The organism is Mesorhizobium sp. M0615, from assembly GCF_040320805.1.
GTDB lineage: Bacteria > Pseudomonadota > Alphaproteobacteria > Rhizobiales > Rhizobiaceae > Mesorhizobium.
Genome location: NZ_JAMYQI010000018.1, coordinates 1 through 102,588 on the forward strand (window position 1 = coordinate 1; position 102,588 = coordinate 102,588).

Consider the following 102,588-nt stretch of genomic DNA (forward strand, 5'->3'; position numbering starts at 1 on the left):
GGCCATAGATCGGACCTCGAAGTTCGCTTTCGTCGAGCTGCACGAGAAGGCAACGACAGCGGTCTCCGCCGATTTCCTGCGCCATTTTCTTGATGCTGTCCCTTACAAGATCCACACAGTGCTTACCGACAACGGCATTCAGTTCACGACCCCAGGTGCCGGCGGCTCGGCCGTTCCGCTGATCAAGGAAGCCATGGCGGCGGGAGAAATCATATGGGCGCACGCCTTCGAACATACTTGCGCCAAGGCCGATATCGACCACCGAACGACAAAGCCAAGGCACCCATGGACCAACGGCCAGGTCGAACGCATGAACCGCACGATCAAGGATGCGACCGTCAAACCTTCTACTACGAGAGCCATGACCAACTGCGCCAGCATCCCGCCGATTTCGTCTTAGCCTATAATTTCGGCCGTCGACTGAAGACCCTCAAGGGCCTCACGCCCTTTGAATACATCTGCAAAATCTGGACAAAAGAGCCCGAACGATTCAGGCTCGATCCAACCCATCAAACCTTGGGACTAAACATTTAAGGCACTGAAGCGCAAAAATCGCGATCGTGGTTACCCGGTGGGCAGGCCATTGGAACCAGCTCGCGAATTCAGCGTTTCGAGCGGATGATCAGAAGTTTCGCTTACGCCCTTATCCTCGTCCAGGTATCCATGGCGACCGCGCTGGCCACACAGGTCTTCCTTACGACCGCCGAGGAAGCCCGTAGCTCAGAACTCTCGCTGGCGCCGGCGCCAGGCGAAGAGGGATGCGCCAAGGCGATGTGGCCCAATATTCCGGAACGATGTCTGCAACGAGTCGAGCCGAAGGTGGTGACGCTCGTGCTCACCCAAAACAACTAATGGCGCATGGCGCTTTCTGATATGCAGCTGGCTTGCGCCGCTGGCTGCGCTGCCGCAGCACCAGCAACGGTCCGTTAAGCCTCGCTCAATCTCTGCAAGCTATCTTGTTGCCAGTTTGTCGAGGGTGACATGAAGCGCAAGTCGATAATGCTCTTTGCCTTCCCAGCTCTGATCCTGCTGATCTTGGCAGGGGAGCGCATGGCGACTTTCTTGCTGGGAGCACATCCGGCCAGTCCCGCAATGTGGCGGATCTGGCTTGAACTAAGGCCGCTGTCGACGATGTTCTGGCAACAGGTCGATCTTTATCTCGGGTCGTCGATGGTCCTTGATGCCTTGATGCTGGCCGCCGCGTCGATGGTTTGCTGGATGGCGTGCCGCACAAGAAGGTCGGCCGCGTTCTTCTTCCTTGCCAACCACGTCGCCCTGCTTTTCGCCGGGTTGATGATCGCTGTCACCAGCCATTCCGAAACAGCCAGCACGATCGCCTCTTTCACGGTACCCGGCGGCCTTCCGTTCCAACTAACGGTCGATTTCACCTTGAAGAACAGCCTTGTGCTGTTTCTGGGCGTGACGGCATGCGCCTACTGCCATGTCATCTTCCTCAGCGAAACCCGACAGCGGGCCGAAGCGCTGGCCGCTAGGCTCGTTGCTCTGCAGCGAGATCTCTAGGATAGCCCACCTTTTTCCAGCGCTAGTTGATCTTTCGGTAGTAAACCTTGCCGTCGGCCTGCTCTATGCGCTGGTAGTTGGAGCTTGGGGCGGGGGCTGCAGCTGCAATCCTCCTTTTGGGCGGACGCGGTGTATCGACGACGCTGGGCTCGGTCGCGTCTTCACCATCGAGAACAGCAGGCGCCTCCGCCATGCTGCTGGTCGTGTCGACGGAAGGTTCCGCTGCGCTCGACGTGATTTCGTCATGGACAATAGGCTGGTTCTGTTCCAGCCGGGCTATGCTCCGGTTGATTTCGCCAAAGCTGCTCTGCAGTTGAGTGTCCAGTTTTTCAAATCGGCTCTGAAAACCGTTGTTGACCGTATCCAACCGGCTGCCGATTCGTTGTTCGAACGTCCCGAGTTGTTCCAGGCGCCCTTCCAGAAAGCGCACATCGCTGATGCCGCGGTAGAGATAGACTGCGGCTATTATGTTCACGAAGGTGAGCAGGGACGTGCCGATGATGACCGCGCCGATAATGCTTTTGTCGCTCGGTTTCCCAACGACAGCCTGCTCTCCGGTGCGGGTTGCTGTCCCAATCTCGATTGCCGGCATGTCCGGTTCGCTGATCATCGTCATTGAACCACCACCTTTGCGCCGATCGCGACGCGCCTGAAGAGATCGATCACATCGGTGTTGGTAAGGCGAAAACACCCCGATGTTCCATCGAAGCCAACACCCTTGGGATCGTTGGTTCCGTGTATCCGATAGAGCGTGTCACGCCCGTTCCGAAGCAGATAAAGCGCCCTGGCGCCAAGTGGATTGTAAGGACCGGCAGGCACCATTTGCGGCAGGTCCGGCTGGCGGGCGCGCATTTCGCGGGGTGGGCGCCATTCCGGCCATTCGGTCTTCGCCCCCACCTCGACCACTCCGGTCCAGCCAAAGCCGTCGCGTCCGACGCTGATCTGATAGCGAAGCGCCTGGCCCTGTCGGGTCACCAGATAAAGCGCTTTCTCGCCCTTTCGGATAACGATCGTTCCGGGCTGTTCTGTCGTCTCGAAGGCAACAGTCTTGCGCAGGCTGGGTCCCATTGCCGGCAGCGGCGGCCGATCCGAAAGTGCCGATCGTGCGCTGGCGAAATCCTGGACCAGCATCATCAGCGCAATGCTCATGACATAGGCCAATCCCGGGCCAATCCGATACCTACTTGGCCGCCCCCTATTTGGCAGCGTCATCGAGCCGCTCTTTGAACATCCGCTTGAGGTCCTTGTTGAAGCGCGCACGCCCATCCACCTCGGCAGGCAGGATAGCACGGTTCAACGCATCGGTCAGAAGCGCATTGTCCAGCGCGACCGACTTGATGTGCGGCGCCTTGAAGATCTTTTCCAGCTCGCTGCGCGAAAAGTGGTTGCCGAACCATTTGCGCTTGTGCTTGTTGGCCACCAGCGTGATGCTGACAGCATTGCCACGCAACTCACGGATCTTCTTGTAGAGCCGTTTGCCTTGCCGCAGCGAGGCGACGTTGAGTTCGAAGACGATGAATATCTCATCGCTCGTCGACAGCACGGAATTGTGCCAAGGCGTCTCGATGTTCGGCAGGTCGATGACGATGTCGTCGAACCGGTAGGCGACGAGGTCCAGCAGCCGGAAGACAAAATCACTGCCCTGCGGTTCAAAAGGCAATTGCGGCCTCTCGAAGGAATAGAGCGTCAGCCCGGACGGGCGCGAGAGCTTGATGACGTCCATCAGTTCGACATCGAGCCTCTCCGGCTGGCCGATAATGCCGCCAAGGTCGAACTGGTTGAACTGGTTGAGATAGGCGCCGCAATTGGCGCTCTGGAAATCGAGGTCGACCAGGCAGGTGGAAGCCCCGCGTTCCTTCGATTTCGACGCCAGGAATTCGGCCGCCGACAAAGCGAGCGTCGTCGCGCCGGCGCCGCCGCTGGCGCTGATGAAGGTGATGATGCGGCTTTTGGTTCCCTGGTTGCCGGTGTCGTGGAAGGTCACCGCGTTGAGCAGTTCCTTGCCGTCGAGCGGCTTGTGCAGCCAGTCCGAAGCGTTCATGCGCACCAGCACACGCGTCTGCTCCGACGACAGCTCGTCTGAGACCGCGATCAGCGGCACGGTTGCCCAAAGGGCGCGCGCCTCGACGATGCCCGGCCTTCCGAGCAACTCGCCATTGCCGAGGTCGAGGATGACGATGCCGGGGCGCGTATCCGCGGGCGGCCCCCTAAGGAAGTCGCTCGTCTCGGAAACCCTGACGTCGTAGATCGCCAGCGCATCGAGCCGCGTCGCCACATCGCGCTTGAAATTCGGATCCGACGAGAACAGCGCCACCTGCTTTCGCTTGGTCGGTGTAACCTTGGTGTTGATGGCGTTCATGGATACGAGACCTTCATGTCTTCGCCCGTGACCGTGCTCAGCATGGAGGGCATGGTGAGGGAGGTGAACCGTGTCATCAGCCCGCCCAGGAAGAAGAACTGGTAGGTCATGTTCTGCAGGCTGACGGTGATCGTCGGGACCGGGCCGCCCAGCCGTGTCTGGTAGCCGAGGCCAGTGGCGGCATATGTGATGACGACATTGCTGCGCAGCAGGCCGGGGAAGAAATGGCACATGCCTAGCCGCATGGTGGCCCGCTGGGCTGCCGTGATGTCCGGACAGTCGTCGTTGTTGGTGACAGCCGTGTCGCCCCGGAATATGCGGCTGAAATCGGTGGCGTTGAACGTGCCGCCGTTGCTGCAAGCGCCCGTGGTTCCGGTGTATTTGCAGACGAAGGGGCCATACGCGCCGGCGATAACCGGCGCGCCTGGCGTCGTGGTGGGTGCGGCAGCGGTCAGATTGGTTACGACGGGATCGGAGATCGATGCCAGTCGTGCACCAATTTGGACCGCTTTGGTTGCAGCATTCCATTGGTAGAGCGCATAGCCGAAATCGACGAAGCCCAGCGTCAGCGTAAACAACAGCGTCGAAACGATGGCCATTTCCACCGCCGCCGCGCCGTCCTCCGATTTTGCAAAACGCCTGATCATCTTCAGAACCGGATCAACCGCTCCTCGTGAAATCCTCCCAAAGTGATCGGGCCGAGGCCAAACAGCGACAGCATACCGATGTCGCTATAGGGATAGGATGCTGTAGCCCTGACGATGCAGACCTGCGCAACAGTGGAGCGGTATTCGGTGACGCCGGCAACGACGGCGTCATGACAGTCAGCGATAGCAGCAATTGTCACCGTCGCGTTGTTGGATGCGCCCCCAGATTTCTGCCAGCCACTGATGCGCGGGTTGCCTGTGCCTCCCGCATTGCCGAAGACCGCTATGTTGGCAGCGATGTCGGCGCAGTTGATCGCCGCAAGCCCAGCATCGGTGTACATCTTGCTGTTGCAGCGCGCGCCGAAGCGGGCTGCGTCCGAAAGTCCTGCCTCCATCAGCAGTTTGTCATGGATCAGGTTGCCGAATTCGAACACGCCCGCCGACAGAAGCAGCAGCACCGGCGCGATCAATGCCATTTCGACAAGTGCGGTACCACGCCGGTCGCGTCGAAATCTGTCGAGGTGACGGAACAGGAGGCTGATCATCGCCATCACCGGTAAAGCTGGGCTTCGTCGCGCAGGTAGTTGTCGAGCGTACCGCTACCGCCCCTGCCTGTGATGTCGACGAGTTCCACCATGATATCCTTACCGTCGATGATCGGCTCTGTAATAAAGAAGCTGGCAAATCTCCTGGCCGGAATGCCCGTCTGGCGGCCGCTGAAATTCATGCCCGACGCCTTGAGCGCATTGCAGTCCAGGATTGCGCCATAAAGCAACCGGCGGTCGGGGATTGAGATCGGGGTGCCGGCCCCGGCAGGAGGCGTGCCTTTTTCGCCGCCAACGGACGCGTCCGAAACGACGTTGTTGTCGATCTCGTAGCGATACACTTCATACCGCGTCGGGAGATCGGCGCCAGTGCCGGACAAAGCCGCCGGCACGGTGCGTGTCGGATGATTGGCGGCCCAGTAGCGCGCGAAGTTCCAGTCGCCGGCGCCCATGCGGCCACCCATCAAGGTGCAGTTGCCGGCGATCTGACACGAGTCGCGCTCCAGCCCGATGCCTTTGGTCGGGTCTGTTTGGTAGTCGACCTTGTTGTCCTTGACAAATTGATCCCAGTTTATGGCACCCTTGCGCACATTGACCCCAGGCCCGTCCGAGAACGATGACGCGTCGATGCCGAAGCGCGAGTTGATGCCATCTTTCACCGGACCGGAATTCTGTCCCGGTTCCGTGTCGACGCCATCGCGCGAATAACAATTCTGTGGCTTGGAGTCGGCTAGCATCCTTTCGAGCTGACTGGCGCCGTTGCCGAAAGGCGAAGCCAGGAAAGCGAAATTGCCTGGAAAGTAAGACCCGTCTCCGCGCAGCTTGATCTGGCGACGACGGTATTGCCTGGTTTGCGCTGCCTGCTCCAGCGTGACGCCGCCGGTGATGCTTGTATCCTCATACGGATTGCACATGAAAACGGGCGTGTACTCGCAAACACCCGACGTGAAGCCCGCGACGGAAACTGCACCGACACTGAATGAACCGCTCGCCGAACTCGACAGGAACGAGACCGGGAAAAAGGCGCTGAAGCCGGTCGGTGCGACCGTGACTTGAATGAATTTGGTCTCATCTTCGCCAATGGCAGGATCGGAATTGGCAAGATAAGTTGCCTGGTTGGCCGTCGTTATCTTCGTACCGTCGGCGGCGGGGATTGCCTTCAGGAAACACCAGGAGATGTTCCCTGAATTGTTGCATCTGAGCGCTCCTCCCGGTTGCCCGGAGGTCAGGGTGAACCGGCCCGAATTCGAGAAATTGCTTTCATTGTCGACCAGCGTCGCCATGGCGCGCTCGGCTCTTGCCCAGGAACCAGGCAGGCCATCGAGCTCTGCGGCCCCAGCCAACGAAAAGGCGTCAGCCGCCTTCTGCAGATCATTGTGGAGATTGTTGACCCGGCTCGCGTCGATCACCAACAGCGAGAAGCCGACGATCGCCGGCAACATGATGCTGACCAGGATGAGTGCTATACCCCTCTGATCGTGCCAGAACGCGCGAACAATTCGCAACATGGCGTTACTCTTAGCTCCCCTGGCCCCAGAACCCCTCGTTCGTCTGGCGCGTATAAAACCGCATCCTTCTGTTTAGTTCGTGGTCGGCGTGCCGACATTCACCGTAATCGCTGGCGGTGGCGGCGGTGGCGGCGGAAATTTGTAGTTGCGCGCAACAAGCGCACCCCGCGTGCCGTCACCTTCGATATGTGTGTTCTTCGCGTTCGGATTGAACGGATCGACCGTCTGCAGCAGCGAATTGTATTTCTGCGTATCGCCGGCGGCCAGGGTCACCGTGTCGTAGTGGTTCAGATAGTCGGCGGCGCAGCCCGATAGTGGTCCGGCGCACAGAATGAGGATCACGACGCTATTTCTTGACATAGAGCATCTTGTCCTTCGATTTGAAGTCCAGCATGTGGCCATAGGGGCCGGTCACTCCGTCGCCCGTTTCGTATTTTCGGATCATATCCTTGTTCACCTCAAGCTGGCCGAGCACGAAGAATTCCGGATCGTTGGCCGGCCGTGTCTTGTCGAACGGCGTCGCCAGCTGTTCGCCGGGCTTCACCGGCCGCACGACATGCGGCGTGACGATGACGACCAGTTCGGTCTCTTCCTTCTGGTTGCTCGAATTGCGGAACAGCGTCCCGATGACCGGAACCTGGCCGAGCCACGGCACCTGGTTTTGCAGCTTGATGGTCTTGCTCGACAGCAGCCCGCCGACCGCGAAGCTCTGGCCATCGCGCAGTTCGACGACGGTATCGAGCTTGCGGTTGGTGAAGATCGGGTCGCCGGCGGTGGTGAAACCCGTGAGGTCACTCACTTCCGGCGCCAGCTTCATATGGATCTTGCCGTCGTCGAGTACGACCGGCGTGAACAGTAAATTAACGCCGAATTGCTTGTACGTGATGGTTATCTGGCCATCATTCCCGACGACACGGATAGGCACTTCGCCGCCGGCGTTGAAGCTGGCTGGCTCACCGGACAAGGTGGTGAGATTGGGTTCAGCCAGCGTGCGCACAACCCCCTTGGCCTCAAGCGCTTCAATGATCAGGTCGACCTTGATGTTGCTGTCAATGACGCGGGTGATCAACGCTGCGAAGGGATTGCTGGTCGACAGTAGACCGCTGAGCAGACCGCCCGGGCCAAGCACTACGTTATCTTTGTCGGCGGCGGCGATGCCCGTTCCTGTACGGGTTGTGCCGCTGCCATTCGTGCTTTTGATCGACACGCCAAGATCCCTTCCGGCATTGCGCTTGGCTTCCAGCACGCGGACCTCGAGATTGACCTGCTGGCTATCATCCACAATGACGGAATTGATGATGGCGTCGGGACCATATTGCTGCGCCACTTCCATGATGGATGCCAGCGTGGCGCCGTCCTTGACATGGCCGCCGAGCCTGACCTTGCCGTTGATCGAACCGATCTCGATGCGCGCCCGAGGCGCCACCTGCCGGATCGCTTGCGCCATGTCGCTGACGTCAACGCCGACTTCGATCTGGATGACGCCGAGTGAGCGCTTCTCAGGGGAGAAGAGATTGACCGTGGTGGTGCCGGCGCCCTTGCCGATGACATAGAGCGTGCGATCGGTCATCGGCTGAGCATCGGCGATCTTCTCGTCGCCGACGACGATATCGCCCAGATTGGCGCTCACCTGGAGCGTCACCGACTGTGACATCGGCAGGAAGATGCGATGGACGCTGGGGTTCGATACGTCGATGTAACGGTCGGCTGCTTCAGCCCCAAGGCTGGAGGTCAGCAGCGCAGCCAAACAGGACAGCGCGGCCGCCACTATCCTTACCCGAAACCCTTGCATCCGTATCTCCCCACTGCTGCCGATAGCAGCTCCAATGCGCCGCGCATTGTTATCTCTGTCGCGGCACTTCATAGGATTCGAGCTTCACACCCCGAAAGACCCCGACCGTCGCCAGCTTTGGCGGCTCCGGCTGAACATACTTGACCACTTCCTTGGCGACCTCCTGCGGGGCCGCCGCGACGACCGGCTTGACCTTGCTCAACTGGTCGAGCTGGCTTCCGACTCTCTCCACGGCCTGTGCCAACCCGGCAATCTTGTCGTCCGCGCGCTTACGGTCCGCGGCGGCCGCGGCATCGGCTGCGGCCTTCCTGTCGAGTTCGGCCTGCCTGGCTGCGACGTCTGCCGGCGTTTCGGCAGTCAGGTCCGATACCGTGACGCGTTCGGTCGTCTCGCCCTTGCTCGCGGCTGCTTGGCGCAACGCCAGTGACAATTGCCCGGCGCCGGCGGCCAAGGTAAGCTTCTGTGCATCCTTGGTGCTGACTTCAAGCGTTACGGCTTTGACGACCGTGGGGCTGTCCTTGCTCTCATCGGCGACCTGGTCGACGGCGAGCACCTTCATGCTCTGCAACAATACGTCGACAAAACTCTGGTCCACACCGTCGGCATTGCGCACCGTGCGTGTCAGCAAGACATCGACACGGTCGCCGGGGAAGACGAATCCGGCAACGCCAAGCACGTCGTTGACCCTGATGGAAACGGCTTTCATGCCTTCGCCGAGCACTGCCGAAAGCGTGGCGCGCTGGCCGGGGCCGGTGATCTTGGTGGCGAGAATTGGTTCGTTGACGCCGATCGCCTGCAGCGCCTGCTTCGAACCTTCTCCGGCCAGCAGGTCCTTTGTTGTCTTGAAGGCGCCAGTCGGAACCGCGCCCGTCGGCCACGCGACCTCGCGCAATTTGTCGGCGGACAGTGTGTCACCAAACTTCAGCGCCACTGACGCCACGACGACCGTATCGCGAGGGACATCGCCTGTCTTTGCAATGGCACTGCGCTGGTTGGCCAGCCAGATGTTGGCGAGCACAACCGCCAGCACGCCGAACACGCCGGCGAGAATGATCATTATGATTGTATTTGCGCGCATGACCCCAACCCCAGGAAGGCTTGTTGCTCAGCCGCCTTGTCCGGCGGCTAAATCTCAGGCCCGGACCCCCTGTCCGGGCCTGAGGAGAGCGCGAGTGATCAGCTACCCGAGCCACCCACGGCGCAACTGCCAGGTCCAGCATTCAGACCAACGCAGAGAGCGGTGAAACGTCCGGTCACCCACAAACCGATGCCGACGATGATCAGAATAGACGCGGTGGCGATAATGCCGACCAGGATGGAATATTCGACCATAGCAGCGCCGTTGTCGTCGTCGCGGAACTGCCGGGCCATCGTCATGAGCTTCTTCATGTCAATTTCTCCCCTTTGGAGTTGAACCCGACGAGACAGAGCCAAGGATGAACCCCATACCCAAGCATCCCCCGTCACCTCAATCGTAGGTCCCGCGAAAAAGCAGAGTCAAACAGATTAACAATTCGTTTACCTTCCAATGCCTGAATCTGAGCGGCTTCAATTCGGACAAGAGCTTGATTCGATTAATTTTTCAAGCCGCTTTAACCATTCGTTCACAATTATGCCACACCCCGGGTAAACGGGCCCTTATATTAGCTAAGATGCATAATCCTTTATATCTAAGGGCTTATGGCACTCATTCGGCGCCACAGCGCTTGTCACGATGGGAAATGTTTCGTGAGTTGAGGCCGGCGTCTGCTTGCACATGCAGAGTTTCAAAATAAAACGATTTTTTTTGGTCTGGCTCTTTAATTTCGGCAAAGTAACGGGATGCGCCATTGTGTCCTGCGGCCTACCCCCTTAGTTCTATCGATATGGGCTTGCTGGCTCGGCTTTGAGACGTCGCGCGTCGGGATCAGCTGAACGAACATGGCCTGCCAGGCGCCATATCAGCAAGGTGGCCAAAATCGAGACATAGCCGTCGACGGCGTAGTGCCAGCCGAAATAGACGGACCCGAACATGATCACGGCGGCGTATGCCCACGCCGCGGCGCCAACCCAACGGTTGAGGCTCCAAAGGAACAGGGCATTCAAGGTGACGATTGCCACATGAAAGCTCGGCATTGCCGATATGCCGCTGCCGACCACGGCTCGATTGGTCGTGTAGGAAGCGTAGAGATAGTCGCTGATTTTCAGGGTATCTGGGCCGGCGTTGCTGTCTTTCAACGCTGACATCAGATCGACGAAGCGCGATCCAGCAAAAATCCGGTCATAGAAGATAGGCCCAGCCGACGAACCTAAAACTCGGAGGCAGAGACCCAGCACGATGGCCATGGTCATCAACGCGACGAAATATCTTTGACGTGCGTCGGGCCGCTCCAGCCAGGCCGCAAGCAGGACAACCATTGCAACCTGTATGATCCAGAACTGGGAATAGAGTATGTAGAGCACCCTATCGATCGGAGCGGGGACCGGCACCGATCGAGTCCATCGCCAGGGATCGCCAAAATGAATGGCCGCGTCGACCCCGGCAAGCCATGGATCGGCAAAGAAAGTGACCATGCCGGACAGGTCGTGCTTGTAGGCCGTGAAAGCCGCGACGCATACCATGAAGATAGCGATGGTCGAGATGGCCCCGATGCCGCGCGAAACCAGCTTCTCGCGTACGAAGCTGAGAGGAGATTTGGGCCTGTTGATCATTCCGGCGACGGCTAGCCCAACAAGCATCATCGGCGGCAGAAGCAAGTAGTAGAGTACCAGGCGAGTGTCGCCGAAAGCCGAAAGGTACGATCGCGGGAAGAGGCATGCCGCGACTGCGGCATACAGCAGGGCAATGCATGCCAGTTTGGCAGATGGGGCGAGGCGGGGACGGATTGCGGAGTGTCCGCTAAGTCAGGCGCCATTTCCATTTTCGGACTGGCTTCTTCTTGATCATTGGAAGCGGTGGTGGGTCATAGGTGACAGCCTGCGACTTGGCCGGTGTTGTCACATAGCGTTCAATGCCGACCGCCGACGATCCGATAATCGCGCCTGCAAGGACTATCAGGACTATCTGCCTATCGAACATTGGACGCCCCCGTTCGCGGATACATTAGCGGTCCCCGGTTAATGATATGTGGCGTCGATCTCCGAGGCGGCGGCGTACAATCACATCTGCGCCGGCTGTTTTCCCGCGGACTGATGGCGGTTTCGGCGTCCGCTACATTGTTGCCAAGAGACGGGCCAAGGATGAAATCCATACTCATGCATCCCGGCATCACCCGGAGCCTAGGTCGTACGAAAAAGCAAAGTCAAACCGATTAACTGTTTGTTGGCCTTCAAATACCTGAATATTGAGTTCCGGGGCCAATTCAACTCTAGCGAGAGCTTGATTTGGCTTTTTTTTCAAGCACCGTGAACCTTTCATTCACCATGTGACCGCATCTACGGCGAAAAGCGAGTCAATTTAGCGAATCAGCATATTCATTTATATCTAGTGGCTTACGACCATCTCCCGCTTGTATGCCGTTCGTTGCGATGTGAAATATTCCGTGATGTCGAATAGTCGGGGGTGGTTCGTGATGGCGGCCGAGCGCAGCGTTGCAACAAAATCGATTTTTTTGCGCACCGGCTTTAACTATGTTGTAAGTAATAAGCGTCCACCGCCTCGCTCGGCGCTTGTGCCTCTCTTGGTTAACGCTTAGTTTCTGATCCTGGGGAATTTCAGGGGGGCTTGAGCGATGTTGGGCCGCTTTATCAAAGGACCAAATGAGCCGCGGGCAGAAGCGCCGCCACTGATCGCTGTGACGGTGTCAAATGCGACACCGATCCCGGCGCCAGACTTTGAACAACATGGCGACGATTTCCTGACGCTCAAGGTCGAGATCCACCGCCATCTGATCGACCGCTTCAATCTGGCCGCGCTCGAAACGGCAACCAAGGACGAGATCCTCAACGAAATCAGGCCGATCGTGCGGGAATTTGTCCGCATTCGAAACGTGCCGCTGAATGCACGTGAACTTGATCAATTGACCAGCGACACCGCCGACGAGATGCTTGGCCTGGGGCCAATCGAACCGCTGCTCAAGGACGACTCCATCGCTGATATCCTGATCAACACGCACAACCGAGTCTTCATTGAGCGGCGCGGCGTGATCGAGGAAACTCCGATTCGTTTTCGTGACGAGGCGCATCTGCTGCGCATCATCAACAAGATCGTTTCGGCGATCGGCCGCCGTGTCGATGAATCCGCGCCGATGGTCGACGCCCGCCTGGCAGACGGGTCGCGCGTCAACATCGCGGTGCGGCCGATCTCGGTGGATGGCCCGCTGGTCTCGATTCGAAAGTTCTCAAAAAATCCCTACTCGCTCGAACGCCTGATGGCATTCAACTCGATCCGTCCCCCCATGATCGACTTGCTCCGGATCGCCGTGCAGTCGCGCAAATCCATCCTGGTTTCGGGCGGCACCGGCAGCGGCAAGACGACCTTGCTCAACGCGTTGTCCAGCTACATCCCTTCGAAGGAGCGCTTGATCACCATTGAGGATGCAGCTGAACTGCAATTGCAGCAGCCGCATGTCGGCCGGCTGGAGACGCGCCCACCCAATACCGAGGGCAAGGGTGAGGTTCGCCAGCGCGAGCTGCTCAAGAATGCACTGCGCATGCGACCCGACCGCATCATCGTCGGCGAGGTGCGTGGCGAAGAAGCCTTTGACATGCTGCAGGCCATGAACACCGGCCATGAGGGGTCGATGACCACCATCCATGCAAACACGCCGCGAGATGCGATATCGCGCCTGGAACAGATGGTCGGCATGGCCGGAATGCCGATGACCCATGATGCCATCCGGGCACAGATCGCATCCGCCATCGACATCATCGTGCAGACGCAGCGTCTTTCCGATGGCGGCAGGCGGGTTGTCTCCGTATCCGAACTGACCGGCATGGAAGGCAATGTCGTCCAGCTCCAGGAAATCTATCATTTTGTCCGGCGTGACGTCGCAGCCGACGGCACCATCATCGGAGATTTTCGGGCAACGGGTGTCCGACCGCGCTTTGCCACGGAAGCGGCTACGCTGGGACATCATTTCGCTAAGGATGCATTCAATCCGCAGGTTGCGCTGTGATGCTGACCGGACAGACCCTGCTTTATTTCGTCTACGTATTGGCAGCCGCCTCGGTGATCCTAGCGGTCGAGTCTCTCTACGTGTCGTATTCCGCGCGGTATGCAAGGGTCGGAGTTATCAATCGCCGACTAAAGCGGCTCGAAGAGGAGGGGCCGGCAGAACAGACACTGCAAGGTCTTTTGCTCGAGCGAGGCCTGACCAACACCGGCGACTACCTTTTCGGAGCAGTAGGCTTAAACAGGCTTTATACGCAGTCGGGTACCACGGGGAATCCAATCCTCTTCGCAACAATCTTTCTGTTAGCGGGAGCGGTTGCAGGGCTTCTCCTCTGGTTACTGACCGCCCTGCCGGTGGTTCTGGGGATTGTGGCCTTTTTCGTCATCGGCTTCGTGCTGCCCTTGCTGGTTCTACGGCGAGCGCGCAACAGGCGAATCCGCAAATTCGCCCAGCAACTTCCTGACGCTCTTGACATGATCGTACGGTCGCTGAGGGCCGGTCATCCGGCATCGGTGGCAATCAGCTTGGTCGCACGTGAGATGCCCGACCCGCTCGGAACCGAATTCGGCATCGTGTCCGACGAGATCACTTTCGGTCTCAGCCTTGAGCAGGCGGTACGGAAGTTGTCGGAGCGGGTCGGCTTCGAGGGTTTGCATTTGCTGTCGGTCTCACTCTCTATCCAATCCAAGACCGGCGGCAATCTCACCGAAATTCTGGGAAATCTTGCGTCGGTCCTGCGTGAACGGCAAAAACTGCGCTTGAAGATCAAAGCGCTTACGGCGGAAGGCCGAATGTCGGCCTGGATCATATCCTTGTTTCCCGTGGTGATGTTCCTGGCGCTTCAGGTCACCGCGCCCTCCTACTATGGCACCGTCTGGAACAATCCGCTTATGTTGCCGGCGATGACAATTTCAGCGGGCTGGGCGCTGTTGGGCGACTACATGATGTATCGAATGGTCAACTTCGATATCTAACGGGGCGAAGCACAGATTTGTTCGCGAACATGCAGGACCTGAGTTTTTTGATCTCCATTGCGGTGTTTTTGACCGCGGTGGCCCTGTTCCTTTTTGGAGCGCTCATCTTTCTTCCGGCGCTGCAGACGCGAAAGCTGGTGGCGCAGAGCCTTATTGCCGAAGGCATTGCTGACCGCCGGTCTTTGCTGGGACAGGAGAAGCTCGCGAGGATCGCTGCCCAGCGTCCGATCGAAGCCTATTTCCGCTCTGTCGAGAAAGCGCGCGGAGAGCCGAATGCATTGGAAGCCAAGCTTTTCCGTGCTGGTTTCTATAAAGCCAGTTCGCCGCTGCTCTATACGTTGTCGCGACTTGGCGTGGTGTGTTTTGGCTTCCTGGCTTGCTACGCGATTTTGTCTCGGGTCCTGCCGCCCACCGTGCCGAGTTTCCTAGCTTTCATCGGATCCGCTCTGTTCGGTCTCGCCTGCCTGGTGATTCCAAGCGTTATGCTGGATCGCTTCGAGAGGGGGCAAAAGCAGGTTTACCAACGCGGCTTTCCCGACTTCATGGACATGATGATCACCTGCGCCGACGCCGGCATGAGTTTGGAGGCGGCTGTCGAGCGCGTCAGCCAAGAACTGGCCGGCACCCATAAATGGCTGGGTATTCAGCTTTCGATCATGAATTTGCAAATGCGCGCCGGCAAGCCGATGCGGGATGCGCTGCGTGAACTCGCCGACCGCCTGGGACTTGATGAGGCGCGGACTTTGGCTGTGCTTTTCAGGCAGTCAGAGGAACTTGGCACCAGCCTGACCGAAGCTTTGCGAGTTTATAGCGACGAGATGCGAAGCGCGCGGATCTTTCGCGCCGAGGAACGCGCCAATTCCTTGCCGGTCAAAATGATGATCCCGTTGGGACTCTGTGTCTTTCCCGTTGTGCTCATGGTCATCCTATTGCCTGTGATCATTCGCATGAGGGGCGTTTTCTTCTAAAGTCGTATATGCTTTGGTTCTAAATAGAGTCTGAGACTCTCGGGAGAGAAGATGAGAAGGCCAATGCGCCTTGCAACGGCCGCCAGTTTGCTGGCCGTCATGCTTGCTGGCTGCCAGACGAACGGGGCTGACGGCACCGATGGTGTCGTTCGCACCAACGAACCATCGAAAGGTGATGTCACGTCCTTCGGCGATGCGTTCGACGGACTGAAGACGGTCGGTGATGTCGAATATTACGCTTCGGACCAGGCCGTCGCCGAGGCCAAGAACCAGTTCCGCGCGGAAAATTACGGCAATGCCGGTGCCTTGTTCTTCAAGGCGACGCAACTGGCCCCCAATGATGGTGGCGCCTGGATGGGACTGGCCGCCTCCTGCGACCGAATTCATCGTTTCGACCTCGCCGACCGGGCCTATGGCCGCGCCTTCAGGCTGGTTGGGGCGACGCCTGAATATTACAACAATGTCGGCTATTCCTATTTGCTGCGCGGCAAGCTGCAGGACGCACGCGCGAATTTCCTCAAGGCCTACGAACTGGCGCCCAACGACCCGACCGTGGTCAACAATCTGAAGCTCCTGTCGTCCAGCGTGCAGAACATCGAGCGGTAGAGCCCCAACATGCTGCTTGCCGCGTCGCTGCTGCTAAAGGCGCTCGCCCTCCCGCTTCTCGCGAGGATTGCATGGCTGGACTTCACGACCCAGAAAATTTCCAATCGTGATGTGGTGCTGCTTTTGTGCATCGGGCTGGGATCGCTGCAGTTCCTGTCGATTCTCTTGGGATCGTGGTGGGACATGGGCCTGAGCGCGCTAGCCGGCCTCGTGCTATTTCTTGCGCTCTTCCCGTTCTGGGCCTTGCGCAAGGTCGGCGCCGGCGATGTCAAGCTGATGGCAGTCATTCCGTTCGTTATCGGCGGAACCGATCTCGTCGTGTTTTCCCTGCTGCTGCTGGTTTTCGCCCTGGGCACGGCCTTGATCGTGAAGAATCCCTTCATGCTGCCTGCCGGTGCCTTTCGCCTTTACGCCGAGCATCTCGATCGCAAGGGTGTTGTGCCGTTCGGCGTGCCGATCTCAATCGCGGCGATCTGCTCGATCGTATTCCACATCGTCAGCCGAGTAACGGGCTATGGCGGTATTGAGAATTTCCTCTGATGCGCAACGGGCTAGCTATTCCACGCCGGCAAGGGGCTGAGCAATAAAAAGCCCGCCACCGTGAGGCAGCGGGTTCTCTTTCGGAAATGATGAGCTGCCGTTTACGGCCGGCCTTCATGGGGCGGGGTTGCGGATGCCTCTGGCCGGACATTCGACGTCATTGAAGCGAGGCACTCCTCCAGACGTTCCAGCCGCGCCTTCTGGCATCGCAGTGTGTGCGCGACGTCATGCAGCCTGGATTTGCCCTGAGAGTTGGCGGCAGCGATCAAGTCTATTTGGAGCCGACTGATCTCGCTCCGCAGATCGCGAGCGTCAGCTTCCATCAGACCCCTGATCCATCCAGCCCCGCGCATTCCAGCACACCATCCACCGAGACCTGCGTCGCACGATAGCAGCGAGTTTGCTAACAACCATGCCATGAACCTTCTCGAATTTTATGCATTGCTAATATATAAAAAGCCCGCCACCGTCAGGCATCCGGGCAGTTTTTGCCCGTTCGGATCGATCTGTGAGGTTTGTCACAGACGCACCGACGTATCGGCGTAGGCTACGTGCAGTTTCCTGCAGGGGTAAAGGGAGTGGTCCGATGCTTGTGAACCTTCCTATGCTTGTGAATCTTCCTCTTGTCGCAGTTGGTCCCCTTGCCGATTGGGTCCGTCATCGAGCCGAGCAGAACGCGCTGTTGAAGGCAACGGACGAGTTGAGCGCGTCACCAGACGACATGCTCAGTGACATCGGGATTTCCCGTGACGAGATCACGACGTTTGCGTTCCGCAGCCCGGCGTCGAGACGTTGGAGCTGAGCAACAAAAAAGCCCGCCACCGTGAGGCAGCGAGCCACATTAATCGAGAATTAAACTTGGATCGTTCCAGGTTCTGTATCGCGGGAAGCGCCGCCGGTCGCCGAACACCCGGCCGAGGATGCGAATGCAAGAAGATGGCCCTCGTCCGCACACCAGGCAATCGAGAAGGAACGTCTCGTGCAGACTTCCCTTGGCGGCAAAGCGGCCCCCATAGCCTCGCCCGTGATTGTTGCGCCAGGTCATGGTTTGCGGATGACCGCCTCCAAACATGGCGACCACAACGCACCCGTCCTCCAGTTCCGCGTCTGGATCAATGATAAGGCTTTCAGCCCTAAGCTCGGGGTAGGTGTCTGTCACCGCAAACACGTTGTAGGCCCACTTGCTGGCGGCACTGCGAGGCAAAACTGCTGCCCCAGGGCCACGTGACCGTGCCGAGACGGTCGCGGGCTATGAGATGCCGTCGACGTTCTCTTGAGCCGCGACCGAAATTCGACTAGTCGAGTCAGCCGCTTCCGATGAGCGCCAGTATATCAAGCAAACGACCAGCCCGGCGTACCCGACTTGCAGAACGATCAGCGCAAGGACCGCACAGCCGAGCGCGGTCCAAATTGAACCGGCTTCGATGTAGGTCCAGATCGCCACAATGATCGCAGTGGCAGACATGCCGACCAGAAACTGTGGAAAATACATTCCTAACGCATTTCATTAATTTAGCGATTGCGCAATTAGCTGATTCTAAAATATCGCTGCAGCATGATGTCGCATCGGTTAGCGCTACCCATCCATAGAAATGGCCGCTCCAGTCTTTGGTGTGGGGGCCGCACCGGCCACCGCGCGGGAAGATACAGCCCCCGCGCTGCCTAAGATATAATCATATTAGCGATCACGCAATTAACCATGTAGGCGCTCCCAAGCCGAAACTCAGGGAATCCCTCTTGAAGGCTCAAACGAGAGGACAAGCTAATACCTTTGAGAGGCGCGGGCATGGACGACGGTATGGGCGAGCATCTTGGGGTTTTCGACCTTGACGCTTTGCGCAAGGCTTTCCTCGAGTTCGTAGAAGAGCATAAAACCACGGATCATCCTGAGTGGGGCGAACTCGCCAAGCTGTTCCTCGAAAAACAACGAGAGCGGGACCAAGAACCGGACCCTACCCAGCCGGAGGGGTGAACGCACCAGCGCTGTGTGACCGGACCGGCGCAGAAGCCATGACCAGAACAAACCGGGGATTCACGGATTCGCGGTTTCGATCTACGTTTGCTCTGAGATGGCATTGGCGTGGCGCTGGCCGGTTAGGTAAGCGAGCCCCTTGTCAGGCAGTCCGGCATGTAGGACATGACCGGCACGTCGGGGAAGCCTCAGGCTAAGTCCACCCTTTCGGCGACACGACGATTCACTTCGATAATCAATTCGAAGACGCTTTCAAGCTCGCCGTTGATCTCGTCGGCAGGAATGCCGGCCTTCTCGGCAGCTGTCATCAACTGGTCTTTCAAGTCGCCAACCGAGATGGGGTCTCCACAATGGGCAGTTGTTCGGCTACCCACTTATCGAGAAACTTCAGGCCACGGACGCTCATTTGTTAGCAACTCTCCGCACCCGCCCGCGGCCGAGTGACACCCGATCGCGCGTGACGATTCCCTCCTATGACTTCCGCATTCGGTTGTCGATTCGACTTCGAAGGCCGTGATCGGCCAGCATATGGAATCAGTCGGCCCGGTCACGCGCATCGACGGCGACAAGGTAACCGTCAGCCTCCGGCAACTGGTGACTGTCGACGCCGAGCACGTGCGCGTTGTTGAGAGCCATGTGGAGGTCGCCACTGCGAAAAAAGCCGATTGTTGACAAAGCCTAACGGCGACTGCTTCAGGAGATCAAAGGCCTCGTCGCAGGGGCAGCCGCCGGAAAGAATGGGATTCGGGCCGCTCTGGATAATTATGCGGTTCCCGAGCCAGCACGGCGACAAGCACCGAGCAGTCGAGTTCCTCGTTGAATGAAAAGTGCGGGTCGGCCTGTGGCAAGATCTGAGCCAAGCGGAGCGATTTCAACCTGGCTGTCTTGGCGGCACGTTCTGTGCATTCAACCTCATTGATCCCTTTCGCGGACCGCACTGCACCTCGACGTTCTCCCAGCCAACACATTTCCTGGTAGCCTCATTCTCACCTCCCCCAACACAAATTTCCACATTCGGATGAACCATGTCGCCCTTCATTCTGATGAAGCCCAAGCTCAAGCAGCGGACCAGATGGCCGCGATTGTGGGCTCGCACCGACCGGCGAGGTGATGCGAGCCCGGCCGAGTCTCGCGGGACCCTGGACAGGGCAGCGCCGAGTGGCTGGTGTCGGCGCTCCTCGAGTTCTTCATGGAAGGCAAACACCCAGAAACACCAAAGATGACTGTTGAACCGGCCGCTGACGCCGCCAGAGGCCGCGACCAAGTTCTAACCGCTATTTTTGAAGCATAGCAGCAGCCTATCAAGCCACGCTCTATGAAAACAATGATCCTTTGGACAATTGCGCGACATTTGCAGAGACGGCACTAGCGTCGCTGGAGTCGAGTGGCTTCAGAGTGGTGCGTTAGGCCACCTTTGCTGCCTGCACGGTTTCGGGCGAACCGTGCAGGTTGCCCAATGGGGCGACAGCGGAACAAACAGAGGATGTTCGATCATATCGCCAACGCCCTCAGAGAGCCCCGCTCAGACGTGTGGCGCCCAGTCGTTCGCCCTCGATCCTGCCGCCAAGCTGTTCCTTGGCCTCGCTGTCGGCCTAGGCGTTTGCTTTGGAATGGCGCTGGCTGGTTAGCTATCTCGCTGCGGCCGGCTGAAGTGCGACAGCAGCAAAATCTGCCGTTGAGTTTCCCCGAAAACGTAGCAGTCTCCGATTCAGCGGAGGTCGAACTTGTTGATGCATGGATGCCAAGGAAATCCTTTTCACAAAGGGCACTAAAATCTTCGGTGACATTGCTCATGGAGCCGGAGGTGGTGCCGAAGCGATGAGCAAGATAAAAGCGATGCCATCGGCTGGAATGGTGATGGTAATCCTGTCGCCGCTTTCTGCAGCTGTCGCGGCAGGTATCTCGGAAGCTCCAACCACTCTGTAAATCTGCGCCGTGACAGACGGGTTGCCGCCATCAAAAGTGAACCCGATGTCGGTCGACGTTGTGTTTTCCAATATGTCGCCGCTGCCGGCTGATATGAACCAGATCTCGGAATTGGCGCTTGAGGGCACATCATGACTGCGCACCAGGCGCCTTGCCCGAAGGTCGCCCACAGTTACGGTATCCAGCGTCCGCAACTCCCCGAAAAACTTCCATGAGACTTCGAGCCAGATATCCCGACCGGTAGCAACAGCACCAAGGTTTTTCGAGGGCGCCTTAACCGTGGGGCCAGGGACGAGCCCCCCACTATTAAGGCCGAGACAGCCGAGACCATGATCGGTGACGCGCGCCGTACATTCTGAAAGCCAATGATCGCCGCCGTGATCGCCAACGCCGCCAGGACAAGGGCAATCGCTATCCAAACAACTGACCGGCGTCGATTTCGCATCGTTGCCCCAACCCTAGGGGAAATATCAACGTATTAGCAACTGCTGTATTTCTCGTGAACCAGGATCATTCTTGCCGCACGGAGGCCACCAGTAACGATGGAAAAGGGGAACGTCATGGAATCCGTTTGCTACGCCCAAAGCTCGATCTGTTTGCTGTCGTTCTTAGTCAACACCACGATGGCGCTTATTGTTTTGACGCCATTCGCAGCGACGCGCCTGCTGGTGTTGAGGATGCGCGCGGGCTCGGGCCGAAACCTTCAACTCGCCTAAGGCGCCGTGGGCAAACCACGTTACCGAGGCGCAGATCATGCGAATATTTCTGTTGATCCTCGCCGCTGTCGCCGTGTTCTACATCTGGGACAACGTGGCGAACAAAGGGCTGTACACTGCCCAGATTGAACGCAGCGTGGGTCTAGTCGCAGGCTTCAAACTCATAAACTAGCGCATCGCGATTGGTTGCACATCATGGCCAGAAGGTTGCCGCAACCATCAGACTGCACCGATGTGGGCCATGAAATCGGCATGACGGTGTCCCTCTCGGGTGCGCTCGGTACCGTCGAGAACGTTGCAACTCAAAAATCTTGCGGTCGAGATAGCCGCCAACCGATTTGCCGAGGCACATCTTGCGCGTCGTCAAATCGTTGATGGTATTACCCGACGCCACGGACGCCTCGATGCCGCCATTGACGGAGAATAGAGGCTCCCGCCTTCGTGGCGCCATGTCGTCACCACAGGCACGCCGGTCGAAATGGCAGTACTGGGAACCTGCCAAGGGTACGACACGAAATTCGATCCTTGGCCAATGGGCCCCCGGATAGAAGTGCCATTTGTAACCAGCGTCGTCACCCACAGGATGTCATTGTTAGCGGCGTTGCCTGCGCCAGTGTTGTTAATGTTGATGGCATCGATGTAGCCCGAACAGATCACAAAGCCGGACGACAGCCCCACGAAATTGGAGATGCTCGCGCCTATCAGTTGGCTGGTGATGCCTTTGAAATCGGCGCATGTCCGGCTGATTGGACCTGCAGTTGTAAAGGCCGGCTGCGCACTGGTGACCCCAATCTTCTCGAAGTGCCGGCCGCCGCCGGTCTGGTCCTTGAAGGAATCGGTGCCGGGCGTCGGAATCTTCGCCGTGGAAGGGTTGTCGATGTTGGCTTCGATCTTCAGTGCTTCGAGCCTGCCGCTCAGACCCCGCCGAGCGCCGGACTCTTTGCGGTAGGCATTTTCCGCCGCGACGAATTCCGAGGTCGGTCTCGGGAGCTTCAGTGCTGATCTGAAGTAAGCCGCGCTGGCCATTTTCGAAGGGCGAGATGTCTTGGCAGCGATGTTCATTGCCATTATGTCCATCGCAAGCGCGATGCGTCCCGTCGCGTATGTCACGTTTGCCGAAAATATTCCCGCATAGCCGCCACCTCGGCTTTCCATCTGCCGCCGACGCGCCGGCCGAAACCTTTCCGATCTTCTGGCCGAGAGCCTCGGCGGCAACCGCCGTCTCGACCCAATCTCCAGAACTCCGATCCTCGAACTCCGTTTCGATCTCAGCGACAAGCGCCGCTATTTGCGCGAGTTGGCGTCTGATCGCTGCGAGTTTGCGCACGGTGCTCATGGGCACGTCTCGATCGATGCCGGAACCAAAGCCGTTGAGCAAAGTTTCCTTACCGAAGGGCGTTTTAGGTTTTGGAGAACTCGAAATGAAGACCATCATCCTTGGCGCATTGGCGCTTTGCTTGGCTGCGCCTGCGGTCGGGTCCGCAGAAGAAGGCATCGTCGTCCAGACCCAGCGACACCACCACCGCCATTATTGGGACGACAACAATAACGACCGTGTGGTCATCTATCGGAACGGACACCGTCTCCATCGCCGCCATCATGGCGAGCAGGCGCTTTACGACAATGGCGAGCGCGCCTGGCGCCGGCATCATCACCGGTCCAGCGACTTTGTGGTCACCGGATCGATCAACCGTCCGATGCATCACCGCCGTCACGTCGTCATTCAGCAGGACGACAACAGCGATTATGACACCGACTATTGATCGCAGTCTAACGGCCCGGCCTTCGACGAGAGCCGGGCACCGGAGGGAGGGGTTTCGCCATGACGATGCTGTTTCAACCCTTGGACTTGGACGGTCACAAGCGCAGCGAGCTTTACCATGCGGCGCGGTTGTCGATGCTCCAATGTCGTGTGTTGACGCGCTTCGATCGGGTCGAAGAGGCTGCCGATAAGGTGCAAGCAGCGGCTGAGTTGTTCGCTGAGGCGGCTCGACCTGTCGGAAGCACTCAAACGCTCGGTATGTGAGCGCCAAGTCGGCGGCGGAACCGGCAGGCGGCAACGCGCGTTGCCTTTGCATGGTCGACTATCTCAAATCGGTACTGAAGGAACTGTGTCCTGCCTGGCTCATGCGGAAGGCGGGCGTCGTAGACGTTCGCCCTGTTGAGCAGCAGCCAGCCATAAGCGATCTAATAGGTGCGGCGCCGCCGGCGCGATATCGTGGGCCGGTGCGGTCCGAGCCTCCCGACCACAGGCTTAACGAGTCCATAAGCAAGCCCAATTCGGGCTGACCCGCGACGCAGAAAGTTCGAAAAGCTTCCAGGAACCCCAGGCAAACTGGACGACGCAAACTGGACGCCGCAGACAACAATCCGGTTCACGGACATCCTGGTGAGCATTCGCATTGGAGCGGATAGTATCGTCGGCAAAAGAGGGTCCGAAAACGCCTTTCGGCAGCTCCCTCGTAGGAACGAAAAAAGAAGAGAAGCGGAACTTGCGTGTGCAGTATTTGCACACGAACCCTCATAAATATCTCATTTTATTAATCTATCTTCCCCATCATCATAGGGGCCACGGCCAGTCTATGCTCTTGATATTTCAGCATCTGTTTAACATCAGAACCTTAGAACCTACCGCACACGCTGCGTCAGCGAGACCTTCCTGCAACGCGACGTTGCGCGGCGCCAGGGCACCGACACCAAGTCGATCGCAGTGAGACGCCGAAGCCCTGTTAGCGCGCCTGAAGCCTTCGGCGAACTCATCGACCTTCATATCGACGACATGTGCGATGTAGGCAAGTCCCCTCGCCGCTCCAAGGCCGCAGCCCTCGCTATGCTCCGCCACCCTCGATCGCGAACGGCTCGTTCGCTTCGGTCGTGGTCGAGCCGCCCAGGGTGCCGGACGATGACTCTCGGTATCAACATCACCTGGGGAAGTCGTTGAGCGTCGTTTGATCCTGGATGATCTGCCTGGTCGTGATCGCGACAGCCGCTGGCAGTCTCTGACACACGATTGCGCTGAAGTCGTTCGGAATTTCCTGTGCGATGGCCGGAACAAGGCGGCCGGTCGAGAGCATCAGGGCTCAGTGATCAAGCCAATGCACAAGGTCCTGGAGAGGGTAAGACATGACTGTTTCTCCTGCCGGATTCGGCCTTCGAGTTCGCCCGACGTCAGAATTGAGATTCTCGCCGATTGTTTGACCGGCCCGATAAAATGGTTCCAAGGCGTTGACGACGGCAATGTGACCCGTGCCGAGCCATTGAAACTTGCTTGAGACGTTCCAAAATTTCGCCGGCGGGAATGGCGAGAGCCGCCAGACTCAAACACGCATGAGATTGTCTGAAGCCGAGGACCATCCATGGAAGGACCCATTTCGACCTATTTTGCATCGATTGAACCCGTGGCCCCCGACGTTTTTCTGGACCGCTTGCTGCATCCGGCGCGGCATTTCAAACAGCCCCACGACGTTTTGGCCGACGTTGCCCTGGACGCTCAGGAGAAGCGCGCCATTCTTTCGTCATGGGCATCGGATGCCTGCGCCGTAGAATCCGTGCCAGCGCTTCGCATGCTGCCGCGAGCGGGTGAACCGGTCAGCTTCGACACGATCATGGATGCGTTGCAACAGTTGGATCAATCCGATGAGCGTGCCGGTCCTGACTGCAGTGACAGCGCGGCAGTGGCCGCGTTCGTACCATTCGTCGATCGGATTTAAGGGCGACGTAGTTGTTCTTGCACCATGGACCCGTCGGCGAGTGACCCCGCCGGCGGAAGGGGTGGCATTGGTGCGTTCGCCCAGATTGCCGATGAAAATTTTCCTATTCTTGCTCTTGAAAGTGTAAGTCGCGATTCTAAATTGATGGTCGCCGGCAGCCTAATGGGGCCGGCAACACCAGGAGGCGGCAAGGCTCTTGGCGCCTTCTGTTGTCCATGTTGCTCAAAGGAGGATGTGGCTATGAAGACAAACCTCGATTTTACCCCTCTATACCGGTCCAGCATCGGCTTCGACCGCATGGTCGACATGCTTGAAAGTGCGAGTCGTGTGGCCTCGTTCGACAACTGGCCGCCCTACGATATCGCCAAGGTTGATGATGATCAGTATCGCATCACGATGGCGGTCGCCGGTTTCCCGCAGGACCAGCTGACCGTCACCTACCAGCCCAACATGCTGGTTGTGAGCGGGTCGCAATCCGGCGATGAGAACGGCCCGTATCTCTACCGCGGCATCAACGGGCGCGCTTTCGAGCGTCGGTTCGAACTGGCCGATCATGTCAAAGTCGAGGGCGCCAGCCTTGAGAACGGGCTGCTGAGCATCGATCTCAAGCGCGAGGTTCCCGAGGAGATGAAACCGCGCAAGATCGAAATCTCCAGCGGGGCTCCCATGCCGAAGATCGAGGCTCCCAAGGTCGAGACCGACAAGCTGGCCGCCTGAGCAATCCACCATGAAGGCTTTCGCTTGAGCCGGGCGTCCCGCCCGGCTCAGAGACCTACGAAAGGAGAAAGACAATGAGCGTACGTGACTTGATCCCATGGGGCCGGGGCAACGGAAACTCGGCGCCCAGTCTCTTCCCTGATGGAGATCGAGACCCCTTCGTCTCCCTCCACCGGGAGGTAAACCGGCTGTTCGATGACGCCTTCCGCAGCTTTGGCGCCAGACTGCCGGCCTTCGGTCCCTCTTTCGCCGCCAGTTGGCCGAGTGTCGAAATCTCCGACACGGACAAGGAAGTCCGCGTCACGGCGGAAATACCTGGCCTGGACGAGAGCGACATAGAAGTCCTGCTGGAAAATGGGGCGCTCAAGCTTAAAGGCGAGAAGCGTTCCGAGACCGAGGACAAGGACCGGCAGTTCTCCGAGCGCTTCTACGGTCGCTTCGAGCGCCTCATTCCGCTCGGCTACGAGGTTGAAGAAGACAAGGTCAACGCCGCCTTCAACAACGGGGTGCTGACCGTGACGTTGCCCAAGACCGAGCGGGCGCAGGCGAAGGCCAAGCGGATCGCAATCAACGGGAAGAACTGACGGATGCAGTATGGGTGGCGGCCCTTACGGCCGCTGCCCGTGCGACCCTTCATAACGGGAGGGACAGGCAATGGAGACAGTTCAAAGCAGCGACAACAGAAACCTAACCAAGACGTCCGTCTGGCCGGACAATGACAATCGGCCTCGTCTAGACGGGCCGGCTTTGTCAATGGGACGGTCAGTGTTTCCGGACGGCGCAACGGCGCGGATCTACCAGCCCTGCCGCTCGGCCATGACCTCGGCAAAGCCCCGCAAGGACTGGCGATTGGTCTTCGAACGCCGCACAGCCCCGTTCATCGAGCCGCTGATGGGCTATACCGGTGGCCGGGACACCCTGACCCAGGTTGAACTGAACTTTCCGACGCTGGAAGCGGCGATCCGTTATGCCGAGCGTCAAAGCCTCAATTACGTGGTGCAGGCGGCACCTCCTGCTTCCCCGGCCAAGATCAGGAGACAACATGTATCGGAGGAGGAACAGGCCTTTTCCGACCTGGTTTGGCAGCGGCTGCAGTTGGCTTGGCTCCAGGCAAGTCACGGCTATGGCGCCGGTGCACAGGCAGCGAACATACAGACGGCGCTTTCGGAGCCCGAGACACTCTACGCCTCTCCGATGGAGGTCGTGGACGACCCGGTGCTCGCACCCGACGAGAAACGCGCCGTGCTCAAGAACTGGGCCTGGAACGAGTATCTGATCGACCTGGCCACCGCCGAAGGCATGCCGGAAAATGCACGCCCGTCGCGATTGGACGAGGTCGAACTCGCCTTGCTGGCCTTGGAAGTCCGAAACCGGGGCTTCCAGACCAGGACCAGCCCGGTGCACTCCCGGATAGCCGCATGATAAGGCAAGAAGGAACCCACTGATCGTCTTCGACGCCCAACGGACCATCCCGAAACCCTTCCCGCTTGCGGTCGCGGCAGCGGGCGGGCGCGCGCCGACAACTTTCCCAATGCGTGGGCGCCCGATTGCGCCTCGGCAGAACGCGGCCCAGTTGTTAGGATCGCGCTGATATGGACTCCAATGAATTGGCGACAGAGGTTCCTATGTATCAATCCTTCAACGGCTCCGCCCATCCCCTGGCACCGAAAGAGATCGCGATCGCTGCCGTCCCCGAAGACGAGCGTGTCTGGGTCCCACAGGCTAAGGGCGTGTGGTTCCGACCACTTATGCTCAACACAATGCAAGGCCAGTGGTGCAATCTGCTCCGCGTACGCCGGGCCGGGATATTAAGCCGTCATCTGCATCCGGCCCCCGTGCATGGCTATGTGATCAAGGGGCGTTGGCACTATCTTGAACACGACTGGGTGGCAGAGACGGGATCTTACGTTTTCGAGCCGCCCGGTGAAATCCACACGCTCACGGTTCCAAGCGACGTGCCCGAGATGATCACCTTCTTCAACATCTCCGGCTGCATGGTTTACCTGGACAAGGACAACAAGCAGATTGGTTTCGAGGACGTTTTCACCAAGATCGACATGTGCAGAAACCACTATGCGAGCGTGGGTCTCGGTGAGGATTTCGTCGATCAATTCGTGCGGTAGGCATCCGCCCGTTTGTCTTCCGCTGCGATGAGTTCGCGCTCCGCCACAGAGGCGAAACGAGGAGATTTTGGTGACCGATTCCATATGGGCCATGCCCTTCTTCGCGGGCAAGATCGTCGTCATTACCGGAGGCACGACAGGCATCGGAAAGGGCATCGCCATGGCGTTCGCCGGGGCCGGGGCAATCGTCCACGCGACGGGGGCCACGGCCGCCGAGGTGGCGGCCGCTCGTGCATACGGCACCGCCGTCTCGTATTCAGTACTCGACGTCCGGGACATGACTGCGGTCGAAGGATATTCCAGTCAGTTCACATCCGTTGCAGCGCTCGTAAATTGCGCAGGGGTAAACCTGCGCGCCGCCGAATTCACTGTCCAGGGTTTCGAAACGGTGGTCGATATCAATCTCACCGGCTCCATGCGGAGTGCGAGCGCGTTCCGAGGGGCACTCTCGAACGGGGGCGCCATCGTCAACATCGCCTCGATGTTCGCGTTTTTCGGCGCGGCTCATGCGCCGGCTTACGCCGCATCCAAGGGCGCCATCGTGCAACTTACCAAGTCGCTCGCCATCGCCTATGCCGGGGATGCCATCCGCGTAAACGCATTGGCGCCTGGCTGGATCGAGACCGCCATGACCGCCGCGCCACGGGCCGATCCAGCTCGCAACGCGGAATTGATGAAACGCACTCCGATGGGTCGCTGGGGTACGCCGGGCGACCTGACTGGCCCCGCCTTGTTCCTGTGTTCTCCGCTCGCGGGGTTCATCACTGGGGCAATTCTGCCGGTTGACGGTGGCTATCTCATTGCGTGAGGCGTTGGCTATGCTGCGCGACCGATCTCCAAGCCTGTGTCGTCGAGATCAAGATCGAACGCGACCAGTCGACCATGCCTGACCGCAATTGCCGCCACCAACTCCGCAAGCTCGCCATCCGTATGCTCGCAAAAAGCTGCCTGTTTCCTGACAATCGTGACCGCATCCCGGGTCGATACGACAGAGAACGGCCTCCGGGATCTCACGAAGGATTCCGCAACCTCCGCGACGGATGAAGCTCGGTCAAAATTATCTTGCATACTTGCACCTCTGTACGACGCTAGCCCAAGCTCGGCCCGCGCAATTTGTTCCCACTGGCCTAATGCAGCCTGGTTGGCATCCGGCCTGGGCTCCTTGTGTGCGAAGGCCGGGAGCAACGCGACATGGCCGTCGCCGTGCCTTGGACAGTAGGCTGGACGCATTCGTCTCCACTCAACCAAAGGTCACGCCATCGGCCAGTCCTCGCTACATGCTTCAAATGCGAACACGAGCGCGACGCTACAGACGAGGAGGATCAGATGTGTCCAAGCCGCTCGCCAAAATTTCCGATCCTCGGATCACCGCAGTTCCCGCGCAACAAGTCGCCGGGAGACCTGTTTGCTCGCGTTAATTGCGGTCGACTGACTCCTGGCTCATTCGCCGCCCCGCCAGTTGGCTCCGGTCAGCCGGCCTCGTCCGTCTCCGTCATCGCTGGCCGGCGGACGATCCAATCCACCAAACCGGCTTCGGTCTGCTCGCAGGCCACGAATTCGCGCACCAGACTTCGCGCCAGCTCGCGCCATTGACACTCGGGCACGTTCATCTCCGCGATCAGATCTCGGCATGCAGCGCGTATGATGTCGGCATCGAAGGCTGACACGGCGACAGGACCACGGTCTGTATTCTTTGCTCGAGGAGTGTCGTCGCCCTGACGTTCGCGAAAGCGCCTCAGCACCTCGCGCGATGTGGCGATCGCTTGTCGGGTTTGACTCATAGCCTCGTAAAATCCAACTTCGCGGACCGGTGAGCGGTGCCGTGATAGAATGAAGTCCTCCATAACCGGATGTGCAGTGTCCGTACGCGTTGCAACCATCGCCGCCTCCCTGCAGGCGCACCCAATGCTTGCAGCTTCTGCCCGTTTTCGGGTGGCCGCCTGCATTTGTCGTGTCGCTGCTATGATCGCGTGAGTTAAAGCCGGTCAAGCGTCGCTGCAATTACAAATGTAAGTGGGGCATCCGATAAGTGGTATGCCCGCTGGCTGCGGCGGCGGCGAGTTCGTTCTTCAGACGGTCGAAGTCTTCCTCGGCGAAGCGCTCTCCGCGTTGCCGGAACGAGGAAGCAGGATCTGGACAAAATGCATGCGGCCGTGCCGCCGTTCAGGGGGCGCTATTGGCGAAAATCCGCCAATTTCCGCCAGTCGAAGACAACGCCCACTCCAGGCTCGTCGGGTGCTATCGCCAAACCACCCTGAAGCCTCAGCGGCTCAGTGGTATAATGGTCAATATCAAAACTATGCGCCTCCACCCAGCCGGCATTTGTCTGACCTGCAACGAGGCTGACATGAAGTTCCTGCATCCCGTGACTGCAGACCGGAATGCCAGCCTTGTGTGAGAGCGCTGCCACGCGCAGCCAGCCGGTGACCCCGCCGCAGTTGGAGGCGTCGGGTTGGATGTAGGCGAGATTCGACCAAGCGAAGGCATGCTCGAACTCCTCGATGACATGCAGGTTTTCTCCCATTGCCAGGGGCATTCCGGTCGCCTTGGCAATGCTGGCGTAGCCCTCATAGTCGTCGGGTATGATGGGCTCCTCGAACCACAGCAGATCGTAGGCGGCGAATGCTCTCGCTGCCTCGATCGCTCGCGGGACGTCGAGCGCGTAGTTGGCGTCAACCATAAAGGTGACATGAGGGCCGATGCGCTCGCGAACTGCCTTCACCCGGGCCACATCCTCGGCAAGGTCGTCCTTGCCGACCTTGATCTTCACCCCGGTAAAGCCGGCATTGAGATAGGAATCGATGCTGGCCAAAAGCTGATCGAGGGTGAAGTTTAGGTCGATGCCGCCGCGATAGGCCTTGGCGCTCTTCCCGGCCCCGCCCGCCATCTGCCAAAGCGGCAGGCCGCTACGCCGGCCCTTGAGGTCCCATAATGCGATGTCGATCGCCGAGATCGCGAAAGAAGCGATGCCGCCGCGCCCGACATAGTGGATGTGCCAGAGCATGCCGTCGTAGATCGTGTCGATCTGTATTGCGTCGCGAGCCTTGAGGAACGGCGCGAGGTCGTGATCGATCATTGCCTTGATCGCATAGCCGCCCCTGCCGCCGGTGTAGGTGTAGCCTGTGCCCTCGGTGCCGTCGGCAAGCCTCAGCGTGACGGTGACCAGCTCGAAATGCGTGTGCGCGCCGTGCTTGGCATCGGTCATCACCTCACGCAGTGGGACCCGAAACAGCCGGGTCTCGACTTCCTTGATTTCGGTGCGGCTCATGCTGCGCTCCATTCACGTTTTTTCATCGGACCATAATTGCACCGGCAGCGCTGACTGGCAACAATGTGGCTGATCTTTCAGCGGTAATGTGGCTGGTCTTTCAGCGGTTCTGAAGCCAATCCGTCATTTTTGGTCCTACAAAAGCATCAATCCGCTTGTGCTTTGGTCCGATTTACCTTCTAATAACAGGACCATCTGGGAGGAAAAGGCTTGCTGGATACGGAAGAGCGTCCTGAGATGCCCGCGGCTATTCTCGCCGCCCGCGCGGCCGACGCGATGGTGGCCGGCATAGAGGCCGACATCACGTCCGGAAGGCTTGGCGACGGCAGCTACCTGCCGGCCGAGCGCGAACTGATGATCGAGTATGGTGTGGGCCGGGGCGTTGTGCGTGAGGCGATTGCGCGCCTGGCCAGCCGCGGCCTGGTGGAAGCGCGTCCGCGGTTCCGACCCGTGGCGCGCCGGCCCGGCCTGGATGCCGCGCTCGGCGCCCTCGACGGCATTGTAGGACATCTGCTGAGCGACCAGGCGGGCGTGAAGAACCTCTACGACATGCGCGTCTTCCTCGAGGCGTCGCTGGCGCGCAACGCCGCCATCCATGCCCGCAAGGATGACGTCACAGCCCTGAGGGCGGCGCTGGCGATGAATGAGGCGGCCATCCCGGATTCCGAGAAATTCTATGCGACGGACGTGGCGTTCCACGCAGCGCTCTATGACATCGCGCGCAACCCGGTGCTGCCTGTCGTGCACAAGGCATTTACCGCCTGGCTGTCGCCGCATTGGATGCGCATGCCACGGTCGCCCGAGCGCAACCGCGTGAATTTCCTCAGCCATCGTGAAATCTGCACGGCCATCATTGAGCGAGATCCTGACGGCGCCGAGCGGGCGCTGCTCAACCACCTCTCGGCGGCCTGGGAGTATGTCCGCGGAACATTCGAAAGCCGTGAGGCGCCGGAAGCATGACGCAGTCCTACGACCATATCGTGGTGGGCGGCGGAGCAGCCGGCTGCGTCGCGGCGGCAAGGCTTGTCAAAGCGGGACGGCGAACCCTGCTGCTGGAGGCCGGCCATTCCCATCATCACCCCTTGCTCGACATGCCGCCCGGCATCTTCAAGATGATCAACGGCTCGAAATTCATGCGCTATCACCGCACCGAGCCGCAGGCCCATCTCGACGGGCGCGTCCATGAAATCTCGCAAGGCAACGTGCTGGGCGGCGGCACCTCGGTCAACGCCCAGGTCTACATGCGAGGCCGCTCGGCCGATTATGAGGAGTGGGACGAGCTGCTGCGCGGCAACAATGCCGGCGTACGCTGGAACTGGCAGGCGGTGCTGCCGCATTTCACCGGCATGGAGGGAAACAACCGCCTCGGCGGCGAACTGCATGGCAGCGAAGGTCCGCTGCTGGTCTCGGATCCAGGCCACATCGATGATGTTTCCCGTTGGTTCGTCCAGGCCGTCCAAGGCCTTGGATTGCCGTACAACCATGACTTCAACGGACCGTCGCAGCGCGGGGTCGGCTTCTACCAGTTCATGAACCGGCGGGGAAAGCGAAGCAGCGCCGCCTATGCCTTCATCGAGCCGCTGACGAATGATCCCAAGCTGACGCTGAAACTCAATTGCACAGTCAGCCGGCTGCTGATCGAAAAAGGTCGGGTCACCGGCGTCGTCTATTCGGATGCGTCGGGCGCCGAGCATACCGTCCATGCGGATGCCGACGTGATCGTCTCGTCCGGTGCCCTCGTCTCGCCAAAATTGCTCATGCTGTCCGGCATCGGCCCCGCCGAGGCGCTTGCCGGGCACGGCATTTCCTGCGTCGCCGACCTGCCTGGGGTCGGCGAAAACCTGATCGACCATCCGGAGGTGCCGATCATCGCCATCGCAAACGGCCCATACGGCTATTTCAGGCAGGGCCAAGGCTGGCGGATGATCAGGAACGGCCTGCATTTCAAGCTCTTCGGCACCGGCACGATCCTGTCAGCGGGGGTGGAGGCCGGAGCCTTCGTCAATCCGGCCGATCCCGAGGGCGAACCGACGATCCAGGCCTTCTGCGTACCGCACGTCTATCTGGACCGCGATATCCTGACCTTGGTCGAGAACACCTATGGGCTTACCGTGACGACAGTGGTGGTGAAGCCAAAGTCGCGCGGTTTCGTGAGGCTGCGTTCGGCGGATCCGAAGGACATGCCGATCGTTTCGCCGAACCTCCTTAAACATCCCGACGACATGCGGGAAATGATCTCCGGCCAGCGTTATTTCCTGCAGGCTTTTCAGACCAAGCCGCTCGCCGATCGGGTCAAGGCCATTGCCGTGCCAGGCCAGGATGATCTCAGCGACGAAGCCATGACAAAGCATTGCAAGCGCTTTGTGAAGACCAACTACCACCCGGCCGGGACATGCCGGATGGGCTCGGACAGCGACCGGATGGCGGTGCTGGACGCGGCGCTGCGCGTGCGCGGAATAGACAATCTGCGGGTTGCCGACATGTCGGCCTGCCCCAACATCAATGCCGGCAATACGGCGGCGCCCGCCATGATGCTGGGCGACCGCTGCGCCGACTTCATTTTGGAGGCGGCATAGCGCCTGATCCAGCTTCCCGACGGCGTCATCGCCGAAGCCGTCTGGGCCGATATCGTGAGGAAATTACACAGTCGCTGAAAGCGACGATAAAGGAGGAAAGAGCATGATCATTACCCGTCGAAAACTACTGGTTGGCTCCGCCGCCGGCGCGGTCGCGCTGACACTCGGCTCACGCGCCTTCGCGGCGCTCCCGCCGCTCGCCAAGAAGGACAAGTACAAGGTCGGTTTCGCCCAGACGGAAAGCAACAATCCGTGGCGTCTTGCCGAGACCAAGAGCATGCAGGACGAAGCCGCCAAGCTTGGCCATCAGCTGGTCTACACGGATGCCGCCGGTTCGTCGGCCAAGCAGGCCTCCGACGTGAACTCGATGATCGCGCAGGGCGTCGACGCAATCTTCCTGCCGCCCCGCGAAGACAAGCCGCTGGTGCCGGTCATTCTTGCCGCGCGCGATGCCGGTATACCGGTGTTTCTGGTCGACCGCGACGTTGATCACACCATGGCCAAGCCGGGCGAGGATTATGTCTGCTTCATCGGTTCGGATTTCATCGAGGAGGCGACCCGCGTCGGCGAATGGCTGGTCAAGAACGCCAATGGCAAGTCGAAGATCATCGAGCTGGAAGGCACGACCGGAGCCTCGGCCGCTACCGACCGCAAGAAAGGCTTCGACGATTTCATCGCCAAGCACTCGCAGTTCACCATCCTGGCGTCGCAGTCCGGCGACTTCGCCCGTGACAAGGGCCGGCAGGTCGCCGAGACGCTGCTTCAGGCGCACCCTGATGCGGATATCATCTACGCGCATAATGATGAGATGGCGCTGGGCGCCATCGCCGCTTTGGAAGCAGCCGGCAAGACCCCGGGCAAGGATGTGCTGATCTTGTCGATCGACGGCGAGAAGGAAGGCGTCCAGGCGATCATTGACGGCAAGATCGGCGCTATCTGCGCTTGCAGCCCGCTGTTCGGGCCGAAGGCCTTCGCTACGATGGCCGACTATGCGGCCGGCAAGAAGATCCCGCCGTTCATCAAGAACGAGGATGCCTTCTTCGACGCCACGAACGCGAAGAAAGACTTCGATATTGCGTTCTGATATCCACTTTCTTTCCAGTTGCCCTACCCGCTTCGGCGGGTAGGGTTTGGGAGTTTGACGATGACCGCTCAGCCGGACCAAGCCGCGCTGCTCCTGGACATGCGTAACATCCAGAAGCGTTTTGCCGGCATCCCTGCCCTGGCCGATGCCTCGCTCCAGGTTCTTCCGGGCGAGATCCACGCACTCATCGGCCAGAACGGTGCGGGCAAATCGACACTTATCAAGGTGCTCACCGGCTATTACCGCCGGGATGCGGGGCAGGTGCTGTTCGAACGGAAGCCGTTCGAAGTTGGGTCTCCGCATCAGGCGCAGGTCAGCGGCATCAGCACCATCTACCAGGAGATCAATCTCGTACCGCTGCGCTCGGTGACCGAGAACATCTGCCTTGGACGCGAGAAGCGCCGCCGCGGCCTGCTCGACTGGAGCGCGATGCATGCGGAAGCCGAGCGCCTGCTCAGCCGCTTCTCGATCGGCATCGACGTGCGCCGCCCGCTCAGCGATTTCAACACCGCCACGCAGCAGATGGTGGCGATCGCCCGCGCCATCGGCTTTTCCGCCCGCCTCGTGATCATGGATGAGCCGACCTCCTCGCTAGACGAGCGTGAAGTCTCGGTCTTGTTCAGCGTTATCCGTCAGCTCAAGGCCGACGGCGTCTCCGTTCTGTTCGTCAGCCACAAGCTCGACGAGTTGTACGAGGTCTGCGACCGGGTCACGATCATGCGTGACGGCCGCACGGTGCGAAGCGCGGCGATGAGCGACATCGGCAAGCTGGAGCTGGTCGCGGCCATGCTCGGCCGCGACGTCGCAGCCGTCGAAGGCCATGCGACCGCGTTCGGCGAACGCGATCGGTCGAGGATCGGTGATGTGCTGTTTACCGCGCAAGGGCTGGCGGCCGGCCAGTTGGTGCGTGACGTGAGCTTCGACCTGCGCCGCGGCGAGATCGCCGGCTTTGCCGGCTTGCTCGGCGCCGGCCGCACCGAAACAGCCCGCCTCGTATTCGGCGCCGACCGCCGGAGCGCAGGCGAGATGACGATGGAGGGCGCGTCCTACCACCCCGCACGTGCCGCTGATGCCATCGCCGCAGGGATGGGCTTCTGCACTGAGGACCGCAAGGCCGAGGGCATCGTGCCGGAAATGACCGTCGCGGAGAACATAACACTGGCACTGCTGCCGAAAATCAGCCGCAATGGCATCCTGAACGAGGCCCGGCAGAAGGAGATCGTCGAGCGCTTCATTCGTGAACTCGACATCAAATGCTCGGGGCCTAACCAGAAGGTCCGCGAGTTGTCGGGCGGCAACCAGCAAAAGGTGCTGCTTGCCCGCTGGCTGGCAATGAACCCGAAGCTGCTCATTCTCGATGAGCCGACGCGCGGCATCGATGTCGGGGCCAAGGCCGAGATCCAGCGCCTCATCCGCAAGCTTGCCGATGACGGGCTCGGCGTGCTGATGATCTCCTCGGAACTCGAGGAAGTGATGGAAGGAGCCGACCGCATATTCGTGCTGCGCGAAGGAGTGAGGGTGGCCGAACTGGAAGGCCAGGCAGCCGACGAGGAGGACGTGCTCGCGGCGATGGCGCATGGCGGCGCGGCGAAGGAGGCAGCGTGAGCGATCTGGCCACACCATCCGCAGCCAACGACGCTGGAAACCGCCGCTTTGATGTGTTCGGTTTCCTGGCGCGCTACGGCACGGTGATCGCGCTTGTGCTGCTGGTGGTCTTCAACCTTGCCTATACGCGCAATTTCGCGACGCTGCAGACACTCAACGTCAACCTAACCCAGGTCTGCACGATTGTGATCGTCGCGGTGGGGATGACCCTGGTGATCGCCACCGGCGGCATCGACCTGTCGGTTGGTTCGCTGATGGCGATCTCCGGCGCATTGGCGCCGATGATCTTCATGGGCACGATCTTCCCGGTCGGAAACATCTATCTGGCGGTAGCCGTCGCGATGATTGCCTCGATCCTCGTCGCCGGCCTGTTCGGGCTGTTCAATGGCTGGTTGGTCTCGCGTTTCCGCATCCAACCTATTGTTGCAACGCTCGTGCTGTTCATCGCCGGGCGCGGGATCGCGCAGGTCATGACCAACGGCAATCTGCAGACCTTCCGCGTGCCGCAATTCCAGTGGATCGGACTTGCCCGCCCGCTCGGCATTCCCGCGCAGGTCATCATCATGGCCGTGCTGGTTGCGGCGGCCGCTTGGGCCCTTCACCGCACAGTGTTCGGGCGAAGCATCCTGGCGGTCGGCGGCAATGAAAAGGCCTCTGAACTCGCCGGCATCGCCGTATCGAGGATCAAGCTCGCCGTCTATGCGATCAGCGGCCTGTGCGCGGGGCTAGCCGGTCTCGTCGTCATTGCGATCAACTCCTCCAGCGACGCCAATCTCGTCGGGCTGGGCATGGAACTCGACGCCATCGCGGCGGTCGCGGTGGGCGGCACGCTGTTGAGTGGTGGAAAGGCCACAATCATCGGCACCCTGCTGGGCGCTCTGACCATCCAGTTGGTGCGCTACACGCTGCTTGCAAATGGCGTGCCCGACGCCGCTGCGCTCGTCGTCAAGGCCGGCATCATCGCATTCGCCGTCTGGCTGCAGCAGCAACACCGGGGGTAATTCATGAACAGCGCCAGACTGGTTCGCATCATCGGCACCTATGGTGTCGTCATCGCGCTTGCAGCCCTCGTCCTGTTCGGATTCCTGCGTTACGACCGCTTCCTCGGCCTCTTCAACGTGATGAGTGTTCTGCGCTACAACTCGATGTTCGCGCTCGTCGCGCTCGGCATGTGCTTCGTGATCATGACCGGCGGCATAGACCTGTCCGTCGGCTCCGTCGCCGCCTTGGGCAGCGTCGCGTCGGCCCTGGCGAGCCCGCACGGCATCGTGGCAGGCCTTGCAGCGGGCGTTGGCGCCGGCCTAGCAGCCGGGCTGATCAACGCGCTCCTGGTTACGCGCGGCAACCTGATGCCTTTCATCGCCACGCTTGCCACCATGCTGGCCGCAAGCGGCTCGGCGCTGCTTCTGGCCGGCAACCAGACCGTTTCGGTGTCTTACGATTCGGGTTTCACCGCCATCGGCCAAGGGAATTTCTGGATTTTCCCGATTCCGGCAGTCATCGCCCTGGTTGCCTATGCCGTCGGCTCAGTGGTCCTGAACTACACCAGCACGGGACGGACGGTGCTGGCCATCGGCGGCGGCGAGGATGCCTCGCGGCTGATGGGGCTGCGCACGGACCGCGTCAAATTTCTCGTCTATGTCGCAAGCGGGTGCCTGGCCGGGCTCGCCGGCGTCGTCCTCGCTTCTCAGTTCGGCGCAGGCCAGCCGATCGAGGGCGTCGGCTGGGAACTGTTTGCCATCGCAGCGGTCGTCGTGGGCGGGACGCTGCTGACCGGCGGCTCTGGCTCGGTGTTGACCACGCTGGCCGGCGTGCTGTTGCTCGGGATCCTTTTCAACGTCCTGAACTTCGAAAACGGCATGGGCTGGATTTCGCTGTCAGCCTACTGGCAGTCGGTGATCCGCGGGCTGTTTTTGCTCGTCGTCGTCCTTCTCCAGGCACGGCTTACGGCAAGGCGCGAAACTGCCTGAGGATGGCGAGCGCCTTCGAGCACGATGGCGCTGCAGAATCAGTGCGCGTGCGCACCCGGCCGATGAGCGCATCCCGCAGACTTTCTGCGGCGATGCTTCCCCGGTGCACCTGGGGTCCGACACCCTTGGAGCGGGATCCGCAAGCGGATCCTGGTGCAGTCACATGGCCGTCCTGGAGACGGTCATTTCCCGGCGACCGCCACGAACACGGACTGCCCCTGCCTTTCCAGCCGAAACAGGATGGGCTTGCTCTGCCGGCGAGAGTTCGCCCACTCCTCGACGATATCCGAAGGCTCCGTCACGCGGCGATTGTTGGCCGATATGATGACATCGCCGGGCTGCAATCCGCTCCGGGCGGCAAGGCCATCGGGAACCACTTCCACGACGAAGACGCCGGTTGTTCCTGATTTGATGCCTAGCTGCTGACGCGCCTGATCCGGAATCGGGCTGAGGGATAGGCCGAGGCCTTCGGCCGCCGACTTCTTGTCGGGAACAGCGCCGGTCTTCACCTCCGCATCCTTGCGCTCACCGATGACAAGCGCGATCTCCTGGTCCTTGCCGCCGTTACTCCGTGTCAGAGTGGCCTTGCTGCCAGGCTTCTGGCTAGCCGTCGCAAGCGTGAGGTCATGGACACCCTCAATGCCCTTGCCGTTGAACCGGGTGATCACGTCACCCGGCTTCAAGCCGGCTTTCTCCGCCGGGCTGCCGGGCTCGACCGAAGCAACCAGCGCGCCCTTGTCATCCTTCATCCCGAGGGCCTCAGCCAGCGACGGCGTGATGTCCTGCAGGCGGACCCCGATGAAGCCACGCTCGATCCGGCCGGTTCTGATCAACTGGTCGGCGATGCTTTGGGCGGTGCGCGATGGCACCGCAAACCCGATCCCGATGCTGCCGCCGGACGGCGAGACGATGGCGGTGTTGACGCCGATCACCTCGCCACGTGCGTTGAACAGCGGACCGCCCGAGTTGCCTCGGTTGATCGACGCGTCCGTCTGGAGAAAATCGTCGTACGGCCCGGCTTGAATGTCTCGCGAGCGGGCCGAAAGAACGCCGACAGTGACAGTCCCTCCGAGCCCGAAGGGACTGCCGATCGCGATTGTCCATGCGCCCGGCTGCATTGCATCCGAGTCACCCCATTTGGTCGTGGTCATGTTGGGCCGCGGGTCGACCTTCAGCACCGCTATATCGGTGGCGGGGTCACGGCCGACCAATTGCGCCGGCGCCGTTTCCTTGTCGGAAAATACGACATGGATCTCTGTCGCATCGGCAACGACATGGTTGTTGGTGACGATGTAGCCGTCGGCACTGATCACAAATCCGGAGCCAAGCGCCTCCCTCACCTGCGGCTGAACGGGTCCGAGGCCCTGGCCGTCGAACGGACTTGTAAAGTCGCCCGCCGTCGTCTGGTCCTGGACAACCTCCCGGGTCGTGATCGCGACCACGGCCGGCAATTTCTGCTGGATGATCGCTGTGAAGTCGGTCGGGGTATCCTGGGCCAGGACAGGCGCCACGCCACTGGCCGAGAGCATCAGCGCAACCGCGATCAAGCGCGTTGCAAATCGTCTTTGCATATCGTGAGACATTGCTGGACCTCCTGCCGGACAGCCCCGGCCGCTCGGCCGCGCCGCGCGGAGCCGGTGCTCCGGACGCTAGAACTGCCAACAAAGCTGTTTGTTTCAGCCCCCCGGAAAAATGGCACGGCCAGGAAAAATAGCCCGACCGCGGGGGTCCGGAAGGCAGCAGCCGGGAACCATTGAGGCCGTCGAGTTCAACCGTCCACAGGACTGGTCCCGGACGTAGCAGAAATCAGCAAAGCGACTGCGTCAGCTCCGGCAAATGCCCGATATGCCCATGGAGCCAACCTAGCGGCTGAGGTGCCTCTACCGGCCCTGGTGCGAAAAGGATCTGCAATGAAAGAGGGAGCTCCACAGCCGCTGAGAGACGCGGCTGTGATCACCACCGCTCGAACTCCCTCAAGGGAACAAAAGGGTACCAACTAAGTTCGGCCCCATAATGAGGATGCCTATATGGACCTGTTGCCCCAGTCAGCCGAACACACCGTCTCCCCGCCGCCCGCTCCAGACCTTCACCGGCTTTTGTTCGATCCAAACTTGCGTATACACGGCTTGATTGATGACACTGTCGTCACCAAAGCCTTGGACGATTTGAAAGCCGTGCGTTCCGGGGAAGACGATCTCTACGTTGAAATCGACACGCCCGGAGGCGACGCCGACGGCGCGCGACGTCTAGCTCTAGAGTTCAAACTTTTTCTGAAACACTCGGGCCGCAACGGCTACATCATTGGCAAGAATACGGTTTACTCTGCCGGGGTAACGGTCCTTGCCGCTTTCCCGAAAGCCTGCAGGTTCCTTTGCCCGCAAGCAGTCCTGCTGATTCATGAAAGAAGGCTTGAGAAAGACTTGGTTCTGAATGGACCAATTCGAAGCTGTCTTCAGATCGTTCGCGAACAACTTGCGCTGTTGGAAACGGCAGAGCGACTCGAGAATGAAGGGTTCGCCGATCTCGTCCAAGGTTCTCGAACATCGCTGGAAGAGCTGCGCGACCATGCCCTGAACAGCTGCTACCTGATGGCAGCAAGAGCTTTGGAGCTAGGCCTTGTTGAAGACATTGCCCATTAACTTGATGCCTCGATGGAAACGGCAGAGCGGAGTCCAACACGTTTCCCCTCACTCATGTCGGCGGCGACCATGAACGACGAGGTTGACAAGATAGAGCGGACCGGCGGCTGTCTTTGCGGGTCTGTGAGGTATGTTGTTGCCGGCGCGCCGTTGCGCGTTGGCTTGTGTCATTGCCAGGATTGCAAGCGAACCAGCGGCAGCACCTACAGTGCCTTTGCCGTGTGGCCACGGTCGGCTTACCAGTGCAAGGGCGAGCTTGCGGCGTTCAACGGCAGAGGTTTTTGTCCGGCATGCGGGTCGCGCGTGGTGAATCTCCGCGACGACGAAGCCGAGATCATGATCGGCACTCTCGACGATGCGCCAAACGACCTTCTCCCGACATACGAGCTTTGGACCCCCCGGCGCGAAGCCTGGCTCCACAACCTGCCTTGGGCTGACCAATTCGCGGGCGATCGCACCGAAGAAGGCCAAAATTGGCGCGAAGCCCGACGAGTATGACCATGCTCGAATGGCCCTCCACCCCTTGAACCGTGAAAGTCAGCTTGATGCGCGATGAATCACTCAAGTTCTTGAAGGAAATTGTGGCGACCCCGTCGCCGAGCGGCTTTGAGCAACCCGTAGCGGAGCTTTTCCGCGAGTATGTTCGTCCGTATGCCCACAGGTTGACGACGGACGTCATGGGCAATGTCACGGCGATCATCAATCCTGAGGCGTCTATGCGCTTCATGTATGCCGGGCACATGGATGAGGTCGGCTTCATCGTCCATTACATCGACGATGACGGCTTTCTTTTCTTCAGCACCATAGGTGGAACGGACGTTGCCACTGAAATCGGCCAGCGTGTCTGGGTGCACGGCAAGGAGCCGATCCTGGGCGTCGTAGGTCGCAAAGCAATCCAGACCTTCAAAGCCTCTGACACGTCTCAAACTCCCTCGCTGATGGAACTATGGATCGATATCGGCGCGAGTTCGCGAGAGGAAGCGTTGAAGGTCGTAGAGGTCGGCAGCGCGGTCACTATCCACGGCGAGTTTGCGGCGCTACAGGGCAACCTTGCTGTCGGACGAGCGTTCGACAACAAGGTTGGCCTCCTCATCGGCGCCGAGGTCCTGCGCTGCCTCTCCGAGGAGGGAGGCGTTCACCCCGGCGTGGGCCTCTATATCCTGGGTACGGTTCAAGAGGAAATTGGGTCCCGAGGCGCGATGACCTCAGCGTTCAACATCGCACCTCGAACCGGCCTCGCAATCGATATGGGCGTGGCGATGGACTATCCGCGCGCTCGCGCCGAGGATCAGGGCAAACTGGACCTTGGGAAAGGGCCGGCAATCACTCAAGGCGCGAACACCAACCCGGTGGTGTTCAATCTGCTGAAGTCGGTGGCCGAGAAAGAGGGCCTACCTTATCAGCTTCAGGCGGTGGGCAGCTCAAGCCCTACCGACGCGCGTGTCATGCAGCAGAACCGAGGCGGCGTCGCAAGTGGAGTGCTCTCCGTGCCTTTGCGTTACATGCATACCCCGTCCGAAGTTGTTTGCCTGGATGATGTGCAAACGACGATTGACCTTGTTTGTGCATATTGCCGGCAATTGACGCCGGAGATCGACTTCACGCCAAGATGATCGCGGCGGGATTGATTGTGGAAGTCCTAGCTCCAACAGTCGCTGATCTGGTGCCTGTCGGCCACCGCCTGGTGCGTCGGTCACCGCGCACCTGAGAAAACCCAACTGCAGTCCACTGGGGAGCGCGCCTCAGGTCACCCCCACCGCTTCCACCAAACGCCTGAGGAAGTCCGTCAGACCGGCTTCAGGATCATCACCTGCGCCAACGAGCACCGAAATACCCCAGCGCCCAAGCACGGCCTCCTCCACAGGGTTGCGGCTGGGCATGAAGATGAACGAAGGGGGACGATCTTTCTCATATCCAGACCGGTGCCAGGTCTGCCAAAGCCGGTGCAACAGCAGCCGGATGTTTGGATCGGAGAGGCTATAGCCAATGAACAGGATCGTGCTGCCGAGAGCATCGGAGCGAAAGCGGACATCAAGGGGAGAATTGAAGGACAGGCGGTCAAGATAGTCGGTTTCGGTGAGGACAAGGGAAGAGTCCTCGTCAAAGTCGCCGTGAAATTTCACGATGTGCGTTACGCCTCGACGGGCCTGCGCAACGTGCCGTGCGTTGGCCACTTTCACGTACTCTAGACCGTGGATTTCAAAAGCGAGTTCCAGGTTCCGGTCATAGTTCGTCGTATAGATGACGGGAAAATCGAGCGTCACGATGAGTCGGTGCAATTCCGATTTCTCAATCCGTTCCTTGGCGACAGACCAGTTTCTGTCCATCCAACTGCGAAGTGGTCCGATACTGCCATGCTTGATCCGATAGTATTCGGCCAAGGTCTGAAAACGATCGCGTCGCGTGGAAAATTCATCGTCGACGCCGAGCTCCTTTGCCATTCGCTCGATGAGTTTCTCCCAAGACGGAAGTCCGACGCTGATCGATACCCCCGCCCCCACAAACAAAATTGCGCTGCGATGACGAATTGCATTGGCGAGCGAATCTATAGGATCATCATCGTTCATGGATAGGTCCTCCGAAGCCACTCGCGTGGGCCGGACCTAAGGTGCGTGCCCCGGTGCGGGGATCGTGGACGCGGCTCCCCAATTCGAGCCAGCGTGCTCCGCCCTCATCGACGAAATCGGGTCGACCACGCACCAGCCAGCCCAGAGGGGGCGGCCCTTGCAGTCCTGCCGAGCCGCTTGCCACCCGAACCGAGGTAGCGGCCGCGAGGACACTGGCTGTGAACTGGAACCGGCGGTGTTGCGGTTTACTGGCCACGTTGATTCAGTTCTGCGCCAGCCATATTGCGCAAAACTCTGTCGAGTTTCGCATTCACCAAGAGGTTGCGCCGCTTCGCGCCGATAAAGATGGCGAGAGAGTAAATCATTGTAAGAACAGAGATCATCGTCATTCCGGCCTAAACATCAGCGGCCGGAGATGTTCCATGCGCCCGGAAATATTCCAGTGCAGGTGTTTTTAAATCGCCGAAGCTACGCGCTCAATGCGCGGTTGGTTTCGTGTCCAGGGCGGACGAATTAGCGCAAGGCGGTATTCATCCTCCCACATCGGCGGCGGACTGAAGCGAAATGCTGGTTGTGTCCCCCAGAATTGCAATGAAACGCCGATGCTTTGCATGCGGCCCGGAACAAATGCTCGCTTGCACAGTTCGAGCCATGCAGCGGTCGACCCCCGCGCTGCAAGATCGGTAGCCCGATCGCCCGCGCCGGCCCCTCCCACGGCGCGGGCTTTCGTTTGAATTCACGCTGTCGGGGTTGGAGTCGCTCCGCCGTTGTCGCGAGCCGGCTGATATACGCGCTGTCCGGGGCTCGCGGGATGCCGGCGACATCGGCATTCGCGCAGTCCGGCAGGTCAGCCGATGCACGGGAACAACGCGGCACTGTGATGGTTTGGTGGCCTCGGAAGGTGGCAGAGAACGATGGGCAAAAAGCCCAAACAGCACGCAAAATCCACGGCGGATCGCGAAAAGGCGATCGAGGCGCTCTACTTCGCGCGCAAGTGCGGCCTTACGAAGGAAGAGGCACTCAAGATGCTCAGGGAAGCCCCGATTGGGATCGATGATGAAGCCGAAGAGCGCTCCGGCATTTAGACGCGATCGCCGGTCGCGCGTCGCAGCCGGCCGCGGCGCATGATCTTCTTCACTTCCGATACGCATTTCAACGATCCGCGCATTCTGCGCCTCGACCGGCGTCCCTTCGCCTCGTTGGTCGAGCATGACCAGGCGCTGGTTGCGTTTTGGAACGAAACGGTTGGCCCGAACGACGAGGTCTGGCACCTCGGCGATTTCGCCAAGGGTCCAGCCGAGACCGTGTCTTCACTGCTGTCGTCTCTTAACGGGTCCAAGCACCTGATAATTGGCAACAATGATGGCGCTGCCACCATTGGCGACCCGGCCTGGGCGAGCGTGCACCACTATATGGAGCTTCTTGTCGAGGGCAGCTTGCTGGTTCTGTGTCACTATCCTTTTCGCACCTGGAACCAGATCGGCAAGAGATCGGTAAACCTGCACGGTCATTCGCACGGTCGTCTGAAGCCGATGACGCGCCAGCATGATGTCGGCGTCGACGCATGGGGGTATCGTCCGGTAACCTTTGCTGCCATTCAGGCCAGTCGCCGGCGGGGTTAGCCCGGCAGAACGCCGGGCGAGCGAAGGTCTCAGCTTTGCGGGATTCGAGCCGACGAGAGGCCGTCTGTAATCCTGCCGGGCCTGCAACAACGCGACAATCCTGGTTGGGCGACTTCAAATAGGAGAACTGCTTCATATATGCGGTTTTCGCGGTACGCGGACCGCGCCACACCATCAGCTTGAGTGCGGCGAAGTCTTACGGAAGCCCCACCGGCCGTCGCAGCGCGAGATCGAACGCATCGCCTGAGCTCAGCACGTGAACCCTCAGATCATGAATCGAAAGGGCGGCATCAGGCTCACCTTCCGCGATGTTGGAATGGGTCACGCCGGCTGCGTCGACCAGATAGACAGCGCCGCTGCCAATGACCTTGAACATCTCGCCCTTCACCACGATCGCGGTGTCTTCATCAATGCCGATGCCGAGGACGCGCGGGTTCTGCGACACCGCCCCGATGAGCCGCCCAATGCGGCCACGTTCCGCAAAGTGCTGGTCGATAATGACGTTCGGCAGCAGGCCCAGTCCCGGCGCCATGCGAATGTGGCCGATCCGAAAGGACGCTGCGTTCGGCCCCTTCACCATCATTGTGTCGCTCATGACCGACGCGCCCGCGGAGGTGCCGGCAATGACGCCTCCGGCTTCATAGATTTCGTGCACCCGCTCGTCGATGGGCGTGTCGCCGATCTGGCTGGTGATCCGGAGCTGGTCGCCCCCGGAGAAGAACACCGCACTCACGTCTGCGAGCGCACTTATTTTCTTTTCATGAGCTGCCTCGAGGCGGTCGTTGACGTAGAGCTCGATGACATCCTTGATGCCCAGCTCACCGAAGGACCTCTGATACTTCTCGAGATAGCCATCCGGCTCATGAGACGCGATGGTGGCAAGCACCAGGCGGCCGTTCGGAACCAGGCTCGCCACCTCCTTCAAGATGACACGATCGCCATCATGGTCCTCGTGGCCGCCGATGATGACGAGCGTTCCGGCTTTACCGTTCGAGGATCGTTTTTTCTTCTTGTCGGTCATTTGTCCACGTCTTTCTTGCGCAGGAAAACGTGTGGGTGGTTGTCCTCGCTGGTCATGAATGCGACTGCGAACTCCCTGCTGTTATGCGCCCATCCAGACACGCCGGTCGCGGTAAGCACGATGGCTCCGGCTTCGCCGCCGATCGCCTCGACTTCCTTGAGCGCGGGATACAGCACCTGCTCCAGGCCGCCTTCAGCCTGCCCCGAGGACAATGCCTGCCGCGCCGAGAGTGCCTGCATGACACGGGCCGCGAGAGCCTTTCGCGCAATATGCTCACCGTCTCCCGAGAAGGCGACGGCTCCCAATTGGTTGTCGGCATAGTAGCCGCAACCGGGTTGCGGAGAATCCCCCACACGACCCGGAGCACTGCCGTCCAGTCCGCCGGTCGAAGTGCCGACGGCGATGTCCCCGTACTGATCCAGGGCAACCACACCGATCGTATCCTTCGCCTCCGACTTGCTGGAGGCGTCGCGCTGCTGCGGCGTGATCAAATCCGCCGGATCGCAAAGCTCCAGCTGCTTGTCGGCGGCGAAACGCCGGGCCCCCTCCGACGCCAGCAGGATCGGCTCCTCATGCAGCATGGCCTTCGCGACACTGATTGGATGGCGCACGCCCTTGATCACTGCGACGGCACCTACATTGAAGTCCCTGCCCTCCATCAGGCCAGCGCACATCTCGACCTCGCCGTCCGAATTGAGGGCACTTCCATATCCCGCATTGAACGTCGGGTCCGCCTCGAGGATGCGACCGGCCGCTTCCACGGCATCGACCGCCGTTCCGCCGCCGGCCAGGACGGCCCGACCTGCCTCGAGTGCCTCGATGCATCCGTTGCGATGCGCCTCCTCCTCTTGCGGATCGATCTCCTTGGCGCCGCCGTGCAGGATCAGCGACCACATCAGCCAGCCCTCAGATGGCGAATATGGGTCTGATCGGGCCCTCCCCTCGAAGGCGTCGCGCCTCCGAAGCCGGTTACCTGCCGCCACACGGCTTCAACGTCGTCGACGGTGAGCACGACAAGGTCGTTCTCCCGAGCAAGCCGGAGACACACGTCGACGGCCTCCTTCTCGGGACAGACGGCGTGTATGCGGCCTGGGGCGCAGCCGGCGTTCAAGGCACCTTCCCGCAGCAAGCCGGCGATCGCTCCGGGGGCTCGGCCGCGCATCTCCTGCTCATCCTCCTTGAAGACGATGACGTCGAATATCCGCGAAGCGATCGCGCCCATCTCGCGTATGTCACAATCGCGGCGGTCGCCCGGTATGGCGACCAGGCCGATCGTGCGCTGATAGCCGCGCCTCATGTGGGAAACCAGCTTTCCGAGCGCCTTCAGCCCCTCCGGATTGTGCGCATAGTCGACGATGGTGCGGAAACCATGCCCGTCGAAGACGTTGAGGCGACCGGGAGATTGCTCGAACGAGGTGCCAAACTCGGCCAGCGCCGCCCGGATCGTTGCCGCCGGAACGTCGTGGCAATGCGCCATGGCGACGGCTGCCAGGCTGTTGGCAACGTTGAATTCGGCAGAACCCTCGAAGGTCGCGGGAATTTCGTCGACGCTCATCAGGAACATCGATTCCCCATCCTCGTGGATGAAAATGTCCCAGCCGTCGCTGCTGGGCTCCCGCGTCACGGCGCGGCCGCCTTCCGCCAGGTGGCTGCGCAAGAAATCGGGCCACTCGCTCCTGCTCGCCAGCGAGAAGTAGCAGATCCTGCCGCCGGCATCGCGCGACATTGCGGACGTATGGACGTCGTCGGCATTGAGAATGCTCCATCCCCCGCGGCGGACGGACTCGACCACGACCGATTTCACCTCCGCCAGGTCCTCGATCGTGTCGATGCCCCTCAGCCCGAGATGATCGCCGTGGACGTTCAGCACCGCGCCAACGTCGCATGCATCGAAGGCAAGCCCTTCGCGCAGGATCCCGCCGCGCGCACATTCCAGCACCGCGACATCGACGCCCGGCTCGCGCAGCACGATCCTGGCGCTTTGCGGACCCGAGCAGTCCCCTGTCATGATCCGCTCGCCGTTCAGGTAGACGCCGGTGGTGGAGGTGAGCCCGACGGTTGCGCCATTCGCCTGCAGTATGTGCGCCAGCATCCGGGCAGTGGTCGACTTGCCGTTGGTCCCGGTGATCGCGAAGATCGGAATCCGGCCGTCCTTGCCGCCTTTGAAGAGAAGATCGAGCACGGGCCGTGCGACGTTGCGGGCGCGCCCCGACGAGGGTTCGAGATGCATGCGAAAGCCAGGACCGGCATTCACCTCTATGATGCCGCCGCCGGTTTCGCTCACCGGCCGTGAGATGTCGGGACAGACGAAGTCGATCCCGGCAATGTCGAGGCCGACGATCTGTGCCGCCCGCCTGGCGATCAGCGCGTTTTCGGGATGGATTTCTTCCGTTCGGTCGATCGCGGTCCCACCGGTGGAGAGATTGGCGGTGGGCCGCAAGAGCACCATTTGACCCGGCGCTGGAACGCTCGCCAGGGTGAGCTGCGATTTTGACAGGAAATGCTCGACACATTCGTCGATCTCGATGCGGGTCAATACCGAGGAATGGCCCTCTCCCCTTCGTGGGTCGCGGTTCGTCTCCTCGACGAGCTCGGCGACAGAACTCCGGCCATCGCCGACCACATGGGCCGGAACCCTCTCGGCGAGCGCCACCACCTTTCCGCCGATCACCAGGATCCTGTGGTCCGAGCCGACGAAATGCTGCTCGACTATAACGCTACGGCTGTGTTCTCGCGCCTGTTCGAAGCCCCAGCGGACCTCGTCTTCTGTTGCCAGACCGATGTTGACGCCGCTTCCATGATTGCCATCGAGTGGTTTGGTGACCACGGGGTAGCCCAGCCGTGCTGCCGCCGCGACTGCGTCCTGCGCCGATCGCACCAGCTCCCCGCGTGGCACCGGCAGGCCGGCCTGTTGCAGCAGGAATTTGGTCAGGTCCTTGTCCGAGGCGATCTCGGTCGCAATCTCGGAAGTGAGGTCGCTGCAACTGGCGCGGATCCGCTTCTGATGCTTTCCGTGACCAAACAGCACGAGGCTGCTGTCGTCGATCCGCGCGGCGGGTATGCCCCGCCTCTCGGCCTCGCGCACCAAGGAAGCAGTCGTAGGCCCCAAGGCACGCTCGGCGGCCAGACGCTTGAGCTGCTGCAGCCTGGCTGCGAACTCGAATGGCCCCTGCGTTTCCGCAATGTCGCCGAGCCCCTCGACACCATGCAGATTGGCCGGCAGCAGGCTGTCCACCAGTTCGAGCGCGACGCGTCCGGCGAGCAGCCCGACAAGCTCATCCTTGTAGGCGAACATGACGTTATAAGTGCCGGGACTGCCTTTGACCGACCGTGTCTTTCCTCGTGTCACCCGGTGACCGAGCATGCTCTGCAGTTCCAGGGCGACATGCTCGACGACGTGGCCGAGCCAGGTTCCTTCCTGCATGCGGCGGACGAAGCCGCCGGCGGCGCCATAGCTGCAGCCATGGCCCGCAAGGCCGGGCAACAGTCGGACGATTTGTTCGGAAAACCCGGGCAGTTTGTCTGTCGGGAACGCCTCAAGGGCTCCGAGGTCGATCCGAATCTGGACCATTGGCGTCATACTATAGAGGTGCGGCCCGCGAAACACGCGGGCGTCCACGACGCGGATAGGGCGAAAACGCGAGGCGCCCCGATGAATTTCTTTGTCCGACATAGTCCGTTTCTCCTGACTAACTCCGCAACATCCGGAGGATCGGTTAGTTCCCGGCCTTTAAGCCCAAATATTTTTGCAGGAGAGAGAAACAAAAGTGGCCGTTAACATATGTTGTCCCAAGCACACCCTATGGTTATCTCGGCCACGTGCGGTCACTGGTCTAAGGGCTACTTATCTCCTCGGGACGAGGCGGGCCAGGCATTCGCTCCTCTTCACATGCATTTGCCGGGCACGCCGCGGCCGTCCAGCTAGTGCGCTTTATCTCATGGCGACCCATTGTGCGGGTCCAGCACTGAGGCATTAATCTTCAGCACGCCTTCGGCACCCGGGAACATTTCCAGACGCGTCAGGTTTGGAACCATCCTTGCACCGGAACTACAGCCATGCAGAGTCGAAAATCGGTGAAGGCCGCGCTTGTCAAGGAGATCGACGCGGTCCGCCTTCGTATCTCGGCGCTTGAAAGCGAGTTATGCAGAGATGGCAGACCCAGGCAAATTGGATGGCGTTCAGGATACGAACTGAACGCCCACAAAGCCCGCCTTGCTCGACTGGAGACCGTGCTTGCCCACTATCCGTCGGCACCGGCGGCCCGGGCATCGAAACAGCAACAGCTTGAGTTGCGCGCAAGGCAACCAAGTAATTTTGGGGAAACGCCATGGCTGACAGACCCTCAATCAGAACTCCGCTAGCTCGAGTGCGGGGCCTTGGATCGGCGAAACACGGAACCGAAACGTTCATGCTGGAGCGGCTGACATCTGCTGCCCTGTTGATCCTTGTCATTTACATCGTCGCGGTCGTTATAATGCTGGTCGGTGAGCCTCGAGACGCCGTCCTCAGCGTCGTAGGATCGATCTATGTCGCGCCAGCCCTTATTGGCTTCATTCTCGTAAGCTGCGTTCACATGCGGCTTGGAATGCAATCGATCATCGAAGATTACTGCCATGCCACCGTGCTCAAATCGCTTCTTCTGATCGCCAATTGGTTATTCTGCTGGGCAGTCGCGCTCGCAAGCTTGTTCGCTGTGCTGTTAATCAGCTTCAGATAGCGATCCGGTTCTCAGCTGCAGCCAACGTCTGCCACCGGCAGGCTGAAGTTCGCCTCAGCGGCGAACCGGGCTGGCTTGCGCAAAGGAGTTCGACAACCCGGCCTCATCTGATTTGCGGCAGCCTGTCCCATTGATGGAAAGGGGGTGGAGAGGTCAACTCCCACTCCAATGTGGTAGCTCCTGGCCCCCATGGGTTCATGCCGGCGGCTCTTTGCCGGTAGAAAGCTTCCAAGATGCCGAAGAGGAAAATCACGACACTCGCGGCCGACAGGTACGATCCATACGAGGACACCATGTTCCAGCCGGCGAATGCGTCGGGATAGTCGACATAGCGACGCGGCATGCCCGCCAATCCAAGGAAGTGATGGGGGAAGAAGACGAGGTTCACGCCGACGAAGGTCGTCCAGAAATGGACCCCAGCCAGAAGCGGATTGTAGAGATATCCCGTCATTTTCGGAAACCAGTAATACCAGCCCGCGAAGATGCCGAAGATCGCTCCCAGTGAAAGTATGTAGTGGAAATGCGCGACGACGAAGTATGTGTCGTGCAGTTCACGGTCGAGGCCGGCATTTGCGAGTTGAACGCCCGTCACCCCGCCTACGGTGAACAGGAATATGAAGCCGAGGGCCCAGAGCATCGGCGTCCGCAGGCTGACCGAACCGCCCCACATGGTTGCAATCCAGGAGAACACTTTTATCCCGGTCGGCACTGCGATCACCATCGTGGCGAAGGTGAAGTAGCGCTGCGTGTCGAGGCCTATCCCGCTGGTGTACATATGGTGGGCCCAGACGACGAAGCCGATCACCCCGATCGCCACGATTGCGTAGACCATCCCGAGATACCCGAAGATCGGCTTTCGCGAGAAGGTCGAGATCACCTGGCTGACGATGCCGAACGCCGGCAGGATCATGATGTAGACTTCCGGGTGGCCGAAGAACCAGAAGAGATGCTGGTACAGCAGCGGGTCGCCTCCGCCGTCCGGCGCGAAGAACGTGGTTCCGAAATTGCGATCGGTCAGGAGCATGGTGATGGCGCCGGCCAGCACCGGCAGAGCCAGCAGCAGCAGGAAGGCGGTGATGAGGATCGACCACACAAACAGGGGCATCTTGTGCAGGGTCATCCCCGGCGCGCGCATGTTGAAGATGGTGGTAATGAAATTGATGGCACCCAGGATCGAGGAGGCGCCCGCGATGTGCAGAGACAGGATGACCAGATCCACGGCGGGACCGGGGTGGCCGGAGGTCGACAGGGGCGGGTACAGGAACCAGCCGGTCCCAGGGCCATAGCCGCCGGGGACGCTGGGCATGAAGATCGACAACAAAAGCAACATCAATGCCGGCGGCAGCAGCCAGAACGAGATGTTGTTCATGCGCGGGAAGGCCATGTCGGGGGCGCCGATCATGATCGGAACCATCCAGTTGGCGAAGCCGCCGATCAGGGCGGGCATCACAGTGTAGAAGATCATGATCAGCGCGTGGGCCGTGGTGAAGACGTTGTAAAGCTGCTTGCCGGCGTCGATCGCCGCGTCGCCCTGGTAACCGTAGATCATCGACGCCAGTCCGGGGAAAAACTGGATCCCGGGTTGCTGCAGCTCGATTCGCATGCTCACCGACAAGAGCATGCCGATCACCCCCGCGATGAAAGCGAAGACCAGATAGAGTGTGCCGATGTCCTTGTGGTTGGTCGAAAACAGCCATCGGGTGATGCCGGTCGGCTGGTGGCTGTCGAGACCGTCCGGATCTGCCGCCGTATATTCGTTCATGACCTTCTCCGCTTGAGCCGTCCGTCGCCAGCATCGAACCGTGCTGGAACTTGATTGTTCCCTCCACCGAACCGACAGCCAGGAACATTCCACGGAAGCCGCTGTTAGGTTCCGCGCGGCCGACCCTGCGCGGCTGAGGATCGACGTCCATGCTGGCGATAATTGCTGCGACCCTGGTTCTGACGACGGTGGTTGGTGGGCTGATATCCGCCTTCTGGCTCGAGGCGCGTCATGGTCTCCATGACCCCACGCCGCCGGACATGTCGGTGCCCAGGCAACTGAACGCCCCGGCCTGGAGCCGGTGGTCCTGACATGGACGCGATCACCGCAACACTCGACCCGAGGACGCGAGCCGGCTGGCTGCTGCTCGGCTTCGCGCTCGGCGGTTTCTTCGACGGCATCGTCCTGCATCAGATCCTGCAATGGCATCATCTTCTCTCGGGCGTCGCCGATCCGGCGGGTTCCGACCTGCGCTTCCAGATCATGGCCGACGGCCTCTTCCATCTTTTCATGTATGTGCTCGCCGTCGCCGGCACGGTGCTGCTGGTGGCCGCGAGGGCGGCCGGCGCGCGGCCCGGGACCACCACGGAGATCCTGCGGCTCGCCTTCGCAGGGTTCGGCGTCTGGCATGTCGTCGATGCTGTCGTGTTTCACTGGCTGCTGGGTCTGCACCGGATCAAGATGAATAGCGACTTGCCGCTCGCCTGGGATATCGCGTGGCTGGTCATCTTCGGCATCGTGCCGCTTGTGTTGGTGCTGGTGCTGCCCAACCGCGGCGGACCGGCACGCGGTGCTTCGGCAGCGCTGACCAGCATCGTCCTGCTCGCGGGATTGGCAGCCGGCGCCGGCCCGTTCTTCAACGGTGCCGCCAATTCCATCATCGTCTTTCGGGCCGGGATGGAACCGGCGGCGATGATGCGGGCCGTTGAAGTCGCCGACGCCCATCTCAAATGGGTCGACGCCAGCGGCACCATCTGGGCGGTCGACCGCGTCTCATGGCGCGGGTTGGTATCCCTTCACGCGCGCGGCGCCCTTGTGGTCAGCACGACGCCTGTCATTGCCGGATGCCTCGCCTGGACCGATGCCGCCGGAATGAGCAGTAGCTCCAGCCAGCAGCGAGGCACTCCTGCCAGGCTATGACTTCCGGACAGAGGGGAGTATCAAGCATGCAGTTCGCCACCGAGAGCAGCCACGGCCGGAGCCTGACACCGCGCATCGTCGTGGTCGGCGGAGGCTTTGCCGGTCTGGAGGTTGCCAAGGCGCTTGGCAAGGCGGAAATCGGGGTGACGATCATCGACCGCCACAATCACCACCTGTTCCAGCCCTTGCTCTATCAGGTTGCAACCGCCGCCTTGTCGGCGCCTGATATCGCCGAGCCCATCCGCAAGATCCTGGGCCGCTATCCCTCGGTTCAGGTCCTCTTCGGCGATGTCACCGAGATCGGCACCGAGGCCAGGATACTGGTGCTGGCCGATGGGACCACGGTCCCCTACGACATCCTGGTCTTGGCCACTGGTTCGCAGCCATTCTATTTCGGCCAGGAGAGCTGGGCTCGGGTTTGTCCCGGTTTGAAGACCATCGAGGACGCGCGCACGATCCGGTCACGGCTGCTGCTATCGTTCGAGCACGCGGAACGGACCACCGATCCAGTCGAGCAATCCCGGCTGATGACGATCGCCATTATCGGCGGCGGCCCGACCGGTGTCGAACTGGCGGGCTCGATCGCCGAACTCAGCCGGCACACACTGGCGCGCGACTTCCGCAACATCCGGCCCGAGAAGACAAGGATCATACTGGTAGAAGCCGGCGAGCGTCTGCTCGCCGGATTCGCCCCGGAGCTTTCCAGATATGCACGTCTGCGCCTTGAAAGCCTGGGCGTCGAGGTCGCGCTCGGCAACCGGGTCGAGGCGATCGAAGCGCATCAGATCACCGTCGGCGGCCAGGTGATCCCGGTGGCCTTGACGCTCTGGGCCGCCGGGGTGGCGGCTTCTCCGCTGGTCGCCCAGCTTGGTGTCGGGCTCGACCGCGGCGGTCGGGTGAAGGTCGAATCCGACCTGCAGGTCGTCGGCCATCCCGATGTATTCGCGCTTGGCGACGTCGCACTGGTCCTCGATGGGAACGGCCAGCCATTGCCAGGTCTTGCCCAGGTCGCCAAGCAGCAGGGCGAGCACCTCGGCATGGCACTGGCACGCCGGATAGATACTGGCGACACGCTGCCGGCTTTTGCCTTCAGCAATCGAGGCAACACGGCCATTGTCGGCCGCCACGCTGCCGTGTTCGAATCGGGCAGGCTGAAACTGAAAGGCTGGATCGCCTGGTCTGCCTGGGCGCTCATCCATGTTTATCTGCTCGTCGGTTTTCAGCACCGCGTCCAGGTCTCGATCCAGTGGCTCTGGCGCTACCTGACCTATGAGCGTGGCGCCCGGCTTATCGCCGAGGAACGAGTCGAACCGGGTTCAACATCGTCGCCGGGAGCGGCCCCGAGAGAGCCGCTGCCACCCAAGGCAGACCCTGCCCCGGCATTGCCCGCCCGCACTGACTAGATTGCCGGGTGCTCAGTTCGGAGACAGTGGCGATGCGGGGGTCAGCTCTGGATTCCGCCACGGCCCGTCGTCCCACGGCAGCCCGAACCTCGATAGTTGAGGCGGGTGGTTCCCAGCTTGTATCCGGTGCCGGCCTGATGGATCCGGATGGCACCAACGACGTTGCGTCCCTATATGAACAAATGAACACAGGCTCCTCGAAACGGGATCTGTTGAACCCCTCCTCTTCAGAGACAGCTCGTCATGACGTCACCTGCTACTGCTGAACAAACCCCGGTCATTCAGATGGGGCTTCCTGCCCTGAGCAACAGCTATGCGCAACTGCCGGAGCGCTTCTTCGCGCAAACACATCCGAAGCCGGTATCCGAACCGCGGCTGATCCGGTTCAACCGGCCCCTCGCCGAGGAACTCGGGCTCGATGCCGACCTGCTTACCAGCCCGGATGGAGTGGCGATGCTGGCCGGCAACAAATTTCCGGAAGGCTTGCAGGCAATCGCCCTGGCCTATGCGGGCCACCAGTTCGGAAGCTTCGTGCCTCAGCTCGGCGACGGGCGCGCCCTGCTGCTTGGCGAAGTGCTGGACGTCAACGGCATTCGCCGTGACATCCAGCTGAAGGGATCGGGACCCACGCGGTTCTCGCGCAACGGCGACGGCCGCGCCGCCCTCGGCCCTGTCCTGCGCGAATATGTCGTCAGCGAAGCGATGGCGGCGCTCGGCATTCCGACGACGCGAAGCCTTGCGGCGGTGCTCACCGGCGACCCGGTCTATCGCGAGGTCCGGCTGCCCGGCGCCGTCCTGACACGGGTGGCGGCAAGCCATATCAGGATCGGCACGTTCCAATATTTCGCCGCGCGCCACGACACCGAGGCGCTCAAGATACTGGCCGACTATGCCATTCAGCGTCACTTCCCACAGCTGGCGGGGGAAGCACGGCCGTACCGGGCTTTGCTGGAGGCCGTTGTCGCCGCACAGGCGGACCTGGTGGCGCGCTGGATGCTGGTCGGCTTCATCCATGGCGTCATGAACACCGACAATATGTCGATCTCGGGCGAGACGATCGACTATGGCCCATGCGCCTTTATGGACGCCTATGACCCCAGCGCGGTGTTCAGTTCGATAGACCGCGCCGGCCGCTATGCCTATGCCAACCAGCCTCGTGTCGCCACGTGGAACCTTGCGCGCTTTGCAGAGACCCTGCTGCCGCTCATGAGCACGGACGAGAATGAAGCAGTGTCTGAAGCGGAAGAGGTGCTGAGGTCGTTCCAGGCCTCCTATGAGGCTGTGTTGCAGCGCGGCTTCCGCACAAAACTCGGACTGCTGACCGAAGCGGAAGGCGACTTGCAGCTCGCTGCCGACTTTCTGGACGTGCTGGCTCACGGCGAAGCGGACTTTACGCTCGGCTTTCGGCGCCTGGGCGATGACCTCGACGCTGCGGACGGCCAAGGCACGGCGCGGCAGTTGTTTAAGGATCCAGGCTCATTCGATGCCTGGTCGGCGCGGTGGCGCCAGCGCATTGCAAGCGAAGCAGCCGACACGGCCACGCGCCGTTCTGCCATGCAATCGGTCAATCCCAAATTCATCCCCCGCAATCATCGCATCGAGGCGATGATCCAGGCGGCGTTGGGCGGCGACTTCAGACCGTTCGAGGAGATCCTGGCGGTCGTCAGCCGTCCCTTCGATGAGCAGCCGGGAATGGAACGCTTTGCTGAGCCGCCACGCCCGGATGAGCGCGTCCTGCAGACATTCTGCGGTACATGAGACATTCGTGATGGTCGCTTAACATGTGCAAATGCGGAAGACCCATTTGCAAGCTATCATCACGGGCACTCTCGTAAGGGCTGAGCTATGACGATCATAGAATTGGCATTCGAATTGCTGGCACGGAAGCTCGTAGACCGTACCGGAATATCAGACGAAGATGCTCGAGACCTTGTCGCAGCCATGGGAGCTGACTGGTCATCGCTCGTGCGAGCAGCGAGGGCGATCAAAGAGACTTAGGTCTTTTGACGTCGTTTTAGCTGCCACCAGCTGCGGGCAGATCGGACCAGAGGCTGCTGCCGCGATCCAGGCGCGACACCGCGCTCGTCACCGATCATGTCAGCAACGTGGTCAAGCACTGTATTTCGGTCGCTCCAAATCGACCGGATACAACACGCTGCTCTCCTGAAAGCCACTGTGGCCCGCTACGCAAGTCGCCGGAAGCTCGCAATAAACTAGCTTAGGATTTATATTGCAGGCCCGCACCACTGGCGGGCGACGCGGCCCGCCGAGAGATTGCCTGTCCTCGACCAGCAACGCGGGCCGCTGTTGGGAGTCACCGTCGGCACCGAAAAGCACAGGTGCTGATGAAGCAGACGGAACTTCCCCCCACGATCACGGTTTGGAGTCACGAGACCAACCCAAGGAGATGCAGATGTCGAGCAAAATGCCGCCCGTGCCGCCTGAGAACCAGAGCCAGAAGGGTCGAGGAGAAGGGCGACAGATTAGCCACGATGATGCCCAGCACGGCACTCACGGAGCGCCGGATCCGGAGCGCCAAGGGCAGCAAGCCAACACCAAGGTCAACACCACTCATCAGGGCCGTCAGCAGGATCGGTGATCATGTCCACATCGAAGAAACACCCGAACACGATCCGGCAGGGCGGGCCAGGCGCATCGCACGAGAACGCCAGAAAACCCCTGCAGGTCAACAAACCCCCGGCGGATGAAGACCGTCGATCCAAAAGCCGAGTTTCAGGGGGTGGTGGTGAAAAGGACAGTCATCATTCGCACAATCCAGCCAAGAAGGGTAGCAACAGTTGAACCCACGGCTTTGTGAATGATTGTGCTAAAGCGCGCCGCGTGTGCATGTCGTTGTCTCACAACCGAGCCATTTTTTGAGTGACATGCATTAGCCGGACCAGGGTAAGGATCGGCGAGTCCAGACGCCCGGAAAAACCGGAGGCCGTGGGCCCGCACCACTGGCGGAGCGATGCGGGCCCGGCCAAGGGTTACGGCCCTCGACCAGCAGCGAGGGGCTCGCTGCCGCATCCAGAACAAGCCCCGTAATTTCAGGTTCCGCTAATATACAAAAAAGCCGGCCACCTTTCGGCAGCCGGCCAGTTCCAACAGAACAAGGGAACGTGCACTGATGGGGCAGTGCAACGCCCGAAGTGTTTCAAGGCGACGATGTTCCACCGGAAATCCACAGATTCGCCGTTTCGATCTACATTGGCCGGATTGAAAGATCTTTGACGATCTCTCCCAAGTTCTCGCGGAGCCCCGTCCGACGTGTGGCGCCCTGTCTGCGCCTTGGCTCTCTATGCGGCCAGCAAGCTCATCTTTGAAGAATGCCCGCCGCGGCTGCCGCGCGCGTCAAACACCGGCGTGCAATTGGTCGAGCGCGCGGCAGGCCGGGGACGCGTCAAATCGAGCGTCGGTCGACGTAGGTGTAGACGCCGGCCCCAATGGCGACCGCGCCGACCGTGATCACGATCGATGGCGCGCCCATCAAACTGGCAAAGACCGCCCAGATGAGGGCGATGACGATAGCGCCGAGTGTTCCCAGGATCAGTTTCGGCATTGTCTACCCCTCCACGTTCGGACCGCCAGTCAATGGTCGTCACCCACCGGTCATGCGAAACGCCGCATGAAAGCACAGTGTAGCCCATGAGGTGAAGGGCCGCGCCGGAATACTCCGGTGCGAAAAAGATGATGCCCGCGCCGCCAAAGCCCGGGTGTTCAATAGCCAAATGGCTGGACCCGCGCCTAGCGCCTCAGCGCGTGGACTTCCGCCATGCTTTCGCCGCCCATCGGCAGGGCCATGTCATCATCGAGCAGCCGGGTGATGCGGGCAAAGCCCGTAAACGCCTTCCTGGCTGCTTCGGCCGACATTCTGCCCGACAGGGCCGCGGAGCAGCAATTCACGGCGCACTGATACACAGGCCCACGCCGTCCCAATGGCCATTTCTGCAAAAAGACCATCGCTTCGGCAACGCTATCGACTTCCTCGACGGGGTGTCCCTGCCCGCGCGCAATGCGCACGGGCGTAAAGAAATGCAAGCGGTCCATTTTGTTCTCTCCCTGGTCGGCCGCAGCGCGAACCAACCCTACTAAATTCGCGGATGGCGCGTTTGTTCCGCTTATTGCAAAAAAATCTGCGCTGGTGGGCTTGGGTTGCCGACGCCCGCTTTTGTCCGGAACGTTAGGCCGGCTGATGCATTTCGCTCTCGTGATTGCCTTGAGGGACACGTTCAAACCATGCGCATAGCCCATGTCGCCCCTTTGCACGAATCGGTGCCACCCCTTCTCTATGGCGGCACCGAGCGCATCGTTTCCTATCTGACCGAAGGGCTGGTCGAACTCGGCCATGAGGTGACGCTGTTCGCCAGCGGCGACAGCCGGACGTCGGCCAGACTGATACCAAGTCGCGAACGCGCGCTACGCCTCGATCCGCGCCCGCTGAAATCGGACACGGCGGCGCATCTTGCGATGCTTGCCGATGTGAGGAACCGAGCCCACGACTTTGATATCATTCATTTTCATCTCAGCCATTTCCTCCATTTCTCGTTCTTCGAGACCATGCCGGACAAGACGGTGACGACGCCTCATGGCCGGCTCGATTATGTCGATCTGGCGCCAGCCTATGAGCGTTTTCCGCGCTTTCCGCTGATCTCGATCTCGCATAGCCAGAAGACCGGGCTTGCGAATGCCAATTGGCTGGCCACCATCCATCACGGGCTGCCGACGGGTCTCTATCAGCCGACCTTCGAGACGGCGGCGGGCGAACCATACCTTGCCTTTCTCGGCCGGCTTTCGCGCGACAAGCGGCCGGACCGGGCCATCGACATCGCCTTGCGCTCGGGCATGAAGCTCAAGCTGGCGGCCAAGATCGGCGACGATGATCGCGCCTATTTCCATGAGACGATCGAGCCGTTGATCGATGGCGACCGCATCGACTATGTCGGCGAGATCGCCGAGAGTGAGAAGACTGAATTCCTCGGCAATGCCGCTGGTCTGCTGTTTCCGATAGACTGGCCCGAGCCGTTCGGCCTTGCCGCGATCGAGGCGATGGCGTGCGGTACGCCAACCATCGGCTGGAACTGCGGTGCGTTGCCGGAAGTCATCGACCATGGCGTTACCGGATTTGTCGTCGATTCTCTCGACGCCGCGGTCGCCGCGGTGCCGGCCTTGCTGCAACTCGACCGGCGAAAGGTGCGCGCCGTCTTCGAAAGTCGGTTCTCCGCCAACAGGATGGCGCGCGACTATCTCACTGCCTATGCGCGTCTCATCGGCGCCCCGGCTGAATCGAAAGCGTCGTGAACGACGGCGGACGTTCCGAGCCCGAAACAGAGATTTGTGACTGATGACCGAACTTGACGAGCGCAAGCTCGACCCTGCCGTGGCCCTTGCCTCCCTGGACGAAACCGCGCCGCGCGAGCCGCACCGGCTGTTTGCCCTGAAGCAAGGCGACTGTTTTGCCGTGGCCGATGCCTACGGCGATATCAGGGGTGCGGGCGACGGTTTCTTCCGTGACGACACCCGGGTGCTGTCGGAGTTCAGGCTCACCGTCGGCGGCCGGCAGACATCGCTGCTCGGCGCCTCGCTCAGCCAGGACAATGTGCTGTTCACCAGCAATATGACCAATTTGCCGATGCAAAGCGTCGGTGGCCGCGACATCCCGCAGGGCGCCATCCATATCGAGCGCGTCAGGCTGTTGTGGCAGGACCGGCTGTTCGAGCGCATCACCCTTTCCAACTACAGCCAGGAGCATTCGGCAATCCGCGTCTCGCTGCATTTTGCCGCCGATTTCCGGGACATGTTCGAGGTCCGCGGTTCGACCCGGCCGAAGCGCGGAATGGCGCATGCAGCGGAGATCGAGCCTGCCTCGGTGCTGCTGCGCTATGACGGACTGGACGGGCTGGCGCGGGTGTCTGCGATCTCGTTCTCGCAGCCGCCGGACCAGCTGAGCGCCGAGCGCGCGGATTTCCTCATCGCAGTGACCAAGCGCAGCAGCAAGATGCTTTACGTCGAGGTCGGCGCGGAACTGACCGAAACGCCCGACCGCGACCGCTTCCGGGCGGCCGCGGCGCGCGCCCGTTTCGGCATGCGGGCCAAGCGCCGCCATGGAGCGACGGTGCACAGTTCGGGCCGCGTCTTCAACGATTGGGTCGAACGCGCTCGCGCCGATGTCGCCTTGCTGACCACCGAGCTGTCGACCGGCCCCTACCCCTATGCCGGCATCCCCTGGTTTTCGACGGCCTTCGGCCGTGACGGCGTCATCTCGGCGCTGCAGATGCTATGGCTCAACCCCGGCCTGGCGCGCGGCGTGCTTGCCTTCCTCGCCCAGCACCAGGCGACCGAGACATCGCCTTTCAGCGACTCGCAGCCCGGCAAGATCATGCACGAGACGCGCAAGGGCGAGATGGTGGCGCTGCAGGAGCTACCCTTCGGCCGCTACTATGGCGGCGTCGATACCACGCCGCTCTACATCCACCTCGCTTGCGCCTATGCCGAGCGCACCGGCGACATGGACTTCATCGCCAGCCTGTGGCCGTCTCTCTGCGCCGCCGCCAAGTGGACGGAAGAGGCGAGCCGCGCAACCGGCTTCGTCACCTATCAGCGCGCCGCCGAATCCGGCCTTGCGAACCAGGGCTGGAAGGACAGCTTCGACTCGGTCTTCCACGCCGACGGCCGCATTCCCAAGGGGCCGATCGCGCTGGTCGAAGTGCAGGGTTATGTCTTCGCCGCCTTCAGGGGCCTTGCCGCTCTCGCCCGCCGCCGGGGCGAGTTCGCGCAGGCCGAGCACTGGGAAAATCGCGCCGAAGAGATGCGGATCGCCGTCGAGCGTGATTTCTGGCTGGATGATCTCGGCTTCTATGCGCTGGCGATCGACGGCGCCGGCGAGCCGTGCAAGGTGCGCACGTCGAATGCCGGACACCTGCTCTATGTCGGCCTGCCCGAACCGGCGCGGGCTAAGATGGTCGCCGACCAGTTGCTTTCGGCTTCCTTCCACTCCGGCTGGGGGGTGCGAACGCTTTCCGACGATGCTGTGCTGTTCAACCCGATGTCGTACCACAATGGTTCCATCTGGCCGCATGACACGGCGATGTGCGGCGCCGGCCTGGCGCGGTTCGGCGAGCGTGACAGCGTGGTGCGGCTGATGAGCGGCACGTTCGAATCCGCCGTGCATTTCAACATGCGGCTGCCGGAACTGTTCTGCGGCTTTACCCGCTCGCCGGGTGAAGCACCGATCGCCTACCCCGTCGCCTGCCTGCCGCAAGCCTGGTCGGCAGGCTCGGCCTTCATGCTGATGCAGGCGTGCCTCGGTCTGGAAATCGACGGCTGGAACGGCGAAATCCATGTGACCCGACCCCGTTTGCCGATCGGCATCGATACGCTGACGCTCAGGCATCTGGGTGTCGGCGAAAAGAGGGTCGATCTTACCTTCCAGCGCGTCGGCGACCGCGTCGTCGCCTTTCTCGCCGACCGCCATGAGGGACTGGTTCCGCTGATCGTGCGGACATGATCGGAACGGCTTTCAACGGGAACCGATCCCAAGGTTTGTGCGTTGCAAAAAACACAGGTTCTCACGGGCGATCGTCGGCTGCGAACACTCGAATGGAACCATGAAGAAAAAGGCCCTGACGGCCAAAATTGAGTTGGAATTGGAATGACTGATTATGGCATGGCCCTGCTCTGGGTCTTGATCCTTGCAAGCCTTGGCCTTTCGATTCTAGCCGTTCTGTTATCGATCTCCAGGCAACGTCGTAGCCATAGCTTGACGGTTGCACCGACTGCCGGCGAGGACGTCGCATCGGAAGCGACGCGCAAGGTTTTGCGGGAGTTCGAGAAGAATGGACAATCTCCCGACGCGGCGCTGGTGAACTGGTCGCCCGACACCTTGCGCAAGATACTTGCCGACGACCTGCCGGACGCGCAGGTCATCGTCGTCTCGAACCGAGAACCCTATATCCACAACATCAAGGACGACGGCGTCGAGCTTCTGGTGCCGGCCAGCGGCCTAGTGTCGGCGCTTGAGCCTATCACCCGCGCCTGCAGCGGCACCTGGATCGCCTATGGCGGCGGAACGGCGGATCGTCTGACGGTCGATAGCAACGATCGGGTTCAGGTGCCGCCGGACAGTCCGTCCTATACGCTGCGCCGCGTGTGGCTGAGCGACGACGAATATCAGGGCTACTATCTCGGCTTTGCCAATGAAGGACTTTGGCCGCTCTGCCATATCGCCTTCACCCGGCCGGTCTTCCGTGCCTCGGACTGGGAGGCCTATGAGGCCGTCAACCGCAAATTCGCCGATATGGTGGTTGCCGAGGCGCGCAATGAGCGGCCGATCGTGCTGGTTCAGGATTACCATTTCGCGCTCCTGCCGCGCATGATCCGCGAGCGCCTGCCGGAGGCGATCATCATCACCTTCTGGCACATCCCGTGGCCGAACTCCGAAGTGTTCAGCATCTGCCCATGGCGCGAACGCGTTCTTGATGGACTGCTCGGGAGCTCGATCATCGGCTTTCACACCCAGTTTCATGCCAATAATTTCACTGAAAGCGTAGACCGGTTCCTGGAAAGCCGCATCGAGCGCGCCGACGCCGCGATCTCGTATGGCGGGCGGACGACCCTGGTGCACGCCTATCCCATCTCCATCGAATGGCCGGCCGAACTCCTGGCCAAACTGCCGCCGGTCGAGGAAAGCCGCGCCCGCCTGCGTGAGCGGTTCGGCCTGTCGGCGGACGTCAAGCTGTGCGTCGGCGTCGAGCGCCTGGACTACACCAAGGGCATCCTCGACCGCTTCCATGCGCTGGACGAATTGTTTACGCGCCACCCCGAGTGGATCGGCAAGGTAGTGTTCCTGCAGATTGCTGCCCCAAGCCGCGGCACGCTGCCGGCGTACCAGCAATTGCACGATGAATGCCTGCGTTATGCCAACGAGCTCAACCAGCGCTACGGTCATGACGGCTACAAGCCCGTGGTCATGGTGGCTGAGCACCATTCGCAGCAACAGGTCTATGAGATCTATCGCGCCGCCGACATCTGCATGGTCACCAGCCTGCATGACGGCATGAACCTCGTAGCCAAGGAATTCGTCGCCGCGCGTGACGACGAACAGGGCGTGCTGTTGCTCAGCACGTTTGCCGGCGCGTCGCGCGAACTGCTGGAAGCACTGATCGTCAATCCTTACGACGCGGCGATGATGAGCCAGGTGCTGCTGCAGGCGCTGACCATGTCACCGGACGAACAACGCGAGCGCATGCGCCCGATGCGCGAAATAGTGCGCGACAACAATGTCTTTCGCTGGGCCGGCAGCATGCTGCTCGATGCGGCGCGCCTGCGCAAACGCGGCGACCTCGAAAGAGCGACAAGTGTCGCCGAGCGGCCCGCAAACACCGACACCAACATCGTCTCGCTGTTCGACCGCATGCGGAAGGTGGCGTCATGAATAGCCTGTCAAAAGCACCGGGCCTGCCAACCGCACCCGACCTGCCGGAAGGACAATGGGCGCTTTTCCTCGATATCGACGGCACGTTGCTGGAGCACGCGGCGCACCCCGACGCCGTGTCCGTAAGCGACGAACTGCGCAACCTCCTCGGCGTCGTCGATGAACGGCTGGACGGCGCTGTCGCCTTTATCACCGGCCGCTCGGTCGAAGGCGCCGACCGCCTGTTTCATCCGTTGAAGCTGCGTGTTGCCGGTCTCTATGGGCTGGAACACCGGCTGACGCCGGACGGCCCGGTCGTTACCGCCGATGCTCCCGCCGATATCGCTGCCCTTGCCGACGCCATCGAGGCCGAACTGGATGACGGCCTTGTTCATATCGAGCGCAAGGGTCCGATCCTCGCCATCCATACGCGTGCGGCGCCGCATCTGCTGGCCAGGGCAACGCATCTTGCCGAACAGGCATTGACCGAGCTTCCCAAGGGCTATCGGGTTATCCCGGGCAACGCCGGCGTCGAACTCATGCCGCTCGAAGCAGCCAAGGGCGCTGCCGTGCGGCGTTTCATGGCAATCCCGCCCTTTGCCGGACGGCGGCCGGTCTTTCTCGGCGACGACACCGCCGACGAAAACGGTTTCGAGGCGATCAACGAGGCCGGCGGCATCTCGATCCGGGTCAAGCCGCGTGGGCCGACCGTGGCCCAATACAGGCTCGATGATGTCACCTGCGCGATAGCTTGGCTTGCCGCCAATTTCGACGCATCACCGGCCCTCAACCGCAAAGCGTCCTGATCGCTGCCGTCTGCGGGTCGAATCAAGATCGCCGCGATTGCGCCGACCTTCGCCAAAAGCCGATCGATAAGCGCTGTTCTCATTGAATATCTTTAAGGCCAAAGCCGGCAAATGGATTGCTTGCCGGTTCCCCTGCGTCAGGCATAACCTGCGCAGTCGACGCGTGAGGGCGCGTGCGGCATCAAGGGGAGGACATCGCAATGACCATACAAGGCGCATCACCCGATCTATACAATGAGGATTTGGCTCCGGCCAAAGTCCGAAACTGGGGGCCGTTCTCGATCTTCAACGTCTGGACGTCGGACGTCCACAGCCTCTGGGGCTACTATCTCGCCGCAAGCCTGTTCCTGTTTTGCGGCGGCTTCGTCAATTTCGCCATCGCCATCGGCATCGGTTCGCTGATCATCTACGCGCTGATGAACATGGTCGGCTATGCCGGCGTGAAGACCGGCGTGCCCTACCCCGTGCTGGCGCGCGCGTCCTTCGGCATCTGGGGCGCCAACATTCCGGCCCTGGTGCGCGCCATCGTCGCCTGCTTCTGGTACGGCGCGCAGACGGCAGCGGCATCGGGCGCGATCGTGGCGTTGCTGATCCGCTCGCAATGGTTCGCTGATTTCAACGCCAACACGCATTTCCTCGGCCACACGGGTCTGGAAGTGATCTGTTTTGTGGTCATCTGGGCACTGCAATTGCTGATCATCCAGAACGGCATGGAAACGGTGCGCCGCTTCCAGGATTGGGCTGGACCGGCGGTGTGGGTGATGATGTTGATCCTGGCGATCTATCTCTGTGTAAAATCCGGGAGATTTGCCTTCACCAGCGACATCCCGATGGATGTGCTGCTCGACAAGACAAAGGATGCCGGCGTACCCGGAACCCCTGGCTCCTGGACGTCGCTGTTTGCGGTGGCGGCGATCTGGGTCACCTATTTCTCGGCGCTCTATCTCAATTTCTGCGATTTCGCCCGCTATGCCCCAGACAAGGCATCGCTGCGCAAGGGCAACATCTGGGGCCTGCCGATCAATCTCATCCTGTTCTCGCTGGTCGCCGGCGTGACCACCATCGCTGCCTTCGACGTGTATGGCGAAGTGCTTCTGCATCCCGACCAGATCTCGGCGAAATTCGACAGCTGGTTCCTGGCAGCGCTTGCAGCCCTGACTTTTGCCGTGGCGACGCTCGGCATCAATGTGGTGGCAAACTTCGTCTCGCCGGCCTTCGACTTCTCCAATGTCTTTCCCCGGCAGATCGACTTCAAGAAGGGCGGCTATATCGCAGCTGTGATCGCGCTGGTGCTCTATCCCTTCGCGCCGTGGGAAGGCAGTGCCGCATCTTTCGTCAACGTCATCGGCGCGACGATGGGGCCGATCTTCGGGGTGATGATGGTCGACTACTATCTGATCCGGAAGGGCGAGGTCGACGTCGAGGCACTGTACCGCGAAGATGGCGAGTTCCGCTTCCAGGGCGGCTGGCACGTCAACGCCTTCATAGCAGCCGGCATCGGCGCCATCTTCTCCTCGGTCCTGCCGAACTTCACCAACCTGCTGCCGGCATGGTGGGGCGTTTATGGCTGGTTTTTCGGCGTCGGCATTGCAGGGGTCATCTACTACGTCCTTCGCACCGCCGCCCTTGGCGCAGGGGCCAGGACGGCGAAGGCGTGAAATGAGAGATAGGGAGTAGTCAGTAGTCGGTAGTCAGTAGTCAGTAGTCAGTAGTCAGTAGGGAATAGTATAACCCCTACTGACTACTGACTACTGACTACTCCCTACTCCCTACTCCCTACTCCCTACTCCCTACTCCCTACCATCTCAGCCAACCTCCGCACCGTGTTCCAGTTGCGTGCGGTGCCGATGCCCATGCGCTTGTGGTTCATGGCAGCGAGCAGCCGCGAGCTTGGCCGCTCGCGCGAAAAGACGACCCAGATGTCACCGTCGACCGAAGCCACCTTCTCGTCCTCCGCGGCATAGGCCTGGAGCGCGGCCACACCATCCGCTGGCGCTGGCTTGCGCATCACCCGCACAGCCACCTGATCGCCTGCCTCGGCAGAGTCGGCCGGGAATGGGTTGTCGGCGGCAAGTTTCAGCCAATCCTCGGCAGTGCGCACGATGATGACGACATTGCGGCCGAAGGTTTTTTCGAAGGCCGTTTCCAACTGCTGTTCCAGCTTGGCGATGCCAGTCGCCCGTGTCTCGAAGACCAGATTGCCGGTCGCCACCAGGGTGCGCGGGTTCTTCAGCCCAAGCTGTTCAGCCATCGCCTTGAGGTCGGCCATGACGACCCGGCGGCCTTCGCCGAGGATAATGCTGTAGAGCAGCGCAACATAGGTCTGCATCAGCTGCGAAACCTCACCGTGGCCCTAGACCAGCCGCGACTGGTCCACCGCGGCCGAGATGAAGCTGGCGAACAGCGGATGCGGCTCAAGCGGCCGGCTCTTCAGCTCCGGATGATACTGGACGCCGATAAACCAGGGATGGTCGGGGTATTCGACCGTTTCCGGCAGCACGCCGTCAGGCGACATGCCGGCAAACACCAGGCCGCAATCCTCGAGCCGCTCCTTGTAGTCGATATTGACCTCGAAGCGGTGGCGATGGCGCTCGGAAATCTGGGTGTCGCCATAGATGTCGGCGATCTTCGAACCCTTGGCGAGTTCAGCCTGATAGGCGCCAAGCCGCATGGTGCCGCCGAGATCGCCCGTTTCGCGGCGCTTCTCCAGCATGTTGCCTTTCAGCCATTCGGTCATCAGGCCGACGACCGGCTCGTCGGTCGGACCGAATTCGGTCGACGAGGCGTGTTCGACGCCGGCCAGCGAGCGCGCCGCCTCGATGCAGGCCATCTGCATGCCGAAGCAGATGCCGAAATACGGCACCTTGCGCTCGCGGGCGAATTTCGCCGCCAGGATCTTGCCTTCCGAGCCGCGCTCGCCGAAGCCGCCGGGCACCAGGATGCCGTGCACCTTTTCCAGCCACGGCGTGGGGTCTTCCTTCTCGAAAATCTCGCTCTCGATCCAGTCGAGCTTGACCTTGACGCGGTTGGCCATGCCGCCATGCGACAAAGCCTCGATCAGCGATTTGTAGGCATCCTTGAGGCCGGTGTATTTGCCGACAATGGCAATCGTCACCTCGCCTTCCGGATTGTGGATGCGGTTGGACACGGCCTGCCAGGGCTCCATACGTGGCTTCGGCGCCGGATCGATACCGAAGGCGGCCAGCACTTCCGAATCGAGCCCTTCCTTGTGGTAAGCCATCGGCACGTCATAGATGTGGGGCACGTCGAGCGCCTGGATGACGGCACTTTCGCGCACATTGCAGAACAGCGACAGTTTTCTGCGCTCTTCCTTGGGGATGGCGCGGTCGGCGCGGACCAGCAGGATATCGGGCGCGATGCCGATGCCGCGCAGTTCCTTGACCGAATGCTGGGTCGGCTTGGTCTTCAACTCGCCGGCCGTCGGGATGTAAGGCATCAAGGTCAGGTGGACATAGACGGCGTTGTTGCGCGGCAGATCGTTGCCGAGCTGGCGGATAGCCTCGAGAAACGGCATCGCCTCGATATCGCCAACCGTACCGCCGATCTCGCACAGCACGAAATCATAGTCGTCATTGCCGTCGAGCACGAAATTCTTGATCTCATCGGTGACATGCGGAATGACCTGCACGGTGGCGCCGAGATAGTCGCCGCGCCGTTCGCGCTCGATGATGTTCTTGTAGATGCGGCCGGTGGTGATGTTGTCTTGCTGGTTGGCCGAGCGGCCGGTGAAGCGCTCGTAATGGCCAAGATCGAGATCGGTCTCGGCGCCGTCATCGGTGACGAAAACCTCGCCATGCTGGTAAGGCGACATAGTTCCGGGATCGACATTGAGATAGGGATCGAGCTTTTTGATGCGTGCGCGATAGCCTCGCGCCTGCAAGAGAGCCCCAAGGGCCGCTGCAGCGATGCCTTTTCCAAGTGAGGAAACCACGCCGCCTGTGATGAATACATATCGCGCCATGGGAGTCATCGCTTAACGCGGCCGAATTGATTCCGCCAGAGAAAAAACCGCCGCTGAGGCTTTTTCCAGAGAAGGCGCGATAGTCCCGAGGTTCGAGACTGGTGTTTTGGTCAAAACAAAAGGGCCGGCAAAAGCCGGCCCTTTCGGCAGGTTTGTGAAAGCGTCAGATGATGACGACCTTGGTGCCGACCCTGACGCGGCTGTAGAGGTCCATGACGTGCTCGTTGATCATGCGGAAGCAGCCATTGGAGGCGCTGGTTCCGATCGACTGCGGCGCGATGGTGCCGTGGATGCGCAGATGCGTGTCCTTCTTGCCGTCGTAGAGATAGATGGCGCGGGCGCCTAGCGGGTTCTGGCCGCCGCCGGGCATGCCGTCCTTGTACTGGCCATAATGCTTGGGTTCTCGCTTCTGCATGTCGAGAGTCGGGATCCAGCGCGGCCATTCCTGCTTGTCGCCAACGGCAACCTTGCCCTTGAACTGCAGGCCTTCGCGGCCGACCGCGATCGCATAGCGGCGGGCGGTGAAAGCCGATTCGACGAGGTAGAGGCGGCGCGCGCTGGTATCGATGACGATCGTACCCGGCTCGTAGCCGCTGAATTCGACGTCCTGCGGCACGAATTCCGGCTTCACCTTGAACTGTTTCTTGGCTTGCCGCTTGGCGAGAGCCTGGTCGAGAGCGCGCGTCTCGGGGAGATAGGCAATGGACGAGGCAGAGGACGTGCCGCCGAACAGGCCGGCGAACAGTCCGCCACTCGTCGGCTTCTGGCCCGGGGCCTCGCTGCGCAATTCGCCATTGTTGCCGGTCAGCGCGATATTCATCGCTTCGGCCGGAAGCGGTTCGGCCGATTCGATCGGCTCGACCGGCGCGATCGGGTCAACCGGAGCGATGATCTTGGTGATCTTCTTGCCTGGCTTGGCGTCAGCGATCACCACCGGCTTGCCCTTGCTGGCCAGGAACGCCTGGCGCTGGGCGTCGGCCCTGGCTTTCGCCGCATCGCGCATCGCCACCTTGCGGGCCTCGAGCGCCTTGACGCGGGCGAGATCCCTGTCGGCGGCGATCTTGTCTTCGAGCTTGCTGATCTGAGCCAGATCATCCGGGCTCGGGTTTTTCTTCTTCTTGAGAAGCTTCAGCTGCGTCGCATCGCTCTTGGCGGCGACGTTGATGACAGCGGTTTTGCCAACCGCCTGCGGTGAGGTCATTGCCGGAGTGCCGGCGAAGGCCGCGGAGCTCATGCCGAATACGGCACAAAACCCCATGAGAATGAAGCTGCGAAGCTGCATGGCGAAGATCCGATCGTTCAATGCTTGTTGCCCACGGCGTCGCCCGGCGCCCCCCAAGGGCGCAGAAAGTGCCGCCGGCAATCTATAATGGAAGTGGCGTACGGGCCTCAAGCACGGGGTGCGGTCGAATCTTCGTGATCGTGTGCCATTTGCCGCGACTGTGTTGAAACAACAACAGATCGCGGCATCTGACCGTACCGACTACTGGTTCGGAACCTGCGGCGTGACCGGCAAGGTAACGCCATTGGTAGCCGGCGGCGCAGCCGAATCGTCGGTTGCAGGTGGCGTCGCCGGAGATGGAGCCGTCGCCGGGGCTGTGGTGGCGGGAGCCGTCGCGGGCGGCGTCGTGGCGGCGCCGTTGGCCGCGGGCGCGGCCGGTGCGGTGTTGCCCGAAGGCGGCGTCGGCGCCGTCGTGCCGGGCAACTGATTGAGCACGCCGTTGCCGCTGTCGGCCGGCACGCGGTCGAGAATGTCGATCGGTTTTTCGCCATAGCGGGCAACGATCGAGAGTGTCAGCGACGTCACGAAGAAGGCCGCGGCCAGGATCGCCGTCGCCCGCGTCAGCGCATTGGCGGCGCCACGCGCGGTCATGAAACCGGAACCGCCGCCAATGCCGAGACCACCGCCTTCGGAGCGTTGCAGCAGCACCACGCCGACAAGGGCGAGCACGACCATGAGGTGGATGACGATCAGTACGGTTTCCATATTTTATCCTGGCAAGCCCTGCCGCTCCCTGGCGATCAGGGCCGGTGATTTGGAGGCGGCTCCATACAATGCTTTAACGGCATTTCCAAGCCCGTGGCCGGAATATGGGAAGCAATGCGCCCTTTGCAACGATTTCCGCCGAACTGCTGCGTTCATAAGTCGATGACGGAACTGGTCGGCAACGGGATTCCGGGGCCTACGCGATATTCTGGTATGCCTCGGCGATGGCGAGAAAGTCGGACGCCTTCAAGCTGGCGCCGCCAACCAGCGCGCCATCGACGTTTTTGACGCCCAGCAGTTCGACCGCGTTGGACGCCTTGACCGAGCCGCCATAGAGGATGCGCATCTTGCCGGCCACGGCTGCGCCGAGCGCTTCCGCCAGTTTTTGGCGGATATGTGCGTGCGCCTCCGCCACGTCTTCGGGGGTCGGCGTCAGGCCGGTGCCGATAGCCCATACCGGCTCGTAGGCGATAACGGTGTTGGCGGGCGTTGCGCTCGGTGGCACCGAGCCGGCGACCTGCCGCGATAATACGTCGAGTGCTGTGCCCGCTTCGCGCTCGGCCTTGGTCTCGCCGATGCAGATGATGGCGACGAGCCCTGCCCGCCACGCCGCCGAGGCCTTGGCGAGGACGATGGCATCGTCCTCGCTGCGCTGTTCGCGGCACTCGGAATGGCCGACAATGACGTGGCTGGCGCCCGCATCCTTCAGCATCTCGGCTGAGACACAGCCGGTGAAGGCGCCGCTTTCCTTGATGTGGCAGTCCTCGCCACCGGCCCGCACCGGCGTGCGCGACAGGATTTCGACGGCGCGCGACAGCAAGGTCGCCGGCACGCAGACCAATGCTTCGGTCTCTGCGTCGAGCCCGCTCATGAAGCCGTTGCCGATCATCCTGAGCTCGTTCAGCGAAGCGCTGGTGCCGTTCATTTTCCAGTTGCCGGCAACGAGCGGTCGAATTCCTGGCGTCATGGGGATCTGGTTCTCCGGGCGACATTGGGGTCTCGCCCTCCCTATCAAAATCAGGCCACAAAGCAATCGACAGTGAGCCGGAAGGGCGCTATTGCGCTTGTTTCAGACTCGGGCGCACGCAAAACTGCGCAAAACTCGGAAGTAACAATGCTTGGTATATTGAGAAGCGCGGCAGGGACCTGGGTCGCGAAAGCCCTGCTGTCGCTGCTGGTGTTGAGTTTCCTTGCCTGGGGCGTCACCACGCGGATGACGGGCGGCTTCCTGGCCGGCCATCATGCGGTGATCACCGCCGGCAGCACCACCGTGTCGATCACCGAGTACCGCCTCGCCTACGATCGCCAGATCGCCATGCTGCAACAGCAGATCGGCCAGCGCATCAGCCGCGACCAGGCCAAGGCCTATGGCATCGACAACCAGGTGCTGGCTCAGTTGGTGTCCGGCGCCGTCCTCGACGAACAGGCGCGCAAGCTCGGGCTTGGCTTCTCCAAGGACAGGCTGGCCGAACTAACGCGGCAGGAACCCGCCTTCCAGGGCCCGAATGGCCAGTTCGACCGCCGGCTGTTCGAATCCCGGCTGCGCGAACTGGGCATGCGGCCGGAGGATTATCTCAAGAACCGGGCTCAGGTGGCGGTGCGCCAGCAGATCGTCGAAGCGGTTTCGGACGGCCTCAAGGCTCCGGACACCTTCTTCAAGGCAGTTGCGCTCTATCGCGGCGAAGACCGCACCATCGACTATCTGATCTTGCCAAAGGCGTTGGTGGAGCCGATCGAGGCGCCATCCGACAGCGTGCTTCAGGCCTATTTCGAGGCCAACAAGAAAACCTACGCGGCGCCAGAATACCGCAAATTCTCCTATGTTCGGCTCGAGCCCGAAGACATCATGGATGTCAGCGCCGTGACCGACCAGCAGGTCAGCGACGACTACAACAAGAACAAGGGGCGCTACACCACGCCGGAAATGCGCACCATCGAACAGCTGGTGTTTCCTTCCGCGGACGCCGCCAAGGCGGCATCCGATTCGCTGAAGACGGGCGCCACTTTCGACAAGATCGTCACCGCGCAGGGCAAGACCCCGGCCGACACGCTGCTCGGCACGCTCTCCAAGGATAAGATCACCGACAAGGCGGTCGCCGATGCCGCATTCGCGCTTGCCGTCAACGAAGTCAGCCCGGTCGTCCAGGGCGCGTTCGGTCCGGTGCTTTTGCGCGTTACCGAGATCAAACCGGAAACGGTGAAGCCGCTGGCGGAAGTGTCAGACCAGATCCGCAAGGATCTGGCGCTTGGCGAAGCAAGCCGCATCCTGCTCGACGTGCACGACAATTACGAAGACACCCGCGCCGCCGGCAGCACGCTGGCCGAAGCCGCCGCCAAACTCAAGCTCAAGGACGTCACCGTCGAGGCCATAGACCGCACCGGCCTCAAGCCGGACGGCACCATCATCAAGGACCTGCCGGCATCGCCGGACCTCATCAAGGCGGTGTTCGAAGCCGAGCCCAACACCGAGAATCAAGCCCTGACCACGCCTAACAACGGCTTCGTGTTCTATGAACTGACATCGATCACGCCGGCTCGCGACCGCACGCTGGACGAAGTCCGCCAGCGCGTGGTGGCGGACTGGACGACAGAGGAAACGACCAAGCGGCTGACCGCGAAAGCAGACGAACTCGACAAGCGCCTCAAGGCTGGCACCACACTCGACGTCATCGCCGGCGAACTGAAGCTTGAAAAGCAGACCAAGCGCGGCGTGAAGCGCGAGGTCGACGATGTCGATTTCGGCAAGGAGGGTGCTGCTGCGATGTTCGGCGTCGGCGAAGGCGGCACCGGGCTGATCCCCTCGCCCACCGGCGACGGCCAGATCCTGTTCAAGGTCGCCGAAGTGTTCGAGCCGGCCGGAGCCGACGCCAGCTCGGTACCCGACGATGCGCAAAAATCCTTCACGCAAGGCATGTCCGACGATCTGCTCGACCAGTTGGTGGCGCAGTTGCAGACGCAGTACGCCGTCAGCGTCGACCAGGCCGCCGTTGCCCAAGCCCTCGCCCAATGAATGGCCCTAGCCCAATGAACGTCTTGGCCCAATGAGCGCCCTAAAGACCCATATCGCCAAGGTCGCCACGGGAACCGGGCTTACCTTCGACGAAGCGCGCGAAGCTTTCGACATCATCATGTCTGGCGACGCGACGCCGGGCCAGATCGGCGGCTTCCTGATGGCCTTGCGTGTGCGCGGTGAGACGGTGAGCGAGATTTCCGGCGCCGTCGCCACCATGCGTGCCAAGATGCTGCGCGTCGAAGCTCCTGAGGGCGCCATCGACATTGTCGGCACGGGCGGCGACAATTCGCATTCAGTCAACATCTCGACCGCTTCGGCCTTCGTCATTGCCGGCTGCGGCGTGCCGGTCGCCAAGCACGGCAATCGCGGCCTGTCGTCGCTGACGGGCGCTGCCGATGTGCTGGTCGCGCTCGGCGTCAAGATCGATATCCTGCCAGAGGTGATCGGCCGCTGCATCCAGGAGGCCGGCGTCGGCTTCATGTTCGCGCCGGCGCACCACCCTGCGATGAAGCATGTCGGCCCGACCCGCGTCGAGCTCGGCACGCGCACCATCTTCAACCTGCTCGGACCGCTGTCCAATCCGGCCGGCGTCAGCAGGCAGATGGTCGGCGTGTTCCTGCCTGAATGGATCGTGCCGGTGGCCGAGACATTGAAGGCGCTGGGCACCGAGCATGCCTGGGTCGTCCATGGCGACGGCTATGACGAAATCACCACCACCGGCGAAACGCAGGTGGCGGAACTGGCCGGCGGCGAGATCCGCCATTTCACGCTCACCCCGGAAGCCGTCGGCCTGCAGCGCCACACCAAGGACGAGTTGCGCGGCGGCGACGCCGCCTACAACGCCAAGGCGTTGCGCGACATGCTGGGCGGTGCTGCCGGCGCCTATCGCGATACGGTGCTGATGAATGCCGGCGCCGGCATGGTGGTAGCCGGCAAGGCGACGACGCTTGCCGACGGCATGGCCGCGGCCACACAGGCCATCGACAGCGGCCGGGCGCTGGGCGTGCTCGACAGGCTGGTCGAGATTTCGAACGGATGAGCCGTGGCTGACATTCTGCGCAAGATCGAGGCCTACAAACGCGACGAGATCGCGGCGGCGAAGGCGCGGATACCGTTGGCCGAGATCAAGGCGCGAGCCAAGGATGCCGACGCACCGCGTGGCTTTCTGAGGGCGCTTGAGGCGAAGCGCAGATCGGGCAGCTTCGGCCTGATCGCCGAGATCAAAAAGGCTAGCCCTTCCAAAGGCTTGATCCGTGCCGATTTCGACCCGCCCGCACTGGCGCAGGCCTATGAGAAAGGCGGTGCCGCCTGTCTTTCGGTGCTGACCGATGCGCCATCCTTCCAGGGCGCGCCGGAATTTCTCACCAATGCGCGCAACGCCGTCGCCCTGCCCGCGCTGCGCAAGGATTTCCTGTTCGACCCTTACCAGGTTTACGAGGCTCGCGCCTGGGGCGCTGATGCCATCCTGATCATCATGGCCAGCGTCGATGATGCCTTGGCCAGCGAATTGGAAGCGACCGCATTCGAACTCGGCATGGATGCGCTGATCGAGGTGCATGACGAGGCCGAGACGCAGCGCGCGGTAAAACTGTCGTCGCAGCTGATCGGCATCAACAACCGCAATCTCAGAACATTCGAGACCAGCCTCGAAACCTCGGAACGGCTGGCGTCGATGGTGCCGGGCGGCCGATTGCTGGTCAGCGAGAGCGGCATTTTCACCCACGACGATTGCTTCAGGATGCAAAAGACCGGCATCAGCACCTTCCTCGTCGGCGAGAGCCTGATGCGGCAAGAGGATGTCGCTGCGGCAACGCGGCTGCTTTTGACAGGCAAGGCGAAGGCAGAGGTAGCCTGACAATGGCAGCCGCCCTCACCCATCTCGGCGCCAAGGGCGAGGCCAACATGGTCGATGTCGGCGACAAGGCGGAGACGACGCGCACGGCGGTCGCCGAGGGCTTTGTGTCGATGCGGGCCGAAACCCTGAAGATGATCCTCGACGGCGACGCCAAGAAGGGCGATGTGCTGGGTACCGCGCGCATTGCCGGCATCATGGCGGCCAAGAAGACGCATGAGCTGATCCCGCTCTGCCATCCGCTGCTTTTGACCAAGGTGTCGGTCGACATCGAACCGGACACCACGCTGCCCGGCCTCAGGGTCACCGCGCTTGCCCGCGTCACCGGCAAGACCGGGGTCGAGATGGAGGCGCTGACCGCGGCGTCGGTGGCGTGCCTGACCATCTACGACATGGCCAAGGCGGTCGACCGTGCCATGGTGATTTCCGGCATCAGGCTGGTGGAAAAGACCGGCGGCAAGTCCGGCGACTACAGGGCGGGTTCGTAATGGCGCTGGTTCCGGTCGCCGAGGCGCTTCAACGCCTCCTCGACGGCGCTGTGGCGTTGCCCGGTGAAAGCGTCGCGCTGGCGGATGCGGCCGGCCGGGTGCTGGCGGAGCCGGTCGTGGCGCTGCGTACCCAGCCGCCTTTCAATGCATCTGCCATGGACGGCTATGCCGCACGGGCGCAGGATGTGGCGACCCTCCCCGCGAGGCTTTCGGTGATCGGCACGGCGCCTGCAGGGCGCGGCTTTGACGGCGCTGTCGGCAAGGCGGAAGCCGTGCGCATCTTCACCGGCGCGCCGCTGCCTGAAGGCGCAGACACCCTCGTCATCCAGGAAAATGTTCGCGATCTCGGCGGTGGCCGGATCGAGGTCACCGAACCGACGGCGAAGAACCGCAACATCCGCCGCCTTGGACTGGATTTTGCCCAAGGCGACGTGCTGCTGGAGAAAGGCCGCGTGCTCGATCCGGCTGCATTGTCGCTGGCGGCGTCGGCCAATCATCCCCGGTTGAACGTGGTGCAACGGCCGCTGGTCGCCATCATCGCCACCGGCGACGAATTGCTGCCACCGGGCAGCGAACCTGGCCCCGCCCAGATCATCTCGTCCAACGCCTATGGCGTCGCTGCTGTGGCGCAGTCGGTCGGCGCTCGCGCGCTCGATCTCGGTATAGCGGCCGATCGCAAGGAAGCGATCGCGGCGCTGGTGAAAAAGGCGGTCGATGCGAAAGCCGACGTCATCGTCACGCTCGGCGGCGCCTCGGTCGGCGACCATGATCTCGTTCATGACGTGCTGACCGGCGAAGGCATGAACCTCGACTTCTGGAAGCTCGCCATGCGCCCGGGCAAGCCGCTGATGTTCGGGCGGCTGGGCGATATCAGGTGCATCGGCCTGCCCGGCAATCCGGTGGCGAGCCTGGTCTGCTCGCAATTGTTCCTGAAGCCGCTATTGGCGCAGCTCGGCGGCCGTCCCCACCGGCAGGACATCCGCCAGGCTCAGCTTGGCGCCTCGATGCCGGCCAATGATCTAAGGCAAGACTATGTGCGCGCCGTGGTCCGGGAAGAAGCCGGCGCATTGGTGGCGACGCCGTTTGGCATCCAGGATTCCTCGATGCTGAGAATGCTGGCCGACGCCAACGGCCTGATCGTGCGCGAGCCCTTCGCTCCGGCGGCAGAAGCAGGCGCTGCTTGCAGCATTCTGATGTTGCGCTGAGGTCGCGGATCCAAACCGTTAATTCCAAGAGACAAGACTGGTTGTTACTCCGCCAGCAATGTCCGCGTCAGCGGATGTGTCGGATCGGCAAGCCCGTCGACGATGCTGAAATGATGCCGGTCCGGCTCGACCACTGTGCTGGTCGTGGCGCCGAGGCCGATCCAGATGTTGGCAAGCAGCGCATTCTGGCGCAGGAACTCCGCCCGCTCACCGCCGCCGGCCCAGCAGGTGATGCGTGCGCCATCCATCGGGCGCAGCAGCGCCGGGCTTTCGGCCAGTGCTTCCGCTTCATCGATGGCCAGTGTCCCATTCATCCCGGTGCGCATGATTGGCCGCAGGTCATGGACGCCGGAGATCGAGACGACATTGCGAACGCGGCCCGCCACATCGGCGGCCAGGGGTGTCGTTGTCGTCACCATCCTGGAGGCGAGATGGCCGCCGGCGGAATGCCCGGTCAGCATCACCGGCCCGCCGACCATCGTCGCCGCCTTGCCGATCGCCGCCGCGATTTCCCTGACGATGCCGGAAATGCGTATGTCGGGACAAAGCGTGTAAGTCGGCATTGCCACGGCAAAGCCATTGGCAACCGCGCCGTTGGCCAGATGCGACCATGGCTTGTTGTCGAACGCCTTCCAGTAACCGCCATGGATGAAGACGACGAGCCCTTTGGGCATGACATCGGGAAGGAACAGATCGAGCCTGTTGCGCGGGCTGTCGCCATAGGCGATGTCGAGCTTGGCCCGACCGGACGCCGACATTGTGTCGCGAAAAGCCTGTGCCGGTGTGTCCCACGCGGCCGGCCAGCGATTGCTGCCGGCAATGTTGTCGCCGTTGGCGTAGGCATTGTCCCAATCGGCAACACGATGTTGGAGCATCTGCATCCCTCCCGGATGGCTTCAGTTCAGTCGACAGGAATGGCCGCCGAACAGGGCGGCGTCAATCCTGCGACCTAAAAACATTTTAGGCTTGAAACAAATTTCGACTGGTGCGATCCTGCGCCTTGTTCAGCCATGGGCGCGAGGCAGACAGGGGCAGCCGAAAATGCTTGGGCCATCAGCGCATATCGACACATTCACGCGCGACAACCTGCCGCCGCCGGAGCAATGGCCGGAGTTTTTGCTCGACGGCTTCGACTATCCCGACCACATAAATGCCGGCGTCGAATTGACCGACAGGCTGGTCGAAAAAGGGTTCGGCGACCACACCGCGCTGATCGGCAATGGCCGCCGCCGCACCTACAAGGAACTGTCCGACTGGACCAACAGGCTCGCCCATGCCCTGGTCGAGAATTATGGCGTCAAGCCGGGCAACCGGGTGCTGATCCGCTCGGCCAACAACCCGGCCATGGTCGCCTGTTGGCTGGCCGCCACCAAGGTTGGCGCGGTGGTCGTCAACACCATGCCGATGCTGCGCGCCGGCGAACTCGCCAAGATCGTCGACAAGGCGGAAATCACGGTTGCGCTTTGCGATACAAGGCTGATGGACGAGATGACCGCCTGCGCCAAGGGCAGTGCGTATCTCAAGCAGGTCATTGGCTTCGACGGCACGGCCAACCATGACGCGGAACTCGACCGCGCCGCCCTCGACAAGCCGGTCACCTTCACTGCCGTCAACACCGGCCGCGACGATGTCGCCCTGCTCGGCTTCACCTCCGGCACCACCGGCGTGCCGAAGGCGACGATGCATTTCCACCGCGACCTGCTGATCGTCGCCGACGCCTATGCCCGCGAAATCCTGGAGGTGACGCCCGACGACATCTTCGTCGGCTCCCCGCCCCTTGCCTTTACCTTCGGTCTTGGCGGGCTCGCCATCTTCCCGCTGCGTTTCGGCGCCGCGGCGACGCTGCTGGAACAGGCGACGCCACCCAACATGATCCACATCATCGAGACCTACAAAGCGACCATTTCCTTCACCGCTCCAACCGCCTATCGGGCCATGCTCAAGGCCATGGATCAAGGCGCTGACCTGTCCTCGCTGCGCGTCGCGGTTTCGGCGGGCGAGACGCTGCCGGCGCCTGTCTTCGAGGAATGGACTGAGAAGACCGGCAAGCCGATCCTCGATGGGATCGGCGCCACCGAGATGCTGCATATCTTCATCTCCAACCGCTTCGACGACATGAAGCCGGCCTCCACCGGCAAACCCGTCGGCGGCTATCAGGCACGCATCGTCGATGACGAGATGCGGGAGTTGCCGCGCGGCTCTACTGGCCGGCTGGCGGTGCGCGGCCCGACCGGCTGCCGCTACATGGCCGATGCCAGGCAAAAGGACTATGTCCGCGACGGCTGGAATCTCACCGGCGATACGTTCACGCAGGACGAGGATGGCTTCTTCCACTTCGCCGCGCGTTCCGACGACATGATCGTCAGCGCCGGCTACAACATCGCCGGCCCCGAGGTCGAAGCGGCGCTGCTCTCGCATCCCGACGTCGCCGAATGCGCGGTGACCGGCGCCGAGGACGGTGAACGCGGCCAGATCGTCGAGGCGCATATCGTGCTTGTGCAAGGTGTTTCGCCGGACGCATTGACCGTCAAACGCCTGCAGGACCACGTCAAGGCAACGATCGCGCCCTACAAATATCCGCGTTCGGTGAAGTTCATCGACGCCTTGCCCAAAACCCAGACCGGCAAGATCCAGCGCTTCCGGTTGCGCGCGGAGAAGAGCAATTGATTAAGCCGCACGATCCGGCGTCCGATGGCGCGCAGATGTCGTTCAAGGAGCGGATGTCCTACAGCGACTATCTGCAGCTGGACAAGGTGCTCGATGCGCAGGCGCCGCTGTCTTCGGCCCATGACGAGATGCTGTTCATCATCCAGCATCAGACATCGGAATTGTGGATGAAGCTCGCTTTACACGAGATCGGCGCCGCGATCCGCTCTATCCGCGCCGACCGCCTCGAACCGAGCTTCAAGATGCTGTCTCGCGTCGCGCGCATCTTCGAGCAGCTCAACAATGCCTGGGACGTGCTGCGCACGATGACGCCAAGCGAATACACCGAGTTTCGCGACGCGCTCGGCCAATCCTCGGGCTTCCAGTCGTGGCAGTACCGCGCCATCGAGTTCATGGCCGGCAACCGCAACCTAGCCATGCTCGGGCCGCACAAGCACCGGCGCGATCTTACGGACAGGCTGGAAGCGATCCTGGCCACGCCGTCGCTGTACGACGAGGCGCTTCTGCTTTTGGCGCGCAATGGCTTCGACATCGGCGCCGATGCCGGGCGCACGGACTGGCGCGAGACGCGCGGTGAGAACGAAGACGTGCTGGCTGCCTGGCAAACCGTCTACCGCGACCCGCAGCGCTACTGGATGCTCTACGAACTGGCCGAGAAGCTGGTCGACTTCGAGGATTACTTCCGCCGCTGGCGCTTCAACCACGTCACAACGGTCGAGCGCATCATCGGCTTGAAGCGCGGCACCGGCGGCACCTCAGGCGCCTCCTATCTGAAGAAGATGCTGGAGGTCGTGCTGTTTCCGGAGCTCTGGACGGTCCGCACCCGGCTCTAGAGCATTTCACCGTTTAACGGAAACGGCGAAATGCTCTAGCTCTTTGATTGACGCAATTTCGGACGGAAAACCGCTTCACACTTTTCCTGAAATTGCTCTAGTTTCTTACGTAACCGCGGTCTTCACCGCGAAGCGGGCGTCCTGCCAGGCGCCGGTGCGCAGAATATCCTCCAGGACTTCGACCGCCTGCCAGACATCGCCATATCCGACATAGAGCGGCGTGAAGCCGAAACGGATGGTCGACGGCGCCCGGAAATCGCCGATCACGCCGCGCTCGATCAGCGCCCGCATCACCTGATAGCCATGCGGGTGGAGGAACGACACCTGGCTGCCGCGCTGGCTGCCGTCGCGAGGACTTTCCAGTTCAAGCCGGTAGGCGCCGCATCTGGCTTCGACGAGCTGGATAAACAGGTTGGTCAGCGCGATGCTTTTTCTGCGCACCGCCGCCATGTCGACGTCGTTCCAGATATCGAGCGCGCCCTTGAGCGCCCGCATCGACAGCACCGGCTGCGTTCCGCACAGGAAGCGGCGGATGCCGCTGCCGACGGCAAAGCCCTGCTCGAAGGCAAAGGGCCGCGCATGGCCCCACCAGCCGCTGAGCGGCTGGCTGATATCACCATGGTGGCGCTCGGCCGCGTAGATGAAGGCCGGCGAGCCCGGGCCGCCATTGAGGTATTTGTAGGTGCAGCCGACGGCGAAATCGGCATTGGCACGGTCAAGTTCGACCGGCAAGGCGCCGGCCGTGTGGCAGAGATCCCAGATGATCAGCGCGCCGGCGTCATGTGCCTTGCGCGTCAGCGCCGCCATGTCGCGCAACTGGCCGGATTTGTAGTTGACGTGGTTGACCAGGATGACGGCAACGCTGTCGTCGATCAGCTCCTCGATTGCGGCCGCGTCGACGCCCTCCAGCCGCAGCCGCGTTCCCGGCCGGGTCGAGGCGACGCCTTCGGCCATGTAGAGGTCGGTCGGGAAACTGTCGCCCTCGGCAACGATGACCGACCGAGCCGGCCGCATGCCGAGCGCGGCGTGCAGCAGCTTGTAGATGTTGATCGAGGTTGTGTCGCAGACCACCGTCTGCCCGTCAGCCGCGCCGATCAGTCGTCCGAGCTGATCTCCCAGTTCCACCGGCATGTTGAACCAGCCAGCGGTGTTCCAGGCGCGAATGAGGTCGTGCGCCCATTCCTGCGTGGCGGCCTGCTGCAATTCGCTGAAGACGGCTGGTGACGCGGCACCCAGCGAATTGCCGTCGAGATAAATTACGCCTTGCGGTAAGACAAAGCGTTCACGCATGGAGCGCAGCGGATCGGCGGCATCCATTGCTTCGATTGTAGCGAGATCGGGTGTCGTGCTCATGATCCGGCGCCCCTCCATGGACAAACGCGCGCGGCGGAGCCTGCCGCCGAAACATGCCGGCGATCTTGAGTGGTCGCCCCTTGAGCTGTCAAACATTATATATAATTCTTCCGTTGAAAGGCTTTGATATATAATGATCAGCCGAGCATTTATGTCTGATGGATCACGATGTTGGATGACGAGCAGACCTCGAAGACGGAAGCGGCCTATCGCGTGCTCAGGCGCGATATTCTTGCGACCCGGCTGGCGCCCGCGGCGCCGTTGAAGCTGAGCACGCTGCGCAACACCTACGGCATCGGCTGGACGCCGTTGCGCGAGGCGCTGTCGCGGCTGGAGGCGGAACGGCTTGTGACCGCCATCAGCAACCGCGGGTTTGCGGTCGCTTCTGTCTCTCGGGCGGAGCTCGAGGATCTGGCGCGTGCGCGGCTGGTGGTCGAACTGCCCCTGCTGGTGGAATCGATCGAGAAAGGCGACCGTGAGTGGGAAGACGCGGTCGTTGCCGCCCACTATCGTCTCTCACGGTGCGGGTCTGTTCTCGACGATCCATCGGATGATGCGGTCGACGCGTGGTACGAAAAACACGATGCCTTCCATGCGGCGCTGCTCAGTGCCGCGACATCCAGCTGGCTGCAGCAGTTCAATGCGACGATTTCCGACCAATTGCATCGCCATCACCGCTTTCTGGGTCTGGCCCCGACGCTGCGCGCCGCCGCCGGCCGCACGGATGGACACCGGAAGGCCGTGGCGGCCCTGCGCGACGCCGTGGCGATCGAACACCATACCGCCCTGATGGAAGCGGCCCTCGATCGCGACGTCGAACGTGCGAAAACTCTGATGACCGCTCACATCGGCTACACGCTGCAGGTCTATGCCCAGAGCGAACCCGGCGCGGATGCTGCGCAGCCCCGTCCGAAAAGGAAGCGGCGATCATAGCCGACGACGCAGGCACTTTGTCTTCGTTTCACCCCGTTGCCGGCAAATGGGCAGGCGGCGCTCGCAGCGCCGAACGTTACGCTGAACAAAACGTCAACACATTCATTAAACTTTAAAAGGTTGCGGAACACAACTGGAACAGATAGTGTTTGTTCTGGGTTTGTTTTTTCCGATTCTGGTTTCAGAACCCTTGGGGGCCGCGATGCTGACGCGCAAACAACATGAGCTTCTGATGTTCATCCATGAACGCCTGAAGGAGAGCGGAATCCCGCCGTCCTTCGACGAGATGAAGGAAGCGCTCGACCTCGCCTCCAAGTCCGGCATCCACCGACTGATCACAGCGCTTGAGGAGCGCGGTTTCATTCGCCGGCTGCCGAACCGGGCGCGCGCGCTGGAAGTGCTGCGGCTACCCGACTCGATCGCACCAGGCCTCAACGCGGCGAGGAAGTTTTCGCCGAGCGTCATTCAGGGCAGTCTTGGTCAAGCCGGCCAAGGGCAAGGCGGCCAGGGACAAGGCGGGATGGGCCAAGGCGGTCTCGGCCGCCAGATCAAGCCGGGCTCGCCGTCGCGTTCGATGTCTGCCGGCAATGACGATGCCGTTTCCTCGATTTCAATCCCGGTGATGGGACGCATCGCCGCCGGCGTGCCGATCGACGCCATCCAGCATCAGACCCATTCGATCTCGGTGCCGCCCGACATGATCATGGGCGGCGAACACTACGCGCTCGAGGTCAAGGGCGATTCGATGATCGAGGCCGGCATTTTCGATGGCGACACGGTCATCATCCGCAATGCCGACACAGCCAGCCCCGGCGAGATCGTGGTGGCGTTGGTCGACGATGAGGAAGCGACCCTGAAACGCTTCCGCCGCAAGGGCGCCTCGATCGCCCTGGAAGCCGCCAACCCGGCCTACGAGACCCGCATTTTTGGACCGGACAGGGTGAAGGTGCAGGGCAAGCTTGTCGGATTGATCCGGCGCTACTGAGCCGGCTTGGGTTTGTACTTTTCACGCTGGTTGTAAGGCGGCAGGCCGCGCGCTTCGCGGGAGAAGCGGCGCTGCTCGTGCCAGGGGCGATACGGCTTGTCGACGGCGAAGCGGATGGTTGGCGCTGCAGCTGCCGATTGCGGATCGAAGAAGACGGCGGCGCTGCCGTCGCGGGCCAGCTGTTTCTTCGTCACGACCAGCACCAGCGGGTCGCGGCACGGATTGTAGGCCGTGGCGTCATCGATGACGATCAGGCTAGCGAAGGCACAGGCCGGCCGCGCCGTCTTGCGGTCTTTGGCAAGGGCTACAATGGCTCCGGAAGGGTGTCGGGCGATACAGAGATCGCCCATGCAATAGAAGGGCGACCCGGGCGGCAGATCGAGCGGATCGAGATCGAACCGCGTATCTGTTGCCTCGAAAATCTCGGGCGGGATAATGGTTTCGGCCCGCAGCGCCCGTTTCCAATTGTCCGTGGTGAATTCGTTGGAGCGTTCGCGGTTGAGGGCGAGTTCGCCGCCACCTATCGGCATGGCCACCAGATGTGCGTCCTCGGATATGAGCACGTCGGGCGTAAGCACCTGCGGCACCGTCAACAGGCCGGCCAGCGCGAAAGGCACGGCCGCCAGCCTGAGCCAGGTGGTGGCCATGGTGGCGATGACGAGGGCGACCGCCACCAACAGCACCGAGCGGATGGAGATCAGCCCGACGGCGTCGACCGGCGAGCGCTCGGAAATCCAGGCCGATATAGCGATCATCGCCATCAGACCCTTGCCCATCACATAGAGGAACGGCCCGTCGGCGCCGAACGGCATCGCCAGTGCGCTGAGCACGGCAAAGGGCATGACGATCAACGAAACAATCGGCATCACGGCCAGATTGGCGATCAGGCTGAGCGGCGACACACGCTGAAAATGCCAGATGGCGAACAGCAAGGTTGCACTGCCGGCGATGATCGAGGTCATGGCGAGGCCGCCCATGGCCAGCGCGAATTTTCGCGACAGGAAGCCGACGAAGGAGCGCTTTGCCAGCGGCGTTCTCACCTTGTCGGCGCGGTAATCGGCCCAGCCGGCATAGGCGCCGACAAGGGCGGCTGTGGCGGCAAACGACATCTGGAAGCTGGGACCGACCACCTCGTGCGGCGACACCAGGATGACGGCAATGGCGGAGATCGCCAGATTGCGCATGGTGAGCGCGGCACGATCGAAGAGTACCGCGACCAGCATGACCGCTAGCATGATGAAACTGCGCTCGGCGGCGACCACGATGCCTGAAATGACGAGATAGGCGGCGATGGAGACGAGTGCTGCCACTGCTGCATATTTCTTGACTGGGCGGCGCGAAGAGAAATCGGGAAACAGCGCAAAGGCGCCACGCAGCAACGCCATGATGGTGCCGGCAACCAGCGCCATGTGCAGGCCGGAGATGGAGATGATGTGGTAGATGCCGGTGCGCCGCATCGCTTCGTTGACCTCGTCCGGGATGCCGGCGCGCACCCCGACAATCAACGCCGCGGCAATCTCGCCTTCGGCGCCGCCGATTTTGCCCCTGATATGGTCGGCAATGTTTTCGCGCGCGTTCTCGATTGCCGAGGAGAGCCGCGCGGTCAGCGGCGGCGGTCCCTGCGTAGCAATGGTTTTCGGATTGCCGAGAAAGAAGCCGCTGCCGCCGATACCGGTGAAATAGCTGTCGAAGGAGAAATCGTAGCTCTCCGGCCGCACCGGACCGGTCGGCGGCAACAGCCTGGCATAGCCGGTGATCAGGGAGCCGGCGGTCATATCGGCGGGAACGGTCCGCGCCGAGAGCCTGACCCGCTCCGGGGCGTAGCGCAGCTCGGGGTAAGCGGTCGAAACCACGTCGAGCGTCAGCCTGATGCGGCCGCTTTCCATCTGTTCGAGACTGACGACGCGGCCGGTCAGCCGTGTCTGAATCTCGGAGCCGAGCATCTGCGTTCCGGCGCGCCAGGTCTCGACTTTGGCGGCGACGACGCCGAGCGCGCACAGCATCGCGGCCATGCAGAACAGATGCGTCCTCGGCCGCGATCGCGTGGCGACAGCGCAACATGTCGCCAGCACCACAATGGCGATTGGCTGCGCAAAGCCGGGCTCGCCGGCCAGCGAGAAATAAATGATGACGCCGGCCGCCAGGAAAACCGGCACCAGCAGGAAGGCGACGCCCCGGTCGAGCTCCGTGTTGGCGGCCACGGCAAGGCTGCGGCGGAGCGCGGGCCATGACGGACGGCGAAGCCGTCTGCGCAGACGGGCGATAGATCCGGGCGCTGTGACTTGCGCCGGCAACGCGTGACCGGGCAGCGCAGGCGCGACGCCGGGATGCGGCTCAGGCAGCGCGAGGGGCAGCGGCTCGGCATAGGGACTATCGGCAAACAGCGAGCGTTCGCTGACGCTTGCCTCGGCGCCTTCGCCTTCCTTCGTGCCCCGGCCACGTCCAGCCATCGGGTCTGCCCCTTGCGCCCCAGACCCCTATGCTACATGAACGCGCAAAGCGCGAAAGTCCGCGTGATCACGTCCACAGCGCCGGAATCGACCATCACCTGGCAAGGACGCTCAATCCTCAATCATATCCTGGCCCTCCGCTCTCAGGCGAGCAAGCCCATCGTGCATTGCCTTCAATTGTTCCGGTGTATGACCCTGCCATTCACCCAGTTCACCCAGGATGAGCAACGGATCACGGGAGCGGTAGGATTTCGTCGGATTACCGGGAAATTTTTTATCGGTCAGGTTAGGGTCATCCATGAAAAACCCCGTCGGCTTTACGATATAAATCCTTTGACGACCGTCACCCGTTGCAAGCTCTGCTCCCCAGATGGCGGCTTCAAGTGTCTGGGAGAAATATATCCATGACAGTGGTTGATCTCTGAAATTGGAAGGATGGCCGACGCTCAGCAGATCCCGGGGTTTCAAATCCGCCCGGTACCATGGTAGAACGGATCACCCTCCGTATGGTCGGCGTTTCTGGTCATCGGTAGTCCTTCTTTCAATCTGCCTCCTTCGTGGCGGACCGGACTGCACACAATTGCGGTGTTCACGATAATGATTGCAGAAAGGTCAATATGCGTGACCAAGCCAACGCTGTCACGGCGGCGTTGTAGTCGGGCAGTGCCGCCTCCGTGAAGAAATGTCCGCTCGTCAGAGGAGGCTACCACCGTCGCAGCGATGTTCCAGGCACTGTGACGGACGCTGCAGCCGAATGAAACCCAGACATTGACGCTGCTGCCAAACGAGGTTGCGCGGAGGTGCGAACAGATTTTGTGCTACAAGGCTCCACCGCCAGTTGACGCAACCGATAATTGCCGACGTGCCCCCGGCCTCATCCAGCCATCGGGTCTGCCCCTTGCGCCCCAGACCCCCTATGCTACATGAACGCGCAAAGCGCGAAAGTCGGCGCGATCACGCCCCGCTTTCCAAGGTTCCCGAGAATTCCATGTCCGACACGGTCGTCACCCGTTTTGCCCCCTCGCCCACCGGCTATCTGCATATCGGCGGCGCGCGCACGGCGCTGTTCAACTGGCTGTACGCCAGGCACACCGGCGGCACGATGGTGCTGCGCATCGAGGACACCGACCGCGAACGCTTCAACGAGGCGGCGACACAGGCCATTCTGGATGGGCTGACCTGGCTCGGCCTTTCCTGGGACGGTGAGGCCATATCGCAGTTCGAGCGCGCGCCGCGCCACCGTGAGGTGGCCGAGGAGCTGGTGCGCCTGGGCAAGGCCTATTACAGCTACGAGACGCCTGCCGAGCTCGAAGCGATGCGCGAGGCCGCACGCGCCAAGGGCTTGCCGCCGCGCTACAACGGCCAGTGGCGCGATCGTGCCCCCTCGGAGGCGCCTCCCGGCGTCAAGGGCGCCATCCGCATCAAGGCGCCGACCGAGGGCGAAACCGTGGTGCACGACCGTGTGCAGGGCGAGGTGAGCTTCCCCAACAAGGACCTCGACGATTTCATCATCCTGCGCTCGGACGGCAATCCGACCTACATGCATGCCGTCGTCGTCGACGACCATGACATGGGCGTCACCCACATCATCCGTGGCGACGACCATCTGACCAACGCCGCGCGCCAGACGGTGATCTACAACGCCATGGGCTGGGACGTCCCGTCGATGTCGCATATCCCGCTGATCCACGGCGCCGACGGCGCCAAGCTGTCGAAGCGGCACGGCGCACTCGGTGTCGAGGCTTATCGCGCCATGGGCTATCTGCCCGAGGCACTGCTCAACTATCTGGCAAGGCTCGGCTGGAGCCATGGCGACGACGAGATCATGTCGATCAAGGACATGATCTCGTGGTTCGACATCGGCGATGTCAACAAGGGTGCGGCGCGCTTCGACTTCGCCAAGCTCGAGTCGATCAACGGCGCGCATATGCGCAAGATGGCCGATACCGAGCTGTTCGACATTTTCGTCGCCACTCTGCCATACCTCGAAGGCGGATCTGCTATCGCCGCCCGTCTCGACGACGCCAGGAAGGCGCAGCTGCTGGCCGCCTTGCCGGGCCTGAAAGAGCGCGCCAAGACGCTGGTGGAACTGGCCGATGGCGCGGCCTTCCTGTTCGTCGAGCGGCCGCTGCCGATCGACGAGAAGGCGGCAGCACTGCTCAGTGCCGACGCGCGCGCGATCCTGCGCGGCGCACATGCCGCTTTGCAGACTGTTTCGGGTGATTGGTCGGCTGCCGCGGCTGAAGCCGCGGTGCGCGAGTTCGCAGCGGCCGGCGGCCACAAGCTCGGCGCCGTGGCCCAACCGCTCCGGGCGGCCCTTACCGGCCGTAGCACCTCGCCCGGCGTGTTCGACGTGCTTGCCGTGCTTGGCCGCGAGGAAAGCCTGGCGCGGATTGCGGATCAAATCGATTAGGAGCGAGCTGGCCCAAAAAGATTGGCATTGAAAGGCGGGTTTCGCAGTGCAACATTAGGCCTTGGCCCAATCTGGCACGCACCTCCTAAAATGCGGTGGCGAGTTCGCGCATTCCGGTGATTTCGACGTGTCGTTTGCAGGAATTGCCTTGCCGGCATGAGGAACATGAAGGAGTTTGAGAATGAGCGAAGCTGCGACAAGACTGGAAACCGGCAGCAAGACGACGCACCCGTCGACTGCCACGCTCGAACTGGCCGGCAAGACGCATGAATTCAAGGTGCGAAGCGGCTCGGTCGGGCCCGACGTCATCGACATCGGTGCGCTCTACAACACCACCGGCGCCTTCACCTACGATCCCGGCTTCACCTCGACGGCGAGCTGCGAGTCGGCGATAACCTTCATCGACGGCGATGCCGGCATCCTGCTTCACCGCGGGTACCCCATCGACCAGCTGGCCGAGCATGGCGACTTCCTCGAAGTCTGCTACCTCCTGCTTTACGGCGAACTGCCGACCAAGGCGCAGAAGGACGATTTCGACTACCGGGTAACGCGCCACACCATGGTGCACGAGCAGATGTCGCGCTTCTTCACCGGCTTTCGCCGCGACGCGCATCCGATGGCTGTGATGTGCGGCGTGGTCGGCGCGCTGTCGGCCTTCTATCACGACTCCACCGATATTTCGGATCCGTATCAGCGCATGGTCGCCTCGATGCGGCTGATTGCCAAGATGCCGACGATTGCGGCCATGGCCTACAAATACCATATCGGCCAGCCCTTCATTTACCCGAAGAACGAGCTGAACTTCGCCGCCAACTTCCTGCATATGTGCTTTGCGGTGCCGTGCGAGGAATACAAGATCAACCCGGTGCTGGCGCGCGCCATGGAGCGCATCTTCATCCTGCATGCCGACCACGAGCAGAACGCCTCGACCTCGACGGTGCGGCTTGCCGGCTCGTCGGGCGCCAATCCGTTCGCCTGCATCGCCGCCGGCATCGCCTGCCTGTGGGGCCCGGCGCATGGCGGCGCCAATGAGGCGGCGCTCAACATGCTGGGAGAAATCGGCCATGTCGACCACATCCCGGAATTCATCGCCCGCGCCAAGGACAAGAACGATCCGTTCCGGCTGATGGGCTTCGGCCATCGCGTATACAAGAACTACGATCCTCGCGCGAAGATCATGCAGAAGACGGCGCATGAGGTGCTCGGCGAACTCGGCATCAAGGACGATCCGCTGCTCGACATCGCCATGGAGCTGGAAAAGATCGCGCTGACCGATTCCTACTTCATCGAAAAGAAGCTCTATCCGAACGTCGATTTCTATTCCGGCATCACGCTGAAGGCGCTGGGCTTCCCCACCACCATGTTCACCGTACTGTTCGCGGTCGCGCGCACCGTCGGCTGGATCGCGCAGTGGAAGGAAATGATCGAGGACCCGCACCAGAAGATCGGCCGCCCGCGCCAGCTCTATACCGGCGCCCCGGAACGCGACTACGTGCCGATTGCGAAAAGGTGAAAGAGAGTGAATGGTGAATGGTAAGTAGTGAATAGCAGGTAGTAATAGCAGGTAGTAAGTAGCAGCTTGATTATAGTCGAGAGCTCGTTAATCCTATTCACTATTCACTATTCACTATTCACTCGCTAAGCCCTATTCGCTCTCCCGATGTGGCGAAGAACGACATCGGCGGCGATGTCGCCGGAGGGCCGGTCGGTGGCCATGCGTCTGGCAACCTCGCCAAAGCCGTCCTTTTGCCAAGCGCGGTAGGCGGTGTCTGAAAACAGTGCCTCGAGCTGCCGCGCCAGATAGTGCGGCCGCACATACTGGTTGTAGCTTTCCGGCACGACCGGCCGGTCGGCAATAAGGTTGGGCAAAGCGGCGCTCCACACCGTGATCAGGCTCTGCGCCATCAGCATGATCGGATCGAACTTGTAGCAAGAGATCATCGGTACACCCGACAACGCCAGTTCCAGCGAAACCGTTCCTGACGCGATCAGCGCCGCATCGGCCTTGCCGAAGGCCTGCCACTTGCGCTCGGGGTCAAGGATGACTTCCGGCTCCTGATCCCAGCGCGCCACCGACGTTTTGACCAGTTCGGCGACATGCGGCACCGTCGGCAGCAACAGCCGCAGCCGGTGGCCACGCGCGCGCAGCGCCGACACCGTCTCGCCGAACGGACCGATAAGCCGGCTGACCTCGCCGCGCCGCGACCCTGGCAGGACGAGCAGCGTCTTGACGTGATCGGCCGAGAGATCGCGTGGCTGGGCTTGCGCCCTGGCCGCGCCCAGCACGCCTGGATCATGCGTGAGGCGATGTCCGACGTAAGTGCCGGGCGGGCCGCCGAGACGGCTGAGCTCCTTTACCTCGAAAGGCAGGATGCACAGTATGTGGTCGACATAGGGCTTCATCGCGGCCGCCCTACCCGGCCGCCACGCCCAGACGCTCGGGCAGACATAATGGACGGTCGGGATTGACGGATCGGCGGCGCGGACCTTTTTGGCGACGCGCAGCGAGAAATCAGGGCTGTCGATGGTGATCAGACAGTCGGGTTTTTCGGCGGCGACAGCACTTGCCGTCTGGCTGATCCGCCGCATCAGGCGCGGCAAGTCACGCAGGATGGCGCTGAGCCCCATCAGCGCGATCTCGGCGCCATCGAACAGCGGCGCCAGTCCGAGCGCCTGCAGATGCCGCCCGCCAATGCCGACGAGTTGCACCTCGCGCCCGGTCATGCGCTTCAGCGCCTGCACGATGTCGGCGCCCAGCAGGTCGCCGGATTCTTCGCCGGCGACGATGGCAATCTTCAGCGGCTTCTCAGCTGCCATGGACAGCCCCCGCAGCCGGCAGGCCGAACACGAACAGGCCGAGCGCATTGGCGTGCGCGACAACGGCGGGGCCTTCGAGGATGAGCGAACGGCCGGCTTCGACGGCAATGCCGGCGAGCCCCGCGGCATGCGCCGCCTCGACGGTCTGGGGGCCAATAGATGGCAGATCGGCACGCAATTCCTGGCCAGGCTTGGCGCATTTGACCAGGACACCGCGCGTCTTGCCGGCCAGCCTGCCATGGCCGCGCAACTGCTGCGTCCGCTCGAGCAGTCCGTGGGTGCCCTCGACGCCTTCCAGGGCAACAGTGCGGCCACCGATGGCAATTGCCGCCTGGCCAATGTCGAGCGCGCCGATGGCCTTTGCCGCCGCGTGTGCCGCCTCGATATCGCGCCAGTCGGACTTTCGCGGCACTGCTTTGGTCAGCGGCCCTTCGGCCGCGACGAGCCGGGGCACGACTTCATGCGCACCGACAACCTTGACGCCCCGTGCCTCCAGGCCGCGGGTCAATATCTTCAACAGCCCGTCATCGCCGCGGGCAAGCGCCATGGCGAGCGAGGGTATAAGTGCCAGTAGCCCAAGGTTCGGACGCATGTCGACCAACCGCGGCCTGCGCCTGATCTCGCCGGCAAGCACAAGATGGGTGATCCGCCGGCGCCTCAGCAACGCAACCAGCGAGCCGATGTCTTCCAGCGCAAGGCTTTCATGCTCATAGATTGTGAGGTCGGACTGACGGTCGGCCTGACCTTCGACCAGGATGATGACAGGCCGATGTCCGGCCTCCGCCAGGCCGGCGGCAACTTCGACCGGCAAGCTACCGCCGCCGGCAATGATGCCGACCCTGGCGTCCGGCGCAAGTTGGAGGCCCGTTGAAGTGGCCTCAGCCTTCGTCATCGGCATCGTCGCCGTCGCCACCCTTAAGCGACGGGACGGCAAAATGCCGCTTGCCGCGACTGGTGATGAAATCGATGATTTTCATGGCCGTCGGCGACGACGCAAACTCGGCCTTGGCGAATTCGATGTTCTCGCCGACAGTGCGGGAGCGGTCGAAGATGGTCTTGTAAGCCTTGCGCAGCAGGTAGATTTCGGCGCGCGGCAACCCGGCGCGCTTCAGGCCGATGATGTTGAGTCCACGCAGGCTGGCGCGATTGCCCACCGCAATGGCGTAGGGAATGACATCGCCGACAAAAGCCGAGCAGCCGCCGAGAAAGGCGTTGTCACCAACACGCACGAACTGATGAACGGCGCTGAGGCCGCCAATATAAACGCTGTCACCGACCTCGCAATGGCCGCCCAGGGTCGCGCCATTGGCGAAGGTGGCGTTTTTACCGACGACGCAATCATGGGCAATGTGGGCATAGGCAAGGAAATTGCCGTTGTCGCCGACGGTCGTCTCGCCGCGGCTGGAATCGGTGCCGAGATGCATGGTCACGCCTTCGCGGATCGTGCAGTTCTGGCCGATGACCAAAGTGGTGCGGCCGCCCTTGTGCTTGGTGTTCTGCGGCGGTCCGCCCAGTGTCGCCATTGGATAGACCTTGGTCGCGGCGCCAATGGTTGTCGCGCCCAGCACCGAGACATGGCTGACCAGTTCGACGCGGTCACCGATCACGGCGTCAGCGCCGACATAGCAGAAAGGTCCTATTGCGGCGCCTTCGCCGATCTGCGCGCCGGCCTCGATGACGGCCGAGGGGTGGATTGAAGTCTGTATTTTCATGAGCATTTCGAACCGTCAGCCGGTAACCATCATTGCCGAGATCTCGGCTTCGGCGGCCTTTGTGCCCTCCACCATGGCCTCGCAGGCGAATTTGAGCAGGTTGCCGCGCATCTTGATTTTCTTGACGTGGATTTTCAACTGGTCGCCCGGGACGACCGGTTTGCGGAATTTCGCATTATCGATGGTCAGGAAATAGACCAGCGACGGCTTTTCCGTGTTGAGGTTACGGATGCAGATCGCGCCGGCGGTCTGCGCCATGGCCTCGACGATGAGCACGCCCGGCATCACCGGCTGATCCGGGAAATGGCCCTGGAAATGCGGCTCATTGATGGTCACGTTCTTGATGCCGATGGCAGAATCATTGCCGTCGATTTCGATGATGCGATCGATCATCAGGAAGGGATAGCGATGCGGTAAAAGCTTCATCAACCCCAATATATCGACCGCTTCGAGCGTCGCCGGCACCATCTCAGCTACTTCCCCCTTCGCCCTGCTTGCGCGTCCTGGCGAGCTTCCTCAGCATGGCGATCTCGCGCATGGCTTCCGCCATCGGCTGCGCCGGATAGCCTCCCCAGATCTCGCCCGCCGGCACGTTGCTCATGAACCCGCTTCTTGCAGCAAGCTTGGCCCCTGATCCGATGGTCAAATGATCGGCAAGGCCAACGCCGCCGCCCATGGTGACACCATCACCGACGGTGACGGAGCCGGAAATACCAGAGAGCCCGGCAATAATGCAATTGCGGCCGATGCGAACGTTATGGGCGATCTGCACCAGATTGTCGATCTTGGTGCCCTGACCGATGACCGTATCCGACATGGCGCCGCGATCGACGGTCGTGTTCGAGCCGATTTCGACATCGTCCTGGATGATGACGCGGCCGACCTGCGGCACACGCTCAGGGCCTTTGGCGCCGCCGACAAAGCCGAAGCCGTCCTGGCCTATCCTGGCGCCGCCATGAATGATGACGCGGTTGCCGATCAGCGCATACTGAACACTGACACCCGGCCCAATGTAGCCGTCACGGCCGATCTGGCAGGAGGGGCCGATAACGGCGTGGGGGGCAATGACCGTTCCGCTGCCGATGGAAGCGCGGGGGCCGATGACCGCTCCGGCCTCGATGATCGCCCCGGCCTCGATATGCGCCGAGGCATCGACATGAGCTTGCGGCGAGACCCCGGTTTCGCTGGTCATCGGTCCCGGCGTAGCCGCCGTCGGGAACAGCAGCCGGCCGATCATGGCGAAGGCCTGCTGCGGGCGCGGATGAACCAGAACCGCAATGCCTGCCGGCGCCTTGCCCGCGAACTCGGCGGGACAAAACACGGCCGCCGCCTTCAGCGACTGCATCAGCGCGAAATTGCGCTTGCCGTCGACGAAGACGAGCGCACCCTCGCCGCCTTCATTGGCTGGCGCCAACGCATCGATCGATATGTGGGCAAAATCGGAATCGACAAGCGATGCGCCGGTCAGATTCGCGACTTCGCCAGCCGTATACCGGCGTGATGGCGCGAAGAACACCGGATCGGTCATTCCAGAAGCAATATCCAGCTAGGTCGGATCAATTCTCTTCCGGACCCCAACGGCCCGGAAGCATCGTTACCGCAAGATCAGAAGCGGCTCGACATGCCGAAGTTGAATTCCTGCACGTCGTCGGTCTTTTCCTTCTTGACGGGCATCGCGTAGTCAATGCGGATCGGGCCGAAAGGCGATGACCACAACAAGCCGACACCAACCGAGGCGCGCAACTTCATATCGACCGAGGCCTGATCGACGCCGGCGGTGTCGATCTTGCTGCCGTACAGTGTGGCGGCATCAGCAAACACAGCGCCGCGCACACCAAAGCTTTCCGGAATGACCGGTATCGGAAATTGAGCTTCCGCCGACGCATTGAAATAGGTGGTGCCGCCGAGGTGATCACCACCAGAACCCGGCGTAATATCGGCAGGGCCGATGCCGCCATACTCGAAGCCGCGGATCATGCGGTCGCTGCTCTGGAACTGATCGAAGATACGCAAGCCGTCACCGCCGAAGCCCTGAATATGGCCAGCGCCGCCTGAGATCAGGCCAACCAGATCCAGCTGTTCGGACAGCGTCTGGTAGACAGTGCCACGACCGGTAACCTTGACGAATTTGGCATCGCCACCAAGGCCGGCCACTTCCACGGTCGTGGTGGCGTAGATGCCTTCATGCGGACTCTTCATGTCGTCGATGGTGTTGTAGACCAGTCCCAGGCTGACCGACGACTTGATCCACGGGCTATCATTGATGCCCTCGACGATGGCTTTAGAAATGTGGCAGTCAGCGTCCGGAATCTCATCGTGGGGAGTATCATCGCAACCGTCGTCGAGCTTGTACTTCTCCTGGGCGATATTGTACGCCAACTGCGTCGAGATGTTGTCGGTGATCGGCAGGCCGAAGCGCACCGTCGCACCCAGCGTCTCGCTGTCATAGTGGTCGTAGTTGCGGGTCTGCTGGAAGATATCGAAGCCGGCGGCGATACGGCGCCCCAGGAAATAGGGTTCGGTGAAGGACAGGCTGTAGTCCCGCGAATTCTTGCCGCCACCCGCCGAAACCTTGATGTACTGGCCGCGACCGAGGAAGTTGCGCTCCGCGACCGAACCTTCGACAGACGGACCGGCAGTGTCGCCACCGGTCGAATAACCTGCGCCAACCGAGAACTCGCCGGTCGATTTCTCGACCACGTCGACCACGAGCACGACCTGGTCTGGCTCAGAACCCGGGACAGTCGAAACGTCGACTTTCTCAAAGTAATCTAGCTTTTCCAGCCGCTTCTTCGCGCGCTGGATGAGTACCTGGTTGAAGGCGTCGCCTTCGCTGACATCGAACTCACGACGAATGACATAGTCGCGTGTGCGGTCGTTGCCGCGGATTTCGATGCGCTCGATATAGGCCTTGGTGCCCTGGTCGATCGTATAGACGACCGAAATGGTGTGGTTCTCGAAGTTGCGATCACCGCGAGGCGTCACCTGGGCGAAGGCATAGCCCGAACCCGCGACCTTTTCGGTCAGCGCAATGATGGTGTCCTCGACATCCTTGGCGTTGTAGACGTCGCCCTTGTGGGTCTGAACCACCGATTCCAGCGCCTTCGAGTCGACTTCGGGAATGGTGCTCTCGACGCTGACGTCGCCGAACGTATAGCGGTCGCCTTCCTGGACGGTGATGGTAACGGTGTACTGGTTGGTCGTGTCGTCGAGCTCGCCGACAGCTGAGACCACCTGGAAGTCGGCATAGCCGTGATTGTAATAGAAGCGGCGCAGCGATTCCTGGTCGGCGCGGAGCTTGTCCTCGTCATAGACGTCGTCACGCAGCACGAAGGACAGGAAGCTCGAGCGCTTGGTGGCGATGACGTCAGACAGGCGGCGGCTCGAATAGGCGCTGTTGCCGACGAAATTGACAGCGGCGATCTTGGTGCGGCCGCCTTCGTTGATGTTGAAGACCACGTTCACGCGGTTGTCGCCGAGATCCATGATCTGCGTCGTGACAGTGGCGTCATCGCGGCCAATCCGCCTGTAGGCAGCCTTCACCGCCTCGACATCGGAGTCCAGCGTTGCCTGCGAGAACGTCCCGCGCGGCTTCAACTGCACGGCGACTGCCAGCGCATTGTCCTTGAGCTTCTTGTTGCCCTGGAACAGAACCTGGTTGACGACCTGATATTCGGCAACCTTGACCACCAGCGTCGAACCGACCTGATTGATCTGCACGTCCGAGAACAGCCCGGTGCCGAACAGCGCCTTGACCGCATCGTCGATATCGGCGCTGGAAAACGCCTTGCCCGGCTTGATGGTGATGTAGTTGCGGATGGTGTCGGCGTCGACACGCTGGTTGCCGCTGACCTCGACTCTCGAGACAACGGCTGCCTGCGCCGCAGATGTGGCAACGAACTGCACGGCGAGCGCACCTGGTACAACCAGAGCGGCGGACATAGCCACCGCGGACGCGGCGCTCAAAAATTTGGATGCTGCCTTCATCGGGCTTTTGTACCTTTTCTCGAAGTCCCCACGGCGAGAAAACCGGACGTGCGGTAATTTCTCCTACCGTATTAACCGGATTTTCCCTACACGCAAGGCTTCTGGTTAATTTGTAATTACTTAACCCTGATGCGTGGCTTTCGCGTCACGCATACCCCCGTGCATGGTAAACGGCGTCTCAACATTGCCGGTGCTGAAGCCAAATTTCTTCATGATTTCAGCACCCAAACAGATCGTTCCAGAAGACGAAGCCCATAAATCCCAGCACCAGAAAGAGGCCGGCCCGGTATCCCATTTCCATCATCCGCTCCGATACCGGACGCCGGAAAACGGCTTCGAGTGCGTAGAACAGGAGATGGCCGCCGTCGAGGGGGGGAATCGGCAAAAGGTTCAGAATTCCGATCCCGACCGATAGCCCGGCGACGAGTTGCACCAGCCATAGGAAGCCCAGCTTTGCCGCCTGCCCCGACATCTTGGCGATCTTGATGGGGCCGCCCAGCTGGCATTTGTCTTCGCGGCCGACAACGAATCGCTGCAGGAACTGGCCGGTGCGCTGAATGACGTGCCCCGTCTCCTCGACCGCGGCGCCGACTGCTCCGACAGGGCTGTAGGTGATCAGCCTGGGCTGGCCGACATCCTTGTTGTTGACGACGCCGATGACGGCCACCTTGACCTTGTTGCCCAGCGCGTCCAGCTGCTCCATCGGCTCCGGCGTCGCGACGACGGTGACCTCCTTGCCGTCGCGCAACATGGTGAAGGTGATGGCGTCGCCGCCGCGGCCTGAGACCACGCGTTGGACGTCGGCGAAGGTCTCAACCTTGCTGCCGTCGACGGCGACGAATCGGTCGCCTGGCAAAATGCCGGCCCTTTCGGCTGGACTGCCGGCGGTGACCGCCGCCACCATCGGCTCAAACACAGGGCGGCCATAGAGGGAAAACAGCACGGCAAAGACGGCAATGGTCAAAAGGAAGTTGAACAACGGTCCGGCCACCACCGTGGCGGCGCGTTTCCAGATGGGTTGCGTGTGGAAGGCGACCTTGCGTTCAGCGTCAGTCAGCGTTTCCAGATCTTCCGAACTCGGCTGGCTCGACGTGGCGCTCATGTCGCCGACGAATTTGACATAACCGCCGAGCGGTATGGCGCAGAGCTTCCAGCGCGTGCCGTGGCTGTCGTTGAAGCCGAGAAGTTCGGGGCCGAAGCCGATCGAAAAGGCCTTCACGCCAATGCCGCACCAGCGGCCGACCAGGTAATGGCCCATTTCGTGAATGAAGACGACCACGGTCAGCACGAACAGAAACGGCACCAGCGTGCCGAGGACAAAGCCTTCCGTGCTGAAAAACGCGTGAAGAATTTCGTTCAAGTCATGCCCTCAAATTCACCCGCGGCAAAAGGTGTCGCCGCGACTGTGACATCAATCCAGGCGAATCCGTGGCGTGCGCCATTTCTTCGCCGTGAAATATCACTCAAGCCGGAAACAGCCCCTGCGCCGGATGATCGGCGCCCGCCGAAATCCAGCCGATCACGTATAGGGCAAAAGCCGCCGCGACAAGCCCGTCCACCCTGTCCATGACACCGCCATGCCCGGGTATCAACGCGCTTGAATCCTTGCGGCCGTGGCGGCGCTTGACCCAGGATTCGAAGAGATCGCCAGCCTGGGCAACAATCGACAGCACCAGCGCAACCAAGGCGAGGACGCCAAGATTGCCGGCCCCGGCGGCGGCAGCCAGAAGCACGCCGGCGGCCACGCCGCCGACAGCGCCGCCAAGCGCGCCGCTCTGCGTCTTGCCGGGGGATATAGATGGCGCGAGCTTGGGCCCACCGACGGAGCGGCCGACGAAATAGGCGAAGATGTCGGTCGCCCAGACCACGGCGAACAGAAACAGGATTGCGACCAGGCCGGGATGGTCGCCGCCGCGCAGCAGCGCCAGCGATAAGCCGGACAAAGCCGCGTAGGCAAGACCGGCTGCATCCCATTGCGCCGCTCCACGCATACGGGCGCCGATAGCAGCGACCACAACCATGGCCAGGACAAGAGACAGAAGCCACGATGCCGGCACGCCTGCAACCAGGGCGACGACGAAAACCAGAAGCAGCGCTTCGGGAATGAAGCCGAGGGTCGCACCGGCCAAGGGGCGCGACATGCGCGCCCATTCATAGAAGATGACCGCCGATATCCCGGCGCAAAGCAGGCGGAACCACAGCCCTCCCAACCAGGTCAGGCCAAGCGCTATTGCGGCCAGCACCAGCGCCGAGACGATGCGAAGCTGAAGATTGTTCATCCCGCCGCCGATCACGAGGCAGCGACATCTTGAGCGGCAAGCCCGCCAAAACGGCGCTCGCGGCCAGCAAAATCGCGCAATGCGTCGGCCAGGTGTTCGCGGCTGAAGTCAGGCCAGTAGCAAGGCAGAAAAACCAGTTCGCTGTAGGCTGCCTGCCACAGAAGGAAGTTCGACAGCCGAAGCTCGCCACTGGTGCGGATGACCAGCTCCGGATCGGGAATGCCTGCGGTGTCGAGGGCGCCGGCAAAAGTGTCTGCCGTGATCGCCTCTGCGTCGATCTCGCCGCGCGCCACTGCGGCTGCGAGCTTGCGTGCCGTGCGCACGATCTCGTCGCGCCCGCCATAGTTGAAGGCGATGACCAAGGTCAGCGATTCATTGCGCGCAGTCAGCGATTCGGCCTCTTCCAGCAGGCCCCTGATGTCCGGCTGCAGCCCCGCCCTGTCACCGATGATCCTGACGCGCACGCCGTTCTGGTGCAGTTCGGCCAGATCGCGGCGGATGAACAGTTTCAAAAGCCCCATCAGGTCGCTGACTTCGGCCTTGGGCCGCGACCAGTTTTCCGACGAAAAGGCGTAGACGGTCAGGAAGGAAATGCCGAGACCGGGCGCGGCGCGCACCGTCTTGCGCAGCGCTTCGACGCCGGCGCGATGGCCGGCAAGCCGCGGCATGCCGCGCGCCTTGGCCCAGCGTCCGTTTCCATCCATGATGATCGCGACATGCGCGGGCGTTGCCATTGTCTCGCTTTCGGGCCGGTGTGGGCCGACCCTAAACCTGCATGATTTCAGCTTCCTTATCGGAAAGCAGGTGATCGATGGTGCTGATCGTCTCGTCGGTCAGCTTCTGGACCTGATCGGAGCGCTTGCGCTGATCGTCCTCGCTGATGTCGCCGTCCTTTTCGGCCTTCTTCAAGAAGTCCATGCCGTCGCGACGGACATGGCGCACCGCGACGCGGGCGTTCTCGGCGTAGCCATGCGAGATCTTGACCAGTTCCTTGCGGCGCTGCTCGTTGAGCTCGGGCAGCGGAATTCTGAGATTGGTGCCGTCGACGATCGGATTGAAGCCGAGATTGGATTCTCTGATGGCACGGTCGACCGCGCCGACCATCGACTTATCCCAGACCGAAACCGAAATCATGCGCGGCTCGGGCACCGACACGTTCGCCACCTGGTTGATGGGCATGGTGGTGCCGTAGGCCTGGACCTGGATGGCGTCGAGCAGATTGCTGGAGGCACGGCCGGTGCGCAGCGAAGCCAAATCGTGCTTGAAGGCGGCGATCGCGCCATCCATGCGCCGCTTGAGGTCGTCGAACTCACCACTCATCTTAGTCTCCTCGACCCGTTTGATCCGGGTTCACTGCTTAGGGCCCCATATTCGGACCCTCTTTCGAAAACTGATCCCTTTTTGGAGAGTATACTCCGGATTATTCGTCGGCGACGATCGTGCAACGGCCGCCGCCCCGCAGAATATCGCCGAAACCACCTTTTTCGTGGATCGAATAGACGATTATCGGGATGTTGTTTTCGCGCGCAAGTGCAATTGCGGCGGTATCCATGATCGATAAGCCCTTGTTGATGACTTCGGCATGGCTGATGCGCTCGAAGCGGGTCGCATTCGGATCCTTCTTGGGATCGGCCGAATAGACGCCGTCGACCTGGGTGCCCTTGAACAACGCGTCGGCGCCGATCTCGGCGGCGCGCAAGGCCGCGGCCGAATCGGTGGTGAAGAACGGATTGCCGGTGCCGCCGGCGAAAATGACGACCTTGCCCTGGTTCATATAGGCGGTGGCCTGGCGCTGGGAAAAACTCTCGCACAGTTCGGGCATGGCGATGGCCGACAGCACGACGGCATCGACGCCGATCTTGTTCAGCGAGGTGCGCAGCGCCAGCGAGTTGATGACGGTGGCCAGCATGCCCATGTGGTCGCCGGTGACGCGGTCGCCGCCCTTGGATGCCACCGCCACGCCGCGAAAGATATTGCCGCCGCCAATGACGACGCCGACCTCGATGCCAAGCGCGCGGGCTTCGGCGATGTCGGCGGCGATTCGGTCGACCACCGAGACGTCGATGCCGAAATGCTGCTCGCCCATCAACGCTTCGCCCGAGGCTTTCAGCAGGACACGTCGATAGAGGGGCTTTGCCGTCATCTGGACCTCGTCATTGATTGCGTGTGGCAGCCTGGGCAGGCCGCCCTCGCGCGGGCGCCGCCGCTGGCGCGATGCCGAGTTCCGATACACGAAGGGGGCCGCGGAGTGGCCCGGGGCCCCGCGCCCCCAACACCCCTCACCGCGCCGCCCCGCGCTTGGGGGTGGTGGGGGGCGGCGGG

The 102,588-nt window shown here is 61.5% G+C and carries 94 protein-coding genes and 2 pseudogenes; 51 read left to right on the plus strand and 45 right to left on the minus strand.

What is annotated here, in order from left to right:
* The 3 genes and pseudogenes from NKI46_RS26370 to NKI46_RS26380 form a co-directional block, all read left to right on the plus strand.
* Window positions 1-534: pseudogene (locus NKI46_RS26370) on the plus strand (integrase core domain-containing protein); the annotation flags it as partial.
* Window positions 535-663: 129 nt separating this feature from the next.
* On the plus strand, window positions 664-852 hold the full coding sequence (locus NKI46_RS26375) for a hypothetical protein (RefSeq protein ID WP_156929786.1): 189 nt from the start codon (window positions 664-666) through the stop codon (window positions 850-852).
* Window positions 853-981: 129 nt separating this feature from the next.
* Window positions 982-1,521, plus strand: a complete 540-nt coding sequence (locus tag NKI46_RS26380) for a hypothetical protein (RefSeq protein WP_023738785.1) — start codon at window positions 982-984, stop codon at window positions 1,519-1,521.
* A 22-nt stretch (window positions 1,522-1,543) separates the two neighbouring features.
* Here the strand turns inward: NKI46_RS26380 and NKI46_RS26385 are convergent, their stop codons facing one another.
* The 11 genes from NKI46_RS26385 to NKI46_RS26435 all read right to left on the minus strand — a co-directional run bounded on the left by NKI46_RS26385 (window position 1,544) and on the right by NKI46_RS26435 (window position 11,108).
* Window positions 1,544-2,137 (minus strand): hypothetical protein, encoded by a 594-nt coding sequence (locus NKI46_RS26385; RefSeq protein ID WP_023738784.1) that lies wholly within the window; start codon window positions 2,135-2,137, stop codon window positions 1,544-1,546.
* Entirely contained in the window at window positions 2,134-2,733 is a 600-nt protein-coding gene (locus NKI46_RS26390) for a L,D-transpeptidase (RefSeq protein ID WP_023738783.1), read from the minus strand. The genes NKI46_RS26385 and NKI46_RS26390 overlap by 4 nt, the downstream gene beginning before the upstream one ends.
* A complete protein-coding gene (locus NKI46_RS26395; RefSeq protein ID WP_023738782.1) occupies window positions 2,717-3,880 on the minus strand; it encodes a CpaE/TadZ family protein in 1,164 nt (387 codons plus the stop codon). Before NKI46_RS26395 ends, NKI46_RS26390 begins: the two co-directional genes overlap by 17 nt.
* Window positions 3,877-4,527: a TadE/TadG family type IV pilus assembly protein gene (locus NKI46_RS26400; protein ID WP_023738781.1), complete on the minus strand. Its 651-nt coding sequence runs from the start codon at window positions 4,525-4,527 to the stop codon at window positions 3,877-3,879. Before NKI46_RS26400 ends, NKI46_RS26395 begins: the two co-directional genes overlap by 4 nt.
* Before the next feature lie 2 nt (window positions 4,528-4,529).
* Window positions 4,530-5,072: a TadE/TadG family type IV pilus assembly protein gene (locus tag NKI46_RS26405; protein WP_280790903.1), complete on the minus strand. Its 543-nt coding sequence runs from the start codon at window positions 5,070-5,072 to the stop codon at window positions 4,530-4,532.
* Window positions 5,073-5,077: 5 nt separating this feature from the next.
* Window positions 5,078-6,580 (minus strand): pilus assembly protein TadG-related protein, encoded by a 1,503-nt coding sequence (locus tag NKI46_RS26410; protein WP_023738779.1) that lies wholly within the window; start codon window positions 6,578-6,580, stop codon window positions 5,078-5,080.
* A 72-nt stretch (window positions 6,581-6,652) separates the two neighbouring features.
* The gene (locus NKI46_RS26415; protein WP_352748783.1) at window positions 6,653-6,922 is read right to left on the minus strand and encodes a hypothetical protein; all 270 of its coding nucleotides are present in this window, start codon (window positions 6,920-6,922) and stop codon (window positions 6,653-6,655) included.
* Between the two features lie 4 nt (window positions 6,923-6,926).
* A complete protein-coding gene (locus NKI46_RS26420; RefSeq protein WP_023738777.1) occupies window positions 6,927-8,372 on the minus strand; it encodes a type II and III secretion system protein family protein in 1,446 nt (481 codons plus the stop codon).
* A 49-nt stretch (window positions 8,373-8,421) separates the two neighbouring features.
* The gene (gene cpaB, locus NKI46_RS26425) at window positions 8,422-9,450 is read right to left on the minus strand and encodes a Flp pilus assembly protein CpaB (RefSeq protein WP_023738776.1); all 1,029 of its coding nucleotides are present in this window, start codon (window positions 9,448-9,450) and stop codon (window positions 8,422-8,424) included.
* A gap of 98 nt (window positions 9,451-9,548) precedes the next feature.
* Complete coding sequence (locus NKI46_RS26430) at window positions 9,549-9,761, minus strand: Flp family type IVb pilin (protein ID WP_023738775.1); 213 nt, start codon at window positions 9,759-9,761, stop codon at window positions 9,549-9,551.
* Window positions 9,762-10,229: 468 nt separating this feature from the next.
* Window positions 10,230-11,108: a phosphatase PAP2 family protein gene (locus NKI46_RS26435; protein ID WP_023738774.1), complete on the minus strand. Its 879-nt coding sequence runs from the start codon at window positions 11,106-11,108 to the stop codon at window positions 10,230-10,232.
* Window positions 11,109-12,082: 974 nt separating this feature from the next.
* Between NKI46_RS26435 and NKI46_RS26440 the strand changes: the two genes are divergently transcribed.
* The 5 genes from NKI46_RS26440 to NKI46_RS26460 are packed head-to-tail and all read left to right on the plus strand — an operon-like array spanning window position 12,083 to window position 16,553.
* On the plus strand, window positions 12,083-13,468 hold the full coding sequence (locus NKI46_RS26440; protein ID WP_352748788.1) for a TadA family conjugal transfer-associated ATPase: 1,386 nt from the start codon (window positions 12,083-12,085) through the stop codon (window positions 13,466-13,468).
* Window positions 13,468-14,439, plus strand: a complete 972-nt coding sequence (locus NKI46_RS26445; protein WP_023738771.1) for a type II secretion system F family protein — start codon at window positions 13,468-13,470, stop codon at window positions 14,437-14,439. Before NKI46_RS26440 ends, NKI46_RS26445 begins: the two co-directional genes overlap by 1 nt.
* Window positions 14,440-14,456: 17 nt before the next feature.
* On the plus strand, window positions 14,457-15,407 hold the full coding sequence (locus NKI46_RS26450; protein WP_023738770.1) for a type II secretion system F family protein: 951 nt from the start codon (window positions 14,457-14,459) through the stop codon (window positions 15,405-15,407).
* 51 nt (window positions 15,408-15,458) lie between these two features.
* On the plus strand, window positions 15,459-16,013 hold the full coding sequence (locus NKI46_RS26455) for a tetratricopeptide repeat protein (RefSeq protein WP_023738769.1): 555 nt from the start codon (window positions 15,459-15,461) through the stop codon (window positions 16,011-16,013).
* Between the two features lie 9 nt (window positions 16,014-16,022).
* Complete coding sequence (locus tag NKI46_RS26460; protein ID WP_023738768.1) at window positions 16,023-16,553, plus strand: A24 family peptidase; 531 nt, start codon at window positions 16,023-16,025, stop codon at window positions 16,551-16,553.
* Between the two features lie 841 nt (window positions 16,554-17,394).
* Here the strand turns inward: NKI46_RS26460 and NKI46_RS26465 are convergent.
* The gene (locus NKI46_RS26465) at window positions 17,395-17,712 is read right to left on the minus strand and encodes a hypothetical protein (RefSeq protein WP_156929785.1); all 318 of its coding nucleotides are present in this window, start codon (window positions 17,710-17,712) and stop codon (window positions 17,395-17,397) included.
* A gap of 90 nt (window positions 17,713-17,802) precedes the next feature.
* Window positions 17,803-18,045 (minus strand): exopolysaccharide production repressor protein, encoded by a 243-nt coding sequence (locus tag NKI46_RS26470; protein ID WP_023738766.1) that lies wholly within the window; start codon window positions 18,043-18,045, stop codon window positions 17,803-17,805.
* 294 nt (window positions 18,046-18,339) lie between these two features.
* On the opposite strand from NKI46_RS26470, the gene NKI46_RS26475 reads away from it, so the two are divergent.
* Complete coding sequence (locus NKI46_RS26475) at window positions 18,340-18,525, plus strand: hypothetical protein (RefSeq protein ID WP_023738765.1); 186 nt, start codon at window positions 18,340-18,342, stop codon at window positions 18,523-18,525.
* A 188-nt stretch (window positions 18,526-18,713) separates the two neighbouring features.
* Here the strand turns inward: NKI46_RS26475 and NKI46_RS26480 are convergent, their stop codons facing one another.
* Window positions 18,714-18,848, minus strand: coding sequence for a DUF768 domain-containing protein (locus NKI46_RS26480; protein WP_023738764.1), 135 nt, complete (start codon window positions 18,846-18,848; stop codon window positions 18,714-18,716).
* Window positions 18,849-20,259: 1,411 nt separating this feature from the next.
* On the opposite strand from NKI46_RS26480, the gene NKI46_RS26485 reads away from it, so the two are divergent.
* Entirely contained in the window at window positions 20,260-20,451 is a 192-nt protein-coding gene (locus NKI46_RS26485) for a hypothetical protein (protein WP_023738762.1), read from the plus strand.
* A 1,079-nt stretch (window positions 20,452-21,530) separates the two neighbouring features.
* On the opposite strand, the gene NKI46_RS26490 is transcribed toward NKI46_RS26485, so the two are convergent.
* The gene (locus NKI46_RS26490; RefSeq protein WP_156929784.1) at window positions 21,531-22,229 is read right to left on the minus strand and encodes a hypothetical protein; all 699 of its coding nucleotides are present in this window, start codon (window positions 22,227-22,229) and stop codon (window positions 21,531-21,533) included.
* Window positions 22,230-22,588: 359 nt separating this feature from the next.
* Between NKI46_RS26490 and NKI46_RS26495 the strand changes: the two genes are divergently transcribed.
* The 8 genes from NKI46_RS26495 to NKI46_RS26530 all read left to right on the plus strand — a co-directional run bounded on the left by NKI46_RS26495 (window position 22,589) and on the right by NKI46_RS26530 (window position 28,525).
* On the plus strand, window positions 22,589-22,930 hold the full coding sequence (locus NKI46_RS26495; RefSeq protein WP_023738757.1) for a hypothetical protein: 342 nt from the start codon (window positions 22,589-22,591) through the stop codon (window positions 22,928-22,930).
* 59 nt (window positions 22,931-22,989) lie between these two features.
* On the plus strand, window positions 22,990-23,193 hold the full coding sequence (locus tag NKI46_RS26500; protein ID WP_023738756.1) for a hypothetical protein: 204 nt from the start codon (window positions 22,990-22,992) through the stop codon (window positions 23,191-23,193).
* Between the two features lie 1,330 nt (window positions 23,194-24,523).
* Window positions 24,524-24,877 carry a hypothetical protein gene (locus NKI46_RS26505; protein ID WP_023738755.1) on the plus strand — a complete coding sequence of 118 codons (354 nt, stop codon included), beginning with the start codon at window positions 24,524-24,526 and terminating at the stop codon, window positions 24,875-24,877.
* 240 nt (window positions 24,878-25,117) lie between these two features.
* Window positions 25,118-25,594, plus strand: coding sequence for an Hsp20 family protein (locus NKI46_RS26510; RefSeq protein ID WP_023738754.1), 477 nt, complete (start codon window positions 25,118-25,120; stop codon window positions 25,592-25,594).
* 74 nt (window positions 25,595-25,668) lie between these two features.
* Window positions 25,669-26,178 carry an Hsp20/alpha crystallin family protein gene (locus tag NKI46_RS26515; RefSeq protein WP_023738753.1) on the plus strand — a complete coding sequence of 170 codons (510 nt, stop codon included), beginning with the start codon at window positions 25,669-25,671 and terminating at the stop codon, window positions 26,176-26,178.
* A gap of 181 nt (window positions 26,179-26,359) precedes the next feature.
* The gene (locus NKI46_RS26520) at window positions 26,360-27,016 is read left to right on the plus strand and encodes an NADH dehydrogenase ubiquinone Fe-S protein 4 (protein ID WP_245260418.1); all 657 of its coding nucleotides are present in this window, start codon (window positions 26,360-26,362) and stop codon (window positions 27,014-27,016) included.
* Between the two features lie 203 nt (window positions 27,017-27,219).
* Complete coding sequence (locus NKI46_RS26525; RefSeq protein ID WP_031253402.1) at window positions 27,220-27,717, plus strand: 2,4'-dihydroxyacetophenone dioxygenase family protein; 498 nt, start codon at window positions 27,220-27,222, stop codon at window positions 27,715-27,717.
* Window positions 27,718-27,787: 70 nt separating this feature from the next.
* Window positions 27,788-28,525 (plus strand): SDR family oxidoreductase, encoded by a 738-nt coding sequence (locus tag NKI46_RS26530; protein WP_245260417.1) that lies wholly within the window; start codon window positions 27,788-27,790, stop codon window positions 28,523-28,525.
* A 661-nt stretch (window positions 28,526-29,186) separates the two neighbouring features.
* Here the strand turns inward: NKI46_RS26530 and NKI46_RS26535 are convergent.
* Together NKI46_RS26535 and NKI46_RS26540 are read right to left on the minus strand one after the other, a co-directional pair.
* Window positions 29,187-29,597, minus strand: coding sequence for a hypothetical protein (locus NKI46_RS26535; protein ID WP_023738748.1), 411 nt, complete (start codon window positions 29,595-29,597; stop codon window positions 29,187-29,189).
* 293 nt (window positions 29,598-29,890) lie between these two features.
* Complete coding sequence (locus NKI46_RS26540) at window positions 29,891-30,985, minus strand: mandelate racemase/muconate lactonizing enzyme family protein (protein ID WP_023738747.1); 1,095 nt, start codon at window positions 30,983-30,985, stop codon at window positions 29,891-29,893.
* Between the two features lie 210 nt (window positions 30,986-31,195).
* Here NKI46_RS26540 and NKI46_RS26545 point away from each other — a divergent pair, with 210 nt between their 5' ends.
* The 6 genes from NKI46_RS26545 to NKI46_RS26570 all read left to right on the plus strand — a co-directional run bounded on the left by NKI46_RS26545 (window position 31,196) and on the right by NKI46_RS26570 (window position 38,220).
* The gene (locus tag NKI46_RS26545) at window positions 31,196-31,945 is read left to right on the plus strand and encodes an FCD domain-containing protein (RefSeq protein ID WP_023682469.1); all 750 of its coding nucleotides are present in this window, start codon (window positions 31,196-31,198) and stop codon (window positions 31,943-31,945) included.
* Window positions 31,942-33,561 carry a GMC family oxidoreductase gene (locus NKI46_RS26550; RefSeq protein ID WP_023738746.1) on the plus strand — a complete coding sequence of 540 codons (1,620 nt, stop codon included), beginning with the start codon at window positions 31,942-31,944 and terminating at the stop codon, window positions 33,559-33,561. The genes NKI46_RS26545 and NKI46_RS26550 overlap by 4 nt, the downstream gene beginning before the upstream one ends.
* A gap of 103 nt (window positions 33,562-33,664) precedes the next feature.
* Window positions 33,665-34,645, plus strand: a complete 981-nt coding sequence (locus tag NKI46_RS26555; RefSeq protein ID WP_023672664.1) for an ABC transporter substrate-binding protein — start codon at window positions 33,665-33,667, stop codon at window positions 34,643-34,645.
* A 60-nt stretch (window positions 34,646-34,705) separates the two neighbouring features.
* On the plus strand, window positions 34,706-36,250 hold the full coding sequence (locus NKI46_RS26560; protein ID WP_023738745.1) for a sugar ABC transporter ATP-binding protein: 1,545 nt from the start codon (window positions 34,706-34,708) through the stop codon (window positions 36,248-36,250).
* Window positions 36,247-37,251 carry an ABC transporter permease gene (locus tag NKI46_RS26565; RefSeq protein ID WP_502896842.1) on the plus strand — a complete coding sequence of 335 codons (1,005 nt, stop codon included), beginning with the start codon at window positions 36,247-36,249 and terminating at the stop codon, window positions 37,249-37,251. Before NKI46_RS26560 ends, NKI46_RS26565 begins: the two co-directional genes overlap by 4 nt.
* 3 nt (window positions 37,252-37,254) lie before the next feature.
* Window positions 37,255-38,220, plus strand: a complete 966-nt coding sequence (locus NKI46_RS26570) for an ABC transporter permease (protein WP_023672667.1) — start codon at window positions 37,255-37,257, stop codon at window positions 38,218-38,220.
* 182 nt (window positions 38,221-38,402) lie between these two features.
* On the opposite strand, the gene NKI46_RS26575 is transcribed toward NKI46_RS26570, so the two are convergent.
* On the minus strand, window positions 38,403-39,803 hold the full coding sequence (locus tag NKI46_RS26575) for a Do family serine endopeptidase (RefSeq protein WP_023707500.1): 1,401 nt from the start codon (window positions 39,801-39,803) through the stop codon (window positions 38,403-38,405).
* 444 nt (window positions 39,804-40,247) lie between these two features.
* Between NKI46_RS26575 and NKI46_RS26580 the strand changes: the two genes are divergently transcribed.
* From NKI46_RS26580 to NKI46_RS26590, 3 genes are all read left to right on the plus strand, one after another.
* Window positions 40,248-40,859, plus strand: a complete 612-nt coding sequence (locus NKI46_RS26580) for an ATP-dependent Clp protease proteolytic subunit (protein ID WP_023672669.1) — start codon at window positions 40,248-40,250, stop codon at window positions 40,857-40,859.
* Window positions 40,860-40,928: 69 nt separating this feature from the next.
* A complete protein-coding gene (locus NKI46_RS26585; protein ID WP_050588073.1) occupies window positions 40,929-41,357 on the plus strand; it encodes a GFA family protein in 429 nt (142 codons plus the stop codon).
* Between the two features lie 47 nt (window positions 41,358-41,404).
* Window positions 41,405-42,472: a M42 family metallopeptidase gene (locus NKI46_RS26590; RefSeq protein WP_023672671.1), complete on the plus strand. Its 1,068-nt coding sequence runs from the start codon at window positions 41,405-41,407 to the stop codon at window positions 42,470-42,472.
* Window positions 42,473-42,601: 129 nt separating this feature from the next.
* Here the strand turns inward: NKI46_RS26590 and NKI46_RS26595 are convergent, their stop codons facing one another.
* The gene (locus tag NKI46_RS26595; protein WP_023745098.1) at window positions 42,602-43,426 is read right to left on the minus strand and encodes an SIR2 family NAD-dependent protein deacylase; all 825 of its coding nucleotides are present in this window, start codon (window positions 43,424-43,426) and stop codon (window positions 42,602-42,604) included.
* A 914-nt stretch (window positions 43,427-44,340) separates the two neighbouring features.
* Between NKI46_RS26595 and NKI46_RS26600 the strand changes: the two genes are divergently transcribed.
* Entirely contained in the window at window positions 44,341-44,511 is a 171-nt protein-coding gene (locus NKI46_RS26600; protein WP_023688540.1) for a hypothetical protein, read from the plus strand.
* Window positions 44,512-44,550: 39 nt separating this feature from the next.
* Entirely contained in the window at window positions 44,551-45,048 is a 498-nt protein-coding gene (locus tag NKI46_RS26605; RefSeq protein WP_023730104.1) for a hydrolase, read from the plus strand.
* A gap of 196 nt (window positions 45,049-45,244) precedes the next feature.
* Here the strand turns inward: NKI46_RS26605 and NKI46_RS26610 are convergent, their stop codons facing one another.
* Genes NKI46_RS26610 through cphA form a run of 3 tightly spaced genes read right to left on the minus strand, consistent with a single transcriptional unit; the run spans window position 45,245 to window position 49,742 of the window.
* A complete protein-coding gene (locus tag NKI46_RS26610; protein ID WP_023710470.1) occupies window positions 45,245-46,069 on the minus strand; it encodes a cyanophycinase in 825 nt (274 codons plus the stop codon).
* Window positions 46,066-46,965, minus strand: a complete 900-nt coding sequence (locus NKI46_RS26615; RefSeq protein ID WP_023825538.1) for an isoaspartyl peptidase/L-asparaginase family protein — start codon at window positions 46,963-46,965, stop codon at window positions 46,066-46,068. Before NKI46_RS26615 ends, NKI46_RS26610 begins: the two co-directional genes overlap by 4 nt.
* A complete protein-coding gene (cphA, locus tag NKI46_RS26620; protein ID WP_352748800.1) occupies window positions 46,965-49,742 on the minus strand; it encodes a cyanophycin synthetase in 2,778 nt (925 codons plus the stop codon). The genes NKI46_RS26615 and cphA overlap by 1 nt, the downstream gene beginning before the upstream one ends.
* 655 nt (window positions 49,743-50,397) lie before the next feature.
* On the opposite strand from cphA, the gene sdhD reads away from it, so the two are divergent.
* Window positions 50,398-50,787, plus strand: a complete 390-nt coding sequence (gene sdhD, locus NKI46_RS26625; RefSeq protein ID WP_027050929.1) for a succinate dehydrogenase, hydrophobic membrane anchor protein — start codon at window positions 50,398-50,400, stop codon at window positions 50,785-50,787.
* A 103-nt stretch (window positions 50,788-50,890) separates the two neighbouring features.
* On the opposite strand, the gene ctaD is transcribed toward sdhD, so the two are convergent.
* A complete protein-coding gene (gene ctaD, locus NKI46_RS26630; protein WP_023693467.1) occupies window positions 50,891-52,549 on the minus strand; it encodes a cytochrome c oxidase subunit I in 1,659 nt (552 codons plus the stop codon).
* Between the two features lie 312 nt (window positions 52,550-52,861).
* Between ctaD and NKI46_RS26635 the strand changes: the two genes are divergently transcribed.
* The 5 genes from NKI46_RS26635 to NKI46_RS26655 all read left to right on the plus strand — a co-directional run bounded on the left by NKI46_RS26635 (window position 52,862) and on the right by NKI46_RS26655 (window position 57,894).
* Complete coding sequence (locus NKI46_RS26635; protein WP_023738736.1) at window positions 52,862-53,689, plus strand: DUF2243 domain-containing protein; 828 nt, start codon at window positions 52,862-52,864, stop codon at window positions 53,687-53,689.
* A 26-nt stretch (window positions 53,690-53,715) separates the two neighbouring features.
* Entirely contained in the window at window positions 53,716-55,092 is a 1,377-nt protein-coding gene (locus NKI46_RS26640; protein WP_023682452.1) for an NAD(P)/FAD-dependent oxidoreductase, read from the plus strand.
* Window positions 55,093-55,377: 285 nt separating this feature from the next.
* Entirely contained in the window at window positions 55,378-56,850 is a 1,473-nt protein-coding gene (locus NKI46_RS26645) for a protein adenylyltransferase SelO (protein WP_352748803.1), read from the plus strand.
* Window positions 56,851-57,505: 655 nt separating this feature from the next.
* The gene (locus NKI46_RS26650) at window positions 57,506-57,691 is read left to right on the plus strand and encodes a hypothetical protein (protein ID WP_023682450.1); all 186 of its coding nucleotides are present in this window, start codon (window positions 57,506-57,508) and stop codon (window positions 57,689-57,691) included.
* A gap of 2 nt (window positions 57,692-57,693) precedes the next feature.
* The gene (locus NKI46_RS26655; RefSeq protein ID WP_081725396.1) at window positions 57,694-57,894 is read left to right on the plus strand and encodes a hypothetical protein; all 201 of its coding nucleotides are present in this window, start codon (window positions 57,694-57,696) and stop codon (window positions 57,892-57,894) included.
* A 601-nt stretch (window positions 57,895-58,495) separates the two neighbouring features.
* Here the strand turns inward: NKI46_RS26655 and NKI46_RS26660 are convergent.
* Both NKI46_RS26660 and NKI46_RS30980 read right to left on the minus strand, forming a co-directional pair.
* A complete protein-coding gene (locus tag NKI46_RS26660; protein ID WP_023752243.1) occupies window positions 58,496-58,654 on the minus strand; it encodes a hypothetical protein in 159 nt (52 codons plus the stop codon).
* Between the two features lie 185 nt (window positions 58,655-58,839).
* The gene (locus NKI46_RS30980; RefSeq protein WP_373432840.1) at window positions 58,840-59,346 is read right to left on the minus strand and encodes a DUF982 domain-containing protein; all 507 of its coding nucleotides are present in this window, start codon (window positions 59,344-59,346) and stop codon (window positions 58,840-58,842) included.
* Here NKI46_RS30980 and NKI46_RS26670 point away from each other — a divergent pair.
* The 5 genes from NKI46_RS26670 to NKI46_RS26690 all read left to right on the plus strand — a co-directional run bounded on the left by NKI46_RS26670 (window position 59,332) and on the right by NKI46_RS26690 (window position 66,968).
* Entirely contained in the window at window positions 59,332-60,393 is a 1,062-nt protein-coding gene (locus tag NKI46_RS26670; protein ID WP_352748808.1) for a glycosyltransferase family 4 protein, read from the plus strand. The two genes, NKI46_RS30980 and NKI46_RS26670, sit on opposite strands and share 15 nt — an antisense overlap.
* 43 nt (window positions 60,394-60,436) lie before the next feature.
* On the plus strand, window positions 60,437-62,599 hold the full coding sequence (locus tag NKI46_RS26675) for an amylo-alpha-1,6-glucosidase (protein WP_023688553.1): 2,163 nt from the start codon (window positions 60,437-60,439) through the stop codon (window positions 62,597-62,599).
* 144 nt (window positions 62,600-62,743) lie between these two features.
* Complete coding sequence (locus NKI46_RS26680) at window positions 62,744-64,525, plus strand: alpha,alpha-trehalose-phosphate synthase (UDP-forming) (protein ID WP_023752241.1); 1,782 nt, start codon at window positions 62,744-62,746, stop codon at window positions 64,523-64,525.
* The gene (gene otsB / locus NKI46_RS26685) at window positions 64,522-65,310 is read left to right on the plus strand and encodes a trehalose-phosphatase (protein WP_023672690.1); all 789 of its coding nucleotides are present in this window, start codon (window positions 64,522-64,524) and stop codon (window positions 65,308-65,310) included. Before NKI46_RS26680 ends, otsB begins: the two co-directional genes overlap by 4 nt.
* Before the next feature lie 200 nt (window positions 65,311-65,510).
* Window positions 65,511-66,968: an NCS1 family nucleobase:cation symporter-1 gene (locus tag NKI46_RS26690; protein WP_023682443.1), complete on the plus strand. Its 1,458-nt coding sequence runs from the start codon at window positions 65,511-65,513 to the stop codon at window positions 66,966-66,968.
* Window positions 66,969-67,093: 125 nt separating this feature from the next.
* Here the strand turns inward: NKI46_RS26690 and NKI46_RS26695 are convergent, their stop codons facing one another.
* The 5 genes from NKI46_RS26695 to tpiA all read right to left on the minus strand — a co-directional run bounded on the left by NKI46_RS26695 (window position 67,094) and on the right by tpiA (window position 72,246).
* Complete coding sequence (locus NKI46_RS26695) at window positions 67,094-67,639, minus strand: DUF1697 domain-containing protein (protein WP_023682442.1); 546 nt, start codon at window positions 67,637-67,639, stop codon at window positions 67,094-67,096.
* 24 nt (window positions 67,640-67,663) lie between these two features.
* On the minus strand, window positions 67,664-69,301 hold the full coding sequence (gene pyrG / locus NKI46_RS26700) for a CTP synthase (protein ID WP_084633912.1): 1,638 nt from the start codon (window positions 69,299-69,301) through the stop codon (window positions 67,664-67,666).
* Window positions 69,302-69,455: 154 nt separating this feature from the next.
* On the minus strand, window positions 69,456-70,574 hold the full coding sequence (locus tag NKI46_RS26705) for a L,D-transpeptidase (RefSeq protein WP_023715809.1): 1,119 nt from the start codon (window positions 70,572-70,574) through the stop codon (window positions 69,456-69,458).
* Between the two features lie 201 nt (window positions 70,575-70,775).
* Window positions 70,776-71,279 carry a preprotein translocase subunit SecG gene (gene secG / locus NKI46_RS26710; RefSeq protein ID WP_023715810.1) on the minus strand — a complete coding sequence of 168 codons (504 nt, stop codon included), beginning with the start codon at window positions 71,277-71,279 and terminating at the stop codon, window positions 70,776-70,778.
* Window positions 71,280-71,475: 196 nt separating this feature from the next.
* Window positions 71,476-72,246, minus strand: a complete 771-nt coding sequence (gene tpiA, locus NKI46_RS26715; protein ID WP_352748815.1) for a triose-phosphate isomerase — start codon at window positions 72,244-72,246, stop codon at window positions 71,476-71,478.
* A 147-nt stretch (window positions 72,247-72,393) separates the two neighbouring features.
* Here tpiA and NKI46_RS26720 point away from each other — a divergent pair, with 147 nt between their 5' ends.
* Genes NKI46_RS26720 through NKI46_RS26740 form a run of 5 tightly spaced genes read left to right on the plus strand, consistent with a single transcriptional unit; the run spans window position 72,394 to window position 77,837 of the window.
* Window positions 72,394-74,289, plus strand: coding sequence for a peptidylprolyl isomerase (locus NKI46_RS26720; RefSeq protein WP_352748817.1), 1,896 nt, complete (start codon window positions 72,394-72,396; stop codon window positions 74,287-74,289).
* A 31-nt stretch (window positions 74,290-74,320) separates the two neighbouring features.
* On the plus strand, window positions 74,321-75,331 hold the full coding sequence (trpD, locus tag NKI46_RS26725; protein ID WP_352741613.1) for an anthranilate phosphoribosyltransferase: 1,011 nt from the start codon (window positions 74,321-74,323) through the stop codon (window positions 75,329-75,331).
* Window positions 75,332-75,334: 3 nt separating this feature from the next.
* A complete protein-coding gene (trpC, locus tag NKI46_RS26730; protein WP_023750454.1) occupies window positions 75,335-76,147 on the plus strand; it encodes an indole-3-glycerol phosphate synthase TrpC in 813 nt (270 codons plus the stop codon).
* 2 nt (window positions 76,148-76,149) lie between these two features.
* Window positions 76,150-76,632, plus strand: coding sequence for a cyclic pyranopterin monophosphate synthase MoaC (gene moaC / locus NKI46_RS26735; RefSeq protein WP_023726639.1), 483 nt, complete (start codon window positions 76,150-76,152; stop codon window positions 76,630-76,632).
* Window positions 76,632-77,837: a molybdopterin molybdotransferase MoeA gene (locus NKI46_RS26740; RefSeq protein ID WP_352748820.1), complete on the plus strand. Its 1,206-nt coding sequence runs from the start codon at window positions 76,632-76,634 to the stop codon at window positions 77,835-77,837. Before moaC ends, NKI46_RS26740 begins: the two co-directional genes overlap by 1 nt.
* Before the next feature lie 44 nt (window positions 77,838-77,881).
* Here the strand turns inward: NKI46_RS26740 and NKI46_RS26745 are convergent, their stop codons facing one another.
* The gene (locus tag NKI46_RS26745) at window positions 77,882-78,712 is read right to left on the minus strand and encodes a hormone-sensitive lipase (protein ID WP_023736581.1); all 831 of its coding nucleotides are present in this window, start codon (window positions 78,710-78,712) and stop codon (window positions 77,882-77,884) included.
* 166 nt (window positions 78,713-78,878) lie between these two features.
* On the opposite strand from NKI46_RS26745, the gene NKI46_RS26750 reads away from it, so the two are divergent.
* Window positions 78,879-80,504 (plus strand): AMP-binding protein, encoded by a 1,626-nt coding sequence (locus NKI46_RS26750; protein ID WP_023671045.1) that lies wholly within the window; start codon window positions 78,879-78,881, stop codon window positions 80,502-80,504.
* Window positions 80,501-81,337, plus strand: coding sequence for a tryptophan 2,3-dioxygenase (gene kynA, locus NKI46_RS26755; protein ID WP_031196583.1), 837 nt, complete (start codon window positions 80,501-80,503; stop codon window positions 81,335-81,337). The genes NKI46_RS26750 and kynA overlap by 4 nt, the downstream gene beginning before the upstream one ends.
* 105 nt (window positions 81,338-81,442) lie before the next feature.
* On the opposite strand, the gene kynU is transcribed toward kynA, so the two are convergent.
* The gene (gene kynU, locus NKI46_RS26760) at window positions 81,443-82,690 is read right to left on the minus strand and encodes a kynureninase (RefSeq protein ID WP_352748823.1); all 1,248 of its coding nucleotides are present in this window, start codon (window positions 82,688-82,690) and stop codon (window positions 81,443-81,445) included.
* A gap of 168 nt (window positions 82,691-82,858) precedes the next feature.
* Between kynU and NKI46_RS26765 the strand changes: the two genes are divergently transcribed.
* Both NKI46_RS26765 and lexA read left to right on the plus strand, forming a co-directional pair.
* Window positions 82,859-83,623 carry a GntR family transcriptional regulator gene (locus NKI46_RS26765; protein WP_352748826.1) on the plus strand — a complete coding sequence of 255 codons (765 nt, stop codon included), beginning with the start codon at window positions 82,859-82,861 and terminating at the stop codon, window positions 83,621-83,623.
* A gap of 202 nt (window positions 83,624-83,825) precedes the next feature.
* Window positions 83,826-84,608: a transcriptional repressor LexA gene (gene lexA, locus NKI46_RS26770; protein WP_023715817.1), complete on the plus strand. Its 783-nt coding sequence runs from the start codon at window positions 83,826-83,828 to the stop codon at window positions 84,606-84,608.
* Here the strand turns inward: lexA and NKI46_RS26775 are convergent.
* Both NKI46_RS26775 and arr read right to left on the minus strand, forming a co-directional pair.
* Window positions 84,602-87,058 carry a ComEC/Rec2 family competence protein gene (locus tag NKI46_RS26775; RefSeq protein WP_352748829.1) on the minus strand — a complete coding sequence of 819 codons (2,457 nt, stop codon included), beginning with the start codon at window positions 87,056-87,058 and terminating at the stop codon, window positions 84,602-84,604. The genes lexA and NKI46_RS26775 overlap by 7 nt on opposite strands.
* A gap of 111 nt (window positions 87,059-87,169) precedes the next feature.
* Window positions 87,170-87,585, minus strand: a pseudogene (gene arr, locus NKI46_RS26780) (NAD(+)--rifampin ADP-ribosyltransferase).
* 461 nt (window positions 87,586-88,046) lie between these two features.
* On the opposite strand from arr, the gene gltX reads away from it, so the two are divergent.
* The gene (gene gltX / locus NKI46_RS26785) at window positions 88,047-89,471 is read left to right on the plus strand and encodes a glutamate--tRNA ligase (protein WP_352748832.1); all 1,425 of its coding nucleotides are present in this window, start codon (window positions 88,047-88,049) and stop codon (window positions 89,469-89,471) included.
* 181 nt (window positions 89,472-89,652) lie between these two features.
* The gene (gltA, locus tag NKI46_RS26790; RefSeq protein ID WP_023671037.1) at window positions 89,653-90,984 is read left to right on the plus strand and encodes a citrate synthase; all 1,332 of its coding nucleotides are present in this window, start codon (window positions 89,653-89,655) and stop codon (window positions 90,982-90,984) included.
* A gap of 125 nt (window positions 90,985-91,109) precedes the next feature.
* Here the strand turns inward: gltA and lpxB are convergent, their stop codons facing one another.
* The 11 genes from lpxB to pyrH all read right to left on the minus strand — a co-directional run bounded on the left by lpxB (window position 91,110) and on the right by pyrH (window position 102,409).
* A complete protein-coding gene (lpxB, locus tag NKI46_RS26795; protein ID WP_352748835.1) occupies window positions 91,110-92,288 on the minus strand; it encodes a lipid-A-disaccharide synthase in 1,179 nt (392 codons plus the stop codon).
* A complete protein-coding gene (locus NKI46_RS26800) occupies window positions 92,278-93,180 on the minus strand; it encodes an LpxI family protein (RefSeq protein ID WP_352748838.1) in 903 nt (300 codons plus the stop codon). The genes lpxB and NKI46_RS26800 overlap by 11 nt, the downstream gene beginning before the upstream one ends.
* Window positions 93,167-94,000, minus strand: coding sequence for an acyl-ACP--UDP-N-acetylglucosamine O-acyltransferase (lpxA, locus tag NKI46_RS26805; protein ID WP_023706235.1), 834 nt, complete (start codon window positions 93,998-94,000; stop codon window positions 93,167-93,169). Before lpxA ends, NKI46_RS26800 begins: the two co-directional genes overlap by 14 nt.
* A gap of 15 nt (window positions 94,001-94,015) precedes the next feature.
* Window positions 94,016-94,468: a 3-hydroxyacyl-ACP dehydratase FabZ gene (fabZ, locus tag NKI46_RS26810; RefSeq protein WP_023684696.1), complete on the minus strand. Its 453-nt coding sequence runs from the start codon at window positions 94,466-94,468 to the stop codon at window positions 94,016-94,018.
* Between the two features lies 1 nt (window position 94,469).
* Window positions 94,470-95,528, minus strand: coding sequence for a UDP-3-O-(3-hydroxymyristoyl)glucosamine N-acyltransferase (lpxD, locus tag NKI46_RS26815; RefSeq protein ID WP_023684695.1), 1,059 nt, complete (start codon window positions 95,526-95,528; stop codon window positions 94,470-94,472).
* 77 nt (window positions 95,529-95,605) lie between these two features.
* A complete protein-coding gene (gene bamA / locus NKI46_RS26820; protein ID WP_023738713.1) occupies window positions 95,606-97,987 on the minus strand; it encodes an outer membrane protein assembly factor BamA in 2,382 nt (793 codons plus the stop codon).
* A gap of 217 nt (window positions 97,988-98,204) precedes the next feature.
* On the minus strand, window positions 98,205-99,347 hold the full coding sequence (gene rseP / locus NKI46_RS26825; protein WP_023738712.1) for an RIP metalloprotease RseP: 1,143 nt from the start codon (window positions 99,345-99,347) through the stop codon (window positions 98,205-98,207).
* A gap of 103 nt (window positions 99,348-99,450) precedes the next feature.
* Window positions 99,451-100,266: a phosphatidate cytidylyltransferase gene (locus NKI46_RS26830; protein WP_023738711.1), complete on the minus strand. Its 816-nt coding sequence runs from the start codon at window positions 100,264-100,266 to the stop codon at window positions 99,451-99,453.
* Window positions 100,267-100,277: 11 nt separating this feature from the next.
* On the minus strand, window positions 100,278-101,000 hold the full coding sequence (locus NKI46_RS26835; RefSeq protein WP_023748403.1) for an isoprenyl transferase: 723 nt from the start codon (window positions 100,998-101,000) through the stop codon (window positions 100,278-100,280).
* Between the two features lie 31 nt (window positions 101,001-101,031).
* On the minus strand, window positions 101,032-101,586 hold the full coding sequence (gene frr / locus NKI46_RS26840; protein ID WP_023671027.1) for a ribosome recycling factor: 555 nt from the start codon (window positions 101,584-101,586) through the stop codon (window positions 101,032-101,034).
* A 100-nt stretch (window positions 101,587-101,686) separates the two neighbouring features.
* Complete coding sequence (gene pyrH, locus NKI46_RS26845; protein WP_023671026.1) at window positions 101,687-102,409, minus strand: UMP kinase; 723 nt, start codon at window positions 102,407-102,409, stop codon at window positions 101,687-101,689.
* Window positions 102,410-102,588 lie beyond the last annotated feature (179 nt).

Excerpts from the sequence above, each read along its gene's own strand:
- NKI46_RS26375 (WP_156929786.1), top strand. The coding sequence starts at position 664 with ATGGCGACCGCGCTGGCCACACAGGTCTTCCTTACGACCGCCGAGGAA.
- NKI46_RS26380 (WP_023738785.1), top strand. The coding sequence starts at position 982 with ATGAAGCGCAAGTCGATAATGCTCTTTGCCTTCCCAGCTCTGATCCTG.
- NKI46_RS26385 (WP_023738784.1), bottom strand. The coding sequence starts at position 2,137 with ATGACGATGATCAGCGAACCGGACATGCCGGCAATCGAGATTGGGACA.
- NKI46_RS26390 (WP_023738783.1), bottom strand. The coding sequence starts at position 2,733 with ATGACGCTGCCAAATAGGGGGCGGCCAAGTAGGTATCGGATTGGCCCG.
- NKI46_RS26395 (WP_023738782.1), bottom strand. The coding sequence starts at position 3,880 with ATGAACGCCATCAACACCAAGGTTACACCGACCAAGCGAAAGCAGGTG.
- NKI46_RS26400 (WP_023738781.1), bottom strand. The coding sequence starts at position 4,527 with ATGATCAGGCGTTTTGCAAAATCGGAGGACGGCGCGGCGGCGGTGGAA.
- NKI46_RS26405 (WP_280790903.1), bottom strand. The coding sequence starts at position 5,072 with ATGATCAGCCTCCTGTTCCGTCACCTCGACAGATTTCGACGCGACCGG.
- NKI46_RS26410 (WP_023738779.1), bottom strand. The coding sequence starts at position 6,580 with ATGTTGCGAATTGTTCGCGCGTTCTGGCACGATCAGAGGGGTATAGCA.
- NKI46_RS26420 (WP_023738777.1), bottom strand. The coding sequence starts at position 8,372 with ATGCAAGGGTTTCGGGTAAGGATAGTGGCGGCCGCGCTGTCCTGTTTG.
- cpaB (WP_023738776.1), bottom strand. The coding sequence starts at position 9,450 with ATGCGCGCAAATACAATCATAATGATCATTCTCGCCGGCGTGTTCGGC.
- NKI46_RS26430 (WP_023738775.1), bottom strand. The coding sequence starts at position 9,761 with ATGAAGAAGCTCATGACGATGGCCCGGCAGTTCCGCGACGACGACAAC.
- NKI46_RS26440 (WP_352748788.1), top strand. The coding sequence starts at position 12,083 with ATGTTGGGCCGCTTTATCAAAGGACCAAATGAGCCGCGGGCAGAAGCG.
- NKI46_RS26445 (WP_023738771.1), top strand. The coding sequence starts at position 13,468 with ATGCTGACCGGACAGACCCTGCTTTATTTCGTCTACGTATTGGCAGCC.
- NKI46_RS26455 (WP_023738769.1), top strand. The coding sequence starts at position 15,459 with ATGAGAAGGCCAATGCGCCTTGCAACGGCCGCCAGTTTGCTGGCCGTC.
- NKI46_RS26460 (WP_023738768.1), top strand. The coding sequence starts at position 16,023 with ATGCTGCTTGCCGCGTCGCTGCTGCTAAAGGCGCTCGCCCTCCCGCTT.
- NKI46_RS26470 (WP_023738766.1), bottom strand. The coding sequence starts at position 18,045 with ATGTATTTTCCACAGTTTCTGGTCGGCATGTCTGCCACTGCGATCATT.
- NKI46_RS26475 (WP_023738765.1), top strand. The coding sequence starts at position 18,340 with ATGGACGACGGTATGGGCGAGCATCTTGGGGTTTTCGACCTTGACGCT.
- NKI46_RS26485 (WP_023738762.1), top strand. The coding sequence starts at position 20,260 with ATGGATGCCAAGGAAATCCTTTTCACAAAGGGCACTAAAATCTTCGGT.
- NKI46_RS26490 (WP_156929784.1), bottom strand. The coding sequence starts at position 22,229 with ATGAACATCGCTGCCAAGACATCTCGCCCTTCGAAAATGGCCAGCGCG.
- NKI46_RS26495 (WP_023738757.1), top strand. The coding sequence starts at position 22,589 with ATGAAGACCATCATCCTTGGCGCATTGGCGCTTTGCTTGGCTGCGCCT.
- NKI46_RS26500 (WP_023738756.1), top strand. The coding sequence starts at position 22,990 with ATGACGATGCTGTTTCAACCCTTGGACTTGGACGGTCACAAGCGCAGC.
- NKI46_RS26505 (WP_023738755.1), top strand. The coding sequence starts at position 24,524 with ATGGAAGGACCCATTTCGACCTATTTTGCATCGATTGAACCCGTGGCC.
- NKI46_RS26510 (WP_023738754.1), top strand. The coding sequence starts at position 25,118 with ATGAAGACAAACCTCGATTTTACCCCTCTATACCGGTCCAGCATCGGC.
- NKI46_RS26515 (WP_023738753.1), top strand. The coding sequence starts at position 25,669 with ATGAGCGTACGTGACTTGATCCCATGGGGCCGGGGCAACGGAAACTCG.
- NKI46_RS26525 (WP_031253402.1), top strand. The coding sequence starts at position 27,220 with ATGTATCAATCCTTCAACGGCTCCGCCCATCCCCTGGCACCGAAAGAG.
- NKI46_RS26535 (WP_023738748.1), bottom strand. The coding sequence starts at position 29,597 with ATGGTTGCAACGCGTACGGACACTGCACATCCGGTTATGGAGGACTTC.
- NKI46_RS26540 (WP_023738747.1), bottom strand. The coding sequence starts at position 30,985 with ATGAGCCGCACCGAAATCAAGGAAGTCGAGACCCGGCTGTTTCGGGTC.
- NKI46_RS26550 (WP_023738746.1), top strand. The coding sequence starts at position 31,942 with ATGACGCAGTCCTACGACCATATCGTGGTGGGCGGCGGAGCAGCCGGC.
- NKI46_RS26555 (WP_023672664.1), top strand. The coding sequence starts at position 33,665 with ATGATCATTACCCGTCGAAAACTACTGGTTGGCTCCGCCGCCGGCGCG.
- NKI46_RS26560 (WP_023738745.1), top strand. The coding sequence starts at position 34,706 with ATGACCGCTCAGCCGGACCAAGCCGCGCTGCTCCTGGACATGCGTAAC.
- NKI46_RS26570 (WP_023672667.1), top strand. The coding sequence starts at position 37,255 with ATGAACAGCGCCAGACTGGTTCGCATCATCGGCACCTATGGTGTCGTC.
- NKI46_RS26575 (WP_023707500.1), bottom strand. The coding sequence starts at position 39,803 with ATGTCTCACGATATGCAAAGACGATTTGCAACGCGCTTGATCGCGGTT.
- NKI46_RS26580 (WP_023672669.1), top strand. The coding sequence starts at position 40,248 with ATGGACCTGTTGCCCCAGTCAGCCGAACACACCGTCTCCCCGCCGCCC.
- NKI46_RS26585 (WP_050588073.1), top strand. The coding sequence starts at position 40,929 with ATGAACGACGAGGTTGACAAGATAGAGCGGACCGGCGGCTGTCTTTGC.
- NKI46_RS26590 (WP_023672671.1), top strand. The coding sequence starts at position 41,405 with ATGCGCGATGAATCACTCAAGTTCTTGAAGGAAATTGTGGCGACCCCG.
- NKI46_RS26595 (WP_023745098.1), bottom strand. The coding sequence starts at position 43,426 with ATGAACGATGATGATCCTATAGATTCGCTCGCCAATGCAATTCGTCAT.
- NKI46_RS26600 (WP_023688540.1), top strand. The coding sequence starts at position 44,341 with ATGGGCAAAAAGCCCAAACAGCACGCAAAATCCACGGCGGATCGCGAA.
- NKI46_RS26605 (WP_023730104.1), top strand. The coding sequence starts at position 44,551 with ATGATCTTCTTCACTTCCGATACGCATTTCAACGATCCGCGCATTCTG.
- NKI46_RS26610 (WP_023710470.1), bottom strand. The coding sequence starts at position 46,069 with ATGACCGACAAGAAGAAAAAACGATCCTCGAACGGTAAAGCCGGAACG.
- NKI46_RS26615 (WP_023825538.1), bottom strand. The coding sequence starts at position 46,965 with ATGTGGTCGCTGATCCTGCACGGCGGCGCCAAGGAGATCGATCCGCAA.
- cphA (WP_352748800.1), bottom strand. The coding sequence starts at position 49,742 with ATGTCGGACAAAGAAATTCATCGGGGCGCCTCGCGTTTTCGCCCTATC.
- sdhD (WP_027050929.1), top strand. The coding sequence starts at position 50,398 with ATGGCTGACAGACCCTCAATCAGAACTCCGCTAGCTCGAGTGCGGGGC.
- ctaD (WP_023693467.1), bottom strand. The coding sequence starts at position 52,549 with ATGAACGAATATACGGCGGCAGATCCGGACGGTCTCGACAGCCACCAG.
- NKI46_RS26635 (WP_023738736.1), top strand. The coding sequence starts at position 52,862 with ATGGACGCGATCACCGCAACACTCGACCCGAGGACGCGAGCCGGCTGG.
- NKI46_RS26640 (WP_023682452.1), top strand. The coding sequence starts at position 53,716 with ATGCAGTTCGCCACCGAGAGCAGCCACGGCCGGAGCCTGACACCGCGC.
- NKI46_RS26645 (WP_352748803.1), top strand. The coding sequence starts at position 55,378 with ATGGGGCTTCCTGCCCTGAGCAACAGCTATGCGCAACTGCCGGAGCGC.
- NKI46_RS26650 (WP_023682450.1), top strand. The coding sequence starts at position 57,506 with ATGTCGAGCAAAATGCCGCCCGTGCCGCCTGAGAACCAGAGCCAGAAG.
- NKI46_RS26655 (WP_081725396.1), top strand. The coding sequence starts at position 57,694 with ATGTCCACATCGAAGAAACACCCGAACACGATCCGGCAGGGCGGGCCA.
- NKI46_RS26660 (WP_023752243.1), bottom strand. The coding sequence starts at position 58,654 with ATGCCGAAACTGATCCTGGGAACACTCGGCGCTATCGTCATCGCCCTC.
- NKI46_RS26670 (WP_352748808.1), top strand. The coding sequence starts at position 59,332 with ATGCGCATAGCCCATGTCGCCCCTTTGCACGAATCGGTGCCACCCCTT.
- NKI46_RS30980 (WP_373432840.1), bottom strand. The coding sequence starts at position 59,346 with ATGGGCTATGCGCATGGTTTGAACGTGTCCCTCAAGGCAATCACGAGA.
- NKI46_RS26675 (WP_023688553.1), top strand. The coding sequence starts at position 60,437 with ATGACCGAACTTGACGAGCGCAAGCTCGACCCTGCCGTGGCCCTTGCC.
- NKI46_RS26680 (WP_023752241.1), top strand. The coding sequence starts at position 62,744 with ATGACTGATTATGGCATGGCCCTGCTCTGGGTCTTGATCCTTGCAAGC.
- otsB (WP_023672690.1), top strand. The coding sequence starts at position 64,522 with ATGAATAGCCTGTCAAAAGCACCGGGCCTGCCAACCGCACCCGACCTG.
- NKI46_RS26690 (WP_023682443.1), top strand. The coding sequence starts at position 65,511 with ATGACCATACAAGGCGCATCACCCGATCTATACAATGAGGATTTGGCT.
- NKI46_RS26695 (WP_023682442.1), bottom strand. The coding sequence starts at position 67,639 with ATGCAGACCTATGTTGCGCTGCTCTACAGCATTATCCTCGGCGAAGGC.
- pyrG (WP_084633912.1), bottom strand. The coding sequence starts at position 69,301 with ATGACTCCCATGGCGCGATATGTATTCATCACAGGCGGCGTGGTTTCC.
- NKI46_RS26705 (WP_023715809.1), bottom strand. The coding sequence starts at position 70,574 with ATGCAGCTTCGCAGCTTCATTCTCATGGGGTTTTGTGCCGTATTCGGC.
- secG (WP_023715810.1), bottom strand. The coding sequence starts at position 71,279 with ATGGAAACCGTACTGATCGTCATCCACCTCATGGTCGTGCTCGCCCTT.
- tpiA (WP_352748815.1), bottom strand. The coding sequence starts at position 72,246 with ATGACGCCAGGAATTCGACCGCTCGTTGCCGGCAACTGGAAAATGAAC.
- NKI46_RS26720 (WP_352748817.1), top strand. The coding sequence starts at position 72,394 with ATGCTTGGTATATTGAGAAGCGCGGCAGGGACCTGGGTCGCGAAAGCC.
- trpD (WP_352741613.1), top strand. The coding sequence starts at position 74,321 with ATGAGCGCCCTAAAGACCCATATCGCCAAGGTCGCCACGGGAACCGGG.
- moaC (WP_023726639.1), top strand. The coding sequence starts at position 76,150 with ATGGCAGCCGCCCTCACCCATCTCGGCGCCAAGGGCGAGGCCAACATG.
- NKI46_RS26740 (WP_352748820.1), top strand. The coding sequence starts at position 76,632 with ATGGCGCTGGTTCCGGTCGCCGAGGCGCTTCAACGCCTCCTCGACGGC.
- NKI46_RS26745 (WP_023736581.1), bottom strand. The coding sequence starts at position 78,712 with ATGCTCCAACATCGTGTTGCCGATTGGGACAATGCCTACGCCAACGGC.
- NKI46_RS26750 (WP_023671045.1), top strand. The coding sequence starts at position 78,879 with ATGCTTGGGCCATCAGCGCATATCGACACATTCACGCGCGACAACCTG.
- kynU (WP_352748823.1), bottom strand. The coding sequence starts at position 82,690 with ATGAGCACGACACCCGATCTCGCTACAATCGAAGCAATGGATGCCGCC.
- NKI46_RS26765 (WP_352748826.1), top strand. The coding sequence starts at position 82,859 with ATGTTGGATGACGAGCAGACCTCGAAGACGGAAGCGGCCTATCGCGTG.
- lexA (WP_023715817.1), top strand. The coding sequence starts at position 83,826 with ATGCTGACGCGCAAACAACATGAGCTTCTGATGTTCATCCATGAACGC.
- NKI46_RS26775 (WP_352748829.1), bottom strand. The coding sequence starts at position 87,058 with ATGGCTGGACGTGGCCGGGGCACGAAGGAAGGCGAAGGCGCCGAGGCA.
- gltX (WP_352748832.1), top strand. The coding sequence starts at position 88,047 with ATGTCCGACACGGTCGTCACCCGTTTTGCCCCCTCGCCCACCGGCTAT.
- gltA (WP_023671037.1), top strand. The coding sequence starts at position 89,653 with ATGAGCGAAGCTGCGACAAGACTGGAAACCGGCAGCAAGACGACGCAC.
- lpxB (WP_352748835.1), bottom strand. The coding sequence starts at position 92,288 with ATGGCAGCTGAGAAGCCGCTGAAGATTGCCATCGTCGCCGGCGAAGAA.
- NKI46_RS26800 (WP_352748838.1), bottom strand. The coding sequence starts at position 93,180 with ATGACGAAGGCTGAGGCCACTTCAACGGGCCTCCAACTTGCGCCGGAC.
- lpxA (WP_023706235.1), bottom strand. The coding sequence starts at position 94,000 with ATGAAAATACAGACTTCAATCCACCCCTCGGCCGTCATCGAGGCCGGC.
- fabZ (WP_023684696.1), bottom strand. The coding sequence starts at position 94,468 with ATGGTGCCGGCGACGCTCGAAGCGGTCGATATATTGGGGTTGATGAAG.
- lpxD (WP_023684695.1), bottom strand. The coding sequence starts at position 95,528 with ATGACCGATCCGGTGTTCTTCGCGCCATCACGCCGGTATACGGCTGGC.
- bamA (WP_023738713.1), bottom strand. The coding sequence starts at position 97,987 with ATGAAGGCAGCATCCAAATTTTTGAGCGCCGCGTCCGCGGTGGCTATG.
- NKI46_RS26830 (WP_023738711.1), bottom strand. The coding sequence starts at position 100,266 with ATGAACAATCTTCAGCTTCGCATCGTCTCGGCGCTGGTGCTGGCCGCA.
- NKI46_RS26835 (WP_023748403.1), bottom strand. The coding sequence starts at position 101,000 with ATGGCAACGCCCGCGCATGTCGCGATCATCATGGATGGAAACGGACGC.
- frr (WP_023671027.1), bottom strand. The coding sequence starts at position 101,586 with ATGAGTGGTGAGTTCGACGACCTCAAGCGGCGCATGGATGGCGCGATC.
- pyrH (WP_023671026.1), bottom strand. The coding sequence starts at position 102,409 with ATGACGGCAAAGCCCCTCTATCGACGTGTCCTGCTGAAAGCCTCGGGC.